At 70.0% G+C, this 113020-nt stretch carries 96 protein-coding genes, 1 tRNA gene and 1 pseudogene (1 of these 98 cut by a window edge); 44 read left to right on the plus strand and 54 right to left on the minus strand.

Annotated elements, in window-relative coordinates; all coding sequences use genetic code 11:
• Positions 1 to 78 precede the first annotated feature (78 nt).
• Entirely contained in the window at positions 79 to 1368 is a 1290-nt protein-coding gene (locus SM757_RS07060) for an HD-GYP domain-containing protein (RefSeq protein WP_066330520.1), read from the minus strand.
• Between the two features lie 159 nt (positions 1369 to 1527).
• Positions 1528 to 1962, minus strand: coding sequence for an Lrp/AsnC family transcriptional regulator (locus SM757_RS07065; protein WP_066330523.1), 435 nt, complete (start codon positions 1960 to 1962; stop codon positions 1528 to 1530).
• Between the two features lie 121 nt (positions 1963 to 2083).
• On the opposite strand from SM757_RS07065, the gene SM757_RS07070 reads away from it, so the two are divergent.
• The 4 genes from SM757_RS07070 to SM757_RS07085 all read left to right on the plus strand — a co-directional run bounded on the left by SM757_RS07070 (position 2084) and on the right by SM757_RS07085 (position 6047).
• Positions 2084 to 3220 (plus strand): saccharopine dehydrogenase family protein, encoded by a 1137-nt coding sequence (locus SM757_RS07070; protein WP_322464926.1) that lies wholly within the window; start codon positions 2084 to 2086, stop codon positions 3218 to 3220.
• 358 nt (positions 3221 to 3578) lie between these two features.
• Positions 3579 to 4373, plus strand: a complete 795-nt coding sequence (locus SM757_RS07075) for an IclR family transcriptional regulator domain-containing protein (protein WP_322464996.1) — start codon at positions 3579 to 3581, stop codon at positions 4371 to 4373.
• Between the two features lie 58 nt (positions 4374 to 4431).
• Positions 4432 to 5628 carry a 4-hydroxybenzoate 3-monooxygenase gene (gene pobA / locus SM757_RS07080; RefSeq protein ID WP_322464927.1) on the plus strand — a complete coding sequence of 399 codons (1197 nt, stop codon included), beginning with the start codon at positions 4432 to 4434 and terminating at the stop codon, positions 5626 to 5628.
• Positions 5629 to 5741: 113 nt separating this feature from the next.
• Positions 5742 to 6047: an antibiotic biosynthesis monooxygenase family protein gene (locus SM757_RS07085; protein ID WP_066330527.1), complete on the plus strand. Its 306-nt coding sequence runs from the start codon at positions 5742 to 5744 to the stop codon at positions 6045 to 6047.
• 54 nt (positions 6048 to 6101) lie between these two features.
• Here the strand turns inward: SM757_RS07085 and SM757_RS07090 are convergent, their stop codons facing one another.
• The 6 genes from SM757_RS07090 to rsmB all read right to left on the minus strand — a co-directional run bounded on the left by SM757_RS07090 (position 6102) and on the right by rsmB (position 12487).
• Complete coding sequence (locus SM757_RS07090; RefSeq protein ID WP_322464928.1) at positions 6102 to 7013, minus strand: AEC family transporter; 912 nt, start codon at positions 7011 to 7013, stop codon at positions 6102 to 6104.
• Positions 7014 to 7276: 263 nt separating this feature from the next.
• A tRNA-Phe gene (locus SM757_RS07095) sits at positions 7277 to 7352 on the minus strand.
• A gap of 97 nt (positions 7353 to 7449) precedes the next feature.
• The gene (locus SM757_RS07100) at positions 7450 to 8124 is read right to left on the minus strand and encodes a response regulator (protein WP_066330530.1); all 675 of its coding nucleotides are present in this window, start codon (positions 8122 to 8124) and stop codon (positions 7450 to 7452) included.
• Between the two features lie 22 nt (positions 8125 to 8146).
• Positions 8147 to 10459, minus strand: coding sequence for a sensor histidine kinase (locus tag SM757_RS07105; protein WP_322464929.1), 2313 nt, complete (start codon positions 10457 to 10459; stop codon positions 8147 to 8149).
• A 67-nt stretch (positions 10460 to 10526) separates the two neighbouring features.
• On the minus strand, positions 10527 to 11171 hold the full coding sequence (locus SM757_RS07110) for a DUF4390 domain-containing protein (protein WP_238455642.1): 645 nt from the start codon (positions 11169 to 11171) through the stop codon (positions 10527 to 10529).
• Positions 11168 to 12487 carry a 16S rRNA (cytosine(967)-C(5))-methyltransferase RsmB gene (gene rsmB / locus SM757_RS07115; protein ID WP_322464930.1) on the minus strand — a complete coding sequence of 440 codons (1320 nt, stop codon included), beginning with the start codon at positions 12485 to 12487 and terminating at the stop codon, positions 11168 to 11170. The genes SM757_RS07110 and rsmB overlap by 4 nt, the downstream gene beginning before the upstream one ends.
• A gap of 187 nt (positions 12488 to 12674) precedes the next feature.
• Here rsmB and folE point away from each other — a divergent pair, with 187 nt between their 5' ends.
• Both folE and SM757_RS07125 read left to right on the plus strand, forming a co-directional pair.
• The gene (gene folE / locus SM757_RS07120) at positions 12675 to 13391 is read left to right on the plus strand and encodes a GTP cyclohydrolase I (protein ID WP_066330535.1); all 717 of its coding nucleotides are present in this window, start codon (positions 12675 to 12677) and stop codon (positions 13389 to 13391) included.
• A 52-nt stretch (positions 13392 to 13443) separates the two neighbouring features.
• Entirely contained in the window at positions 13444 to 13869 is a 426-nt protein-coding gene (locus tag SM757_RS07125) for a BLUF domain-containing protein (protein ID WP_322464931.1), read from the plus strand.
• 75 nt (positions 13870 to 13944) lie between these two features.
• On the opposite strand, the gene SM757_RS07130 is transcribed toward SM757_RS07125, so the two are convergent.
• From SM757_RS07130 to SM757_RS07160, 7 genes are read right to left on the minus strand one after another with little or no spacing between them, the layout of a single operon-like run.
• Positions 13945 to 14340 (minus strand): hypothetical protein, encoded by a 396-nt coding sequence (locus SM757_RS07130; protein ID WP_322464932.1) that lies wholly within the window; start codon positions 14338 to 14340, stop codon positions 13945 to 13947.
• A 37-nt stretch (positions 14341 to 14377) separates the two neighbouring features.
• Positions 14378 to 15706, minus strand: a complete 1329-nt coding sequence (locus SM757_RS07135) for an NAD(P)/FAD-dependent oxidoreductase (RefSeq protein ID WP_322464933.1) — start codon at positions 15704 to 15706, stop codon at positions 14378 to 14380.
• A complete protein-coding gene (locus SM757_RS07140) occupies positions 15703 to 16068 on the minus strand; it encodes a c-type cytochrome (RefSeq protein ID WP_322464934.1) in 366 nt (121 codons plus the stop codon). Before SM757_RS07140 ends, SM757_RS07135 begins: the two co-directional genes overlap by 4 nt.
• Positions 16065 to 16637 (minus strand): LemA family protein, encoded by a 573-nt coding sequence (locus SM757_RS07145; RefSeq protein ID WP_322464935.1) that lies wholly within the window; start codon positions 16635 to 16637, stop codon positions 16065 to 16067. Before SM757_RS07145 ends, SM757_RS07140 begins: the two co-directional genes overlap by 4 nt.
• Entirely contained in the window at positions 16634 to 17356 is a 723-nt protein-coding gene (queC, locus tag SM757_RS07150) for a 7-cyano-7-deazaguanine synthase QueC (protein ID WP_322464936.1), read from the minus strand. Before queC ends, SM757_RS07145 begins: the two co-directional genes overlap by 4 nt.
• A gap of 11 nt (positions 17357 to 17367) precedes the next feature.
• Positions 17368 to 18714, minus strand: a complete 1347-nt coding sequence (locus SM757_RS07155) for a glutamate-5-semialdehyde dehydrogenase (RefSeq protein ID WP_322464997.1) — start codon at positions 18712 to 18714, stop codon at positions 17368 to 17370.
• Between the two features lie 30 nt (positions 18715 to 18744).
• Complete coding sequence (locus tag SM757_RS07160; RefSeq protein WP_322464937.1) at positions 18745 to 19770, minus strand: AEC family transporter; 1026 nt, start codon at positions 19768 to 19770, stop codon at positions 18745 to 18747.
• A 138-nt stretch (positions 19771 to 19908) separates the two neighbouring features.
• Here SM757_RS07160 and cysQ point away from each other — a divergent pair, with 138 nt between their 5' ends.
• Positions 19909 to 20700 (plus strand): 3'(2'),5'-bisphosphate nucleotidase CysQ, encoded by a 792-nt coding sequence (cysQ, locus tag SM757_RS07165; protein ID WP_066330544.1) that lies wholly within the window; start codon positions 19909 to 19911, stop codon positions 20698 to 20700.
• Between the two features lie 96 nt (positions 20701 to 20796).
• On the opposite strand, the gene SM757_RS07170 is transcribed toward cysQ, so the two are convergent.
• On the minus strand, positions 20797 to 23406 hold the full coding sequence (locus tag SM757_RS07170; protein WP_322464938.1) for a DNA topoisomerase III: 2610 nt from the start codon (positions 23404 to 23406) through the stop codon (positions 20797 to 20799).
• A gap of 111 nt (positions 23407 to 23517) precedes the next feature.
• Between SM757_RS07170 and SM757_RS07175 the strand changes: the two genes are divergently transcribed.
• Genes SM757_RS07175 through SM757_RS07185 form a run of 3 tightly spaced genes read left to right on the plus strand, consistent with a single transcriptional unit; the run spans position 23518 to position 25852 of the window.
• A complete protein-coding gene (locus SM757_RS07175) occupies positions 23518 to 24009 on the plus strand; it encodes an SET domain-containing protein (protein ID WP_066330547.1) in 492 nt (163 codons plus the stop codon).
• Positions 24010 to 24053: 44 nt separating this feature from the next.
• A complete protein-coding gene (locus SM757_RS07180) occupies positions 24054 to 24989 on the plus strand; it encodes a biotin--[acetyl-CoA-carboxylase] ligase (RefSeq protein ID WP_066330548.1) in 936 nt (311 codons plus the stop codon).
• Complete coding sequence (locus SM757_RS07185) at positions 24983 to 25852, plus strand: hypothetical protein (RefSeq protein ID WP_066330549.1); 870 nt, start codon at positions 24983 to 24985, stop codon at positions 25850 to 25852. Before SM757_RS07180 ends, SM757_RS07185 begins: the two co-directional genes overlap by 7 nt.
• A 66-nt stretch (positions 25853 to 25918) precedes the next feature.
• Here the strand turns inward: SM757_RS07185 and SM757_RS07190 are convergent, their stop codons facing one another.
• The 3 genes from SM757_RS07190 to tkt all read right to left on the minus strand — a co-directional run bounded on the left by SM757_RS07190 (position 25919) and on the right by tkt (position 31108).
• Positions 25919 to 27790, minus strand: coding sequence for a S8 family serine peptidase (locus SM757_RS07190; RefSeq protein WP_066330550.1), 1872 nt, complete (start codon positions 27788 to 27790; stop codon positions 25919 to 25921).
• Positions 27791 to 27983: 193 nt separating this feature from the next.
• A complete protein-coding gene (gap, locus tag SM757_RS07195; protein WP_322464939.1) occupies positions 27984 to 28982 on the minus strand; it encodes a type I glyceraldehyde-3-phosphate dehydrogenase in 999 nt (332 codons plus the stop codon).
• Positions 28983 to 29056: 74 nt separating this feature from the next.
• Positions 29057 to 31108, minus strand: coding sequence for a transketolase (gene tkt / locus SM757_RS07200; RefSeq protein WP_322464940.1), 2052 nt, complete (start codon positions 31106 to 31108; stop codon positions 29057 to 29059).
• Between the two features lie 213 nt (positions 31109 to 31321).
• On the opposite strand from tkt, the gene SM757_RS07205 reads away from it, so the two are divergent.
• From SM757_RS07205 to SM757_RS07215, 3 genes are all read left to right on the plus strand, one after another.
• Positions 31322 to 31900, plus strand: a complete 579-nt coding sequence (locus tag SM757_RS07205; protein WP_322464941.1) for a hemerythrin domain-containing protein — start codon at positions 31322 to 31324, stop codon at positions 31898 to 31900.
• A gap of 576 nt (positions 31901 to 32476) precedes the next feature.
• On the plus strand, positions 32477 to 33187 hold the full coding sequence (locus tag SM757_RS07210) for a nucleotidyltransferase family protein (RefSeq protein ID WP_322464942.1): 711 nt from the start codon (positions 32477 to 32479) through the stop codon (positions 33185 to 33187).
• Entirely contained in the window at positions 33184 to 34422 is a 1239-nt protein-coding gene (locus tag SM757_RS07215) for an FAD-dependent monooxygenase (protein ID WP_322464943.1), read from the plus strand. Before SM757_RS07210 ends, SM757_RS07215 begins: the two co-directional genes overlap by 4 nt.
• A gap of 76 nt (positions 34423 to 34498) precedes the next feature.
• Here SM757_RS07215 and SM757_RS07220 read toward each other — a convergent pair whose 3' ends face one another.
• From SM757_RS07220 to SM757_RS07235, 4 genes are all read right to left on the minus strand, one after another.
• Entirely contained in the window at positions 34499 to 35176 is a 678-nt protein-coding gene (locus SM757_RS07220) for a hypothetical protein (protein ID WP_322464944.1), read from the minus strand.
• A complete protein-coding gene (locus SM757_RS07225; protein ID WP_322464945.1) occupies positions 35149 to 35394 on the minus strand; it encodes a hypothetical protein in 246 nt (81 codons plus the stop codon). Before SM757_RS07225 ends, SM757_RS07220 begins: the two co-directional genes overlap by 28 nt.
• Before the next feature lie 220 nt (positions 35395 to 35614).
• The gene (locus SM757_RS07230) at positions 35615 to 36427 is read right to left on the minus strand and encodes a carbon-nitrogen hydrolase family protein (RefSeq protein ID WP_322464946.1); all 813 of its coding nucleotides are present in this window, start codon (positions 36425 to 36427) and stop codon (positions 35615 to 35617) included.
• A gap of 65 nt (positions 36428 to 36492) precedes the next feature.
• Positions 36493 to 40572, minus strand: a complete 4080-nt coding sequence (locus SM757_RS07235) for a YhdP family protein (protein WP_322464947.1) — start codon at positions 40570 to 40572, stop codon at positions 36493 to 36495.
• A gap of 132 nt (positions 40573 to 40704) precedes the next feature.
• Here SM757_RS07235 and glnE point away from each other — a divergent pair, with 132 nt between their 5' ends.
• A complete protein-coding gene (glnE, locus tag SM757_RS07240; protein ID WP_322464948.1) occupies positions 40705 to 43437 on the plus strand; it encodes a bifunctional [glutamate--ammonia ligase]-adenylyl-L-tyrosine phosphorylase/[glutamate--ammonia-ligase] adenylyltransferase in 2733 nt (910 codons plus the stop codon).
• On the plus strand, positions 43434 to 44150 hold the full coding sequence (gene rrtA / locus SM757_RS07245) for a rhombosortase (protein ID WP_322464949.1): 717 nt from the start codon (positions 43434 to 43436) through the stop codon (positions 44148 to 44150). The genes glnE and rrtA overlap by 4 nt, the downstream gene beginning before the upstream one ends.
• A 106-nt stretch (positions 44151 to 44256) precedes the next feature.
• Here the strand turns inward: rrtA and SM757_RS07250 are convergent, their stop codons facing one another.
• The 11 genes and pseudogenes from SM757_RS07250 to recA all read right to left on the minus strand — a co-directional run bounded on the left by SM757_RS07250 (position 44257) and on the right by recA (position 54662).
• Complete coding sequence (locus tag SM757_RS07250; RefSeq protein WP_066330561.1) at positions 44257 to 45123, minus strand: ferritin family protein; 867 nt, start codon at positions 45121 to 45123, stop codon at positions 44257 to 44259.
• Between the two features lie 441 nt (positions 45124 to 45564).
• On the minus strand, positions 45565 to 46551 hold the full coding sequence (gene corA / locus SM757_RS07255) for a magnesium/cobalt transporter CorA (RefSeq protein ID WP_066330562.1): 987 nt from the start codon (positions 46549 to 46551) through the stop codon (positions 45565 to 45567).
• Positions 46552 to 46747: 196 nt separating this feature from the next.
• On the minus strand, positions 46748 to 47713 hold the full coding sequence (locus tag SM757_RS07260; protein ID WP_322464950.1) for a serine/threonine-protein kinase: 966 nt from the start codon (positions 47711 to 47713) through the stop codon (positions 46748 to 46750).
• A 70-nt stretch (positions 47714 to 47783) separates the two neighbouring features.
• Complete coding sequence (locus SM757_RS07265) at positions 47784 to 48227, minus strand: hypothetical protein (RefSeq protein WP_066330564.1); 444 nt, start codon at positions 48225 to 48227, stop codon at positions 47784 to 47786.
• 25 nt (positions 48228 to 48252) lie between these two features.
• Positions 48253 to 48954, minus strand: a complete 702-nt coding sequence (locus tag SM757_RS07270) for a TerC family protein (protein ID WP_066330565.1) — start codon at positions 48952 to 48954, stop codon at positions 48253 to 48255.
• A gap of 476 nt (positions 48955 to 49430) precedes the next feature.
• Positions 49431 to 50147, minus strand: coding sequence for a TerC family protein (locus SM757_RS07275; protein ID WP_322464951.1), 717 nt, complete (start codon positions 50145 to 50147; stop codon positions 49431 to 49433).
• Between the two features lie 167 nt (positions 50148 to 50314).
• The gene (sucD, locus tag SM757_RS07280; RefSeq protein WP_066330568.1) at positions 50315 to 51208 is read right to left on the minus strand and encodes a succinate--CoA ligase subunit alpha; all 894 of its coding nucleotides are present in this window, start codon (positions 51206 to 51208) and stop codon (positions 50315 to 50317) included.
• A 38-nt stretch (positions 51209 to 51246) separates the two neighbouring features.
• A complete protein-coding gene (gene sucC / locus SM757_RS07285; RefSeq protein WP_066330569.1) occupies positions 51247 to 52407 on the minus strand; it encodes an ADP-forming succinate--CoA ligase subunit beta in 1161 nt (386 codons plus the stop codon).
• A gap of 390 nt (positions 52408 to 52797) precedes the next feature.
• Complete coding sequence (locus SM757_RS07290) at positions 52798 to 53430, minus strand: regulatory protein RecX (protein WP_322464998.1); 633 nt, start codon at positions 53428 to 53430, stop codon at positions 52798 to 52800.
• Positions 53431 to 53457: 27 nt separating this feature from the next.
• Positions 53458 to 53565 (minus strand): annotated as a pseudogene (locus tag SM757_RS07295) (recombination regulator RecX); the annotation flags it as partial.
• A gap of 29 nt (positions 53566 to 53594) precedes the next feature.
• Positions 53595 to 54662 carry a recombinase RecA gene (gene recA, locus SM757_RS07300; protein ID WP_066330571.1) on the minus strand — a complete coding sequence of 356 codons (1068 nt, stop codon included), beginning with the start codon at positions 54660 to 54662 and terminating at the stop codon, positions 53595 to 53597.
• A 174-nt stretch (positions 54663 to 54836) separates the two neighbouring features.
• On the opposite strand from recA, the gene SM757_RS07305 reads away from it, so the two are divergent.
• Both SM757_RS07305 and SM757_RS07310 read left to right on the plus strand, forming a co-directional pair.
• Entirely contained in the window at positions 54837 to 55508 is a 672-nt protein-coding gene (locus SM757_RS07305) for a response regulator (RefSeq protein ID WP_066330573.1), read from the plus strand.
• Between the two features lie 76 nt (positions 55509 to 55584).
• The gene (locus SM757_RS07310; protein WP_322464952.1) at positions 55585 to 57129 is read left to right on the plus strand and encodes a sensor histidine kinase; all 1545 of its coding nucleotides are present in this window, start codon (positions 55585 to 55587) and stop codon (positions 57127 to 57129) included.
• Between the two features lie 131 nt (positions 57130 to 57260).
• On the opposite strand, the gene rodA is transcribed toward SM757_RS07310, so the two are convergent.
• From rodA to SM757_RS07335, 5 genes are all read right to left on the minus strand, one after another.
• Complete coding sequence (gene rodA, locus SM757_RS07315; RefSeq protein ID WP_066330576.1) at positions 57261 to 58418, minus strand: rod shape-determining protein RodA; 1158 nt, start codon at positions 58416 to 58418, stop codon at positions 57261 to 57263.
• Positions 58415 to 60436 carry a penicillin-binding protein 2 gene (gene mrdA, locus SM757_RS07320; RefSeq protein WP_066330577.1) on the minus strand — a complete coding sequence of 674 codons (2022 nt, stop codon included), beginning with the start codon at positions 60434 to 60436 and terminating at the stop codon, positions 58415 to 58417. Before mrdA ends, rodA begins: the two co-directional genes overlap by 4 nt.
• Before the next feature lie 162 nt (positions 60437 to 60598).
• Positions 60599 to 61120, minus strand: coding sequence for a rod shape-determining protein MreD (mreD, locus tag SM757_RS07325; protein WP_066330579.1), 522 nt, complete (start codon positions 61118 to 61120; stop codon positions 60599 to 60601).
• Positions 61117 to 62025, minus strand: coding sequence for a rod shape-determining protein MreC (gene mreC, locus SM757_RS07330; RefSeq protein ID WP_066330581.1), 909 nt, complete (start codon positions 62023 to 62025; stop codon positions 61117 to 61119). The genes mreD and mreC overlap by 4 nt, the downstream gene beginning before the upstream one ends.
• Positions 62026 to 62082: 57 nt before the next feature.
• On the minus strand, positions 62083 to 63126 hold the full coding sequence (locus SM757_RS07335) for a rod shape-determining protein (RefSeq protein WP_066330582.1): 1044 nt from the start codon (positions 63124 to 63126) through the stop codon (positions 62083 to 62085).
• 388 nt (positions 63127 to 63514) lie between these two features.
• Here SM757_RS07335 and gatC point away from each other — a divergent pair, with 388 nt between their 5' ends.
• Genes gatC through gatB form a run of 3 tightly spaced genes read left to right on the plus strand, consistent with a single transcriptional unit; the run spans position 63515 to position 66763 of the window.
• Positions 63515 to 63814, plus strand: a complete 300-nt coding sequence (gene gatC / locus SM757_RS07340; protein WP_066330583.1) for an Asp-tRNA(Asn)/Glu-tRNA(Gln) amidotransferase subunit GatC — start codon at positions 63515 to 63517, stop codon at positions 63812 to 63814.
• The gene (gatA, locus tag SM757_RS07345) at positions 63811 to 65301 is read left to right on the plus strand and encodes an Asp-tRNA(Asn)/Glu-tRNA(Gln) amidotransferase subunit GatA (protein WP_066330584.1); all 1491 of its coding nucleotides are present in this window, start codon (positions 63811 to 63813) and stop codon (positions 65299 to 65301) included. Before gatC ends, gatA begins: the two co-directional genes overlap by 4 nt.
• A 10-nt stretch (positions 65302 to 65311) precedes the next feature.
• Positions 65312 to 66763 carry an Asp-tRNA(Asn)/Glu-tRNA(Gln) amidotransferase subunit GatB gene (gene gatB, locus SM757_RS07350; protein WP_322464953.1) on the plus strand — a complete coding sequence of 484 codons (1452 nt, stop codon included), beginning with the start codon at positions 65312 to 65314 and terminating at the stop codon, positions 66761 to 66763.
• Positions 66764 to 66871: 108 nt separating this feature from the next.
• Here gatB and pyrE read toward each other — a convergent pair whose 3' ends face one another.
• Positions 66872 to 67552, minus strand: a complete 681-nt coding sequence (pyrE, locus tag SM757_RS07355) for an orotate phosphoribosyltransferase (RefSeq protein ID WP_322464954.1) — start codon at positions 67550 to 67552, stop codon at positions 66872 to 66874.
• Between the two features lie 222 nt (positions 67553 to 67774).
• Between pyrE and SM757_RS07360 the strand changes: the two genes are divergently transcribed.
• Positions 67775 to 68839: an acyltransferase family protein gene (locus SM757_RS07360; RefSeq protein ID WP_322464955.1), complete on the plus strand. Its 1065-nt coding sequence runs from the start codon at positions 67775 to 67777 to the stop codon at positions 68837 to 68839.
• Positions 68840 to 68874: 35 nt separating this feature from the next.
• On the plus strand, positions 68875 to 69666 hold the full coding sequence (locus SM757_RS07365; protein WP_322464956.1) for an exodeoxyribonuclease III: 792 nt from the start codon (positions 68875 to 68877) through the stop codon (positions 69664 to 69666).
• 4 nt (positions 69667 to 69670) lie between these two features.
• Here the strand turns inward: SM757_RS07365 and SM757_RS07370 are convergent, their stop codons facing one another.
• Positions 69671 to 70348: an alpha/beta hydrolase gene (locus SM757_RS07370; protein ID WP_322464957.1), complete on the minus strand. Its 678-nt coding sequence runs from the start codon at positions 70346 to 70348 to the stop codon at positions 69671 to 69673.
• Positions 70349 to 70351: 3 nt separating this feature from the next.
• On the minus strand, positions 70352 to 71554 hold the full coding sequence (locus tag SM757_RS07375; RefSeq protein ID WP_322464958.1) for a DUF1615 domain-containing protein: 1203 nt from the start codon (positions 71552 to 71554) through the stop codon (positions 70352 to 70354).
• Positions 71555 to 71608: 54 nt separating this feature from the next.
• Between SM757_RS07375 and SM757_RS07380 the strand changes: the two genes are divergently transcribed.
• The gene (locus SM757_RS07380; RefSeq protein WP_066330772.1) at positions 71609 to 72256 is read left to right on the plus strand and encodes an MBL fold metallo-hydrolase; all 648 of its coding nucleotides are present in this window, start codon (positions 71609 to 71611) and stop codon (positions 72254 to 72256) included.
• 25 nt (positions 72257 to 72281) lie between these two features.
• Here the strand turns inward: SM757_RS07380 and SM757_RS07385 are convergent, their stop codons facing one another.
• From SM757_RS07385 to SM757_RS07400, 4 genes are all read right to left on the minus strand, one after another.
• Positions 72282 to 73259: a M48 family metallopeptidase gene (locus SM757_RS07385; protein WP_066330593.1), complete on the minus strand. Its 978-nt coding sequence runs from the start codon at positions 73257 to 73259 to the stop codon at positions 72282 to 72284.
• 165 nt (positions 73260 to 73424) lie between these two features.
• Positions 73425 to 75032, minus strand: coding sequence for an AmpG family muropeptide MFS transporter (locus SM757_RS07390; protein ID WP_084267081.1), 1608 nt, complete (start codon positions 75030 to 75032; stop codon positions 73425 to 73427).
• A 72-nt stretch (positions 75033 to 75104) separates the two neighbouring features.
• Positions 75105 to 75905: an anti-sigma factor family protein gene (locus SM757_RS07395; RefSeq protein WP_322464959.1), complete on the minus strand. Its 801-nt coding sequence runs from the start codon at positions 75903 to 75905 to the stop codon at positions 75105 to 75107.
• A gap of 48 nt (positions 75906 to 75953) precedes the next feature.
• Positions 75954 to 76484, minus strand: coding sequence for an RNA polymerase sigma factor (locus tag SM757_RS07400; RefSeq protein ID WP_066330597.1), 531 nt, complete (start codon positions 76482 to 76484; stop codon positions 75954 to 75956).
• Positions 76485 to 76596: 112 nt separating this feature from the next.
• Here SM757_RS07400 and trxC point away from each other — a divergent pair, with 112 nt between their 5' ends.
• Positions 76597 to 77040, plus strand: a complete 444-nt coding sequence (gene trxC, locus SM757_RS07405) for a thioredoxin TrxC (RefSeq protein ID WP_322464960.1) — start codon at positions 76597 to 76599, stop codon at positions 77038 to 77040.
• A gap of 235 nt (positions 77041 to 77275) precedes the next feature.
• Here the strand turns inward: trxC and SM757_RS07410 are convergent, their stop codons facing one another.
• Positions 77276 to 78778, minus strand: coding sequence for a PAS domain-containing sensor histidine kinase (locus tag SM757_RS07410; protein WP_322464961.1), 1503 nt, complete (start codon positions 78776 to 78778; stop codon positions 77276 to 77278).
• Between the two features lie 137 nt (positions 78779 to 78915).
• Between SM757_RS07410 and SM757_RS07415 the strand changes: the two genes are divergently transcribed.
• On the plus strand, positions 78916 to 80199 hold the full coding sequence (locus tag SM757_RS07415) for a solute carrier family 23 protein (protein ID WP_322464962.1): 1284 nt from the start codon (positions 78916 to 78918) through the stop codon (positions 80197 to 80199).
• A 30-nt stretch (positions 80200 to 80229) separates the two neighbouring features.
• Here SM757_RS07415 and SM757_RS07420 read toward each other — a convergent pair whose 3' ends face one another.
• The 3 genes from SM757_RS07420 to purB are packed head-to-tail and all read right to left on the minus strand — an operon-like array spanning position 80230 to position 84622.
• The gene (locus SM757_RS07420; protein ID WP_322464963.1) at positions 80230 to 82380 is read right to left on the minus strand and encodes a hybrid sensor histidine kinase/response regulator; all 2151 of its coding nucleotides are present in this window, start codon (positions 82378 to 82380) and stop codon (positions 80230 to 80232) included.
• 35 nt (positions 82381 to 82415) lie between these two features.
• The gene (gene pyrF / locus SM757_RS07425; RefSeq protein WP_322464964.1) at positions 82416 to 83237 is read right to left on the minus strand and encodes an orotidine-5'-phosphate decarboxylase; all 822 of its coding nucleotides are present in this window, start codon (positions 83235 to 83237) and stop codon (positions 82416 to 82418) included.
• Positions 83238 to 83251: 14 nt separating this feature from the next.
• Positions 83252 to 84622 carry an adenylosuccinate lyase gene (gene purB / locus SM757_RS07430; protein ID WP_066330606.1) on the minus strand — a complete coding sequence of 457 codons (1371 nt, stop codon included), beginning with the start codon at positions 84620 to 84622 and terminating at the stop codon, positions 83252 to 83254.
• A 262-nt stretch (positions 84623 to 84884) separates the two neighbouring features.
• On the opposite strand from purB, the gene SM757_RS07435 reads away from it, so the two are divergent.
• The 15 genes from SM757_RS07435 to SM757_RS07505 all read left to right on the plus strand — a co-directional run bounded on the left by SM757_RS07435 (position 84885) and on the right by SM757_RS07505 (position 101399).
• The gene (locus tag SM757_RS07435; protein WP_322464965.1) at positions 84885 to 85877 is read left to right on the plus strand and encodes a BMP family protein; all 993 of its coding nucleotides are present in this window, start codon (positions 84885 to 84887) and stop codon (positions 85875 to 85877) included.
• Positions 85878 to 85908: 31 nt separating this feature from the next.
• Positions 85909 to 87516 carry an ABC transporter ATP-binding protein gene (locus SM757_RS07440; protein ID WP_322464966.1) on the plus strand — a complete coding sequence of 536 codons (1608 nt, stop codon included), beginning with the start codon at positions 85909 to 85911 and terminating at the stop codon, positions 87514 to 87516.
• Positions 87506 to 88558 carry an ABC transporter permease gene (locus SM757_RS07445; RefSeq protein WP_322464967.1) on the plus strand — a complete coding sequence of 351 codons (1053 nt, stop codon included), beginning with the start codon at positions 87506 to 87508 and terminating at the stop codon, positions 88556 to 88558. Before SM757_RS07440 ends, SM757_RS07445 begins: the two co-directional genes overlap by 11 nt.
• Positions 88555 to 89481 (plus strand): ABC transporter permease, encoded by a 927-nt coding sequence (locus SM757_RS07450; RefSeq protein ID WP_322464968.1) that lies wholly within the window; start codon positions 88555 to 88557, stop codon positions 89479 to 89481. The genes SM757_RS07445 and SM757_RS07450 overlap by 4 nt, the downstream gene beginning before the upstream one ends.
• Before the next feature lie 26 nt (positions 89482 to 89507).
• A complete protein-coding gene (locus SM757_RS07455) occupies positions 89508 to 90776 on the plus strand; it encodes a GTP cyclohydrolase II (RefSeq protein ID WP_322464969.1) in 1269 nt (422 codons plus the stop codon).
• Entirely contained in the window at positions 90766 to 92067 is a 1302-nt protein-coding gene (locus SM757_RS07460) for a URC4/urg3 family protein (RefSeq protein ID WP_322464970.1), read from the plus strand. Before SM757_RS07455 ends, SM757_RS07460 begins: the two co-directional genes overlap by 11 nt.
• Before the next feature lie 52 nt (positions 92068 to 92119).
• Entirely contained in the window at positions 92120 to 92749 is a 630-nt protein-coding gene (upp, locus tag SM757_RS07465; protein WP_066330617.1) for a uracil phosphoribosyltransferase, read from the plus strand.
• A gap of 14 nt (positions 92750 to 92763) precedes the next feature.
• On the plus strand, positions 92764 to 94107 hold the full coding sequence (locus SM757_RS07470; protein WP_322464971.1) for an amidohydrolase family protein: 1344 nt from the start codon (positions 92764 to 92766) through the stop codon (positions 94105 to 94107).
• Between the two features lie 29 nt (positions 94108 to 94136).
• On the plus strand, positions 94137 to 94754 hold the full coding sequence (locus tag SM757_RS07475; protein WP_322464972.1) for a glutathione S-transferase N-terminal domain-containing protein: 618 nt from the start codon (positions 94137 to 94139) through the stop codon (positions 94752 to 94754).
• Between the two features lie 196 nt (positions 94755 to 94950).
• Positions 94951 to 96135 (plus strand): homoserine O-succinyltransferase MetX, encoded by a 1185-nt coding sequence (gene metX, locus SM757_RS07480; RefSeq protein WP_322464973.1) that lies wholly within the window; start codon positions 94951 to 94953, stop codon positions 96133 to 96135.
• Positions 96132 to 96716 (plus strand): methionine biosynthesis protein MetW, encoded by a 585-nt coding sequence (gene metW / locus SM757_RS07485; protein WP_322464974.1) that lies wholly within the window; start codon positions 96132 to 96134, stop codon positions 96714 to 96716. Before metX ends, metW begins: the two co-directional genes overlap by 4 nt.
• Positions 96717 to 96810: 94 nt before the next feature.
• Positions 96811 to 98277, plus strand: a complete 1467-nt coding sequence (locus tag SM757_RS07490; RefSeq protein WP_322464975.1) for a M20 family metallopeptidase — start codon at positions 96811 to 96813, stop codon at positions 98275 to 98277.
• A 165-nt stretch (positions 98278 to 98442) separates the two neighbouring features.
• A complete protein-coding gene (locus tag SM757_RS07495) occupies positions 98443 to 99000 on the plus strand; it encodes a TRAP transporter small permease (RefSeq protein ID WP_407655743.1) in 558 nt (185 codons plus the stop codon).
• Positions 98997 to 100295, plus strand: a complete 1299-nt coding sequence (locus SM757_RS07500; RefSeq protein WP_322464976.1) for a TRAP transporter large permease — start codon at positions 98997 to 98999, stop codon at positions 100293 to 100295. The genes SM757_RS07495 and SM757_RS07500 overlap by 4 nt, the downstream gene beginning before the upstream one ends.
• A 60-nt stretch (positions 100296 to 100355) precedes the next feature.
• Positions 100356 to 101399: a DctP family TRAP transporter solute-binding subunit gene (locus SM757_RS07505; protein ID WP_066330631.1), complete on the plus strand. Its 1044-nt coding sequence runs from the start codon at positions 100356 to 100358 to the stop codon at positions 101397 to 101399.
• A gap of 40 nt (positions 101400 to 101439) precedes the next feature.
• On the opposite strand, the gene SM757_RS07510 is transcribed toward SM757_RS07505, so the two are convergent.
• Positions 101440 to 102498, minus strand: a complete 1059-nt coding sequence (locus SM757_RS07510) for an aminoglycoside phosphotransferase family protein (RefSeq protein WP_322464977.1) — start codon at positions 102496 to 102498, stop codon at positions 101440 to 101442.
• A gap of 242 nt (positions 102499 to 102740) precedes the next feature.
• On the opposite strand from SM757_RS07510, the gene SM757_RS07515 reads away from it, so the two are divergent.
• The 3 genes from SM757_RS07515 to rsmA all read left to right on the plus strand — a co-directional run bounded on the left by SM757_RS07515 (position 102741) and on the right by rsmA (position 107373).
• Complete coding sequence (locus SM757_RS07515; RefSeq protein ID WP_322464978.1) at positions 102741 to 105149, plus strand: LPS-assembly protein LptD; 2409 nt, start codon at positions 102741 to 102743, stop codon at positions 105147 to 105149.
• Positions 105150 to 105238: 89 nt separating this feature from the next.
• A complete protein-coding gene (locus tag SM757_RS07520; protein ID WP_238455645.1) occupies positions 105239 to 106588 on the plus strand; it encodes a peptidylprolyl isomerase in 1350 nt (449 codons plus the stop codon).
• Between the two features lie 2 nt (positions 106589 to 106590).
• Entirely contained in the window at positions 106591 to 107373 is a 783-nt protein-coding gene (gene rsmA, locus SM757_RS07525) for a 16S rRNA (adenine(1518)-N(6)/adenine(1519)-N(6))-dimethyltransferase RsmA (protein ID WP_322464979.1), read from the plus strand.
• 248 nt (positions 107374 to 107621) lie between these two features.
• Here the strand turns inward: rsmA and SM757_RS07530 are convergent, their stop codons facing one another.
• The 3 genes from SM757_RS07530 to SM757_RS07540 form a co-directional block, all read right to left on the minus strand.
• The gene (locus tag SM757_RS07530) at positions 107622 to 108017 is read right to left on the minus strand and encodes a barstar family protein (RefSeq protein WP_084267083.1); all 396 of its coding nucleotides are present in this window, start codon (positions 108015 to 108017) and stop codon (positions 107622 to 107624) included.
• Between the two features lie 36 nt (positions 108018 to 108053).
• Complete coding sequence (locus SM757_RS07535; RefSeq protein ID WP_238455646.1) at positions 108054 to 108350, minus strand: ribonuclease domain-containing protein; 297 nt, start codon at positions 108348 to 108350, stop codon at positions 108054 to 108056.
• 405 nt (positions 108351 to 108755) lie between these two features.
• The gene (locus SM757_RS07540; RefSeq protein ID WP_322464980.1) at positions 108756 to 111050 is read right to left on the minus strand and encodes an NADP-dependent malic enzyme; all 2295 of its coding nucleotides are present in this window, start codon (positions 111048 to 111050) and stop codon (positions 108756 to 108758) included.
• Positions 111051 to 111160: 110 nt separating this feature from the next.
• Here SM757_RS07540 and SM757_RS07545 point away from each other — a divergent pair, with 110 nt between their 5' ends.
• Positions 111161 to 113020 carry the 5' portion of a sensor histidine kinase gene (locus tag SM757_RS07545; RefSeq protein WP_066330644.1) on the plus strand. It continues 180 nt past the right edge of the window, so 1860 of the gene's 2040 nt are visible here — the first part of the coding sequence; the start codon lies at positions 111161 to 111163; its stop codon lies off the right edge, out of view.

Below are 113020 nucleotides of genomic sequence, written 5' to 3' on the forward strand. Positions count from 1 at the left end.
CGACCACGGCGGCGGCCACGTCGTGGACGGCAAGCTCCACGCCCGGCGCGCAGTTGGGCGGCACCGGGCGCGGCGCACTCATGCGACGCGCTCCTGCACCAGGGGTGCCGGGCCGGCGTCGAAGAAATAGGCCACGCGCTGGTTGGGCGAAAGGTATTGCTGCGCCTCGCGCGGCAGTTGCGCGGGCTTGAGGCTGCGGCGTATGCCCAGCCCGGGCTCGCGCTCCAGGTCCAGCACCAGCGCCTCCTCGCGCGGCACGCGCGGGTCGTGCACCAGCACGCGCGGCTTGAGCGGGCGCCCGGCATTGACGCTGGCCACCAGCGCGTAGCGCTCGTCGGTGAGCTGCACCACCGAGCCCGGCGGGTACACGCCCATCATGCGGACGAAGGCGCCCAACAGTTTTGCGTCGAAACGGGTCTGCCCCTGGGCGAACAGCAGCGACAGCGCCTCGTGCGGCGTGAGCGCCATGGCCGCCAGCGGCGGGTTGCAAAGGTTGTCGTAGCGGTTGGCCAGGGCGACGATGCGCGCGGCCTGGCTGAGCTTGGCAAGCTCCAGCCGCTGCGGGAAGCCGCTGCCGTCGGCGAACTCGTGGTGCTGGGCAATCACCAGCAGCGCCCCCGGATCCAGCGCCATGCGGCGCCCGTGCACCACGCCCAAGCTGACGTGCTCGCGGTACAGCTTGGTCTCCGCCGCGGTGAAGTGCTCCTGCACGCAGCGCACGCGGTCGGGCAAGTCGATCTTGCCGATGTCGTGCAGCAGCGCGCCCTGGCCCAGCGAGAGCAGCGCAGCCTCATTCAGGTTGAGCAGCCGCCCAAGCAGCAGCGACAGCACGGTGACGTTGAGCGCGTGGGCCGAGGCACGGTCGCCCGCGCCCTCGGTGAGCAGCCGTATGCAGCTCTCGGGGTCGGAGAGCATCTGCCGCAGCAGCTCGCCGGTGAGGTTCTCGGTGTGGCGCCGCGCGGCGTCGGCGTCGCCGCCGCGCAGCAGCTCGCTGGCGTCGCGCCAGCCACGTATGGCTTCGGCGTAGCAGCGCTCGCACTGCAGTTGCGCCGAGCGCTGCGCGGCCACGGCCTGGCGGCGCTGGCGCCGAGCGGCCTCGGCCGGCTCTTCCGCCACCGGCGCCACGGTGGGCGCCGGCGCGGCGGCGGCCACCGGCGCGGGCGCGGAAGCGGCGGCGGGCGAAAGCTCGCTGCGGCTGGGATCCCAACGCACGCGGCGCAGGCCCAGGCCGCGGATGGTGGCGATCTGCGCCTCGCTGCTGATGACGAAGCTGCTCAGCGGGAAGGGATGGGCGATCCAGCTCAGGTCGAGCTGGACGAACATGCCCAGCCGCAGGTCGCGCACGTCAATGGTTTCGGGAAGCGACATCGGGAAAACGGACTGCCAAAAGACCGCCAAGGCCCCGTGAAAACCCACGGGACACCTGGAGCTGCATCGTTCTATGTCGGCACTACTTCAGCAGACTTGAGTCGGGTCAAGAAAAACACCGCGCGCGAACCCGGCAGACGCCGCCGCCTGAGCGCCGCGTCAGCGCTGTATGCGGGTGGACAGGACGATGGCCGAGGTGGTGCGCTCCACGCCGTCGAGCGCGCCTATGCGGTCGATGAGCGCGTCGAGCTCGCCTATGGACGCCGCCGCCAGCACGGCGATGAAGTCGAAGGGGCCGCTCACCGAATGCAGCAGCCGCACCTGCGGCACGCGGCGCAGCGCCGCCTCTATGGCGCCGCCCTGCTTGGGCGCGGCGGTGATGAACACGTGCGCGCGCACCAGGGCGCTTTCGGCCTCCTCGTCCACCACCACCGTGTAGCCGGCCACCACGCGGCGGCGCTCCAGGCGCTGCAGGCGGCTTTGCACCGTGGTGCGCGACAGGCCGAGCTTGCGTCCGAGCTCGGCGGTGCTGGCGCGGGCGTTCTCGCGCAGCAGCGCCAGCAGGGCGTGGTCCACGTCGTCGATGTCGGCCATGCGCCGATTGTGCTCGGCAAAGCGCCGAAATGGCGACGACGCTTCGTCGTGCCGGGGGCTGCGTTCTGCGGCAGGGCGCGCCACGATGGCTGCACAAATTTCCCTTCCAGGAGGACGCGCGATGAAGGACGTTCTGGTTCTGGGCGCCGGCCGCATCGGCCGGGTGATGGCGCAACTGCTGGCCGACTCCGGCGACTACGTGGTGACGCTGGCCGACCGCCACGCCGGTGCGCTGCAGGACTTCGGCCCGCCCTCGCTGCGCCGGCACACGCTGCAGCTGGACGCCGCCGACCCCGCCGCGCTGGCCGCGGCGCTGCAGGGCCGCTTCGCGGTGCTCAACGCCTTTCCCTTCGACTGCGCCGCCACCGTGGCCGATGCCGCGCGCGCCGCGGGCGTGCACTACCTGGACCTCACCGAGGACGTGGCCGCCACGCGTCGCATCAAGGCGCTGGCGCAGGACGCCGCCACCGCCTTCATTCCCCAATGCGGCCTGGCACCGGGCTTCGTTTCCATCGCCGCGGCCGACCTGGCCGGGCGCTTCGAGCAACTGCAAACCCTGAAGCTGCGCGTGGGGGCGCTCCCGCTCTACCCCAGCAACGCCCTGGACTACAACCTGACCTGGAGCACCGAGGGGCTGATCAACGAGTACATCCAGCCCTGCGAGGCCATCGTGGACGGCCGCCGCGCCGAGGTGGCGGCGCTGGAGGGGCTGGAGCAGTTCAGCCTGGAAGGCACGCGCTACGAGGCGTTCAACACCTCCGGCGGGCTGGGGACGCTGTGCGAGACCTGGGAAGGCCGCGTGCGCGAGCTCAACTACCGCAGCATCCGCTACCCCGGCCACGGCCAGCTCATGAAGGCCCTGCTCAACGACCTGCGCCTGCGCGAGCGCCCCGCCCTGCTCAAGGACATCTTCGAGCACGCCATCCCCGCCACGCAGCAGGACGTGGTCGTCATCTTCATCAGCGCCACCGGCTGGTGCGACGGGCGGCTGACGCAGCACAGCCTCTCGCGCCGCGTGCTGGGCCGTTGGGCCGGCCGCGAGCCGCGCAGCGCCATCCAGATCACCACCGCCGGCAGTGCCTGCGCCGTGCTGGACCTGCTGGCCCAGGGCCGGCTGCCGCAGCAGGGTTTCATCCGCCAGGAACAGATCGCGCTGGCCGACTTCCTGGGCAACCGCTTCGGCCTGGTTTACGCCGACCCGGCGGCCGACGGCGGCGAGGCGCCGCAGACGCCCTCGCCCCTGCCGCTGGCGGCGTGAGCCTGTGGCCGCGGCATCCACACCCCGGCCAGCCGCGGCCATCTTCAATTGGCGCTTGAAAGTGCCCAAGGTCATTGCCTTGGCATCCACAGGCCATCTCGCCCCGTTGCAGGCGCTCGCAGGCGCCCATCCCTGGCCTGCCAGTAGGCGCCATATGGGCTACGACTTGATTTAAGGCATGTGCGCATTGCGCACAAATCCGCCTGCAGCCCCGCGACAGCGCGGCGGCCACTCTCTACATTCCGGGTACTGAATTGCACATGACGGCGGGCCACGCAGCCCGCCGCAACCCCCGGAGACCCGCAGCATGGCCCAGCGCCGCTCCCTTTCAACCGCCGCCGCAGGCGCCGCCGCCGGCATGGCCGCCGCCGATGCGGACGGGGCGTCGGACGCCGCTCCCGCGCGCGACCGCGACCTGGTGGCCGCGCTGGACAAGGGTCTGCAGGTCATCGAAGCCTTCGACCAGGAACGCCCGCGGCTGACCATCAGCGAGGTGGCCGCGCGCACCGGCCTCACGCGCGCCGCGGCACGGCGCTACCTGCTCACGCTGTGCCACCTGGGCTTCGCCAGCCAGGACAGGAATCTCTTCGCCCTCACGCCCAAGGTGCTGCGCCTGTCGCAGAGCTACATGCACTCGGCGCGGCTGCCGCGCATCGTCCAGCCGGAGTTGCTGAAGCTGTCGCACGCGCTCAAGGAAGCCTCCTCGGCCGGCGTGCTCGACGGCAGCGACGTGCTGTGCGTGGCCGCCACCAGCGCCGGGCGCGTCATCTCCAGCACGCTGCAGCCCGGCACCCGCGTGCCCGCCTGGTGCACGGCCAACGGCCGCGTGCTGCTGGCGGCCTGGCCGCAAGACGCCGTGCAGGCCTGGATCGCCCAACAGGCGCTCACCGAGCGCACGCCGCACACCGTCACCGAGCCCACGCAACTGGCCGCCGAGATCGCCGCCGTGCGCGAGCGCGGCCACGCCGCGGTGGACCAGGAGTTCGAGCCCGGGCTGCGCACCGTGTCCGTGCCGCTGCTGAATTTCAAGGGCGAGACGGTCGCTGCGCTCAACGTGAGCGTGCACGCCTCGCGCATGGAGATGGACGAATTGCAGGAGGCGGCCTTGCCGCCGCTGCGCCAGGCGCAGACGCACCTGCGCCAGATCCTGTGAGCGCGCGACGCACGCGCCTTGTGAAGTTGTTGCCCCCAGACGGAAAAGGAGACAAGCCATGAACACCCCCACCCGCACCCTCCGCACCCAGGTCGCCATCGTCGGCGCCGGCCCCTCGGGGCTGCTGCTGGGGGCGCTGCTGCACAAGGCCGGCGTGGAGGCCGTCATCGTCGAGCAGCGCAGCACCGACTACGTGCTCGGCCGCATCCGCGCGGGCGTGCTGGAGCAGGTCACCGTGGACTTGCTGGACGAGGCCGGCGTGGCCGAGCGCATGCATGCCGAGGGGCTGCCGCACGACGGCTTCGAGCTGTCTTTTGGCGAGCGCACCCACCGCATCGACCTGCACGCCCTCACCGGCAAGCGCGTCATGGTCTACGGCCAGACCGAGGTCACCCGCGACCTCATGGAGGCCCGCGCCGCCGCCGGGCTGCAAACCTTTTATGAGTCCGGCCATGTCAGCGTGCACGACTTCGACACGCAGCAGCCCCGCGTGCGCTTCACCGCGCCGGACGGGCAGCCGGTGGAGGTGCAGGCCGACTTCATCGCCGGCTGCGACGGCTTCCACGGCGTGTGCCGCGCCAGCGTCCCCGAGGGCGCCATCACCAATTTCGAGAAGGTGTACCCGTTCGGCTGGCTGGGCATCCTGGCCGACGTGCCACCGGTGTCGCACGAGCTGATCTACGCCAGCGCCGACGCGGGCTTCGCCCTGTGCAGCATGCGCAGCAAGACACGCAGCCGCTACTACGTGCAGTGCTCGCTGGCCGACAAGGTCGAGGAGTGGAGCGACGCCGCCTTTTGGGCCGAGCTCAAGCGCCGGCTGCCCGCGCAGGTGGCGGCCAACGTCACCACCGGGCCCTCCATCGAGAAGAGCATCGCCCCGCTGCGCAGCTTCGTGGCCGAGCCCATGCGCTTCGGCCGCCTGTTCCTGGCCGGCGACGCGGCGCACATCGTCCCGCCCACGGGCGCCAAGGGCCTGAACCTGGCCGCCACCGACGTCGGCTACCTCGCGCGCGGCCTGGCCGAGTTCTACCGGGGCTCGGAAGCGGGCATAGACGTCTACTCCGAGCGCTGCCTGCGCCGCATCTGGAAGGCCGAGCGCTTCAGCTGGTGGTTCACCACGCTGATGCACAAGCTCCCCGACAACGGCGCGTTCGGCGCCCGCGTGCAGCAGGCCGAGCTGGACTACCTGTGTGGCTCCGAGGCCGCGCAGCGCGCGCTGGCCGAGAACTACGTGGGCCTGCCCATGGAGGCTTGAGCCGCAGGAGCGAACCCTGCCGGCTGTGCAGGCCGGCACGGCGACAATGGAGAGCGGGCGCCATTTGGGGCGCCCGTTTTTCACTCCCCTCTTGAATTACCGGAGACCCCGCCGTGATCCTTGAACTGGTCGATATCCGCATCCACCCGGGCCAGCAGGCCGCCTTCGACGAGGCGGTGCAGCGCGGGCTGTCCACCGTCATCGGCCCCTTTCCCGGCTGCCGCGGCTGGAAGGTGAACAAGGGCATCGAATCGGCCGAGCGCTACGTGGTGCAGATCTTCTGGGAGACGCTGGAGGACCACACCGTGCACTTCCGCGGCTCCGAGGCCTTCGCCGCCTGGCGCGCCATCGTCGGCCCCTTCTTCGCACAGCCGCCGCACGTGGAGCATTTCGAGTTCGTGGGCAAGAGCGCGGGCTGAAGCCGTGCTGCTGCCGCTGTGCAGCGCGCAGGGCGGCGTGAAGCCGGGCCGCCGCTAGGCCCTCACCGCCCCCGCCAGCCACAGCAACGCGGGCGACAGCAGCACCAGCGCCAGCGTGGAGACCAGCACCGCGCCCGCCGCGATGGGGCCGTGGGGCGTGAGCCGGTCGGCATAGAGGTAGCTGGCCACGGCCACGGGCATGGCCAGTTGCAGCAGCATCACGCCAGCGGCCAGCGGCGACAGGCCCATGAGCACGCCCACCAGCAGTCCCGAGGCGGTGCCCACGGCCAGCCGCGTCAGGCCCACCAGCGCGCCCTGGCGCAAGCCCGCGTGCGAGACGGTGACCAGCGCATAGCCCAGGCTCAGCAGCATGAGCGGCACCGTCATGGAGCCCACCAGGCGGGCGCTGTCCAACACCGGGGCGGGCAAGCTCCAGCCGGTCCAGCGCAGCGCCATGGCCGCACCCACCGCGAACAGGATGCCGCGCGGCATGCGCGTGCGCTGCGGCGAGGCGCGCGACAGCACCCACACCGCCACCGTGTGCTGCAGCACCGAGGTGATGGCAAAGGCCGCCACCGCGATGGCCAAGCCTTCCGCCCCGAAGGCCAGTTGCGCCATGGGCAGGCCCAGGTTGCCGGCGTTGGGCAGCACCGCCGCGGGCAGCAGCCCAAGCACCGGCAGCTTCAGCAGGCGCAGCGCCACGGCGGCCATGGCGGCCGCCAGGGCGAAGCCCAGCACCGTGGCCGCGCCGGCCTGCAGCAGTGCCTGGCCGGACAGCGGTGTGGTCAGCAGCGTGTGGAACACCAGCGCGGGCGTGGCGAAGTTGGCCGCCAGCACCGCGATGAACTCGGCCGGGAACGGCTTTTTCTTCCAGGCCCAGTACGACCCCACCGCGGCGCAGGCCACCACGGGCAGGAGCAGCGCGGCCACGCGCAGGTACAGGGTCAGGCCATCGAGCAGGGTCATGCGGGGGAACTGCGGCAGCCGGGCGGGCGCAACGTTGCCGGCGCAACGCCTGGAGGCCGCCAGAAGCGGAAATGCGGGAAGCCGATTGTTGTCCGACGACTTTCGCGGCGCGGCTGTGGTCACTGCGTAGCGGCGTGCCATGCCCACCGGCTGGCACCGGCAGTGCTTTGGGCAAGACAGCGCTTGGGCCGCAATGCGCCAGTGATGTGTCGTCGACCAAGAAAAAAGCCCCGTGCATCGCTGCGCGGGGCTTTCTCTTTGTTTGGTGGCCAAGGGCGGAATCGAACCACCGACACGCGGATTTTCAATCCGCTGCTCTACCAACTGAGCTACTTGGCCGTGAAGCTGCGCATTCTAGCAAGGCTTTTTGAAATTTCCAAGCCCTGAGTGATGAATCTGCTTAAAAAGATTGGAGGACGCCGAAAGAGGCGCCGCTTCAGGCCCCGCCGCGCTTGTTGCGCGTGAGGTCCACGCCCAACTGCTTGAGCTTGCGGTAGAGGTGCGTGCGCTCCAGGCCCGTCTTCTCGGCCACGCGGGTCATGGAGCCGTTCTCCTTGGCCAGGTGGAACTCGAAGTAGGTCTTCTCGAAGGCGTCGCGCGCCTCGCGCAGCGGGCGGTCGAGCTCGAAGCTGTGCTCGCTGTTGAGCACGCCGCTCAGGTTCAGCGGCGGCACGGCATGGCCGAAGCTGCCGTTGTCGCCCACCGCGTCCAGCGGCGCCGCCGGGTTGGCACCGCCCTGGCCCGGCGTGGGCTTGGTCAGGCCCTGCTCCACCGCGCGCAGCAGCTTTTGCAGCGTGATGGGCTTTTCCAGGAAGGCCATCGCGCCAAAGCGCGTGGCCTCCACGGCCGTGTCTATGGTGCCGTGGCCGCTCATCATGATCACGGGCATGGAGAGCTGGCCGTTGCTGCCCCATTCCTTGAGCAGCGTGATGCCGTCCACGTCCGGCATCCAGATGTCCAGCAGCACGAGGTCGGGACGCACCTGCTCGCGCAATGCGCGCGCCTGGGCGGCGTTTTCGGCCAGCTCCACGCTGTGCCCTTCGTCCGTCAGGATTTCCGACAGCAGGGCGCGTATGCCCAGTTCGTCGTCAACTACAAGGATGGTCGCCATGGATGCTCAGTGCGCTCGGCCGTCAGGTGGCCGGCGGGAGAGGGGCCGATGCGGCGGCGGCGAGCGCAGCGGACGCAGCGGCGAGATTCGAAAATGATAGCGTCACTTGCGCCCCGCCCGCCGCGGCGCCGGGCGCATCGCCGCCCGCGCGGTTGGCAATGCGCACCCGTGCGCCGTGCTCGTCGGCAATTTTCTTGACCACCGCCAGCCCAAGCCCCGTGCCCTTGGTCTTGGTCGTGACGTAGGGCTCGAAGGCGCGCTTGAGCACCTTGTCGGCAAAGCCGGGCCCGTTGTCCAGGATGCGCAGCCGCACCCCGCGCGGCTCGCCCTGCTCGCCGAGCTGCACGTCGGTGACGATCTGCACCCTGCCTTCGGCCCGCTCGGCCACGGCGTCCAAGGCGTTTTGCAGCAGGTTGTGCACCACCTGGCGCAACTGCGTGGCGTCGCCCTGAATCCAAGGCAGCCCCGGCGCGCACTGCACTACCAGCCGCCCCTGCTCCACCGCGTGGCCGTACAGGCCCAGCACCTCGGCCACCAGCGCATTGAGGTCCAGCGGCGCCAGCCGCGCCGAGGGCAGCCGCGCGTAGTCGCGGAACTCGTTGACGAGCTGCTTCATCGCCTGCACCTGCGTGACGATGGTGGCCACGGCGCGCACCAGCAGCGACTGGTCGTTGCCCTCCAGCTTGGATTCCAGCCGGTGCTGCAGCCGCTCGGCCGAGAGCTGTATGGGCGTGAGCGGGTTCTTGATCTCGTGCGCCAGGCGCCGCGCCACCTCGGCCCAAGCGGCCGAGCGCTGCGCGGAGACGACTTCGGAGATGTCGTCGAACACCACCAGCCGCGCCTCCTGCGGCAGCGTGGCGCCGCGCACCAGCAGTGTCTGGACGTCGGGCTGCTCCGGCCTGTCGGCGGCGGCGGGGTCGCGGCGCTCGAAGGCGTCCTGCCACTGGCCGCGCTCGCCGGCCTCGGGGCTTTCGGCCAGCAGCTCAAAGCGCTGCCACAGCGCCTGGCCGAACTCCTGCAGCCCCGGCACGTCCTCCAGCCGCAGGCCGCGACAGGCCTCCAGCGGGGCCTTGAGGATGCGCGTGGCGCCGGGGTTGACGGTGTCGATGCGGCGTTGCTCGTCGAACACGATCACGCCGGCGGTCATGTTGTCCAGGATGGTCTGCAGGTGCGAGCGGGCACGCTGCAGTTGCGTGACGCTGGCGTGCGCCTGGGCGCGGGCCTCGGCCAGTTGCTGCGTCATGTCGGCGAAGGAGCGCGTGAGGCCGCCCAACTCGTCGCGCGAGGCGAACACGGGCTTGGCCGTGAGGTCGCCCGCGGCCACCTGGCGCACGCCCTCGGCCAGCAGCAGCAGCGGGCGGGCGAGCTGCTGGCCCAGCGCCGCGGCCAGCAGCACGGCGCCGAACACGGCCAGGATGAGCGTGAGCGTGAGCGTGCCGATGTACATGCGCCGCAGCCCCTCGCGGGCCAGGGCGCGCTGCTGGTACTCGCGGTAGGCGGCCTGCACGGCCAGGGCTTGGGCGGTGAGGTTGGGCGGCAGCGGCCGCACGGCCAGCAGCAGCCGGTCTTCGCCGGCGAGGGTGATGTCGGTGCGCGGCACGAGCGCCAGTGCCCGCACCAGTGCCGGCGGCGCGCCGGCGACGCCTTCGTCGTCCAGGCCCTCGATCTGGCTGGCCACGCGGGCGCCGCGGGCCTGGCGCAGCAGCGTCGCGCTGGGCCGCGCCGGGACGATGGCGTTGTGGGCCTCGCCGCCCACGCTCAGCAGCACCTGGCCGGAGGGGCTCACCAGCGCCACCGTCTGCGCCGCGAGCTGTTCGCGCGCGCGCTCCAGCGACAGCGCCATGGGCACGCCCGGCGTGTCGGCCAGGTGCTCGGCGGCGAACTGCGTCTTGGCCGCCAGGTCGGCCTGCTGCGCGTCCAGCGTGAGGCGCCCAAGCGCCAGGCCGGCGTTGAGGGCGTTCTCCACGCGGGCGTCGAACCAGATTTCTATGCTGCGCGTGACGAACTGGTAGCTCACCGTGTAGACCAGCGCCCCGGGCAGCAGGCCCACCAGGGCGAAGATGCCCGCGAGTTTCAAAAGCAGCTTGCTGCCGAACTTGCCGCGGCGCACGCGCAACGCCAGGCGCACGGCGGCGACCATGATGGTGGCCGTCAGCAGCACCAGCACCGCCAGGTTGGCGCCGAAGAGCAGGACCCAGTGCCGCTCGTAGAAGCCGTCCGGGTCGCCCGGATCGGCGCCGCTGGTCAGCGTCAGGACGAAACCCGCCACCAGCGCCACGCCGATGAGGGCCACCAGCCCAACCAGCACGCTGGTGCGCCGTGCCTTGCTGCTCATGTCATGTGTCCCGTGATGCCTGTGGGCTGCCGCCGTGTTGCCGTTGCGCCGAGGTGCCGCAGCCGCCTCAGGGCTCCGGGCGCAGCAGGCGCTCGATGCTGAGCACCCAGTCGGCCTGGTTGCCTATGCCCAGCTGCATGGGCCGCGGCAGTTGCGAGGTGTCCAGCCGCCAGCGCCATTCGACGTAGTAGCGCAGCTCGTCGGTGTCGAGCTGCTGCGGCTCGGCGATGCGCCAGCGAGCGGTGCGCGTCATGGAGGCCATGGCCTCGGCCAGCGTGGGGTAGCCCTGGTGCAGCCCGCCCAGGCTGACGCGGTAGCTCTCGGTGAGCGGCTGGTAGGACAGCCGCCACAGCCGCGACTGCCGCGCCACGCGCTCGTCGCGCCAGTACCAGCGCGGCCGGTACACGGCGGCCTCGGTCTCGAAGTAGAGCGGCACGCCGCGCTGCAGCGCGTCCTCCACGGCACGCGGCAGCGACACGCGCAGCGCGTAATCCAGCACCAGCGCCCCGTCGGCGGCCCGCCGCACGGCCAGCTCCTGCAGCTCCAGCGCGCTGGCACCGGTGTTGGCCTGCAGCAGCGCGGGCGCCAGCAGCACCGGCACGGCGGCCAGCAGCGCGCGCCGGCGCAGCGAGGGCGCGCGGGCGCGGCAAAGCGACGTGGCGAGCGACGTGACGGCGGCAGCGGCGACACGGACGGCGGTCAGCGGGATCAAGACTTGTGCAGCAGCGCGTAATAGAAGCCGTCCCCGGGCGGGACTTGGGCCGGTGACTCATTGTCGGCCAGGGGCAGCACGTGGCCGGGCGAGGCCGCGTCCAGCCGGGCGCCGCTGCCGCCGTGGCGTTGCAAAAACGCATCGACCTGGCCCTGCCCCTCGGCCTTGAACAGCGAGCAGGTGGCGTAGACCAGCCGCCCGCCCGGCTTGAGCAGCGGCCACAGCGCCTCCAGCAGCTCGGCCTGCGTCTTGGCGAGCTGGGCGATGTCGGCCGGGCGGCGCAGCCAGCGCACGTCCGGGTGGCGGCGCACGATGCCGGAAGCGCTGCAGGGCGCGTCCAGCAGGATGGCGTCGAAGGGCCTGCCGTCCCACCAGTCCTGCACGCGACGGCCGTCGGCGGCCTTGAGCTCGGCTGTCGCGCCGATGCGCTGCAGGGTGTCCTGCACGCGGGGCAGGCGTTGCGGATCGGCGTCCAGGGCCAGCACGTCCAGGGCGGCCAGCTCCAGCAGGTGGGCGGTCTTGCCGCCGGGGGCAGCGCAGGCATCGAGCACGCGGGCGCCCGCGGGCAGGGGCGCGCAGCCGGGCACGCCCACGCCCAGCAGCAGCGGCGCAGCGAGCTGCGCAGATGAATCCTGCACGGAGACGTCGCCCTGCGCGAAGCCGGGCAACTGGTGCACGGCCACGGGCTGCTCCAGCAGCACGGCCTGGGGGCCGACGACGCGCGCGGGCAACCCGGCGTCCGCCAGGCGCTGCACGTAGCCGGCGGCGTCGCCGCGGCGGGCATTCACCCGCAGCGTCATGGGCGGGCGCTCGTTGGCGGCCTGCAGCAGGCGGCTCCAGTCCTGCGGCCAATCCTTCTTGACCCGGTCTATCCACCAGCCGGGATGGCTGTAGGCGGCCACGGGGTCGGACTGCAGCGCGGCGACGAGCTGGTCGCGCTCGCGCAGGAAGCGGCGCAGCACGGCGTTGACGAAGCCGGCCGAATTGGGGCTGCGCCGGCGCACGGCCTTGACGGCCTGGTCCACCAGCACGTGGGGCGCGTAGACCTCCGGCGGCCACAGCAGGGCCAGCGCGGTGATGAGCAGCGCGTCCACCTGCGGCGGCGGGGACTTGGGCGCGAGGCGCCCGCGCACGGCAGTGGCCGCGCCCAAGCGGCGCAGCGTCTCGAAGCTCAGGGCCTGGGTGCCGGCGCGGGCGTCGGACGGGACGGCGGCGAGCACGTCGGTGAGCGAGCGCCCGGCGCGCACGGCGGCCAGCGCATCGGCCGCGTGCTCCAGCAGGCGCGCCAGCGGCAGGGAAGTGGGGGAGGACGACATTGGGCGCGCAGTCTAGACCCGCCCTGCCCCGCCCTTGCCCGCGCGGGATCGCGCCGCGCGCCAGTGGCGCGGCAAAAGGCCGCTGCGCGCGGGCAAGCCCGCATCGGACAGGGAAAGGCGCGAGCGGTTACTGTTGCGCGCCGCGACAATCCCCTGATCGCGAGTCTGCTCAAAACAAACCGCTGCCATGAACACCCCGCAACCCGTCAACGACATCCTGGACGCCAGCGCCTCCGAACGCATCCGGCGCCGCCTGGAGATGGCCGGCCGACGCTTCCACGCCAACGACAACATCTCCGCCTTCATCGAAGAGGGAGAAATTGCCGAGATCAAGGCCGAGGTGGAAGGCCATTTGAAGCAGGTGCTGCGCTCGCTGGTGATCGATACCGACAACGACCACAACACCAACGACACCGCGCAGCGCGTGGCCAAGATGTTCGTGGACGAGGTTTTCCGCGGCCGTTATGTCCCGGTGCCCAAGGTCACCGAGTTTCCCAATGCCGAGCGGCTCAACGAATTGATGATCGTGGGCCCCATCAAGGTCCGCAGCGCGTGCTCGCACCATTTGTGCCCCATATTGGGCCGCGTGTGGGTGGGCATATTGCCCAACGAGCATTCGAACCTGATTGGGCTGTCCAAATATGCCCGCCTGTGCGAGTGGATCATGAGCCGCCCGCAAATCCAGGAAGAGGCCGTGACCATGCTGGCCAATGAATTGCAGGAGCGGGTGAAGCCCGACGGCTTGGCCTTGGTGATGGAAGCCGACCATTTCTGCATGCACTGGCGCGGCGTGAAGGACGACGAATCCGTCATGACCAACTCGGTGATGCGCGGCGCCTTCCTGAAAGACCCCAGCCTGCGGCGCGAGTTCTTGTCGCTGCTGAGCCGCAAGAACAATTTTTGATCGATTGACCCTTCGAGCGTTTTCAAATCATTTTCAGACCGGAGCAAGACCCATGCTGGTACGCCTGATGTACGTGAGCCGAGCCAAGGACGGGTTTGATGCGGAAACCGTGCACGCCATTGTCCGGCAATCCAAGGCGCACAACCCGGCATTGGGCGTGACCGGGGTTTTGTGCTGCACGGAAACGGGTTTGTTCGTGCAAGTGCTAGAAGGCGGGCGGGCGGCGGTAAATTGCCTTTACAACGCCATCGTCAAGGACCCCCGGCACGAGGACGTGCAATTGCTGGCCTACGAGGAGACCACCGAGCGGCGGTTCACGGGGTGGTCCATGGGGCAGGTGAATCTGGCGCGGCTGAATCCTTCGCTGCTTTTGAAGTATTCGGAGACTGCGGCGCTGGACCCCTACAACATGTCGGGGAAAGTCGTGCTGGCCTTGTTTGAGGAACTGGCTTGTACGGCGGCGGTGGTTGGGCCGTGAATATTTTCTGAAATCAGGGCGACACCGCTTTGATGCAGCGAAGTCACTTCGTCAACCGCGGGACGCAGGCAGTATCTAAAGCGAGTCGATAGTCATCAGTTTCTTCTGCTTGTCCCACTGCACCTCAAACCCCGCCCCATCGCCCTCACCCCGAATCGCATAATCCCACCACCCATTGGCCTTCAATATCTCGAACAGCAGCTCATGCAGCTTTTTGCCATTCGGCCCGGTGGACGGATCGAACGGGAACTTCACGCCAAACGTGGCGTAGTTGTCCTTGACGGTCACTGATTTCAAGACCACGCCGTATTTCTTCAGCACGTCGTGCACGGGATGGGACCACGATGAAAGCTCGGCCCCTTCTTTCATCGAGTAATTCGTGACCTTGGGCGGCGCATCAGCCGCCAACGCTGGACCGGCGAGTATCCCCAGGGCTGCAGCCAGCAATAAAGCTTCAAAGTTCTTTTTCATTGTTTTCAAGCCTGGATTTTCTGGCGGTCCAAGCATTTCAACGGCCTACGGCCTCTCCCCTCATACTTTCGATCCACCCGGCCGCATATTGGGCCTCCGCCTCGCTGGGCCCAACCGACACGCCGCTGCCGCCCGGCACCACCGTGAACGTGCGCTGCGGCGCATTCCACCCGTGCACGCTGGCGACGTGGATGGCGTGTGAGCCGTCCACCCAGGAGTAGCAGGTGTTGGTCAGCACCGGCGCGGGGTTCAGTTCCCAGCCCGCCAGCGACGCCACCACGGCCGCCGCCGCCACCTTGGCGTGCGCGTTGGCCATGTGGGCGCTCTTGGGCATGAGCGGCGCGGCCAGCAGTGCGTCGCCCAACAGGTGCACGCCGGCCGACTTGGGCAGGTCTTTCGCGCTGAAGTCCAGGAAATCGACCTCGCACCAGCGGCCGTTGGCCTTGGCCAGCCCGCTTTGCGCCGCGATGTCGCCCGCGCGCATGTCCGGCAGCACGTTGAGCACGTCGGCGCGCTCGCGCTCGCCCAACTCGAACTCCACCTCGCGGCCGTCCGCCGACACGCCCACCGCCTTGAAGTTGGGCCGGTAATCCACGATGCCGGCGTACTGGTTCGCCCACACCGCCTTGAACAGCGCCGCCTTGCTCACCGGCTCGGGATTGGCGTCGAACACCAGCACCTTGGACTTGGGTTTCATCCGCTTGAAGTAGTCCGCCACCAGGCAGGCGCGCTCGTAGGGGCCGGGCGGGCAGCGGAAGGGGGCCAGCGGCACGGTCAGCACATAGACGCCGCCGTTGGGCATGGCCTCCAGTTGTGCGCGCAGGGCGGCGGTCTCCGGGCCAGCCTTCCACGCCTGCAGCACGCGGCCGGCGGCGTGGGCTGCCTGCAAACCGTCCACGCGCTCGCGCATCAGCTCCACGCCGGGGGACAGGATCAGCTTGTCCCACCCAAGCCGCCCGCCGGAGGCCAGCCGGGCTTCGCGGCGGTCGAAGTCCAGGGCCACGACGCGGTCGCGCACGCGGCGCACGCCCAGGCGCTCCAGGGCGTCATAGCCGAACGTCAGGTCGGCGAGCGTGCGGTGGCCGGCCAGCACCAGGTTGCTTTGCGGGCAGCTCACCAGCGCGGCGTCCGGCTCCACCAGCGTCACCGGGAGCTGGCCATCGGAGAACAGGCGCAGGTAGCGCGCCGCGGTCGCCCCGCCCCAGCCGCCGCCCACCACCAGCACGCGGGCGCGCGACAGAGCGGACGCCTGGGATGAAGACGGGGCTGCGGACGGCGTGCCCGCGCAGCCGGCCAGTTGCAGCAGCCCGGCCGCACCGGCGGCCTGCAGCCAGCGGCGGCGGGACGCGTCAGCGCGCCGGCTCATGGCTGCTGCGCCGCGAAGAAGGCGGCGATCTGCGCGATCTGCGTCTCGCTGTAGCCGCGGGCGATCTGGTGCATCACGGTGGCGGGGCGCTCGCCCTTTTTGAAAGCCAGCATCTGTTCGACCAGCCAGGGCGCCGGACGCCCGGCCAGCGAGGGCATGGCCGAGCCGGCGGGAGCGCGTCCGTCCGTGCCGTGGCAGGCGGCGCAGGTCGCGGCCAGGGCATGGCGGTGCAGCGCGGCGGTGGGTGCCGTGGACGGTGCGGCGGCGTCCTGCGCCCACACGGGCCCGGCGGCAGCCGCCAGCAGCACCGCCGCGGCCAGGGCGGCGCGCCGGACAGTCGGGGAATGAAGTGGACGGCTCACAGCGTCACGGCCGTGCGCAGGCCGAACAGGGGTTTCAACAAGCGCGTCGGGTACTGCAGCAGCGCTTGGTTGTAGGCGTTCACGGCGTCGTTGAAGACGTGGCGGGCCACGTCCTTGCGCGTCTGCACGTCCTTGAGCGCCTGCATCCAGCCGGCGATGTCCTCGCGCTGGACCAACTCGGGGTGCTGTTCCAGCAGCGCCTTGAGCCGCGTCTGCGCCGAGGTCAGCCGGCTCTCGGCATGCAGCACCTCGGCCAGCGACTTGGCCGCCAGCGGCTTCAGGGCGTCCACCGCGCGCTGCAGCTGGGCCTGCGCCTCCAGCACGGCGTCCAGCGCCGGCGCCTCGGCGGCCAGCGGCTCGCGCAGGGCGTCCACCAGCGGGGGCAGCACCTCGCGGCGGCGCTTCATCTGCTCGTCCAACTGGCCCCAGGCCGCCACGATGGCGGCGCGGTGGCGCATGAGCCGGTTGTGGGCGCCCAACATCCACAGCACCGCCACGGCGGCCATCAGGCCCAGCCAGTAATGCGACAGGACCGCCGCCACGAACTCGGCGACAGTTTCCCAGCTCACAGCGGCAGCTCCGCCGCCGCCCCGCCCTGGCGCCAGGCCTCGAAGCCCTGGCGGCGCAGCGCGCAGGCCGGGCACTGGCCGCAGCCATGGCCCCAGTCGTGGCGCTCGCCGCGCTCGCCCAGGTAGCAGGTGTGGGTGTGCTCCACGATCAGCGTGTTGAGCGCGTCGCCGCCCAGGCGCTGCGTCAGCGCCCAGGTCTGCGCCTTGGTCAGGAACATCAGCGGCGTCTCCACCGTCATGGGCGCGTCCAGCCCAAGCGAGAGCGCCACCTGCAGCGCCTTGAGCGTGTTGTCGCGGCAGTCGGGGTAGCCGGAGTAGTCCGTCTCGCACATGCCGCCCACCAGCACGCTCGCGCCCCGCCGGTAGGCCAGCGCGGCGGCGAAGTTCAGGAACAGCAGGTTGCGGCCGGGCACGAAAGTGTTGGGCAGCCCGTTGGCCTGCATCTCGATCGCCCGCTCGCTGGTGAGCGCGGTGTCGGAGATCTGGCCCAGCAGCGAGAGGTCCAGCACATGGTCCTCGCCCAGGCGTGCGCCCCATTCGGGGAAGGCGGCGCGGATCTCGTCGCGCACGCGCAGCCGGCAGTCCAGCTCGATGCGGTGGCGCTGGCCGTAATCGAAACCCAGGGTCTCGACCACGCTGAAGCGGCTGAGCGCCCAAGCGAGGCAGGCGGTGGAATCCTGGCCGCCGGAGAACAGCACCAGGGCCTTGCGCGCGTCCATGGCCGCCACGCTCAGGTCCGCACCTCGCCCTGGCCCAGGACGACCCATTTCAGCGACGTCAGCCCCTCCAGCCCAACCGGCCCGCGCGCATGGAATTTATCTGTGCTGATGCCGATCTCCGCGCCCAGGCCGTACTCGAAGCCGTCGGCAAAGCGCGTGCTGGCGTTGACCATGACGCTGGCCGAATCCACCTCGCGCAGGAAGCGCATGGCGTTGGGGTGGTTCGTGGTGAGGATGGCGTCCGTGTGGTGCGAGCCGTAGCGGTTGATGTGGGCGATGGCCTCGTCCAGCGTTTGAACCACCTTCACGCTGATCACGGGCGCGAGGTACTCGGTGGACCAGTCCTCCTCGGTGGCATCGGCCAGTTGGGCGCCCGGCACGTCCGACAGGATCGCCTTGGAGGCCGGGCAGCAGCGCATCTCCACGCCCTTGCCGGCGAACACGGCGCCTATGCGGGGCAGGAAGGCCGCGGCCTGCGCCGCGTGGACCAGCAGCGACTCGGTGGCGTTGCAGGGGCTGTACTTCTGGGTCTTGGCGTTGTCGGTGACGACCAGGGCCTGCTCCAGGTCCACCTCGGCGTCCACGTAGGTGTGGCAGTTGCCGTCCAGGTGCTTGATGACGGGCACGCACGCCTCGCTGGCGATGCGCTCGATGAGGCCCTTGCCGCCGCGCGGAATGATCACGTCCACGAACTCCGGCATGGCGATGAGCTTGCCCACGGCGGCGCGGTCGGTGGTCTCGACGAGCTGCACCGCCTCGGCGGGCAGGCCGGCGTCGCTGAGGGCCTGCTGGACGAGCTTCCACAGGGCGATGTTGGAGTGGATGGCCTCGGAGCCGCCGCGCAGGATGCAGGCGTTGCCGCTCTTGATGGCCAGCGAGGCGGCCTCGATGGTCACGTTGGGCCGGCTCTCGTAAATCATCCCGAACACGCCCAGCGGCACGCGCATGCGGCCCACGCTGATGCCGGTGGGACGCCGCTTCACGTCGGTGATCTCGCCGATGGGGTCCGGCATGGCGGCGATCTGCTCGCAGCCTTCGGCCACCGTCTCCAGCACCTTCGGGGTCAGGCGCAGGCGATCGACCATGGGGGCGGACAGGCCGTTGGCCTCGGCGGCAGCGATGTCGCGGGCGTTGTCGGCCTGCAGCGCCGGGGTTTGGGCGCGCAGCAGCGCGGCCAGGTTGCGCAGGGCGCGGTCCTTGGCCGCCACCGGCGCGGCGGCCATGGCGGTGGCGGCGGCGCGCGCGGCGCGGCCCAAGCGGGTCATCAGGGCATCAAGATCGGTGGGCGCAGTCATGCGCGGGATTGTGGCGCAAGCCTTCCCCGGTTCCGCGGGATGGGGTATGGCGCCTGCCCGCATCCGCGGCGGACGCACGCGCCGCGCCTGGGCTCAGATCCGCGCCACCACCAGGGCCCACAGCGGCGCCGTGACCGCGAAGGCCAGCGTGCACAGCAGCGTGGCGGCGGCCGTTTCCGTCTCCAGCGTGCGGTAGCGCTGGGCAAAGATGAGCGCGTTACTGCCCGGCGGCAGCGCGCCGGCCATCACCACCACCGACAGCGCCAGCGGCTCCAGCCGGAACACGAAGTGGCCCGTGAGCAGCACCAGCGTGGGCAGCAGCAGCATCTTCAACAGCCCCACCGACGCCACCCCGCGCAGCGTGCCGTGCAGGCTTTGCCGCCCAAGCGACAGGCCGATGAGCAGCAAGCACAGCGGCGCCACGGCGCTGCCCAGCAGTTGCAGCCACTCGTCCAGCGCCCGCGGCAGCGGCCAGCCGACCAGGTTCCACGTGAGGCCCGCCAGCACGGGCAGCACCACGGGGTGGATCAGCGTGGCCCGCACCGTCGCGCGCACGGTGGCGCCGATGGAGCCGCCGCCGGAGGCGCGGCGCATGCGCACGCGCGCCAGCTCCATCTCGGCCAGCACGGTCAGGAGCGTGAGCAGGATGAGCGCGTGCAGGCTGACGATGGCCACGTGCATGGCCAGGCCCGCGTCGCCGTAGAGCGCGGCGATCACCGGCACCCCCACCTGCACCGAGTTGCCGAAGCCGGCCGTCACCGCCCGCGTGGCCGGCACCGCCGCCGTGCCGGTGGACACCGCCATGCCCTCACCCCGGTGCAGCCGCCAGCGCTGCACGGTATAAACGCCCAGCACCATCACCAGCAGCGGCCCGTAGAAGGCCATGAGCACCCGCCAGGGCATGTGCTCGAAATCCAGCCGCGCCATGGCGCGAAACAGCAGCGCGGGAATGAAGAGGTATTGCGCCGCGGCCGAGAGCACGCGGGCCGGGTCGGCACCGGCCGATGCGCCGGCCGCGCCGGGGCGCCCATCGGTGAGCCAGCTGAAGCGGGCCGCGGCCCAGCCCAGCAGCACGGTGGCGAACAGGGCCGGGAGCTTGTCGAGCACGGAGTCGGGCATGGGGGCGCGAGTATGCGGGCGCGGGCGGTAGCCCCGAGACGGGTGGGGAGCGCATCCCGCAGGCACCGGGCCTGAAGCCCGCAAGGTGGGACGTAGATTCGCGTTTCCCCCTAATCACGTCCGCTTGGAGCGACCTGCATGACCTCTTCCCAGCCCCTGGAACCCTTGTCCGCCGCCGGCCTGGACGCCATTGCCAAGCTCACGCGTGACGCCGGCGCGCTGATCATGGACATCTACGCCACCGACTTCGCCGTGCGCGGCAAGAACGACGCGTCCCCCGTCACCGAGGCCGACGAGAAGGCCGAGGCGCTGCTGCTCAAGGGCCTGGCCAAGCTCTTCCCCGGCATTCCCGTGGTGGCCGAAGAGGCCGTGGCCGCCGGCGGCGTGCCGGAGGCGGTGGAGGACCAGTTCTGGCTGGTCGATCCGCTGGACGGCACCAAGGAGTTCATCAGCCGCAACGGCGAGTTCACCGTCAACGTGGCGCTGGTGCGCCAGGGGCAGCCGGTGATGGGCGTGGTCTACACCCCGGCGCTGGACAAGCTCTACGCCGGCGCCCAGGGCCTGGGTGCCTACATGGAGCACGCCGGCCAGCGCCAGGCCATCCAGGTGCGCGCGGTGCCGGACGAGGGGCTGACGGTGGTGGGCAGCCGCTCGCACGGCGACGCGGACGCGATGAACGCCTTCCTCAACGGCCGCAAGGTGGCCGAGTTCCGCAGCGCGGGCTCGTCGCTGAAGCTGTGCCTGGTGGCCGCGGGCGAAGCGGACCTCTACCCGCGCTTGGGCCGCACCATGGAATGGGACATCGCCGCCGGCCACGCCGTGCTGGCCGCCGCCGGCGGCAGCGTCAGCCGCGTGGACAACGGCGCGCCGCTCACCTACGGCAAGCCGGGCTTCGACAACCCGCATTTCGTGGCGGCGGGCCAGGCCTGAGCAAGTATTGATGGGCGCCTGAGACGCGCCCATGAAAAAGCGGCCGGCGGGCTCACCACCCGCCGGCCGCTGCCGTTTTCAGCGCTGTATGCCGGCTTACTCCGCTGCCACCTTGCGCGCCGCCTTCTTGGCCGGCACCTTGGCCGCGCGGGGCTCGAACTCGAAGCCGACCTTGCCTTCCTTCTTGTCGTAGGTCAGGAAGGCCTTGAACTTGCGCCGCGTCTTGTTGGAGACGAAGCCGTCCAGCAAGTCGGTCTTGCCCGTGGCCAGCAGCTTGGCCATCTGCTCGCGCGAGACGGGCTGCTGCAGGATGACCTTGCCGGTCTTGAAGTCGCAGCTCACGTGCGCGCCCACGGCGTGCTCGCACACGTAGTTGACGCCGTGCTCGTAGATGTGGCCCTTGCACTTGGGACAGCTGCCCACGCTCTCCTGCTCGCTGAAGTCCACGTCCTCGCCGCCCTCCTCGGCCTTCTTGGCGTCCTCGCCGAAGTCGAACTCCATCTTCCAGTTGTGCAGCTCCTCGTCGCGCACGAGCCTGAGCTCGGCCGTGAACGGCCAGCCGGCCTTGGAGCGGAAGCCTTCCAGCGGGCCGATATGGTGCTCGCGCAACAAGTGCTCGACCTCGTTGAGCTCGAAGCTGCGCCCGGCCGGGATCTTGGTGATGCTGAAGCCGCAGCCCGCGCCCTCGGCCTGGCCGGCCGCGCCGCCGTTGCGGCCCACGCAGCTGAAGCGCCGGTAGTTCTCCTTGATCACGCCGCCGCAGTTGGGGCAAGGCACGGAGAGGGTGACGTAGTCGCCGGGAATGGTGTCGCGGTCGTACTCCTTGGCCTTGCGCACGATGCGCTCGGCCATGGCCGCGATGGCCGCCATGAACTCCTCGCGCTTGAGCTTGCCGTGCTCCATCTGCGAGAGCTGGTATTCCCAGTTGCCGGTGAGCTCAGGCTTGGTCAGGTCTTCCACGGCCAGGCCGCGCAGCAGCGTCATGAGCTGGAAAGCCTTGGCCGTGGCGATGAGCTCGCGCCCCTCGCGCAGCAGGTACTTCTCGGTGATGAGGCCTTCGATGATGGCCGCGCGCGTGGCTGGCGTGCCCAGGCCCTTCTCGGCCATGGCCGAGCGCAGCTCGTCGTCATCCACCAGCTTGCCCGCGCCTTCCATGGCCGACAGCAGCGTGGCTTCGGTGTAGCGCGCGGGCGGCTTGGTCTTGAGCGAGAGCACGTCCACGGCCTCGGTGCGCACCATCTCGCCCTTGTCCACGGGGACGAGCGAGGCGTCGCCCTGCTGTTCCTCGCGGCCGTAGACGGCCAGCCAGCCCGGCTTGACCAGCACCTTGCCGTTGGTCTGGAACTGGTGCTCCTTGCCCTCGGCCTTCACGGTGCTGATGCGCGTCGTGACCATGAACTCGGCCGCCGGGTAGAACACGGCGATGAAGCGCTTGACCACCAGGTCGTACAGCTTGGCCTCGATCTCGGTCAGGCTCTTGGGCGCCTGCATGGTCGGGATGATGGCGAAGTGGTCCGACACCTTGGCGTTGTCGAAGACGCGCTTGGTCGGCTTGACGTAGCCCTCGTTGAGCGCCTTGCGCGCGTGCAGGCTCAGCTCGCGCAGCGGACCGGGCAGGTCTTCGTTGGCGATCAGGTTGAAGGTGTCCAGCGCGACGTCGACGTAGTCCTCGGGCAGGAAGCGCGAGTCCGTCCGCGGGTAGGTCAGCACCTTGTGCTTTTCGTACAGCGCCTGGGCGATGGACAGCGTCGTCTTGGCCGAGAAGCCGAAGCGCGAGTTGGCCTCGCGCTGCAGCGTGGTCAGGTCGTACAGGCCCGGGCTGCTTTGCGTGCTGGGCTTGGCCTCCTCGGTGACGCTGGCGGGCTGGCCCTGCACGGCCTGGGCGATGGCGCGGGCCGTGGCCTCGTCCCACAGCCGGTCGGCGCGGGTCTCGGCGTCGTTGGGGTCCTTCTTGAACTTGGGATCGAAGTACTTGCCCTCGTACTGGCCGGCCTGGGCGTCGAAGGTGGCCTTCACTTCCCAGTACGGACGTGCCACGTGCTTGCGGATCTTCTCTTCGCGCTCGACCACGATGGACAGCGTGGGCGTCTGCACCCGGCCCACGGTGGTGAGGAAGAAGCCGCCGTCGCGCGAGTTGAAGGCCGTCATGGCGCGCGTGCCGTTGATGCCCACCAGCCAGTCGGCCTCGCTGCGGCTGCGCGCGGCATCCGACAGGCCGCGCATCTGCTCGTCGCTGCGCAGCTTGTCGAAGCCGTCGCGGATGGCCTGCGGCGTCATGCTCTGCAGCCACAGGCGGCGCACGGGCTTGTCGATCGGCTTCTTGTCGCCCGCGGCGTACTGGACGATGAGGCGGAAGATCAGCTCGCCCTCGCGCCCGGCGTCACAGGCGTTGATGAGCTCGGTGACGTCCTTGCGCTTGACGAGCTTCACCACGGCGTTGAGCCGCGACTTGGCCTTGTCTATGGGAGCCAGCTCGAAGTGCGGCGGTATGACGGGCAGATGGTTGAAGCTCCATTTGCCGCGCTTGACCTCGTAGGCCTCCGGCGCCTTGATCTCCACCAGGTGGCCCACGGCGGAGGTGACCACGTAGCGGTCATTCTCGAAGTGCTCGGCGAGCTTTTCGAACTTGCCCGCGACGGGCGTGAGCGCGCGCACGATGTCCTGCGCGACGCTGGGTTTCTCGGCAATGATCAGCGATTTGCTCATGGTGTCTTGTTCAAACGGCCGCAGGCCGACTTGGGCGGCCTGCGTGCCTACAATCCGTGTCTCTCGCGCGCACGCACGTGCATGCGTGCGCCCATGAAATCAATGTACCGAATGAAGCCCTCCGTGCAAGCCGAGCCCCAATCTGCCCGTGGCCGCCGCATCCAGGTGCGCCGCTCCGGCGTGCACGGCAAGGGCGTTTTCGCCCTGCAAGCCATTGCCGAGGGCGACACCATTCTTGAATACAAGGGCGAGGTCATCACCTGGGAAGAGGCGCTGCGCCGCCACCCGCATGACCCCAGCAACCCTGACCACACTTTCTACTTCCACGTCGATGACGAGCGCGTGATAGACGGCGGGCACGGCGGCAACGCCTCGCGCTGGATCAACCACGCCTGCGTTCCCAACTGCGAGGCCGAGGAGGACGAGGGCCGCGTCTTCATCAAGGCGCTGCGCCCGCTGCAGGCCGGCGAGGAGCTGTTCTTCGACTACGGCCTGATCATCGACGAGCGCTACACCGCCGCGCTCAAGAAGCGCTTCGCCTGCCACTGCGGCCACGACGAATGCCGCGGCACCATGCTCGCGCCCAAGAAGAAGAAACGCTGAAACGCCCGGTCCACGAAGCGGACCTGCCACCCGTTAAGCCTGTCATGAACGAATCCCGCCTGCACTGGCAAGCCGAAACCCTGTGGCGGCAGTTGCAGCCGCTGCTGCCGGGGCTTTGCGTCGAAGTCGTGGCGCATGCCGACTCCACCAACACCCGGCTGCTGGAACGCGCGCGGCTGTCCGGCGGCGGCCGCCACGAGCGTGCGCTCTACCGCTCGCCTGAAGCGCTGCCCTCGCGCGGCGAGCCGCCCACGCCGCTGGGCCGCCGCGCCGACGACACGCAACCCTGCCTGCTCGTGGCCGAGCACCAGACGCGCGGCCGCGGCCGCCTTGGGCGCAACTGGCAGTCCACGCCCGGCGCCTCGCTCACCTTCTCGCTGTCGCTGCCCTACGAGCCCGCGGACTGGTCCGGCCTGTCGCTGAGCGTGGGCGTGGCACTGGCCGACGCCCTGGACCCGCTGGCCCCCGGCCAGGCGCCGCGCATCGCGCTGAAGTGGCCCAACGACCTGTGGCTCCTGGACCCCGCCGTCGTCGGCCGCAAGCTCGGCGGTGTGCTGATCGAAACCGTGGCCGTGGGCCGCCAGCGCATGGCCGTCATCGGCGTGGGCCTGAACCTGCTCCCGCAGCCCGTGCGCGACGTGGCCAACGGCTTCGCCAGCCTGAACGAGCTGGAAGTGGACATCACCCCGCCTGACGTGCTGCACCGCGTGGCGCTGGCGCTGGTGGAAGCCCTGCGCCAGCACGAGCGCGAAGGCTTCAAGCCGTTTGCCGAGCGCTACGCGCGGCGCGACCTGCTGCTGGACCGCCCCGTGACCACCACCGCCCCCGCGCTGGAAGGCACGGCCCGCGGCGTGGCCGAGGACGGCGCGCTGCTGGTGGAAACGGCCCAAGGGCTGCAGCGTCTGTCCAGCGGCGAGGTGAGCGTGCGCCTGTCCGGCCAGGCCGATCCGGCCGCAGCCGCGGCGGACGACCAGTGCTGACGCGCCGCCTCACGGCGGCGCTGCTGCTGCTCAACCTCATTTTGCTGGCCTGGCTGCTGTTGGGCGACTTCACGGGCCAGACCGAACGCGAGCCCGCACGCCTCGAACAGCAGATCAAACCCGACAGCGTGGAAGTGCTGCCGGACGCGGCCGCCCCGGACGCGAACGAGTCCAGCCTGCCCAACGCGTCGCGCGGTACCTCGGCCGCCCCGGCCTCCGCCGTGACGGCGCAGGGCGGCAAGGCGGCGGTGTCCCAGGGCTCGTCCTCCAACGAGACGCTGACCGTCTCCACCGCGGCGGCCGCGGCCGCCGCTGTCGCCGTGGCCGCGGGCGTGGGCGCCTCCACCGCCGCCGGCGGCAAGGGTGCGGTGTCCGGCGCGGTGACGGCGCTCAACGCCGTGTGCCTGGAAGCCGGCCCCTTCGACGCCCAAACCCTGCCCGCGGCCGAAGCCGCGCTGGCCGCGCTGCCCAAGGGCACCTGGCGCCGGCAGACGCTCATGCCCGCGCCGGCCTACCTGGTCTACCTGGGCAAGATGTCGGACCAGCGCGCCGCGCAGCGCCGCCTGGACGAGCTGCGCAAGCAGGGCGTGCGCGCCGAGCTCGCGCGCGACCTGCCGGCGCTGGAGCCGGGCCTGGTGTTCAGCCGCCACGCCCAGGCCTCGCAGGCCGAAGCGGCGCTGGCGGCCCTGCAGGACGCGCGCGGCCCGCGCCAGGCGCGCGTGGTGTCCACCAGCGAAGCCGCGGCCACGCTGCTGCGCGTGGAGCGGCCGACCGACGAGGTGCGCTCCATGATCGCCGGCATGGAGCCCACGCCGGCCCTGCGCGGCGGCTTCCGCGGCTGCCGCAAGCCGGCCAAGAGCTGACCCTTGACGGGCAGGTGATGGCGCGGCGCGCGGCCCTTCCGGGCAGCGCGCCGGCTCAGGCCCGCCTTACTGCGCCGCGCGGCGTCGGCGCCTACACAGCAGCGCCCCCGAGGCCGCCAGCAGGCCCAGCAGCCAGCCCGGCTGCATGGCGCCGGCGCACACGTTGTCGCGCCCGCACGGGCCGGCCGGGGTAGTGGGCACCACGGGGTTGGCGCTGCGGTCCTGGGTATTGGCGGTGTGCGCGTTGGTCAGGTCCGTGCTGTCGATGTTGGCCGCCGCCACCGGCGAAAGCGTGGTGGAAGGCGCTGCGGCGTAGGCCAGGGCGCGGGGCACGTCCAGGATGCCCTTGCCGCAGGTGGCTTCCGTGCAGATGCAGCGCCCGGGGTTGGCGTCGGAGCACTGGGCCATCACCGTGGAAGTCACGTGCGGCCGTGCGCTGGCCTGCAGCCCGGCCACGATCTGATCCGCCGTGAGCGCCCCATTGCGCCCAAGCATCAGGCTGATGGCCGCGGACACCAGCGGCGCGGAGAAGCTGGTGCCGAACACAGAGGCGTAAGTCGCACTGCCCGCCGTCGTGCTGCCGCCGTTGCTGGTCGTCAGCAGCCCGCTGTCGCCCAAGGCACTGCCCCAGTTGCCGGAATCGGTGGGATCGCCGCCCACCGTGGAAATCACCAGCGAGGAGCCGAAATTGGAATAGGTGGCCTTGAAGCCGTCGCGGTTGAGCGCGCCCACACCGATGACGTTGCTGCAGTTGGCCGGGCGCGTGGGCGCGGTGTGCTCGTTGCCAGCGGCGGCCACCACCACGGCACCGACGGCACGCGCCGCGTCTATGGCCTGCTGGTAGAGCCGCCCCTCGTCGGTGCTGGTGCAGTCGGCGGTGCCGCCGAAGCTGATGTTGATGATGCGTGCCCGCGGCAGGCTCTGCGCCGCGAAGCCCGTGAGCTCCAAACCCGCCGACCAGCGGATGCCATCCACGATGTCGGCCACCTCCGCCCCGCACTTGCCCGCCACGCGCACGGGCAGCACCACGGCGTTCCAGTTGGCGCCGGCCACGCCGGCGTTGTTGTTGGTCAGGGCGGCGATCAGCCCGGCGATCTTGGTGCCGTGCCAACTGCTGGTGGCACCGCAATCGGAAGCGAAGAAATTGGGATTGGCGGTGCGGTCGTCGCTGCTGACGAAGTCCCCCGGGTCGGTCGGGTCCGTGTCGCGGCCACCGCCGTCACCCGCTGAGGCCACGGTGCTCACGAAGTCGTAGCCGGTGCCTATGTGGCCCGCGAGGTCGGCGTGTGGCGTGATGCCGGTGTCCAGCACGGCCACAGGCACCGCTGCCGCGGTGGAGCCGTTGAAAGTGCCCCACGCCGTCAGGAAGTCCGGCACGCCGCGGCGCCGGTCGGCCTTGGCGCTGCCGCTGGCGCCATTCACTCCAAACAGCCACCACTGGCCTTCCGTGTTGAACGAATTGGAGGCGTTGGCGAAGTAATAAGGGTCGCTGACCGAGGTGCTTTGCTGCGGGCGCTCCAGCGTGTTGGGCTCGGCCCAAAGCACGTCGCCGCGGGCGGCCAGCCGCTTGGCCAGGCGGCGGGCCTCGTCCAGGGTCATCATGCGTTCGAAGCGCAGCACCTGCGAGGCACTGCCCGTGTCCGCAATGCGCGGCGCCGAAGGCACGTCTATGGTCGCGCGGTCCAGCGACGCGGCCTGCAGCACGTGCTGCAGCCGCTCGCGGTGCGCCTGCCCTCGGGCGCTGTGGCCGTCAGCGGCCTGGGCCTGCTCACGCGCCACCTGCGCGTGCGTAGGCGCGTCACGCAATTGCACGATCAGCCCGTTGGCCAACTGCGGCCTAAACACCGGCGCAAGGGCAGCAGCCGGCAATTCCGCCCACGCCGTGCCGCCGAAGCCCAGCAACGCCAGCGCCGTCGCGGTCATCGCCGCGTTGTTCATCACTTTCCTCATGGTGGTCCTGAAGTCAGTCGCAGCGGGTCACTATAGGGCCGCCAACAACGGCTTCGCGACAGCGCGCAACAGCGCAACAGCACTGATGGCCTGACGCCTTGGGGCCGCGCCCAAAAAAGAAAAAGCCGCCCCGGGGGCGGCTTCGTCACGTCGTGAAGACGCGGGCAGCGGGTGGGCAGCCTCAGGCGGCCACGACGCGCACCATGTCCAGCACCTTGTTGGAGTAGCCCCACTCGTTGTCGTACCAGGCCACGACCTTCACGAAGGTCTTGTCCAGGGCGATGCCGGCTTCGGCGTCGAACACGGAGGTGCAGGGCTCGCCGCGGAAGTCCGTGGCCACGACCTTGTCCTCGGTGTAGCCCAGCACGCCCTTGAGCGCGCCCTGGCTCTGGGCCTTCATCTCGGCGCAGATCTCGGCGTAGGAGGCTTCGGCGTTGAGCTCCACCGTCAGGTCCACCACCGACACGTCGGAGGTGGGCACGCGGAAGGACATGCCGGTGAGCTTCTTGTTCAGCTCAGGGATGACCACGCCCACGGCCTTGGCGGCACCCGTGGAGGACGGAATGATGTTTTCCAGGATGCCGCGGCCACCGCGCCAGTCCTTGTTGGACGGGCCGTCCACGGTCTTTTGCGTGGCGGTGGCGGCGTGCACGGTGGTCATCAGGCCGCGCTTGATGCCCCACTTGTCGTTCAGGACCTTGGCCACGGGCGCCAGGCAGTTCGTGGTGCACGAGGCGTTGGAGATGATGGCCTGGCCGGCGTAGGTCTTGTCGTTGACGCCGTAGACGAACATGGGCGTGTCGTCCTTGGACGGCGCGGACATGATCACCTTCTTGGCGCCGGCCTTCAGGTGCTTCTCGGCGGTTTCCTTGGTCAGGAACAGGCCGGTGGACTCGACGACGATGTCGGCGCCGATCTCGTCCCACTTGAGCTCTTCGGGGTTCTTGACAGCGGTCAGGCGGATCGTCTTGCCGTTGACGATGAGGTTGCTGCCCTCCACCGCCACGTCGCCCTTGAAGCGGCCGTGCACGCTGTCGTACTTCAGCATGTAGGCCAGGTAGTCGGGTTCGAGCAGGTCGTTGATGCCGACCACCTCGATGTCGTTGAAGTTCTGCACCGCGGCACGGAACACCATGCGGCCGATGCGGCCGAAACCATTGATACCGATCTTGATGGTCATCTCGAAAGTCTCCTGCTGAAAAAAACCAACCGCCCGGCGCCGCCGCCCGCGGGCGGCGCAGGCCAACTAAACGATTACTTCTTGCCGAGCACGGCGCGCACGGTGGCGGCCACGTTCTCGGCGGTGAAGCCGAAGTGCTTGAACAGCACGCCCGCCGGCGCGCTCTCGCCGTAGGTGTCGATGCCCACCACGGCGGCGCAGCCGTACTTCCACCAGAAGTCGGTCACGCCCGCCTCCACGGCGATGCGCGGCAGGCCTTCGGGCAGCACGGACGTCTTGTAGGCGCGGCTCTGGCGGTCGAACGTGGTGGTGCTGGGCACCGAGACCACGCGCACGGCAATGCCGGCCACGGCGAGCTGCTGCTGCGCGTTCAGCGCCAGGGCCACTTCGCTGCCCGTGGCCACGATCACGGCCTGCGCCTTCTTCTTCAGGCCCACTTCGCTGGGCTCGGCCAGCACGTAGGCGCCCTTGGCGATCTCGTCCAGGCCGGCCTTGGGCAGGTAGGGCAGGTTCTGGCGGCTCAGCAGCAGCGCGGAGGGGCGCGTCTTGTTGAGCAGCGCGCAGCTCCAGGCCACCGCCGTCTCGGCCGTGTCGGCCGGGCGCCACACGTCCAGGTTCGGGATCAGGCGCAGCGAGGCGGCGTGCTCCACGCTCTGGTGGGTGGGGCCGTCTTCGCCCAGGCCGATGGAGTCGTGCGTGAACACGTGCACCACGCGCGTCTTCATCAGCGCGGCCATGCGGATGGCGTTGCGGCTGTAGTCGCTGAAGGTCAGGAAGGTGCCGCCGTAGGGGATGTAGCCGCCGTGCAGCGCCACGCCGTTCATGATCGCGGCCATGCCGAACTCGCGGACGCCGTAGTTGATGTGGCGGCCGCCGTTGGGTTTTCCATCCTCGTCAAAGCGCAGCGCGGGCGTGCTGCTGGTGTTGGTGAGGTTGGAGCCGGTCAGGTCCGCGGAGCCGCCCAGCAGCTCGGGCAGCGCCTTGGTGAACGCTTCCAGGGCGATCTGGCTGGCCTTGCGGGTGGCGACGGTCTCGGCCTTCTCGTGGGCGGCGATGGCGGCGTCCACGGCGGTCTGCGCGAAGTTGGCGGGCAGCTCGCCGGCCATGCGGCGCTGGAACTCGGCGGCCAGCTCGGGGAAGGCGGCGGCGTAGGCGTCGAAGCGCTGCTGCCACTCGGCTTGGACGGCGGCGCCGCGCTCCTTGGCGTCCCAGGCGGCATAGGCCTCGTCGGGGATGACGAAGGGCTCGTGGCTCCAGCCCAGCTTGGCGCGGGTGAGCGCGATCTCGTCGTGGCCCAGGGCCTCGCCGTGGGCCTTGGCGGTGCCGGCGCGGTTGGGCGAGCCGTGGCCGATGTTGGTCTTGCAGATCACCAGCGTGGGCTGGCCGGTGTGGGCCTTGGCGGCCTGCAGGGCCTCGTCCACGGCGTTGGCGTCGTGGCCGTCCACGGGGCCGATGACGTTCCAGCCGTAGGCCTCGAAGCGCTTGCGGGCATCGTCCACGTACCAGGGCGAGACCTGGCCGTCGATGCTGATGCCGTTGTCGTCGTACAGGGCGGTGAGCTTGTCGAGCTTCCAGGCGCCGGCCAGGGCGCAGGCCTCGTGGCTGATGCCCTCCATCAGGCAGCCGTCACCCAGGAAGGCGTAGGTGCGGTGGTCCACCACCGTGTGGCCTTCGCGGTTGAACTCCGCGGCCAGCAGCTTCTCGGCCAGCGCCATGCCCACCGCGTTGGTGATGCCCTGGCCCAGCGGGCCGGTGGTGGTTTCCACGCCCGGGGTGATGCCGACCTCGGGGTGGCCCGGGGTCTTGCTGTGCATCTGGCGGAAGGCGCGCAGGTCGTCCAAGGACAGCGCGTAGCCCGACAGGTGCAGCAGCGCGTAGATCAGCATGGAGCCGTGGCCGTTGGAGAGGACGAAACGGTCGCGGTCGGCCCACTGCGGGTTGGTGGGGTTGTGGCGCAGGTGGCGGCCCCAGAGTGCCACGGCGATGTCGGCCATGCCCATGGGCGCGCCGGGGTGGCCGGAATTGGCTTGCTGCACGGCATCCATGGCCAGCGCGCGGATGGCGTTGGCCATCAGGGTGCTGGGGTCCTGGGCGGTTTCACGGGGGAGATCGGCGACGAGGTCCATGCGGGTTCAGGCCTGAAAGCAGCAAAAACGCGGATTTTAAGCCGCCCCCAATGCCGCACCTGCCGCAGCCGGATCAAGCCGGTCGGCCAGCCCACGCAAGGCGGCCGACTGTCACGCGGCGGGGCGGGCTCAAGAGCCTTGATCGCCGTCAAAACGCCGCCGCGCCGCGCTGCCACGCTGGCGTGTCGCCACGCACGCCAATGGAAACCTGCCATGCGCCACGCCACGCTCACCATCATCCGCGAAGAACACCAGGCCCTGGCGGCCATGCTGCGCTCGCTGTCCATGCTGCTGACGCAGTCGCGGCGCGAGGGCACGGCGCCCAACTTCGAGCTGCTGCGCTCCATGCTCTTCTACATCGACGAGTTCCCCGAGCGGCTGCACCACACCAAGGAGACGCAACTGCTGTTTCCGCGGCTGCGCGAGCGCTGCCCGGAGCTCGTCCCCGTGCTGGACGCGCTGGACGCCGACCACGAGCAGGGCGAACGCGCCATCCGCCGCCTGGAGCACGCACTGCTGGCCTTCGAGATGATGGGCGAGTCCCGCCGCGCCGAATTCGAAGCCGCGGCCGAGCGCTACATCACGTTCTATCTCTCGCACATGGGCACGGAGGAAAACCTCATCCTGCCCGCCGCCGAAGCGCACCTGCTGCCGGAAGACTGGGCCGAGATGGACGCCGCTTTCGAAAGCAACCGCGACCCGCTCACCGGGCACGAGCCGGACGACCTGTACCGCCCCCTCTTCACCCGCATCCTGAACATGGCGCCCGCGCCGATCGGGCTGGGCGGCTGAGCACCCGCAGCCCTTCTTCTTCGCCCCTCCCCTGCACGCCGGCCCTTGCGTCGGCGTTTTCATTGGCCCTTTTCGCCCTAAAAAGACGGGGTTCGGATGCGCCTGTGCACAAGCCGCCCGCAGGCCACAACTTATCCAAGTACTTGTCCCGAAAGCGTTTTTCGCTTTCCAGCCGGTTTCTCAACCCGGCTGTGAACAAGGCTTGAGCCCCTCACAGCTTCTCCACTGCCCTATCCCCCGCGAAGCCGTTTTCCGGGCTTTTCGGCTTTTGGGATCCCTCCGCTCGTCCTGATTCGCGTGTTTTTCTTTCCCAAAGAAGTTCATTTTTAAAAGTAGTCGTCGTGGTAGGCCCCGCCCTGGCCTGTGGATAACCGGAGTTTGTTCTTTTCCCTCGCGAACTTGCGCGCGGCCGAAGGCTGGGGACCGGCCGCCTGATTGCAAAGGGGCCAACAGAGAACAAACGTCGGCGAAGGGGTGGGGGCTGTGGACAAGCCCAAGTTGTTGTTCAAGCTGATCACAGCCTTGTGCACAGGCGCGTCAAAGAGGCGTGGAAAGGCCCCACCTACACTGCCGCGCATGACCGTGACTGCCCTGATCCTGGCCGCCGGCCGCGGCGAGCGCATGCGCCCGCTGAGCGACCAGACCCCCAAACCGCTGCTGTCCGTGCAGGGACGGCGGCTCATCGAATGGCACCTGTTCAACCTGGCGCGCGCGGGCGTGCGCCGCGTGGTGGTCAACACCGCGTGGCTGGAGGAGCAGTTCGAGCCCGCGCTGGGCGACGGCGCGCGCTACGGCGTGGAGATCCTGTATTCCCACGAGGGCCACGACCACGGCGGCGCGCTGGAAACCGCGGGCGGTATGAAAAAAGCGCTGCCGTTGCTGGGCGAAATCTTCTGGGTGGTCTCCGGCGACGTGTTCACGCCGCAATTTCCCTTTGACGCCGACGCGGTACGCCGCTTCGAAGCCTGCGGTCAGCTCGGCAAGCTCTGGCTGACCGGCAATCCGCTCCACCACCCCGCGGGCGACTTCGGCATCCGCGACGGCCTGGCCGTGCGCGAGGCCGACGAGAAGTTCACCTGGACCAGCCTGGGGCTGTTCCGCCGCAGCTTCGTGGAAGAGCTGATGGCCGACCTGCCTCCCGGCGCCAAGGCGCCGCTGCGCCCCTACCTGGAAGCGGCCATGGCCCGCCGCGCGTTGGGCGCCGAGCGCTGGAGCGGCGCCTGGACCGACGTGGGCACGCCTGAACGGCTGGCCGCCCTGAACGCACAAGACGGACGACAAGCATGAGCAGCAGCACCCCTATCTCCTCCCCGCAGGCCACCTCCGCCGCCGTCGGCGCGCCGCCCCTGCGCATTGCCGTGGTGGGCGCCGGCCCGGTGGGCCTGGCGCTGGGCCTGCTGGCTGCGCGCCATCTGCCGCAGGCGCAGATCACGCTGTTCGACGCTCGCCCCGCCGACAAGGACGTGAGCGGCGACCCCCGCGTGCTGGCCCTCTCGCTGGGCAGCGTGCAGATGCTCCAGCAGTTGCGCGCCTGGGATGCCGCCAGCGCGCAGCCCATCCAGGAGGTGATGGTTTCGCAACAGCCTCCCGGTACGTTGCCCCTGGGTGGCCAGCCGCAGGTGAACATCCGCGCCCGCGATGAAGGCGTGCCCATGCTGGGCGCCGTGTTGTCCTACGGCGCGGTGGTCGCGCCGCTGCAGCGCGCCTGGTTTGAGCAGGCCCAAGGCGAGCCGCAACGCCTGTTCACCCGCTTCGGCACTCCCGTGGCCTCGTTCAAGCCCGTGCCCGGCGGCGTGGAAGTGGACGCCGGCATCGCCGAAACCTACGACCTGGCCGTGGTGGCCGAGGGCGGCGTCTTTGCCGAGCAGGCGCGCAAGACCATCGCGCGCGACTACGGCCAGACGGCCTGGATTGGCACCGTCACCCTGCAAGGCGCCCGCCCCGGTTTGGCCATAGAACGATTTACCCGCCAAGGCCCGGCTGCCTTACTCCCATTACCTATGGGCGCGGACGGCGCGCAGCGCGCCTCGCTGGTGTGGTGCGTGGACAGCAGCGACGACCCGGTGAAGGATTTGACTGACGCCCAGCGCCTGGCGGTTTTGTCCTCGATATTTCCGGCCGAAGCCGGGCGGCTGGTTTCATTGACGCCCATGAAAGCCTTTGCGCTTGGGTTGAATGCCGAGCGGACTTTGGCGCGCGAGCGCACCGTGAGAATCGGCAATGCCGCCCAAACCCTGCACCCGGTGGCGGGCCAGGGTTTGAACCTGGGTTTGCGCGACGCCTATACCCTGGTGCACGCGCTCAAGCGCGCGGATTCCATCGAATCCGCCCTGCGCCGCGTTGAGTTTCAACGCGCCCCGGACCGCTGGAGCACCATCGCCGTCACCGATTTCCTGGCGCGCACGTTTACCTGGCAAGTCCCGGGATTGCCGACGGCGCGGGCGCTGGGCCTGGCTTTATTGCAGGCGGTGCCGCCGTTGAAATCGGCGCTGGCGCGGCAGATGATGTTTGGGAGAAGGTAAAAAAAGGCGCCGACGGCGCCTTTTTTTGTTTGGGTGCTGATTTTGAAATTTAAAAATGCCGTTCTACCGAACGACATTACAACAACTGATTCACCACCGCCCTCCCCAACGCCGGTGCACACTGTTGCGCCGCCACACTGCTCCCCTTCCAATAAAACTCCAGTCCGCCGCTGGTCTGGACGAGTTTGGCAATCCCTAAACCCACCCCGTGTTGTGTCGTCCCGCGGGAATCGTCGTCATGCGCGTCCATGGTTTCATCGGCCACGACCACGAATTGGGTACTGCCGCTGCTGTCCGATGGATCCTGGCTCACCGCCACGACCAGCATCACGTGCCCGCTGTCGCTTTGGTCCTTGGTATTGGCAAATGCCAATAAATCGCCCGGCTGGATTTCGGCCAGGATCACGGGTTGAAAGCCATTGAGGCCCCGGGTGAAACAGGTGAAGTAATTCTTCGCATTGGGGCTTTGGCACAGGCCGTCGCCCGTGCCCGGCGGATCGAAACAGCCGGCTTCGGGTATGGAATTGTCCTGGCCTGCCTGCCAATCGGAAAACACAGTGGCCACGCCTTGGCTGTTCACGTAAGTGAATAAAGATGTGATGAAGCCGCTGCAGTCGGTATGGCAGTCGGCCACCGCGTTGGTATTGGCTCCTATATCGGCGATGCGGGCTTCCTGCACCGTGCCGCTCCAGTATTGCGGCGACGTGCCCGGCACGCTGCGCCAGATCACCGCTGGCCATTCACTGCCGGCCACAGCACGCGGGTATCCTCTTTCGCGTGTATCCAGTAATCCGTGTTCGGGTTGGCGGGCAAGGTGTAGGAGCCGGGCAAATAATCCGGGCTGCCGGCGGTGTAGCCGTAAATGCCCTGCAGCAAACTCTTGGCCGCCTTCAGCAATTGGGCATTGGCTGGCGAAGTGCCCGGGGCGGGAATCGAGGTCCAGGTATAGGTGCTGTAGATGCTGGTGTCCATGGCAGGCGTTTCTTGAAAAATATCGGATAGGAAATATTGCGGCGCGGAATCAATATCCCGTGCCGACGAGTGTAACTTCACATTTTTGAAAATAAAAGCCAGTTGCCGGCGTCGCCGTGCCCGCTCGGTAAATGATGGCGGCGTTTCTGACCTGATTGGAATGAAAAATTATTTTTGCCAGCCGCCAAATTATTTGGAAGCGGCTGGCCAAAGGCGCTTTTTAAATCCGCCTGTGCCCCAGTGCCGGCAATTGCACCCGCACTTCGCCCATGCGCTCGGGGCTGAATTCCGCAATGGCGATGCCCTCGCCCTCTTCAACCACCGCCAAAACCTCGCCCCACGGGTCGATCACCATGCTGTGCCCCCAGGTGCGGCGGCCGTTTTCGTGCTTGCCGCCTTGCGCCGCGGCCACCACGTAGCACTGGTTTTCCACGGCGCGGGTGCGCAGCAGCAATTCCCAATGGGCTTTTCCCGTTGTGTAGGTGAACGCGGCCGGGACGCTGATCACGTCGCACGGCTTCTGTCCGGATTCGAAACTCATGGCCCGATACAGCTCGGGGAAACGCAGGTCATAGCAGACGGACAAACCCACGCGCAAATCGCCGGCTTGCACCGCCACCGGCGAGTCGCCGGGCTCCAGCGCCACGGCCTCGTCGTAATGTTCGCGGCCGTTGTCGAAGGCGAATAAATGCAGCTTGTCGTAGCGCGCGGCGCGTTCGCCATTGGGGCCGTAGACGCAGCAGGCGTTGCGCACGCGCGCGCCGTCCAGCGCGCGAATGGGCAGCGTGCCGCCAATCAGCCACAGGCCGCGGCTTTTGGCCTGGCTGGAAAGGAACTCCTGGATGGGGCCGCTGCCGTCGTTTTCCGCGATGCGCAGCTTGTCGCGGTCGTTTTCGCCCATCAGGCAAAAGTATTCCGGCAGCGAGGCCAGCGTGGCACCTTGGGCGGCAGCGTCGGCAATCAGCCGGTCGGCGGCTTTCAGATTGCGGTCCACGTCCGGCGTGGAGACCATTTGCAGCGCGGCGAGTTTCATCTGGCGGTTCTCCCAATCAATCGTCGATAGGCCCGCCAAGGTTCAAACCCAAACTTGGCGGGAAATCAGTTTTGCGAGCTGCGCGGGCTGGACGCCGCGGCGGCCGCACCCGGGGGCGGCGACGGGTCCAGGTTGGGCAGCGGCTTGTCGGCCGCGCGCTCCAGGCGCGCCACCTGCGGGTCGCTCCACGAGCCGGTGATCTGGAATTCGCGCGTGCCGACCTGCATGAGCGGCTTGCGCAGGAAAAGCTGGGCCAGGAAGGTGCCTAAACCCACCGCCGGGTTGATGGCCGCATAGGCCAGCGACGCCGTGCCGGCGTTGATCTCGGGCACCACCACCACGTGCAAGTCCTGCGTCTCGCGGGCGAGGTCGGCCTTGCCTTCCATCAGCACCGCCGCCTGCAGGCCGCGCATGAGCAGGTTGTTGGTGTCGGCCACGCCGTCGTCGATGTGCACGTCGCCGGTGATGTTGTCGAAGGCAAAGCCCTGCAGGAACACGTCGCGGAAATCCAGCGTCAGCCGCCGCGGTATGGATTGCAGGCTCAGCACCGACAGCAGCCGCCCCGCGCCGGCGCCAGCCTTCAGGAAACGGCCCTGCTGCAGGTCCAGACGCAACTGGCCGTCCATGCGCGCGGGGTCCGGCGCCAGCGGCGAGCCGGGCCACGACACCTCGCCTTGCAGCCGGCCCTTGCCGCCCTGCAGCACGCCGCCAAAGCCCAGCCGCTCCAGCAGCGCGCCGCCGTCAGCCAGGTCCATGCGGAAGTCCATCACCATGCGGCGCTGCCCGCCCGGCGCCGGCACCCAGCGGCCCAGCGCCTTGAGCTCGGCCTCGGCCGTGGTGAGCGAGAGGCGGTCCAGCTGCCATTCGGCCTGCCGGCCCACGGTGCGGCGGTTGACGGCCTGGATCTCGGCGCGGCCCAGGTCGCGGCCGCCGAGCTCGAAATCTTCCACCACGATGTCCAGCGCCGGCACCGTGGACGGCGCCTGCGCCAGCATGTTTTCCACCTGCTGCGCCTCGCTGGGCGGCAGCGCCAGCCGCGCCAGGCGGGCACGCACCTGGCCGGCCTGCGTGCCGGCGCCGGGACGGTATTCGACGTGGCCGTCGAGCTGCTGCGCGTGCAGGTTGGCGCGCCAGGTCGGGTCGCCGCCCGCGCGCGAGATGCCGGCCACCACCTGGTCCAGCCGCCGGCCGTGCACCAGCATCTGGCCGACCTGCAGCGAGGCGCTCAGGGGCAGCGAGGCGTCCAGCGCCGGGGCGCCGCCGTTGGCTGCCGTGCCCGTGGCCCCTGCCGCGCCGTTGCTGGCCGGCAGTGGCTGCGACAGCCGCTCCAACGCCTGTTCCCACGCGTCCACGTCCAGCGCGGGCAGCGCCAGGGCCAAGCCGAAGCCTTGGGCCGGCTGGGGCACGGGGGTGAGGACGCCCAAGCCGCCGCGCAGCAGCAGCGGGCTGCCGTCGGCGTCCTTGCGTTGCAGGTCGCGCACGGCCTGGGCCTGGAACAGGCCAGCGGCGTCCACGTGCCAGTGCTCCAGTTGCGGCGTGGCACCTTCGGACACCACGCGGGAGCTCACCTGCAACGGCAGCGCCGCCTCGGCGGCCTTGTGCAGCGGCGCGGGCAAGTCGGACGCCATGCCCACCAGGTTGCTGGTCACCTGTATTTCCGGATGCCCCTGCCGCACCGCCACCACCAGCCGGTAGGGCGACTGGCCGCTGAAGGCGCCGGCCAGCCGCGCCACCAGGCCCAGCTCCGTCGCACGGCGCAGCCCCTCGGCGCTGGCCACGCCGTTGCCGGTGAAGCGCAGCGTGCCGTCGCCCTGCGTGCCGCCCTCGAACACCGCGTCGCCGCCCAACACGCGCGCCCCGCCGGTGAGCGTGATGCGCTGGCGGTTGAAATCCACGCGCGCACGGGCGGCCGCCATCAGCGGCGCGTCGGGGACGATGCGCACGTCGTTGCCCGCCAGCAGCACGCTGCCCTGCACGGCGGTCTGGTCCAGGTCGGACAGCGGCATCTGCAGCGCCAGCCGCAGCTCGGCGTTGCCGGTGGCGGTGGCGCCGGAAAGGGCCTTGTCCATCCAGCCGCCCACGGGCGACGTGTCCACGAAGCGCAGCATGTCCGCCGCCACGCCGCGGCCCACGCCCTCGATGCGCAGCGTGGCCTGCGCCATGTCGGCCATGCCGCCGTTGACGCCGGTGAGCTCCAGCGCATGGTTGGCCACGCGGGCGTGCACGTTGCGCAACTGCATGGACATGCGCTCGAAGACCAGCTCGCCCGCGGCCTGGGTGAAGACGGGCCAGGTGGCGTCGTCGGGGACGTAGGCCAGGGTCACGTCCTCCACCTGGCCGGCGATGCGGAACTCGCCGCTGGCGGCGCGGCGGAAGGGGAAATCGTCCAGGTTGCCGCGCACCTTGAACGTGGCCTGCGGGATGCGCCCGCCGCGCACGGCCTGCTCCACCCAGTGCCGGGTGTCGGCCGGCAGCGTCAGCGGTAGGTAGCGCGCCACGGCTTGGGCGCGGCCGCGCTGGAGCTTGCCCTCCAGCTCCAGCGTGCCGGGCAGGCGGCCTTGGGCGTCGGTGCGCCAGGTGGCGTTGAACTCGGCCTGCGCGTCGGCATTGAGCAGCTTGACGTCACGCAGCAGCACTTCGTACTTGGGGGCGCTGGGGGCGGCGGCCGTCTGCAGCCGCCAGGCCAGCACGGCCGTGAAACGCTCCACCGGCAGCGTGGGCTGCTCGAAGAGGCCGGGGAATTCCAGTGCGCCCTGTGCCACGGCCAGGCGCGCGCTGCCGCCGGCCTCGGTGGCTTCGAAGTCGGCATCCAGCCCCTGCAGGCCCGGGCGGCCGATGTCGCCGCTTTTCCCCGCCGCCGCGCCGGACAGCGACAGGCCCTGCACGCGGCCCTTGGCGCGGTAGTGCGCCGGCTGCTCGGCAGGGCCGTCCCAGCGCAGTTGCAGCCCGCTGACCACGCCGGCGGGCTGCAGCGTGGCCAGTTGCGCCTCCACGGGCTTGGGCAGCGGCACACGGCTCATCAGCCGCGCCAGCAGCGCCAGGTCCAGCCGGTCGGCCTGCAGCTCGCCGCCCTGGCCGTCGTGGCGCCACTGCAGCCGCGCGTTGCCGGCGGGCCATTGCAACCGGTCGTCGGTGGTGAAGCCCAGGCCTTGGGCGGTGAAGGTGTAGCGCTCCTCGCCACGCTGCGCGGTGAGCCGGCCCTGCACTTGCGCCAGCGCCAGGGGCTCGTGGTCCGGCAGGCGCAGGTCCACGGCGCGCAGGGCCAGGTCCAGCGTGGCCTCGCGCGCCTGGCCGCGCTCCAGCTCCAGCCAGGCGCGCACGGCGCCCTGGCCGCCGTGCACCGCCGCGGGCAGATCCACGTATTGCTGCAGCGGGACGAAGTCCACGGCCGGCAGGTCGGCGTGCAGCGTGCCGCGCCAGCGCTTGAAGTCGGCCGCGCGCGCCAGCAGCGGCTGGGTGAATCGGCCCTGCAGCGTCCAGGCCTGGCCCCAGGCGGACGGCGGCGTGGCGTCCAGCCGCAGCTCGTGGCGGCGTAGCCCGTTGCGCAGCAGCAGTTGCACCTGCGTGAGCGCCAGCGGGGCGGCGCCGCGCTGCTCGTCCGTCCAGCGCACTTGCGCGTTGCGCACCAGGAATTCGGGTTGGGCGAAGAACCAGTCGGCCAGCGACGTGTCGTCGCTCTTGCCGTCGTCGGGGCCTTGCGAGATCGGCAGACCGGCCACGAAGAGGCGGCCCTGGGCGTCGCGGCGCAGGTCCAGTTGCGCGCCGTCGATGACGAGCTGCTCCATGCGCAGCCGCAGCGTCAGCAGGGACCGCACCGACACCGCCGCCGACACGCGCGGCAGCCGCAGCGCCTCGCGCTGGTGGACGTCCAGCAGCACCACGTCGCGCAGCTCCAGCGCCGGCACCCAGCCGCCGCCGCGGAGCTCCAGGTCGCCCACGCGCACGGGTACACCGAGCGAGCGGCTCGCATGCGATTCGAAGTAAGGCAGCCACTCGCGGGCGTGGGGCAATATGACCCAGTGCAGCACGGCCAGGCCCACCAGCAGTAGGCTCCACGCCGCGATCAACAGCCCGGCCGCCAGCCGCAGGCCCAAGGGCCAGCGCGACACGCGGCGGGCTGTGGGATCGGGGGGGATTGGAGGCATGTCGGAACGCCCGCCGGTCGTGCGGCGCGACAGGTACAACAGGTGATCGGGGAACCGGACGCGAGCGCGGTCGAGTTTCCGATGCCGCTCCATGACCCGGTCGAATCTAGCACACGGGGTTTTGCCGGCACGATGGCTTCCGCTTCACCAATCTCGACCGATGTTCCGCCGCCCGCACTGGCGGAGCACAGCCGTTTCGTGCAGCGCGTGCGCCGCCGTCATGCCGATCTTCTCCCCCTCCTGGCAGAGGGCGTGCCTGACGGCACGACGATCCAGGCCCTCATCGACACTCTCACCGCCGCCGGGCGCCCGCTGGCCTCGGCGCTGCGCATCGCTCGGCAGCTCGTCCTGGAGCGGCTGGCGGTGCTGGACGTGGAGCAGCGCGCCAGCTTGGAGGACGTCACCTCCGCCATGACGGCGCTGGCCGAGACCACGCTGGAAGCGGCGCTGGCCCAGGCGCGCGCCGAGGAGTCCGAGCGCCACGGCGAGCCCCGCAACGCCGAAGGGCAGCCCATAGAGCTGTGGATCGTCGGCATGGGCAAGCTGGGCGCGCGCGAGCTCAACGTCTCCTCGGACATCGACCTCATCTACGTCTATGAGGAAGAGGGCGAGACCGACGGCGCCGTGCCCATCACCGCGCACGAGTACTTCTCCAAGGTCGTCAAGCGGCTGTACGCGCTCATAGGCGACACCACGGACGACGGCTTCGTCTTCCGCGTGGACCTGGCGCTGCGGCCCAACGGCAACTCCGGCCCGCCGGTGGTGAGCCTGGCCATGCTAGAGACCTACTTCTTCGCACAGGGCCGCGAGTGGGAGCGCTTTGCCTGGCTCAAGAGCCGCGTGGTGGCGCCGCGTGCGGCCGTCACCAGCGGGCGCGCGCTGCAGTTGCGCAACCTGGTGACGCCTTTCGTCTACCGCCGCTACCTGGACTACGGCGTGTTCGAGGGCTTGCGCCAGCTGCACCTGCGCATACGCGAAGAAGCCCAGCGCCGCGCCGCCGGAAGGCCCGAGCGGGCCAACGATGTAAAACTCTCGCGCGGCGGGATCCGGGAGATCGAGTTCATCGTGCAACTGCTGCAGGTGGTGCGCGGCGGGCAGTTCCCCGAGATCCGCACCCGCTCCACGCTGCGCGCGCTGCAAAAGCTCACCGCGCACGGGATGATGCCGCCGGCCACCGCCGAGCGGCTGGCCAGCGCCTACAGCTTTCTGCGCCGCATCGAGCACCGCATCCAATACCTGGACGACCAGCAGACGCACCTGCTGCCCACGGTGGACGGCGACCTCAACTGGATCGCCCGCAGCCTGGAGCTGACCTGCAGCGCCGACGCTTGCGAGCTGCTGGACCGCTTGGGCGAGACGCGCGAGTTCGTCGCGCTCGAATTCGACGCCCTGCTGCACGACGGCCGCAGCCCGCCCGCGCGCTCCAACGGCTGCCGCCACTGTGGCGGCACGCCGCTGCCGGTGGACGACGAGGCTTTTCTGCAAAAGCTGCCGGCCGAGCTGGGCCAGCGCGTGCGCCAGTGGGTGAGCCAGCCCAAGCTGCAGGCCCTGCGCGACGACAGCAAGCTGCGCCTGGCGCGGCTGGTGCAGCGCGCGGCCGACGCGGTGGAGCGCCAGAACTGCACGGCCAACGCGGCGCTGCGCTTCATCGACTGGCTGGAGCCGCTGATGCGGCGCGAGAGCTACTTCGCGCTGTTGGTGGAGCGCCCCGAGGTGCAGGCGCGGCTGCTGCGGCTGCTGGGCCTGGCGCGCTGGCCCATGCGCTACCTGATGCGCCACCCGGGCGTGATCGACGAGCTGGCCGACCGCCGCATCATCGACCAGCGCTTCGACCGCGAAGCCTTCGCCCGCGAGCTCGACGAGCGCCACGCCGCCTGGGAGCGCTCCGGCGAGGCTTCGGAAGAGGCGCTGCTCGACACCCTGCGCCGCGCCCACCACGCCGAGGTGTTCCGCACCCTGGTGCGCGACGTGGAAGGCCACATCACCGTGGAGCAGGTCGCCGACGACCTCTCCGCCCTGGCCGACGTGGTGCTGGAGCGCACGCTGCACTGGGGCTGGCTGCACCTGCGCAACCGGCACCGCGAGGCGCCGCGATTCGCTGTCATCGCCTACGGCAAGCTCGGCGGCAAGGAACTGGGCTACGGCAGCGACCTGGACGTGGTCTTCCTCTTCGACGACGAGGACGACCGCGCCCCCGAGGTCTACGCCGCGTTCGTCCGCAAGCTCATCACGTGGCTGACGCTGCGCACCTCGGCCGGCGAGCTGTTCGAGATCGACACCGCGCTGCGGCCCAACGGCAATTCCGGGCTGCTGGTGACGTCGCTGCAGGCCTTCGAGCGCTACCAGCTCGGCCGCGGCAGCAACACGGCCTGGACCTGGGAACACCAGGCGCTCACGCGGGCCCGCTTCTCGGCGGGCGACGCCGACATCGGCGCGCGCTTCGAGCAGATACGCCGCTCGGTGCTCAGCGCCCAGCGCGACGCGCTGGCGCTGCGCCAGGAGGTGCAGGCCATGCGCGACAAGATGCGCACCGCGCGCCCGGTGAAGGACGGCCTCTTCGACGTCAAGCACAGCCCCGGCGGCATGGTGGACGCCGAGTTCGCCGTGCAGTTCCTGGTGCTGGCGCATGGGCAGCGCCACGCGCAGTTGCTGGACAACGTGGGCAACATCGCGCTGATGCAGCGCGCCGAGGAGGCCGCGCTGCTGCCCGCGGGCGTGGGCCAGGCGGCAGCGGCGGCCTACCGCGAGCTGCGCCGCGCCCAACACCGCGCGCGGCTGGACGAGCAGCCCACGCAGTTCCCGCAGGAGCAGCTTGCGGCGCAGCGCGAGGCCGTCCTCGCGCTGTGGCACGCGGTGTTTGATTGAGCCGCCGCGACGGCGCGGCCGGCACTTCCGCTCCCAAGCCGCCGGGCGGGCCGGCCCGTGCGCCGGCCCAGGTGTCCGCCCCCGCGCCGGCCGCCCACTGCACCCCTTCCGCCGTGTTCGCGGGCTGCCGCGCCTGGCTTGGGCTGGCCGCGCTGCTGGGCGTGGGTGCGGTGCTCGCTTTCGCGCTGCCCTCTTCCCTCAATGACCTGCTCGACGGCCAGCCCGACCGCTGGCTGGCGCAGCCCTGGCGGCTGTGGACAGCCGCCTGGGTGCACTGGACGCCGATGCACCTGGCCGCCAACGCGGCCGGGCTGCTGGTGCTGGCGCTCTACGGCTGCGCGGCCGAGGTGAGGCCGCGCGAGGCGCTGGCTTGGGCGCTGGCGTGGCCGCTCACGCACCTGGCGCTGGCGTTGTGGACGGCGCCGCCGCTGCCGCATTACGGCGGCCTCTCCGGCGTGCTGCACGCGGGCGTGGCGGTGGCCAGCACGGCGCTGCTGGCGCGCCGCGGACGCTGGCGCGCCGTGGGCGCGGCGGTGTGGCTGGGTCTGCTGGCGAAGCTGTGGGCCGAGTCGCCGTGGTGGCCCTGGAGCGCCGGAGCAGGCGGCATCGCCTGGGACGTCGCCATCGCGCCGCAGGCCCACGCGGCGGGCGTGGCGGCCGGTCTGTTGGGCGCGCTGGCCGTGAGCCTGGCCTCCAGGCAGGCGCCGCGCTGAGCTGCGTTGAAAAGCGAAAAGGCTTCCCGAGGGAAGCCTTTTCATTTGCGCCGTGCCGCCGGCCGCAGGGGCGGCGCCAGGGCACGGGAGAAGTTGCTTTGGGAACTCAGGCCGCGTCGGACGTGGCGTCGGCCTGTTGGGCGGCCAGTTTCACGGAGAGCTCCTTGCGGAAGCGGTTGAGCGCCTGCACGGAGGTGAAGTCCTGGCCCATGAGCAGGCTCAGGTTGTGCAGCAGGCGTTCGACGACCTTGGTTTCCCAGCTCGCGTCGAACTGGATCTGCTTGTCCAGCCACTGCTCCAGCCAATCGGGGTCGGGCAGGCGGCTTTGCACCGTGTCGCGCGGGAAGAGCTTCTCGTTGACGTGCAGGTTCGTCGGGTGCAGCGGCTGCGAGGTACGGCGGGCGCTGGCCATGAGCACGCCGACCTTGGCGAAGGCCAGGCGGGCCTCGTCGCCGTGCTGCACCAGGGCACGCTTCATGTAGCGCAGGTAGGCGCCGCCGTGGCGGGCCTCGTCGCGGGCCAGGGTTTCGTAGATGGCCTTGATCACCGGCTCGGTGTGCCACTCGGCGGCGCGGCGGTACCAGTGGTTCAGGCGCACTTCGCCGCAGAAGTGCAGCATCAGCGTCTCCAGCGGCGGGGCCGGGTCGAACTCGAAGCGCACCTCGTGCAGCTCGGCCTCGGTTGGCAGCAGGTCGGGACGGAAGCGCCGCAGGTACTCCATCATCACCAGCGAGTGCTTCTGCTCCTCGAAGAACCACACGCTCATGAAGCCGCAGAAGTCGCTGTCGCCACGGTTGTCGCGCAGGAACATCTCGGTGGCCGGCAGCGCCGCCCACTCGGTGATGGCGTTCATCTTGATGGTGCGCGCCTGCTCGTCGCTGAGCTGCGAGGCGTCGAAGCGGTCCCATGGAATATCGGTGTCCATGTTCCAGCGGACGGCTTCGAGTTGCTTGAAGAGCTCGGGATAAAGCATGACAGGCGGCCTTTTTCTGCAGCGGGCTTGACTTGAGACAGAACCGCGCATTCTAGGTGCCCGTAGTGATTTCCCTATGGAAATCCTGGAACTGCGCTCCGGATGCAAACCTCTCCCAAGGGAACAAGCAGATTCGCGTTGCAGACTTAATGCAAACGTAACTGCGAATCACAGTGGTGGAACCGGACGGGCGGTGTGTTGTCTCATCTGTCCTGCCGGTGTCATCCAGGCCGGCAATTTGGTTTTCTGCTGTGCTGCCCGCCAGCGCCGCTGGCTGCAATCCCGCAAGCGCTTCTCCTCCTCCCTCCCTCCCTCGTTCGCTTCGGGGCGCGGCACGGCAGTCTTTATGAGACGCGGGGCACCGTCATGACGGTGCCCCGTTTTTTTCGTGCGCGCGCAAGGCGGCTTGAAGATGCGCTCAGGCGGCGAGGCGTCGCCGCCTCAGAGCCAGCCTTTGCGCTTGAAGTACCAGAAGGGCGTGATGACGCTGAAGAACATGAGCGCCAGCGCGAAGGGGTAGCCCATTTCCCATTCCAGCTCCGGCATGAACTTGAAGTTCATGCCGTAGAGGCTGGCGATGAGCGTGGGCGGCAGCAGCGCCACGGAGGCCACCGAGAAGATCTTGATGATCTTGTTCTGGTTGATGTTGATGAAGCCGACGGTGGCGTCCATCAGGAAGTTGATCTTGTCGAACAGGAAGGCCGTGTGGCTGTCCAGCGAGTCGATGTCGCGCAGGATCTGGCGCGCCTCCTCGAACTGCTCGGCATTGAGCATGCGGCTGCGCATGAGAAAGCTCAGCGCGCGGCGCGTGTCCATGACGTTGCGGCGGATGCGGCCGTTCAGGTCTTCCTCGCGCGCGATGGCGGTGAGCGCCTCGCCGGCCACCACATCGTTGACTTCTTCCTTGAGCACGCGCTGGCTGACCTGCTCCAGGCTGTCGTAGATGCTCTCCAGCGCGTCGGCGCTGTACTCGGCGTCGGCGTCGTAGAGCTTGAGCAGTACGTCCTTGGCGTCCTCGATCAGCGCCGGGATGCGCCGCGCACGCAGCCGCAGCAGCCGGAACACCGGCAAGTCCTCGGCATGCACGGAGAACAGCACGTTGTCGCGCAGGATGAAGGCCACGCGCACGCTGCGCGAGCCCTGCTCGTCGTGGCTCTTGTCGGCGTCGATGAGGAAGTCCGAGCGCATGTGCAGCTCGCCGTTGTCCTCTTCGTAAAAGCGCGCCGATTCCTCCAGGTCCTCGTCCACGATGTCGGCCGGCAGCTCCAGTCCGAAGCGGGCGTGCACCCAGGCCTTTTCCTCTTCCGTGGGCGCTTCGAGATCAACCCACACCGGCTTGAGCGCGTTCAGCGCGGCGGTATCGCGAAAGTCGTCCTGCAGCAGCCGGCCCTTGAGCTTGCCGGCTTCCAACGTGAACACATTGAGCATCTGCCCATCTCCAACGACGCGTGTGTGTGTGCGGGGCGCAGCGCGCAGGCTTGAGGTGCCATGCCGGGCCCGCTGGTGGTGTCGTGAACCGCCTCACCCCCCGTGGGTCCGCCAGGCGGTCACGCGTCGGAGTGGACGGTCACCGAGGGTGACTCTGGTCCAATGCAGTCTCCGTAAATGGAACGCCGCGATTATCTCATCGGCTTCGGCGGCCTCCCGGCCAAGAAGCGTCGGCAATCGCCCGCAATTGCTCGGCCAGCACCAGCCCGTCGGCCTCGCGCTGCGCGGGTGCGCGCGAGAGGGCGCGTGCCATCAGCGCCGACAGCAGCGGAGGCAGGTCCGGGCGCAGCGCGTGCAGCGGCTTGGGCTCGTCGCGGGCGATGGACTGCAGCAGGTGGCCCATGGAATCGCCCTCGTGCGGCAGCCGCCCCGTGAGCAGTTGGAACAGCATGGCCGCCAGGGCGTAGAGGTCGCTGCGCGCGTCGGCGCTGGTGCCGGCCAGCAGCTCCGGCGCCATGAAGGCCGGCGTGCCCAGCAGCAGCCCGCTGCGGGTGCGCGTGGCGTCGTGCACCCTCGCCAGGCCGAAGTCCATGAGTTTCAAGTGGCCCGTGGGCAGGTGAAGCATGACGTTGGCGGGCTTGACGTCGCGGTGCAGCACGCCCTGCCGGTGTGCGTAGGCCAGCGCCAGCGCCAGCCGCGCGCCGATTTCCAGCACCAGCGGTTCCGGCAGCAGCCGCGCGGGGTGCGTGTAGCGGGCCAGGTCGCAGCCGGGCACGAGCTCCATCACGAGGTAGCCCAGGCCTTGCGCTTGGCCGGCGTCCAGCACCTGGACGATGTCGGGGTGGCGCAGCCGCCGCGCGGCCTCGGCTTCCATGTTGAAGGCTTGGCGCAGCGCCTGCTGGGAAGCATCGCCGCCGCCGCCGCCGCCGCCGCTGCCCAGCGGCAGCGTCTTGAGCGCTAGCGCCGTGCCGGTGGCGGGATCGCGCGCCAGGTACACCGCACCCAGCGCGCCGCGGCCTATGAGCCGCTCCACGCGCAGCCCCGCGAACAGCAGGCCCGCGGGCAGGCCTTCTCCGGCGGCATCGGCATCCGTCTCCAGGGTGGAGTCGGACGGCGGCGGCTCGCGCCGCCGTCGCCACCATGCCACCAGACTTTTTGCCATGCGCCGCCGCCCCGTGCCGTATCCCGGTGCGGGGACCTTAGCACGGGGCCCCGGCGCAGCCGCTGCGCCTTCAGTCGCTGAGCGTGAGCACCAGCGTGAGGCCGGAGGTGACGGCAATGGGCACCGTCCAGCGGTCCTGCATGGGCGGCGCTTCCACCAGGCCCGTGGGCAGCGCCTCGTGCGGCTGGCCCATGCGCGGGCGGCGCGCGTCTATGAGGCGCAGGCCCCGCCCGTGGCGCAGTTGCAGCTGCTGCGCCACCTCGGCCAGCGGGCGGCGCGCCACCAGCGTTTCCACGCGCGCACCGGCCAGTTGCGGGCGCAACTCGCTGAAGAGCTGTGACGCCCAGCGCGCGCGCCACTGCTCGCGGTTGCTGTGCGACACCCACTTGCTCACGCGATGCGTGAGCTTGGGCGCGCAGCCCACCAGCAGCCAGTGCGTGTTGGGCCCGGCCAGGGGCTGGAGCACGCGCAGCGCCTGAGCGGCATCGTCAACGAACGCAGCGATCATTTCCATGGGATGCCTCCAGGGATGACGGTTCTCAGGCCGCCGGGGATTGCGATTGCATGGCGCCCGTTGCGCGACGCGCCGTCAGCCAGCCCGCGCCCAGCACGCCGACCACCAGTAGCACGTACAGCGCCAGGCGCGCGGCCAGGTGCGGGTCGAACACGGCGTCCAGCAGCGGCTCGCCCACGATCATCTTGGCCGCCGTGAAGGCCAGCACGCCCGCGCCGATGTAGGTGATGGCGGGGAAGCGCTCGACCAGCTTGAGCACTATGGAGCTGCCCCACACCACGATGGGCACGCTGATGAGCAGGCCGATGACCACCAGGTCGAAGGCGCCGTGCGCCGCGCCGGCCACGCCCAGCACGTTGTCCACGCCCATGAGTGCGTCGGCAATGACGATGGTGCGCATCGCGCCCCAGAAGGTGTTGGTGACGGGGCCGCCGTGCGCGCCCTCTTCCGCTTGCGGTGCCAGCAGCTTGTAGGCGATCCACACCAGGCCCAGGCCGCCCACGAGCATCAGCCCCGGGACCTTGAGCAGCCACACCACGCCCAGCGTCATGAGCGAGCGCATGGCGATGGCGCCGACGGTGCCCCACAGGATGGCCTTGCGCTGCAGGTGCTGCGGCAGGCTGCGCGCGGCCAGCGCGATCACGATGGCGTTGTCGCCGGCCAGCACGAGGTCGATCAGGACGATGGCGGCCAGGGCCGAAAACCAGGCGGGGGAAAAAAACTCCATGGGTTCTCCGAAAGGGACGGTTGCAAAGGAAGGACCTAATGCACACCGCCTCCGGCGATAGAACGCGCGCCGACGCCCATGGGGTCGCCTTCGAGCATCCCGCCCGGGGCGGTCTGCGTCGAAGGTCTTGCTCGGCTGGAGTTTTGGTTATGGCCCGGCAGGCCGGAAGCCGATGGCTTCGTATTGACGACCTGCCGATCCGGCGCGCCGCGGCCGTAGTGGCCCGTGGTGCGCTGGAGAGCTACTCCCCTTCGGGAAACTGGATTTCACCAGAGGCCCGCCCCCGCGGCAAGCTTTAGTTGCTGCAGCCTCGGCCGTTGCGGGCCCATTGCATGGGAAACCCTGTCCAAAATGCGCGATCTGGACTCCAAAAGCGCGACGCCCGCGGAGCTTGCGCTTTGCGGGCGTCGTGAGGGCGGCCGTGAGCCGGGCCGGCAGCTTCAGTGCGGAGCGCCGCTGCGGGCGCCTTGTGAAGCTCAGGCTCGTTGAGCGGAGGCTTGCTCGCGTTCCTTGGCCGCGCGCGAGCGGCGCTGCAGCGCCAGGCCGATGCCCACCACCGCGAGCGCGCCGACGGCGCCGGCGACGTTGACCGTGCTGTGCGGCAGCTCCGAGCCGTACCAGGCGGTGACGGCCGGGTCGGTGAGCAGCATCTCGCCGGCCAGGAAGCCCAGCAGCGCCGCGCCCAGCGTGATGATGATGGGGAAGCGCTCCATCACCTTGAGCAGCATGGTGCTGCCGAAGATGATCAGCGGGATGCTCACGCCCAGGCCCACGACCAGCAGCACCGTGTCGCCCTTGGCCGCGGCGGCCACGGCCAGCACGTTGTCCAGGCTCATCACCAGGTCGGCCACGAGGATGGTGCGGATGGCGGCCATCATGCCGGTGCTGGCGTGCTTGCCGTCGTCCTCCTCGTCGTCCTCCTCCAGCAGCAGCGTCACGCCGATGTAGACCAGCAGCAGCCCGCCCACGATCTTGAGGTAGGGCAGCGAGAGCATCTTGACCGCGATGAGCGTGAGCACGATTCGCATCACGATGGCGGCGGCGCTGCCCCAGAAGATGGCCTTCTTTTGCTGGTGCGGCGGCAGGGAACGCGCGGCCAGTGCGATCACGACGGCGTTGTCGCCCGACAGCAGGATGTTGGCGACGATGATCGAACCGAGGGCCGCCCAAAAGGCAGCGGACATGATTTCCATGGGACGACAGCGGAAATGGAGGGGGGAAAAGGAAAGAGGGCCGAAGCCCCCTCGAGCGCCGCCGGAGTTTAGGCAGCGAATCCGCCGTCAGCGTTCGTAGTACTACGAACGCCGCGCCGCGCGGCCGGGAATTGTTCCCAACCGCGGCGGCGCGTTGCAGGCCTTGCTTAGAGCATGGCCTTGAGCAGCTTGCCCATCTCGGACGGGTTGCGCGTCACCTTGAAGCCGCACTCTTCCATGATGGCGAGCTTGGCGTCAGCGGTGTCGGCGCCGCCGGAGATCAGCGCGCCGGCGTGGCCCATGCGCTTGCCGGCCGGGGCGGTGACGCCGGCGATGAAGCCGACGATGGGCTTCTTCATGTTGGCCTTGCACCATTGGGCGGCTTCGGCTTCGTCGGGGCCGCCGATCTCGCCGATCATGATCACGGCGTCCGTGTCCGGATCGTCGTTGAACATGCGCATCACGTCGATGTGCTTGAGGCCATTGATCGGGTCGCCGCCGATGCCCACGGCCGAGCTCTGGCCCAGGCCGATTTCGGTGAGCTGCGCCACGGCTTCATAGGTCAGCGTGCCGGAGCGCGAGACCACGCCGATGCGGCCCTTGCGGTGGATGTGGCCGGGCATGATGCCGATCTTGATCTCGTCGGGCGTGATCAGGCCGGGGCAGTTGGGGCCCAGCAGCAGCGTTTCCTTGCCGCCGGCGGCGATCTTGGCCTTCATCTTGTTGCGCACTTCCAGCATGTCCCGTACGGGGATGCCTTCGGTGATGCAGATGGCCAGGTCCAGGTCGGCTTCCACGGCTTCCCAGATGGCGGCAGCGGCGCCCGCGGGCGGCACGTAGATCACCGACACGGTGGCGCCGGTTTCGCCCTTGGCTTCCTTGACGCTGGCGTAGATGGGAATGTCGGCAAACTTCTCGCCGGCCTTCTTGGGGTTCACGCCGGCGACGAAGCAGTTCTTGCCGTTGGCGTAGGCCTGGCAGCCCAGGGTGTGGAACTGGCCGGTCTTACCCGTGATGCCCTGGGTGATGACGCGGGTGTCCTTGTTGATGAGGATGCTCATGGGGTGTTCTTCCGAGATTCAGTGCAGGACAGCGCGGATCACTTCACCGCGGCCACGATCTTGGTGGCGGCCTCGGCCATCGTGTCGGCCGAGATGATGGGCAGGCCGGAGTCGGCCAGCATCTTCTTGCCCAGGTCCTCGTTGGTGCCCTTCATGCGCACGACCAGCGGCACGGACAGGTTCACCGCCTTGCAAGCGGCGATCACGCCTTCGGCGATGGTGTCGCAGCGCATGATGCCGCCGAAGATGTTGACCAGGATGCCTTTGACTTCCGGGTTCTTCAGCATGATCTTGAAGGCCTCGGTGACCTTCTCGGCCGTGGCGCCGCCGCCGACGTCCAGGAAGTTCGCCGGCTCGCCGCCGAAGAGCTTGATGGTGTCCATGGTGGCCATGGCCAGGCCGGCGCCGTTGACCAGGCAACCGATGTTGCCGTCCAGGCTGATGTAGGCCAGGTCGAACTTGGAGGCCTCGACTTCAGCCGGATCCTCTTCGTCGAGGTCGCGGTAGGCGACGATCTCGGGGTGGCGGAACAGGGCGTTGGCGTCGAAGTTGAACTTCGCGTCCAGGGCCTTGATGTTGCCGTTGCCTTCCAGGATCAGCGGGTTGATCTCGGCCAGCGAGGCGTCGGTTTCCATGTAGCAGCGGTACAGGCCCTTGAGCACTTCCACCGCTTGCGCCTGGCTGGCTTCGGGAACGCCGATGCCTTGGGCCAGGAACAGGGCCTGCTCGTCGGTCAGGCCGGCGGCGGGCTCCACGAACACCTTGAGGATCTTCTCGGGGGTGGCGTGGGCCACTTCCTCAATGTCCATGCCGCCTTCGGAGCTGGCCATCATCGCGACCTTCTGCGTTGCGCGGTCGGTCAGCGCGGCGACGTAGTATTCCTTCTTGATGTCGGCGCCTTCCTCGATCAGCAGGCGGCGGACCTTCTGGCCTTCGGGGCCGGTCTGGTGCGTCTTGAGCTGCATGCCCAGGATTTCGCCGGCCAGCGCCTTGACGTCGTCAATGGAGCGGCCGAGCTTGACGCCGCCGCCCTTGCCGCGACCACCGGCGTGGATCTGCGCCTTCACCACCCAGACGTTGCCGCCGAGCTTCTGAGCGGCTTCCACCGCCTCCTGGACGGTGAAGGCCGGGTAGCCGCGCGGCACCGGCACGCCGAACTGGCGCAGCAATTCCTTGCCTTGGTATTCGTGGATCTTCATGGGGCTGTGACTCTGGGGGTGGATTGGGTCGGCGCGGGCCTTGTCAGCCGGCCGGCCGGGATTTTGGGCGCCTCTGATGGGCCGATCCCGCGTGGAGAACACGTAGTGAACGCCTGCCGCGCAAGGCTGCAGCGCCGTGGCCGCCACCGATGCCATCGCCACGCAATGCGCCCGCCACGCCGCGCTTTGGGCGGATGGCAGTCGCGTTTCGCAGAAGGACAGCTGGCATAGAGGCCATGGAACTGCGGCAATGGATCCCACAACTACGGGATTCCTGGGCCTTTGGGCGTGGCAAACGGCGCGCAATGTAGCACGCGCTTCCTGCGCAAAAACTTACGCGGGCTTGACCGCCAGCTTGTGCCGGATCAAGCCTTGGCGGCCGTGCCGGCCTCAGTCGTCCCTGGCCTGCAGCACGCGGCGAATGACGTCGGCGCTGAAGCCGCGCGCGGCCAGGAAGCGCATCTGCCGCGCGCGCGCCGCGGCGTCGGCCGGCGGCTCGCCGCCGAACTTGCGCGCCCACACGTCGCGGCAGCGTTCCAGCTCGGTATCGCGCAACTGCTGCGCCGCCTCCTCGCCCAAGGCCACGCCGTGCTGCGCCAGCTCCTGGCGTATGCGCAGGTTGCCGAAGCGCCCGGCGCGCGCATGCACGCGCGACTCCACGAAGCGCTCCTCCGACAAATAGCGGTGGGCCTGCAGCCAGTCCAGCAGCACGTCGAGGTCGCTGTCGGCCTCGGCCCAAGCGGCGGCGGTGTCCACGGCAGGCTGGGCGGGCGGCGGCGCGGGCACGTCGAAGTCGTCGGCCCGGTCCGGGGCGCGGCCGGCGGCCCAGGCGCTGTCCGCCTCATCCGACCCGTCCGCCACACCGCCGCCCTGCCCCGCGCGAGCGCCGCGCGAGCCCCAGCCGCCGCGGCGCGGGCCGGCTTTCGGCGGGGCCCCGGCAGCGTTCCTGGACGAAAAAATGCCCGGCCGGGCAGGCGCCGGGCCGGGCAAGCGGTGCAAATCGTCAGGGTTGCGGGGCGTCACGGCCGCCCCGGCGGCTTTTTCCAGCGCCGCGGCGCGGGCATGGGGCAGCAGCTTGCGGCGCAGCTCGCTGCGGCTGTGCTCGCGCCGCGCCAGCATGGCCAGCGCGCGGGCCTTGAGCGACAGCGACTGCTTCATGCCGCCACCCGCGGCCCGGCTGTGGGCATTTACTCGGCAGCGGCGGCCTTGGCGCCGTCAGCACCGGCGGCAGGCACCGGCAGTAGCGGGATGCCCATGGCTTCGCGCACCTTGTTCTCGATTTCCAGCGCCACGTCGGTGTTCTCGCGCAGGAATTCGCGGGCGTTGTCCTTGCCCTGGCCGATCTTCTCGCCCTGGTAGGCGTACCAGGCGCCGGACTTGTCCACGATCTTGGCGGCCACGCCCATGTCGATGATCTCGCCCTCGCGGCTGATGCCCTCGCCGTAGAGGATGTCGAACTCGGCCGTCTTGAACGGCGGGCTGACCTTGTTCTTCACCACCTTGACCTTGGTCTCGTTGCCGATGACCTCCTCGCCCTTCTTGATGCTGCCGATGCGGCGGATGTCCAGGCGCACCGAGGCGTAGAACTTGAGCGCATTGCCGCCGGTGGTGGTTTCGGGGTTGCCGAACATCACGCCGATCTTCATGCGGATCTGGTTGATGAAGATGACCATGCAGTTGGTCTTCTTGATCGTGGCGGTGAGCTTGCGCAGCGCCTGGCTCATCAGGCGGGCCTGCAGGCCGGGCAGGGAGTCGCCCATCTCGCCTTCGATTTCAGCCTTGGGCGTGAGCGCGGCTACCGAGTCGATGACGATGAGGTCCACCGAACCCGACCGCACCAGCGCGTCGGTGATTTCCAGCGCCTGCTCGCCGGTATCGGGCTGGCTGATGAGCAGCTCGTGCGGATTCACGCCCAGCTTCTGCGCGTACTGCACGTCCAGCGCATGCTCGGCGTCGATGAAGGCGCACACGCCGTTTTGCTTCTGCATCTCGGCGATGACCTGCAGCGTCAGCGTCGTCTTGCCCGACGATTCCGGGCCGTAGATCTCAATCACGCGGCCACGCGGCAGACCGCCCACCCCCAGCGCGATGTCCAGGCCCAGCGAGCCGGTGGAGACGACCTGGATGTCCTCGATCGCCTCGCCCTCGCCCAACCGCATGATCGAGCCCTTGCCGAACTGCTTTTCGATCTGGGCCAGCGCCGCCTGCAGGGCCTTGGCTTTTTCGGTGTTGAGTGCCTTCACAGGTGCGTCCATTGCTTTCTCCGATTTCGTGGCCATGATTTTATCTCAGAACTGTATGTCTATACAGTGATGAAGGGGCATTGCGTTGTGGGGACGGACGGCGCCGACTCCCTAAAATGGAGCTTGCGCCGTCCGATGCAAGGGCGGTAGTGCTTCTCGCGCCATGAATATCAAGGAGACCCGGCGATGCGCATCCTGATTGCCGAAGACGACCAGGTGCTGGCTGACGGCCTGCTGCGCTCGCTGCGCAACAGCGGCTACGCGGTGGACCAAGTCAGCAGCGGGACCGAGGCCGACGCCGCGCTGTCCTCCCACGAGTTCGACCTGCTCATCCTGGACCTGGGCCTGCCCAAGCTCCACGGCTTCGAGGTGCTGCGCAAGCTGCGTGCGCGCGGCTCCGCGGTACCGGTGCTCATTCTGACGGCTGCCGACGGCATTGAGCAGCGCGTCAAGGGGCTGGATCTGGGCGCGGACGACTACATGGCCAAGCCCTTCGCGCTGGCCGAGCTGGAGGCGCGCGTGCGCGCCCTCACGCGCCGCGGCCTGGGCACGGCCTCCAACGTCATCAAGCACGGGCCGCTGTCCTTCGACGCCACGGGCCGCGTGGCCTACATCAACGACCAGATGATCGATCTCTCCGCCCGCGAGCTCTCGCTGCTGGAGGTGCTGCTGCAGCGCGCCGGGCGCCTGGTGAGCAAGGACCAGCTCGTCGAGCGCCTGTGCGAATGGGGCGAAGAGGTGAGCAACAACGCCATCGAGGTCTACATCCACCGCCTGCGCAAGAAGATCGAGCAGGGCCCCATCCGCATCGCCACCGTGCGCGGCCTGGGCTACTGCCTGGAGAAGATCTCCGGCTGATCCCCGGCCCACCACCGGCTTCCCGCGCCGCCGCGCAGCCGTCGCGGCGCCCAACCTGACTGCGGCGCCCGCGACGATGTTTTCCTCCTCCCGCGAACAACGCTCCCTCTTCGGCGAGATCCTGGACTGGATGCTCGCGCCGCTGCTGCTGCTGTGGCCCATGAGCGTGAGCATCACCTACCTGGTGGCGCAGGGCATCGCCCACCGCCCCTACGACCGCGACCTGGGCGAGATGGCCCGCACCCTGGCGCGGCGCGTGGTGGTGGAAAGCGAGGCCGGGCGCGCGGTGCTGGCGCCCGAGCGCATCGTGGAGACGCTGGGCGACACGCTGCGCGCCGACGACACGGGCCAGTTCTACTTCCAGGTGCTGGGCACGCACGGCGAGCTGGTGGCCGGCGACCGCGAGCTGCCCCCGCCCACCGGCGACCCGGCGCCCGCGGGCGAGCTGCGTTTCCGCGACGACCAGATGCAGGACGAGCCCGTGCGCGTGGCCTCCGTACGCCTGGCCATGCCGCTGGCCCTGGACGAGGAGCCACCCCTGGTGCAGGTGGCCGAGACGCTGGACCGCCGCTCCCGCCTGGCCACCGAGATCATCAAGGGCGTGATCCTGCCGCAGTTCGTGATCCTGCCCGTGGCGGTGCTGCTGGTGTGGCTGGCCCTGGCGCGCGGCCTGGCGCCCCTGAACGACCTGCAGCGCCGCATCCGCCAGCGCGAGAGCCAGGACTTGAGCCCCATCGACGAGCGCGACGCCCCCGAGGAGGTCACGCCGCTGGTGCGCGCCATCAACGACCTGCTGCAGCGGCTGGACACGTCCATGAAGTCGCAAAAGCACTTCCTGGCCGACGCCGCGCACCAGCTCAAGACGCCGCTGGCCGGGCTGCGCATGCAGGCCGAGCTGGCCCAGCGCGAAATCGACGCCGGCAGCGAGCCGCAGGCCGTGAAGCGCTCGCTGCAGCAGATCGCCCTGTCCAGCCAGCGCGCGGCGCACATGGTCAACCAGTTGCTGTCCATGGCCCGCGCCGAGGACGACGAGCAGTCGCGCCGCGTGCAGTCCTTCGACCTGGCGCGGCTGGCCACCGAGGCCGTGCACGACCTCGTGCCCAAGGCCATGGACAAGCGCATAGACCTGGGCTACGAGGGCCCGGACGAGGGCGAGTCGCTGCCGCCGCTCGCCGGCCAGCCCGTGCTGGTGGGCGAGCTGGTGCGCAACCTGGTGGACAACGCGCTGCAGTACACGCCCGCGGACGGCACGGTGACGGTGCGCGTGTGCCTGGACCCGGCCTCCGGCCCCGAGCAGCCCGTGCTGCTGCTGCAGGTGGAGGACTCCGGCCCCGGCATCGCCCCGGCGGAGCGCGAGCTGGTGTTCCAGCCCTTCTACCGCGCGCTGGGCACCAACGTGGACGGCAGCGGCCTGGGCCTGGCCATCGTTCGCGAGATCGCGCAGCGCCACAACGCCGAGATCACCCTGGACGACACCTACGACCGTGCCACCCACGCCATGCCCGGCACGCGCGTGAGCGTGCGTTTCAAATTGCCGCCGCAGGAGGCAACACCGGATGACGCCCTGCCCGCCCTGCCCGCGCCCGGCGAGCCGCGGCCGGATGCGGGGGCGGCGGGATGAGGTGAGGCGCAGGCTGCGGCGCGCCCCACGGCCTCGTCGTTCAGAAATCTGAACGATGAGGCCCATTCAATGGGGGCCTCAAGTACAAAAAACTGAACGATCGCGAGCCGGCGCACCGGCCCGCCCGCTGCTCAAGACTGCATCAGCCGCCGGCTGCGCGCGATCGACATCAGCATCCCCAGGCTCAGCCCAAGCGTGACCATGGCCGTGCCGCCGTAGCTGATGAAGGGCAGCGGCACGCCCACCACGGGCAGGATGCCGCTGACCATGCCCATGTTCACGAAGGCGTAGGTGAAGAAGCTCATGGAGATGGCGCCGGCCAGGAAGCGCGCGAACGTTGTCGGCGCCTCCGCCGCGATCAGCAGGCCGCGCACGATCAGGAAGGTGAAGCCCAGCAGCAGGCTCAGCGTGCCGGCCAGGCCGAACTCCTCGGAGAAGGCGGCGAAGACGAAGTCCGTGGTGCGCTCGGGAATGAACTCCAGGTGCGTCTGCGTGCCCTTCATGAAGCCCTTGCCGCTCATGCCGCCGGAGCCGATGGCGATCATGCCCTGGATGGTGTGGAAACCCTTGCCCAGCGGATCCTTGCTCGGGTCCAGCAGCGTGCAGATGCGGTGCTGCTGGTAGTCGTGCAGCAGCGGCCAGTCCACGCCGGGCTGGCAGATCTGGTCCTCGCTGGCGATGAGCGCCCCAATGCCTATGGCGCCGGCGATGAACACCGGCAGGATCAGCCGCCAGGGCAGCCCGGCGAAGAAGATCACGTACAGGCCGGACGAGAAGATCAGCAGCGCCGTGCCCAGGTCCGGCTGCTTGGCCACCAGCGCGAAGGGCAGCAGCACCAGGCCGAAGGCGATGAAGAAGTCGCTGCGCCGCGCCTGCCCCTCGCGGCGGTGGAACCACCACGCCACCATCAGCGGCGTGGCGATCTTCAGGATCTCGCTGGGCTGGATCACCACGCCCACGTTGAGCCAGCGCGTGGCGCCCTTCTTGGTGATGCCGAACAGCAGCGTGGCCACCAGCAGCGCCACGCCCAGGCCGTACAGCGGCACGGCCAACTGCATCAGCCGCTGCGGCGGCACCTGCGCCACCAGGAACAGGATGGCCACGCCCAACAGCATGTTGCGGCCATGGTCCACGAAGCGCGTGCCGTGGTCGTAGCCGGCGGAGTACATGGTCACCAGGCCGCCCGCGGCCAGCGCCAGCACGCCCAACATGAGCAGCAGGTCGAACCCCGAGAGCACCGGCCGCAGCCGCTGCCACAGGGTGGGTTTCTCCAGAATTGCAGCGCTCATCGCTTCACCTCCGCCGCCGCGCCCTGTGCCACGCTTTGCGGCACGGAGAAGCCGGCGGCCAAGTCGGCGGTGCCGGGCAGGGGCACGTCCTCCACGCGGCGCGGTGTGCCTATGGGGGCCACGCTCTCGCCGCGGCGCGTGGCGGCCACGTCGGCCTCGCTGGGGTAGTTGCCCAGCAGCCAGTAGTCGAAGACGCGCCGCGCGATGGGCGCGGCCGCCGCGGCGCCGAAGCCCGCGTTCTCTACGATCACCGCCAGCGCGATGGTGGGCGCCTCCAGCGGCGCGAAGGCCAGGTACAGCGAGTGGTCGCGCTGGTGCTCGGCCAGCCGCCCGGCGTTGTACCGCTCGTTCTGGCGGATGGTCACGGCCTGCGCCGTGCCGGTCTTGCCGCCGCTCTTGTACGGGGCGCCGGCGAAGACCTTGGTGGAGGTGCCTTCCTGCGTCACGCCGTACATGGCGCGCTTGATGATTTCCACGTGCTCCGGCTTCAGGCCCAGCGGCGGCAGCGGCTCGGGGTGCACCTCGCGCTTGGCGTGGGTCACCACGTCCTGCACCTCGTGCACCAGGTGCGGCTTGTTGCGCTCGCCGCCGGACAGCAGCGTGGACATGGCCGTGGCGATCTGCAGCATGGTGAAGTTGTTGTAGCCCTGGCCAATGCCCAGCGAGATGGTTTCGCCGGCGAACCACTTCTGCTGCTCCGGCCGTTTGTACGCACGGCGCTTCCACTCGGTGCTGGGCAGCAGGCCGGTGGATTCGCCCTGGATGTCTATGCCCGTGCGCCGGCCGAAGCCGAAGGGCTCCAGCTGGTCGTGCATCAGGTCCACCCCCATCTCGTTGGCCAGCGAGTAGTAGTAGACGTTACTGGACATGACGATGGAGCGGTGCATGTCCACCGGGCCCAGTCCGTGGTCGCCGTGGCTGCGGAAGGTGTGGTTGCCGAACTGGAAGCTGCCGTTGTCGTAAATGATCTGGCCGGCGTTGCGCTTGCCCGTGGTCAGCGCCGCGATGGCCATGAAGGGCTTGAAGGTGGAGCCCGGCGGGTAGGTGCCGCGCAGCGCGCGGTTGAGCAGCGGCTTGTCGATGGACTCGTTGAGCTCGCGCCAGTTCTCCACGTCGATGCCGTCCACGAACAGGTTGGGGTCGAAGGTGGGCTTGCTGACGAAGGCCAGCACCTCGCCCGTGCGCGGGTCCATGGCCACCAGCGCGCCGCGGCGGTCGCCGAAGAGCTCCTCCACCATGGCCTGCAGCTTGATGTCCACCGACAGCACCACCGTGTTGCCCGGCGTGGGCGGGTGGGTGCGCAGCCGGCGCACGGCGCGGCCGCCGGCGCTGGTCTCCACCTCCTCGAAGCCCGTGGTGCCGTGGAGCATGGTCTCGTAGCTCTGCTCCACGCCCAGCTTGCCGATGTAGTCGGTGCCGCGGTAGTTGGCCTGCAGGTCCTCGTCCCAATCCTCCATGGCCTTCTTCTCGGCCTGGTTGATGCGGCCCATGTAGCCGATGAGGTGGCTGCCGGTCTCGCCCAGCGGGTACTGGCGGAAGAGGCGCGCCTTCACCTCCACGCCGGGGAAGCGGAAGCGCTGCGCCGTGAAGCGCGCCACCTCGGCGTCCGTGAGCCGGTTGCGTATGGGCAGCGAGTCGAAGTTCTTGCTTTCTTCCTGCAGCCGCTTGAAGCGGCGGCGGTCGCGCGGGGTGACTTCCACCAGCTCGCCGAGCTGTTCGATGACGCGCTCCAGCGGCTGCTCGACCTTGGAGGGCGTGATCTCCAGCGTGTAGGCCGAGTAGTTGGTGGCCAGGATCACACCGTTGCGGTCCACGATCAGGCCGCGGTTGGGCACGGAGGGCAGCACGGCGATGCGATTGGCCTCGGCGCGCGCGGACAGCGCGTCGTGCTGCAGCACCTGCAGGTAGAAGAGCCGGGCGCCCACCAGGCCGAAGCCCAGCAGGACGAAGGCCGCCGCCGCCAGTACACGGCTGCGGAAGCGGTGCAGTTCGCGCTCGACGTTGCGAAGTTCAGTCACGCTGGCAAGGGGCAGTGGCGCTGCCGGGGTGGGAGGGCGCGCACTTTGCGCGAGTCGCCGCCGCCGTGCAGGCGCGGGGATTTTGGCGTGGCGGGCGGTGCTGCATGGCGGGCGGCCGGGCGCGCGGCGTGAATCCTTGGTGGACTGGAGGGCCGGCGCGGCTTACAGCGGCCGGTTCTCGTCCGGGTCGGGCGCGCGGCGCTGCGGCGCCAGCAGCAGCCAGGCGGCCAGCGGCCACAGCAGCGTCTCGAAGAGAGGCGCCAGCAGCAGGCTCCAGCCCGGGAACATGTCGCCGGCGATCATGCGTATGACCAGCGACACCAGGTGCGCGCCCAGGAACAGCGGTGCGATCTGCAGCGCCTGCTCCAGCACGCTGAACCAGCGCAGCCGCCGGTGCACGGTGATGGCGAAGTAGGACAGCAGCGAATACGCCAGCGCGTGCTGGCCCAGCAGCGCGCCGTGGTGCACGTCCATCACCAGCCCGCCCATGAAGGCCACGCCCACGCCGATGCGCCGGGGCTGGTGCACGTTCCAGAACACCAGCACCAGCGCCAGCAGGTCCGGCATGGCGGGCTGGCGGCCCAGCGGCAGCAGGTTGATGGCCAGCGCCGCCAGCAGCGCGAACCAGATGAAGATGGGGTTGGCCGGCAGCAGGAGCTGGTCCGAGCCGCGGGGCATGATCATCGCGGCCCCCCGCTGGCGGCCAGTGCGTCCTGCTTGGGGTCGGGCCGCGGGGGCAACTGGCGGCTGATGGGCTCCAGCACCAGCAGGTGGTGCACGTCGTCCATCTTGGCCGCGGTCTTGAGGCTCACGCGGGCGAAGCCGCCCTCGGCCTGGCGGTCGATGCGCTCCACCGTGGCCACGGCCAGGCCCGGCGGGTACACGCCGTCCAGCCCGGAGGTGAGGATGGGGTCGCCCGGCTGCACGTCGGCGTTGGCGGCCATGAAGCGCAGCTCCAGCGCGTTGTTGACGCCGCCGAAGGCCGCGCCGCGCTGCTGCGTGCGGCCGTTGAGCACGGGAATGGCGGCGTCCTTGTCCGACAGCAGCGTGACTTCGGCCGACAGCGGGTACAGCCGCGTCACTTGGCCCAGCACGCCGTGCTCGTCCACCACCGGCGCGCCCAGCGCGACGCCCTGCTTGGCGCCGCGGTCGATGATGACCTTGCGCGTGTAGGGATCGCTTGCCTCCCACAGCACCTCGGCGGCCTGCGAGCGTGCCGTGATGGACGGGCGCAGCTCCAGCAGCGCGCGCAGCTTGGCGTTTTCGGACTCCAGCTGCTGCACGCGCGCGGCCTGCAGCGACTGCGTGGCCAGGCGCTTGAGCGCGGCCTCCTCGGCGGCGCGCGCCACCTTGAGCCCCTGCACGTAGACGTAGCCCTCCTCCACCAGCCCCACCGGCACGGCCAGCGTGCGCTCCACGGGCAGCAGCAGCGTGGCCAGCACGGCGCGGGCCTGCTGCACCAGCGCGAAGCGGGCGTCGGCAACCATCAGGAACAGCGCCAGTGCCGCAAAAAGCAGCAGCTTGGTCAGCGCCGACGGACCTTGCCTGAAGAAGGGCGGCGGGGTCCGGTCCAGGGTGCCCAGGGCCATGGCGCGTGCGGCGGAAGTCGGGGCTGCTCTCAGGCGCGGTGCGCGGCGCGCGTCGCCTTATTCGGACGTGAAGATGCTGCCCAGGCGCTCCATGCGCTCCAGCGCCATGCCGCAGCCGCGGACGACGCAGGTCAGCGGGTCTTCGGCGACCAGCACGGGCAGGCCGGTTTCCTCGGCCAGCAGCCGGTCCAGGTCGCGCAGCAGCGCGCCGCCGCCGGTGAGCATCATGCCGCGCTCGGCGATGTCGGCGCCCAGCTCCGGTGGGGTCTGCTCCAGCGCGTTCTTGACGCTGGAGACGATGTTGTTGAGCGGGTCGGTGAGCGCTTCCAGGATCTCGTTGGAGCTGATGGTGAAGCTGCGCGGCACGCCTTCGCTCAGGTTGCGGCCCTTGACCTCGATCTCCTTGACCTCGGAGCCGGGGAAGGCCGAGCCGATGTTCTTCTTGATGGACTCGGCCGTGGGCTCGCCGATCAACATGCCGTAGTTGCGGCGGATGTAGTTGATGATGGCTTCGTCGAACTTGTCGCCGCCCACGCGCACGCTGCCCTTGTAGACCATGCCGCCCAGGGAGATGACGCCGACCTCGGTCGTGCCGCCGCCGATGTCCACCACCATGGAGCCGGAAGCCTCGGACACCGGCAGCCCGGCGCCGATGGCGGCAGCCATGGGTTCCTCGATCAGGTAGACCTCGGACGCGCCCGCGCCCAGCGCGGACTCGCGGATGGCGCGGCGCTCGACCTGGGTGGAGCCGCAGGGCACGCAGATGATGATGCGCGGGCTGGGCTTGAGCACCGAGCGCGGATGCACCATCTTGATGAACTGCTTGAGCATCTGCTCGGTGACGGTGAAGTCGGCGATCACGCCGTCCTTCATGGGCCGTATGGCGTCGATGTTGCCGGGCACCTTGCCCAGCATGGCCTTGGCCTCGGCGCCCACGGCCTGGATGGTCTTCTTGCCGTTGGGCCCGCCCTCGTGGCGGATGGCGACCACGGAGGGCTCGTCGAGCACGATGCCCTTGTCGCGGACGTAGATCAGGGTGTTGGCGGTCCCGAGGTCGATGGCCAGGTCGGTCGAGAAGTAGCGCCGGAAGGTTTCAAACATGGTGGGGGATCAGCGTCAGCGGGGTTCGATCGCGCGCGGAGGGCGCATGCGCCTCAGGCTGGGAAAGCGCCAAGCCGCGGCGGGGGTCGAACGCCGGAATTCGTCATCGAAGCTGCGGGGTTGAGTGCGGCTCGTAGCCGCGACGCAGGGGGCTGATAAGAGCCGCCTTGCCTGCGCCAGCTGAAAAAGGTTCCTGCACAAAAAACCCGCCGGCGCGGCTCGCGTTTGTGAAGGCTCTCGGGGGCGTTTCAACTGCTTCGCGCGCCCCGGAAAACGCCTGCACGCGCTCCGCCCCGGTGGGTTCTGGGTAACGGGCGATAATACCCGATCCCCCTGGATCGCCGCCTTTCGGCGACCCTGCAATCGCCTGAACCCGAGCACTATTGCCATGGCCCTCAGCCCCTCGGACGTGAGCCGCATCGCCCACCTCGCCCGCCTCGAACTGCAGGCCGACGAACAGGCCGCGATGCTCCAGCAGCTCAACGGTTTCTTCACCATCGTCGAGCAGATGCGCGCGGTGGACACCAGCGGCGTGGAGCCGCTGTACACGCCCTTGTCGGCGCTGGCGGAAGTGCAGTTGCGCCTGCGCGAGGACCGCGTGAGCGAAACCGACCAGCGCGAGCTCAACCAGCGCAGCGCCCCGGCCGTCGAGGACGGCCTCTTCCTCGTGCCCCAGGTGATCGAATGAAGCAGCAACCGCACGCGCTGGGCGTGGCCGAATTGTCGCGCGCCTTGTCCGCCAAGGACATTTCCAGCACCGAGCTCACGCAACACCTGCTTGCACGGGTTGCGGACCACCAACAGCTCGGCGCTTTCGTCCACGTGGACGCCGAAGGCGCCCTGGCCGCCGCGCAGGCCGCCGACGCGCGCCGCGCCGCCGGCAACGCCTCGGCGCTCACCGGCGTGCCCATCGCGCACAAGGACATCTTCGTGACCGCCGCGGCGCCGACCACCGCGGGCTCCAAGATGCTCAAGGGCTACCAGAGCCCCTTCGACGCGACCGTGGTGGCCAAGCTGTCGGCCGCGGGCATGGTGAGCCTTGGAAAACTCAACTGCGACGAGTTCGCCATGGGCTCGGCCAACGAGAACTCGGCCTGGGGCGCGGTGCTCAACCCCTGGGACCGCTCGCGCGTGCCCGGCGGCAGCTCCGGCGGCTCGGCGGCGGCGGTGGCGGCGCGGCTGCTGCCCGCGGCCACCGGCACCGACACCGGCGGCTCCATCCGCCAGCCCGCGAGCTTCAGCGGCATCACCGGCATCAAGCCCACCTATGGCCGCTGCTCGCGCTACGGGATGATCGCCTTCGCCTCCAGCCTGGACCAGGCCGGCCCCATGGCCCGCTCCGCCGAGGACTGCGCCCTGCTGCTGTCGGCCATGACCGGCTTCGACGAGCGCGACGCTACCAGCGCCGACCGCCCCGCCGAGGACTACCACGCGCAGATGTTGGCCGCCCGCGAAGGCGCCACGCCGGGTAAACCGCTGCAAGGCCTGCGCGTGGGCCTGCCCAAAGAATTCTTCCCCGCGGCGCTGGCGGCCGACGTCAACGGCGCCGTGCGCGGCGCCCTGGCCGAGCTGGAGAAGCTGGGCGCGACGCTGGTGGAGGTGAGCTTGCCGCGCACGGAGCTCTCCATCCCCGTCTACTACATCATTGCCCCGGCCGAGGCCAGCTCCAACCTGCAGCGCTACGACGGCGTGCGCTACGGCCAGCGCGCCCAGAGCTACGGCGACCTGGTGGACATGTACAAGAAGACGCGCGCCCAGGGCTTCGGCGCCGAGGTCAAGCGCCGCATCATGATCGGCACCTACGTGCTCTCGCACGGCTACTACGACGCCTACTACCTGCAGGCGCAGAAGCTGCGCCGCATGATCGCCGACGACTTCCAGCAGTGTTTCAACGACTGCGACGTCATCGCCGGGCCGGTGGCTCCCAGCGTCGCATGGCGCTTGGGTGACAAGGGCGACGATCCCGTGGCGGCCTACCTCGCCGACATCTTCACCCTGCCCGCCAGCCTCGCGGGCCTGCCCGGCATGAGCGTGCCGGCCGGCTTTGGCGAGGGCGGCATGCCCGTGGGCCTGCAGCTCATCGGCAACTACTTCGCCGAAGGCCAACTGCTGCACACGGCCCACGCCTTCCAGCAGGCCACCGACCACCACCTGCGCGCGCCCGCCGGCTTCTGATCCCCGCACCATGACCACGCCCAAACTCATACGCGGCTACGAGGTCGTCATCGGCCTGGAGACGCACGCCCAGCTCTCCACCGCGAGCAAGATCTTCAGCGGCGCCTCCACCGCCTTCGGCGCCGCGCCCAACACCCAGGCCAGCCCCGTGGATCTGGCGCTGCCCGGCACGCTGCCCGTGCCCAACCGCGGCGCCGTGGAGCGGGCCATCCGCTTCGGCCTGGCCGTGGGCGCCAAGGTGGCGCGCCAGTCGATCTTTGCGCGCAAGAACTACTTCTATCCGGACCTGCCCAAGGGCTACCAGATCAGCCAGTACGAGATTCCCGTCGTCCAGGGCGGCGTGATCGAGTTCCTGGCCGGCGAGGAGAAGAAGCGCATCAATCTCACCCGCGCCCACCTGGAAGAGGACGCGGGCAAGAGCCTGCACGAGGACTACCACGGCCTCACCGGCATCGACCTCAACCGCGCGGGCACGCCGCTGCTGGAGATCGTTTCCGAGCCGGAAATGCGCTCCAGCCTGGAAGCCGTGGGCTACGCCCGCGCGCTGCACGCGCTGGTGGTGTGGCTCGGCATCTGCGACGGCAACATGCAGGAAGGCTCCTTCCGCTGCGACGCCAACGTCTCGGTGCGCCGCCCCGGCGAGCCCTTCGGCACGCGGCGCGAGATCAAGAACCTCAACTCCTTCCGCTTCCTGCAGCAAGCCATCGACTACGAGGTGCAGTGGCAGATCGACCAGATCGAGGACGGCTTGTCCATCGAGCAGGCCACCGTGCTGTTCGACCCGGACAGCGGCGAGACCCGCGCCATGCGCAGCAAGGAAGACGCGCACGACTACCGCTACTTCCCCGACCCCGACCTGCCGCCGCTGGTGATCGCGCCGGACTGGGTGGAGCGCGTGAAGGCCGACATGCCCGAGCTGCCCCAGGCCATGGCCGGCCGCTTCCAGCAGCAGGACGGGCTGCCGGCCTATGACGCCGGCATGGTCACGCAAAGCCTGGCCTTCGCCCGCTACTACGAGGCCGCGCGCGACGCCTGCAAGCAACCCAAGCTGGTGGCCAACTGGCTGATGGGCGAGATCAGCAAGCGGCTCAACGCCGACGGCTCGTCCATCGAGGCGGTGCCCGTGGCGCCCGCGACGCTGGGTGCGCTGATCGGTCGCATCGCCGACGGCACCATCTCCAACAACGGCGGCCGCCAGGTGTTCGACGCCCTGTGGGCCGGCGAAGGCGGCGACGTGGACGCGCTCATCGAGGCCAAGGGCCTCAAGCAGATGAGCGACACCGGCGCGCTGGAAGCCATCGTCGAGCAGGTGCTGGCGGCCAACGAGAAGTCCGTGGCCGAGTTCCGCGCCGGCAAGGACAAGGCGTTCAACGCCCTGGTCGGCCAGGTGATGAAGGCCAGCAAGGGCAAGGCCAATCCGGGCCTGGCGGGCGAGCTGCTGAAGAAGAAGCTGCAGGGCTGATTCACGGTCCTGCTCCACCGGCAGGCTCGCCACTCATCATCTCGTCATGCCCGCTTTCGCGGGCATGACGACTTAATGTCTTGCGGCCGGTGTTTCAGCCGGCGCTGATCAAACGCCGTAGCGCTCGCGGTAGGCCGCCACCGGCGCCTTGAACTGCGCCAGGGCCGGGTCCTCGCTGCGGTCCAGGAAGCTCATGAGGTCGGACAGCGCGGCGATGTTCACCACCGCCAGGCCCAGCTTGTCGCGCACGTACTGCACGGCGGACCAGGGCACGTCGGCGCCGTTCTCGGTGGCCTTTTCCTGGCGGTCCAGGGCGATGGTCACGCCGCAGGGCTGGGCGCCGGCGGCGCGGATCATGGCGATGGACTCGCGCACCGAGGTGCCGGCGGAGATCACGTCGTCGATGATCAGCACCCGCCCGCGCACCGGTGCGCCCACCAGCGTGCCGCCCTCGCCGTGATCCTTGGCTTCCTTGCGGTTGTAGGCGTAGGGCTTGTTGTGGCCCAGGCGCGCCAGCTCCACCGACACGACCGCGGCCAGCGCGATGCCCTTGTAGGCGGGGCCGAAGAGCATGTCGAACTCCAGGCCGGAGGCGACCAGGCGCTGTGCGTAGAACTGCGCCAGGCGGCCGAGCTTGGCGCCGTCGTCGAACAGCCCGGCGTTGAAGAAGTAGGGCGACAGCCGCCCGGCCTTGGTCTTGAACTCCCCGAAGCGCAGCACGCCCACGTCCACTGCGAACTTCACGAAGTCTTGGGCCAGCGAGTCATTGGTAATCGGGTGCTTGTCCATGGTGGGCGTGCTTTGGTGAGGTGAAAACGAGGGCGCGGCATTGTAGGGGGGCGCCCGCGCGCGCCCGGCACGCCGCCCGCCATCACTAATTCACGCCGGGGCCGCTGGACCGCCTCCGTGCCCGCGGGGTGGCTCCTTATGATCCGCCGACGCTTTTTCCGTGCCCTCCCGTCCATGACCGTTTCCTCCCAAATTCCGCCTGCGCCACGCGCACCGTCCCGGATGGATGCCATAGAAGGCGCCCGCGCCCTGGCCGCCCTCATCGTGGTGCTGCTGCATGCCGGTAATGTCATGCGCGTGGATCATCTCTCCGGCCATATTGGCCTGGGCAATATCTTTGGCTTCGGCTACGTGGGCGTGGATTTCTTTTTCGTGCTCAGCGGCTTCATCATCACCTACGTGCATTTCAAGGAGCTGGGCCGGCCGGAGAGTATTCCACGCTATTTGTGGCGCCGGTTCTCGCGGATATTTCCGATTTACTGGGCCGTGCTGGCGTTGACCATTGTCGTTGCCACCGCAGGCCATCTTGCCGCCGGCAAGGGCCTGCAAATAAGCATGGGCTGGAACGACATTCCCGACACGATTTTCCTGCTCATGGGCCAGGGCGAGCCGAAATACGTGGGGGTGGCCTGGTCGCTGCAGTATGAGCTGCTTTTCTATGTGCTGTTCTGCCTGCTGCTGCTGAATGTCAGGCTGGGTGCTATCGCATTTTCCATTTGGGCGCTCGTGATTCTGGCGCGGATTTTTGGGCTGGTGCAGGTGGAATTGCCTTTCAATATGGCCAATGCACATTGCCTGCAGTTCCTGTTCGGCGTGGTGGTGGGCGTGTGGACGCGCCGCTACCCGCTGCGCCTGCCGCGGGTGGCGCTGCCGGCGGCGGTGGGGTTGTTCATTGGGGCGGTGGTGCTGGAGGTGCGCGGCCCCTGGCCGCTGCATTCCGACATGGGCGCGCTGGCCCTGGGCCTGGCCTCGGCCGCCGTGCTGATGGCGCTGGTGAGCCTGGAGCAGCAGCAGGCGCTGCGCACGCCGGCCTGGCTGGCACGCATGGGCTCGGTGTCCTACTCCATCTACCTGGGCCACATCCTGCTGATCAACGTGAGCTACTGGGTGATGCTCAAGCTGGGCCTGTACCACGCGCTGCCCGAGGTGCTGGTGTATGCCCTGGCCGTCGCCATCGGCCTGGCCGGCACCATGCTGCTGGGCCGCTGTGTGGAGTTGCCGCTGGTGAGCCTGCTCAAGGACCGCATGGGCGCCCGGCCCCGCCACCCGCGCGCAGTGGTGGTGTGACAATCCGGCCCGCTGCAAACCAATGAATCGCGCCCGTGAAAATCATTACCGCCAATTTGAACGGCTGCCGTTCCGCCGCCTCCAAGGGTTTCATGGAGTGGATGGCCGAACAGGATGCCGACCTGATTTGTGTCCAGGAACTGAAGGCCCACGCCTGCGACCTGCCGGTTGAAGTCGCTTCCCCCAAGGGTTTTCATTGCCATTTTCACCATGCGCAGAAAAAAGGATATTCAGGCGTAGGCATTTACACGCGCCGCGAGCCCAGCCATTTTGTTTCGGGCTTTGGCTGCGAGGAGTTCGACGCCGAGGGCCGGTATGTGGAGGCGCGCTTCGATACCAGCGTGCGCAAGTTGAGCGTCATCAGCGCCTATTTTCCCAGCGGCTCCAGCGGCGAGGAGCGCCAGGCCGCGAAATTCCGCTTCCTGGCGGTGTTCTTCGAGCATTTGAAGGAGCTGCGCGCCCAGGGCCGTGAATTCGTGATGGTGGGCGACTTGAATATCGCCCATCAAGCCATTGACCTGAAAAACTGGCGCGGCAACCAGAAGAACAGCGGCTTCCTGCCGGAAGAGCGCGAATGGTTCTCGCGCATGGTGAAGGATTTGGAATTGGTGGACGTCTACCGCCACCTGCACCCCGACACCACCGACGAGTGCTACACGTGGTGGAGCAACCGCGGCCAGGCCTGGGCCAAGAATGTCGGGTGGCGGCTGGACTATCAAATCGCCACGCCGGAAATCGCCAAGGCGGCGCGCGGCGCGGCGATCCACAAGGCGACGCGGTTTTCGGACCATGCGCCGCTGACGATCGAGTACGACTTGGCACTGTGAATTTTCAGGCCGCCGCCGTCTTCAATATCCACGTCCGCAGCGCTTCCAGCTCTTCCACGCTGACCGTGTGCCCAATCGGGTACTCGTGCCACTCCACCTCGTGGCCGAGCTGCCGCAGCAGCTCGCGCGTGCCGCTGCCCGCGGCCATGGGCACGACGGGGTCCATGGAGCCGTGGGCCAGGAACACCGGCAGATCGGCATTGGCGCCGTGGCGCTCGGCGGCCGTGAGACTGGCCAGCGGCAGGTAGCCAGAGAGGCCCGCCACGCCCGCCAGGCGCTCCTCGCAGCGCAGGGCCGCCAGCAGCGCCATAGCGCAGCCTTGCGAAAAGCCCGCCAGCAGGATGCGCCGTGCCGCCACGCCGCGCTCGCGCTCGCGCGCCACCAGGGCCAGCACTTCCTGGAGCGAGGCGCGCAGGCCCGGCTCGTCTTCGCGGCGCTGCAGCTCGCTGCCCAGCAGGTCGTACCAGGCGCGCATGCGGTAGCCGCCGTTGATGGTCACCGGCCGCACCGGCGCGTGCGGAAAGATCCAGCGCACGGGGCCCAGGGCCGATAAATCCATCTGCTGGGCCAGGGGCTCGAAGTCGTGGCCGTCGGCGCCCAGGCCGTGCAGCACGATCAGGCTGGCCGTTGGGCGGTCGCCGGTTTCCACTTCCAGGGTTTCGACGGTCGGTGCGTTGGACATGGCTCAGGGCTCCACGGGCGATGAAACAGCCGCCTGCGAACCCGCCGGCGCGCGCGCCATGCAGCGCTGCCAGCGCTGCTGCACGCGGTCGGCAAACCAGCGGGTGCTCAGAGGGCGGGTGATCTTTGGGCTGGACAGTGCGATGTCCGGCACCGCCGCGCGCGGCAGAGGTTTGCCCTCGTTGCGCTCGGCGGCCTCGAACACGCGGCGATAGAAGCCGTTCTTCTCCAGGCCCGGCTGGTCGCCCAGCTCCAGGGCGCTGCGCGCTTCCGATTCGGACGCGCCCAGCCGCGGCGCCAGCGACAGCGCCGCGGCTTGCGTCGCGCCGCGCTGGCCGTCGCCGCGCAACAAATCGCCGTCCGGCGTGAGCGGGATGCCGCTGGCGGCGCTGATGGCCCGCTGGAACGCCGCGTTGCGGCTGGCCCAGCGCCCGGCGTTGAAGTCGGCGAAGCGGTAGAGCGGCCGGTCGTAGGGCGCGGCGTAGTCCAGCAGGTGGGCGATGCCGAAGAACATCCCGCCCCGGCGGCTGAACACCGCTGCGCGCACGCCACCGTCCAGCGGGTACGGATAACGCTCGGCGTGCGCTTCCGCCCACGCCACGCTCACCTGCATGGGCCCGCCGGTGCGCACCGGATTGAGCTTGCCGAACAGGCGCTGGCCCAGGGGCACGCGGTTGATGAGGTCCTCGAAGGCGTCGCTCAACTGCCGCTCGGTGCGGGCGGATTCGATGCGCTCGGCATAGCTGCGCCCGTCCGACGAGGGCAGTTGCAGCGCGGCCGACACCAGCAGCGAGGGCACGCCGACGCGGCCGGCGCGCTCGTCGATCTCCTTGCGCGCGATGGCCCCCAGGTTGGGCACTGACGGATCGGCCTGGAAGCTCGATTCCTGCTCCGCCACCGACAGCGCCGCGCAGAAGTTGGCGGCCGTGGGCGGGATCTGCAGCGCCGAGAAGGCGGCGTAGGTGTCCGTGGCCCAGCCGGCGCGGTCCGGCAGTTGGGCGGGCAGCAGGCTCAAGAGCAGCGCGCGGCTGTCCTGCGGACGCGGCCAGGCGGTGGACTGGGATTCGTTGTTGGCACAGCCCGCCAGCAGCAGCGCGGCCATGGCGGTGGCCAGGCCGGCGGCCGCGTGCGGCAGGCGGCTGCGGGCCGTGCGCGTTGCCGGCGCTTCGCTGGGGTCGTGGGGGCTTGGTGCCCGGGCGTGATCCATCGCTGCTCCTGCGGCAGGCGCAATGCCCGCCCCGTGCCGGCCACAATGGCGGCCATGCTTCGTTACGAAACCCTCCCCGTCACCCCGTTCCAGCAGAACTGTTCGCTGCTGTGGTGCGACCAGACCCAGGAAGCCGTGCTGATCGACGTCGGCGGCGAGCTGGAGATGCTGCGCGCCGCCGTGAAGCAGCGCGGCCTCAAGCTGGTGGCGCTTTGGCTCACCCATGCGCACATCGACCATGCCGGCGGCACCGGCCAGCTCGCGCGCGAAGAGGGGCTTCCCATCATCGGCCCGCACCGCGGCGACCAGTTCTGGATAGACGGCCTGCCCCAGCAGAGCGTGATGTTCGGCTTCCCGCCGGCCGAGCACTTCACGCCCACGCGCTGGCTGGAAGACGGCGACAAGCTGCAGCTGGGCAAAAGCGAGGTCAGCGTGCGCCACTGCCCCGGCCACACGCCGGGCCACGTGGTGTTCCACGCCGCGGAGATCGAGCGCTGCTTCGTGGGCGACGTGCTGTTCGCCGGGTCGATCGGCCGCACCGACTTCCCGCAAGGCGACCACGACCAGCTCATCAGCAGCATCCGCGAGCGGCTGTGGCCCATGGGCAACGACACGGTGTTCATCCCCGGCCACGGGCCGGAGAGCAGCTTTGGGCGCGAGCGGCGGACCAATCCCTACGTGAGGGACTTGCGGGGGGCGTGAGCCCACGCGCGGCCGGCGCGGGTGATCAGCGGTTGCCCGTCTTGGCCGGCGGCCCAAAGCGCTGCGGCGGCTTCGCGGCCTGCGCGTACAGCGGCTGTACGCGCGGCAGCCGCGCCTGGATGTCGCGGATGCGCGTCTCGCTGTTGGGGTGGGTGGACATGAAGGCCAGCGGCTCGCCCTGGCTCACGGCCATCATCTTCTGCCACAGGCTCACGCCGGCGGCCGGGTCGTAGCCGGCGCGCGCCGCCAGCTCCATGCCCACGATGTCCGCCTCGGACTCGTCCTCGCGGCTGAATTTCAGCGTCAGCAACTGGCTGCCCATGCCCAGCACCTGGTTGCCCAGGTTGCCCAGGCCCAGCAGCGCCGAGAGGGCGCCGGCGCCCAACTGCGTCGCGGCCGACTTGCCCATGCGCTCGCGCGCGTGCTCGCGCAGCGCGTGCGCCACCTCGTGGCCCATGATGGTCGCCACCTCGTCGTCGCTGAGCTGCAGCTGCTGCAGGATCCCGTAGAAGAAGGCGATCTTCCCGCCCGGCATGCAGAAGGCGTTGAGCTCCTTGCTGCCGATCAGGTTCACCTCCCACTTCCACTGCCGCGCACGCGGGTTCCAGGTGTCGGTGAAGGGAATGATGCGCTGCGCGATGTAGCGCAGCCGCTGCACCTGCGGGTGCTCGGCCGGCGCCAGGGCGCGCTTGGAGGCGGCTTCCGACAGGAGCTGCTTGTACTGCTGCGTGGCGGCGGCCTCGACCTCCTCGGCCGGCACCAAGCGCGAGAAGGCGGATTCGGACCCCACCTCCTCCCGCACGCCCTGCGCCACCGCGGGCAGCAGCGCGCCGCCCAGCAGCGCGCCGGTGAATAGGCGCCGCGAGACGCCGCCGCCCGCGTTGCCCCCCTCGCCGCCCAGGCGCGCGGCGCCGCGCCCGCACAGCGCGCAGGCGCAGCCCGCGTGCGCCAGCAGCGGCTCGGTGGAGATGTCGGCATCGGTGCGGAAGGCGTCGGTGCTCATGGCGTGAGGTGAGGCCGCTCCAGGCGGCGTTGAATCGTTGGAATGCGCTCAACGGGCACGGTGCGTGCCCGGCTGACGCGATGTGAAAGCCGGTAACGCCAATTTCAAGAACGTCGCAGCCGGCAATGAGTTTGCCGCCCGCGGCTTGCAGGCGGCTTGACGGCTTCAGTCGTCGGCCGCGGCGGGGGCGTCCGGGTCCACTTCCAGGGCACGGACGCTCTCGCGCAGCCGCCACAGCATGGCCAGCGCCGGCACGGCGGCCAGGGTGGAGACGATGAAGAAGTCGGCCCAACCGATGGACTCTGCCAGCACCCCGGCCAGCGGGCCGACCCACACGCGCCCAACCGCCGCGAAGGCGCTCAGCAGCGCGTACTGCGTGGCCGTGAAGCGCTGGTTGCACAGGCTCATCAGGAAGGCCACGAAGGCGGCCGTGCCCATGCCGCCGGAGAGGTTCTCCAGCGCCACCACCAGCAGCAGCCCGCCGTCCACCGCCGTGGGCTGCGCCAGGTGCATGAAGCCCAGGTCGAAGGCCGGGATGGTGATGCCGGGAATGACGCCCTTGCCCGCCACCGCCAGCCACCAGAAGCCCAGGTTGCTGGCCATCTGCAGCAGGCCGAACAGCAGCAGCGAGCGCCACAGGCCCAGCTTCAACATGAGCGCCCCGCCCACCAGCGCGCCCAGGATGGTCAGCCACAGGCCGATGAGCTTGTTGACCACGCCCACCTCCGCCGGGCTGAAGGCCATGGCTTTCAGCAGGAACGGCGTCAGCAGCGAGCCCGCGAAGGCGTCTCCCAGCTTGTAGAGGACGATGAAGGCCAGGAAAGCGCCCGCCCCCGGCTGCTCGAAGTAGCTGCGCAGCCCCTGCAGCAGCGTTTCGAACCGCGCCTTGCGCGCGGCCCAGGCGGCAAGCGGCAAGGTGAAGGCGATGCCCAGCATCAGCGCGAGCAATTCGGTCCATTTGGCCTGCAGCGCGGGCGCCAGGGCGCTGCCGCTCCAGAAAGGGCTGAGCAGCCATTGCGCGAAAGCCAGGGCAAAGCGGTCGCTGAGCAGGTAGCCCACGGCCACGGCGGCCATGACGGCCAGGAAGCCGATGACGTCGTGCCGCGCCACGGTGCGCGGGGCGGTGGTGCGCGGCAGGCGCGGCAGCAGCACGGCCGAGACGACGGCCGCGCCCACCATCAGCATGGCCATGAGCCGGTAGACGGCCGGCCAGGTGAAGCCGCCGCCCTGGGCCGGGTCGGTCCAGATGAGGGCCACGCCGCCGGAGAGGATCATGGCCAGGCGGTAGCCCATGACGTTGAGCGAGGAGCCCAGGCCGCGCTCGCGCGCGGGCAGCAGGTCGGTGCGGTAGGCGTCGATCACCACGTCCTGCGACGCGGAGAGGAAGGCCACGGCCACGGCCAGCAGCGCGAAGGCGCGCGTGGCGCCCGCGGGCGGCGTGGACGCCATGAGCAGCAGCGCGCCGGCCAGCAGCAGTTGCGTGACGACCAGCCAGCCCCGGCGCCGGCCCAGGCCCGGGGGCTCGAAGCGGTCCATGAGCGGGGCCCACAGGAACTTGAAGGTGTAGGGCAGGCCCACGAGGCTGAGGAAGCCGATGGTGGCCACGTCCAGCCCCTCGGCCGACAGCCAGGCCTGCATGGCCTGGCCCGTGAGCGCCAGCGGCAGCCCCGAGGCGAAGCCCAGCAGCGTGACGGCGAGAAAGCGGTGGATGGCGGCGGCGCGCTGGGCCGGGGTGCGCGCCGCGTCCGCGGCGGCGGCGGGGGAAGGAGGCATCGCGGGATTTTAGGGAGCGCGCTCCGGCGCCCCGCCGACGCCGCGCCGGCCCGCCCTGCCCCGCCCCGTTTCTCAACCCGGCGTCGCCTGCGCCGTCTGCTGCCTGTGGATCTCCATCGCCAGCGCCAGCAGCCGCTCGCGCGGCAGCGTGCCCACCAGCGCGTAGCCGCAGCCGCTTTCCACCCAGTAGAAGAGGTTCAAGTCGCCCTGCCGCTCGAAGCGGAACGCGGCCGGCGTGCCGGCTTCCGGCTTGCGCAGGTAGACGGTGACGCGGTGCTTTTCGCCGTCCTCGTACATGAGCTGCGCGCTGGGCCCCGCGGCGTCGGGCAACAGCCTTCCTCCCACGAGGCTGAAGCCCTGGGGCTGCAGATCGAAGAGTTTCACCGGCAGCGCGGTGCGCTTGGTCAGCCAGCGCGCCAGGTGTTCTTCGTTGGCGCGCACTTCCACCGGGTGGCGCTGCTCAGGCGCATAGACGGCATGCGCCACGGCGGCGCGCTGCACCCAGGGCTGCGCGCCGCCATGGGCGGCGAGCTGCGGCGGCAGCGCGTCCTGCCAGCGCCACATGGCGCCGGCCCCGGCCAGCGCGCCGCCCGTCACCAGCAGCAGCGCCGCGGCGGCGCGGCCCCAGGTGCGGTCCAGCCACGCCTGGCGCGGACGCAGCAGCCGCTGCATGCCCGCGGGCACGGGCTCGTCCAGCACGGTGTCGAAGCGCGCGCGCAGCGCGTCGCGGTCCGCCGCCCACTGGCGCACGCGGGCGGCATCGGCCGGGTGTTCGCGCAGCCACTGCTCGGCGTGGTCGCGTTGTTCGGGGCTCAGCTCGTCGTCCAGCCAGGCGCTCAGCCGCTCGTCGTCCATGCGTTGATCGGTGTCCATGCTCTCCCGCGGTCTTGTCGTGAGTCCTGTGCCCGGTGGCCGCGCGCTTCAGATCACCCGGCGCAGGTGCGGCACGCGCGTGGGTGGCTTGCCGTCGCCGAGCAGCCGGCGCAGCAGTTGCCGCGCGCGGCTGATGCGTGACATCACCGTGCCCGGCGGTATCTGCAGCACCTGCGCCGTTTCGGCGTAGCTCAACTGCTCCACCACCACCAGCAGCAGCGGCGCGCGCAGCTCCGGCGTGAGCGTGCGCAGCGCGGCCAGCAGGTCCAGCCGCAAGCCGATGTCCGGCTCCAGGGCGGATTGCCGGTCCAGCTCCTGCTCCACGCGCACGGGCTCCAGCACCGACAGCCGCGCGTCGCGCCGCAGCCCGTCCTGGTGCGCGTTGTGCGCGATGGACAGCAGCCACACCAGCAGCTCGCGCCGCTCGTCGAACTGCTGCCAGCGCGCCAGCGCGCGCTCCAGCGTGCTTTGCACCAGGTCGTCGGCCCGCTCGGCGTCGAAGACCAGCGAGCGCGCATAGCGGCGCAGCCGCGGGATGGCGGCCAGCAGTTGTTGCCTGAAGGAGTCGGGAGCGTTCACTTCAGCGGTGTACGAACGAGGTCAAGCCATTATTCCCGGGCACCGCCCTGCCGGAACGAATCGACACGCCAGGCGCCCTTGCGAGGCGGCCGGCCGCCTCCACCATCGGGTCATGGACGCCTCAACCTCCCCCGCCTCGACCCACGTGGCCTGCCCGCACTGTGCGGCGCTCAACCGCATTCCCAGCGCGCGGCTGGGCCAGGACCCGAGCTGCGGCCGCTGTGGCCAGCCGCTGCTGGACGGCCACCCCGTGTCGCTGACCGACGCCAACTTCGAGCAGGTCGTCTCCCGCACCGAGCTGCCCGTGGTGGTGGACCTGTGGGCCCCCTGGTGCGGCCCCTGCCGCAGCATGGCCCCGGCCTACGAGCAGGCTGCCCAGCAGCTCAAGGGCCGCGCCCTGCTGGTCAAGGTGGACACCGACGCCAACCCCCGCACCGCCGCGCGCTTCGCCGTGCGCAGCATCCCCACGCTGCTCAAGCTGCAGCAGGGGCGCGAAGTGGCGCGCGTGAGCGGCGCCATGCCGGCGGGCGAGATCGTGCGGTGGGCGGGCGTGTAGGGCGCGCGGCGCCCGCAAGGAACGGCGCCTCCCGCAAGCCAAGGCGCTGCGCCTCCCGCTCCGTCATGCCCGCGAAAGCGGGCATCCACGAGCGCTGAGGTGTCTCCTTCCAACCGCATCGCCCAGGGCTGGCGTCGGCGCGCCAGCAGCCCGGCAGGTGTGGATGCCCGCTTTCGCGGGCATGACGAGGTAGAGGAGGGAGCGCCGCCGCTCACGGGCCGGCAGCGGTCCAGTCTCAACTCGTCGCCGCCAGCGGCGAGCTGAAGCACAAGGTAAAGCAGCTGCCCTCGCCCACGCGGCTTTGCACTTCGATGTTCGCGCCCAGCAGCTCGGCCAGGCGGGCGCTCAGGTGCAGGCCCATGCCCGTGCCCTCGGGGCGGCGGCGCGGGTCGCCCACCTGCGTGAAGGCGCCGAAGAGCTTTTGCTGGTCCGCCTCGCTGATGCCCACGCCCGTGTCGCACACCTGGATGCGCGTGCGCCCCTGAGCCTGGCTCAGCGCCAGCCCAACCGAGCCCTGCTCGGTGAACTTGATGGCGTTGTTGCACAGGTTGATGAGGATCTGCCGCAGCGCGCGGCGGTCCACCTGCAGCACGGGCGAGTCCGCCGGCGCCGCGATGTCGAAGGCCAGCGCCTTGGCCTGCGCCAGCGGCATGAGGCTGGCGTGCACCTCGCGCAGCAGCGCGCCCACGTCCACCGGCTCGGGGTTGAGCTGCACCATGCCGGCCTGGATGCGGGCCACGTCCAGCAGGTCGTTGATCAGCGACAGCAGGTGCTCGGCGCTGCTCTTGACGATGCCCAACTGCCGCTCCTGCTCGGCCGTGAGGTCGCCCCCCAGCCGCATGAGCAGGATGCCGGTGAAGCCGATGATGGCGTTGAGCGGCGTGCGCAGCTCGTGGCTCATGGTGGCCAGGAAGCGGTCCTTGGCCTGGTTGGCCACCTGCAGCGCGGCGTTCTTCTCCTGCAGCTCACGCTCGAAGCGCTTGCGCTCGGTGGTGTCGCGGATGGCGCTCATCACGAAGAGGCCCTCCTCCGTCTCCAGCGGGCTCAGGCTGATCTCCACCGGGAACTCCACGCCCGCGTCCCCGTCGCCGCGCAGGCCGAACAGCTCCAGCCCCGCGCCCATGTTGCGCAGCGTCGGCGCGCCGTGGTAGCGGCTGCGGTGGCCGATGTGCGCCTGCCGGTAGCGCGCGGGCAGCAGCGTCTCTATGGAAGCGCCCACCACCTGCTCGCGGCGGCGGCCGAACAACTTCTCCGCCTGGCTGTTGAACAGGACGATGCGCCCGCTGTCGTTGACGATGACGATGGCGTCCGGCACCGACTCCAGCAGGTTGCGGTAGCGCTGGCCTATCCACTGCGCGTCGCGCGCCACCTTTTGCGCCGTCACGTCGCGGTAGCTGCTGATGAAGCAGCGCACCCCGCCCGCGTCCCCGTCATCGCGCACCACGCGCTTGAACAGGTCCACGTACAGCAGCCGCCCGTCTTGGTGGCGGCGCATGGCCGCGCGGGCCTGGGCCTCGCCTTCGTCCAGCGCGCGCTGCTGCAGCGCCTCGTGCTCCGCGACATGGTCCGGGGGCACCAGCAGCTCCACCAGCGGGCGGCCCAGCGCCTCGTCGGCGCTGTAGCCGAAGGTCTGCTGCGCCTGGCGGTTCCACAGCCAGACCTCGCCCTCCGGCGAGGTCACGACCAGGGCCTGGGGCGATTCGTCTATCAGTAACTGTTCCAGGCTCCGGCGGGGCATTGGATGGTCCACGGGGCTCCTTGATGAGGGTCAGGGGTGCAATCTAGCGCAGGCCACAAGTGCCCACCATGCGAATGCGGGGTGCTCCTACACTGCCGCGCCGATTTTTTGATTTGCCTCGCAGGCAGGAGCAGTTGATGAGCTTTTTCCCCCATTGGCGCCACGTGGAGGCCCCCGCGGGCGCCGTGGTTGCGCCCGATGAACGTTTGTCCTGGGCGCAGACCGCCGCCTTGGGCGTGCAGCACGTGGTGGCCATGTTCGGCGCCACCGTGCTGGCGCCGCTGCTCATGGGCTTCGACCCCAACGTGGCCATCCTCATGAGCGGCGTGGGCACGCTGGTCTTCTTCGTCCTGACCGGCGGGCGTGTGCCCAGCTACCTGGGATCGAGCTTCGCCTTCATCGGCGTGGTCATCGCCGCCACCGGCTACGCGGCGCCGGGCGCCAATGCCAACCTGGGCGTGGCGCTGGGCGGCATCGTGGCCTGCGGCGCGGCCTACGTGCTGCTGGGCCTGCTGGTGCAGGCCGCGGGCACGCGCTGGATCGAATCGCTCATGCCCCCGGTGGTCACGGGCGCGGTGGTGGCCGTCATCGGCCTGAACCTGGCCTCCGTGCCGGTGAAGAACATGGCGCCCACGGGCTTCGATGCCTGGATGCAGGCCGTCACGTTCACCTGCGTCGCGCTGGTGGCGGTGTTCAGCCGCGGGCTGGCGCAGCGGCTGCTCATCCTGGTCGGCCTCATCCTCGCTTCGCTGCTGTACGCGCTGCTGACCAACGGGCTCGGACTGGGCAAGCCCATCGACCTCTCCGCCGTGGCCGCCGCGCCCTGGTTCGGCCTGCCGCGCTTCGCGGCGCCCGTGTTCGACGGCCACGCCATGTTGCTGATCGCCCCCGTGGCCGTGATCCTGGTGGCAGAGAACCTGGGCCACCTGAAGGCCGTGGCCGCCATGACCGGGCGCGACATGAACCCCTACATGGGCCGCGCCTTCGTCGGCGACGGCCTGGCCACCATGGCCAGCGGCCTGGTGGGCGGCACGGGCGTGACGACCTACGCCGAGAACATCGGCGTGATGGCCGCCACGCGCATCTACTCCACGGCCATGTTCGTGATGGCGGCGCTGGTGGCGCTGGTGCTGGGCTTCAGCCCCAAGTTCGGCGCGCTGATACAGGCCATCCCGCTGGCGGTGATGGGCGGTGTGTCCATCGTGGTGTTCGGCCTGATCGCCGTCTCCGGCGCGCGCATCTGGGTGGGCAACCGCGTGGACTTCTCCGACAACGCCAACCTCATGGTCGCTGCCGTCACGCTGGTGCTGGGCACGGGGGATTTCACGCTGCGCTTCGGCGACTTCGCGCTGGGCGGCATAGGCACCGCCACCTTCGGCGCCATTGCGCTGCACGCGCTGCTCAAGCGCGGCACGCGGTGAACAACGCCTACAGGCCGCGTACCAGCGGGCTCAGACGCGCAGCACCCGCTGCAGCGTGGCCAGCAGCTTGGCCGCGTCGATCGGCTTGGTGAGGAAGTCGTTCATGCCGGCGGCCAGGGCCTCGTCGCGCTCGGCGGGCAGCGCCGCGGCGGTGAGGGCCACGATGGGCAGCGTCTGCGCGTCGAAGCGCCGGCGCAGCTCGCGCGTGGCCTCGCGCCCGCCCATGCGCGGCATCTGCATGTCCATCAGCACGGCCTGGAAGGGGCGGTTCTCGCGCTGCGCGCGCTCCACCGCCTCCAGCGCCTGCAGCCCGTCGCCCACGCCGGTCACGTGCGCGCCCCACTGCTGCAGCATGGCCGTGGAGATGGTCATGTTGATGAAGTTGTCCTCCACCATCAGCACGCGCACGCCGGCCAGGGCCTGCGCGGACGGCGCGGGCGCGGGCGCGGGCGGCGCCAGCGGCGCGGCCGCCGCGGGCAGCGGCACTTCGCACCAGAAGCGGCTGCCGCGCCCCGGCGCGCTGGTCACGCCCACCTCCCCGCCCATGAGCTGCGCCAGCTCGCGGCAGATGGACAAGCCCAGACCCGTGCCGCCGTGGCGCCGCGTGGTGGAGTCGTCGGCCTGTATGAAGGGTTGAAAGAGCCGCGCCTGCGTGGCCTCGTCCAGGCCCGCGCCGCTGTCCTCCACCTCGAAGCGCACGCGGTCCGCGCCGGCGCGGCGGGCGCTCAGCCGCACCGTGCCCTGCTCGGTGAACTTCAGCGCGTTGCTCAGGTAGTTGCCCAGCACCTGGCGCAGCCGCACGGGGTCGCCATGGGCGCCGGTGGGCAGCGCGGGGTCCACGTCCAGCGTGAGCGTCAGGCCGTGGGTGCGGGCGATGGCGGCGTAGCCGCGCTGCAGCCGCTGCAGCAGGGCGTGCAGGTCGAAATCCTGCGGATGGATGTCGAGCTTGCCGGCCTCGATCTTGGAGAGGTCCAGGATGTCGGAGATCACGGCCATGAGCGTGTCGGCGCTGTCGAGCATCTGCGCCAGGTACTGCTGGCGCTTGTCCTCGCCCACGCCGGGCACGCGCGCGAGCTGGGCCAGGCCCACCAGGGCGTTGAGCGGCGTGCGCAGCTCGTGGCTGGTGTTGGCCAGGAAGGCGCTCTTGGCGCGGCTGGCGGCCTCGGCCTGGTCCAGCGCCTGGCGCAACTCGCGCTGCGAGCGCTCGCGCGCGGCCTCGGCCACGGCCGCGGTGCGCCGCGCCACCGTCACGTCACGCCCAACGCCCCAGTAGCCCAGGAAGCGCCCGCGCGCGTCGCGCCGCGGCTGCCCGCTCACGCGCAGCCGCCGCAGCGCGCGCGGCCCGGCCTGCCAGGCGATCTCGACCTCGCGCAGCGGCCGCTGCGCCAGCAGCTCGGCCTGCAGCGCCTGCGTGGCCGCGCGGCCCAGGCGCAGCGACGGCTGCTCCCACACCGGCTGGCCCAGCCGCACGGGCTGCACGGTGAAGCGCCCGCCCCGGCCGCGGCGCAGCACCTGGGTGAGCCGCCAGTGCGCGTCGGTTTCCCAGTAGATGTCGGCCGCCACGGACAGCAGCGCGGAAAAGCGCTGGCCGCGGTCCTTGCCCGCGTCCTCGTACAGGCCCAGCACGCCGTGCAGCACCCGCCCGCCCGCGGCGGCGGTGGCCAGCACCAGCGCCTGCCAACCCACTTGCAGCACCAGCGGCTGCCCCGGGTGCGCGGGCAAGGCGCCGCGCCACTGGCCCCAGGCCAGCGCGCCCAACTGCACGGCGGCCATGGCATTGACCAGCAGCGCCGTGCGCCGCGACGCGATGGCGCCGCACATGCACACCAGCACTGCCAGCAGCCCGCCGCCCGCACCCTGCAGCCCGCGGTCCACCAGCCAGGCGATGAGGCCTATGGGCAGCAGCGCCGCCAGGCAGACGCGGCACACCGCCGCGTCCAGCGCCCCCGAGCGCGAGCGCAGCGCGTGCAGGCTCACGGCGCACAGCAGCAGCTCGGCCAGCAGCAGCGCCGGCCGCTCGACGCCGGGCAACTCCACCCCGGGCAGCGCCAGCAGCGCCGCGCTGCCCGTGGCCGCGGCGGCCGCGGCGGCAAAGAAGAAGCGCGCCACGCGCGGGCGCACGTCGTTCTGCAGCTCGCGCAGCAGCTTCGAGTCGGGTTGGGAAACCAGCGGTCCGAGCATCGCCGCCACCTCGACGAGTGAAGGGCCGGCGGGAATCAGCCCCCGCGGGCGGCGTTGAGCAGGTCGCGCGTGCGCTGCGCCTCGGCGCGGGCGGCGGCGGCGAAGTCCGCGCCCGCACTGGCGTAGAGCACGGCGCGCGAGGAGTTCACCATCACGGTGCCGCCGGCCGCGAGGCCGGCGCGGATGGTGGAGGCGGCGTCGCCGCCCTGCGCGCCCACGCCGGGGATGAGCAGCGGCAGCGTCGGCGCGAGCTCGCGCACGCGCGCGATCTCGGCCGGGAAGGTGGCGCCCACCACCAGGCCCAACTGCCCGCTGCGGTTCCACGAGCCCTGCGCCAGCCGCGCCACGCGCTCATAGAGCAGCTCGCCGCTGTCCAGGCGCTGGGCTTGTAGATCGCTGCCGCCGGGGTTGGAGGTGCGGCACAGCAGGATCAGGCCTTTCTCCGGATATGCCTCCATGTAGGGCTCTATCGAGTCCAGCCCCATGAAGGGCGACAGCGTGAGCGCGTCGGCCTGGTAGCGCTCGAAGGCTTCCTTGGCGTACTGCTGCGCCGTGGAGCCGATGTCGCCGCGCTTGGCGTCCAGGATCACCGGCACGCCGGGGGCGACCCGGCGGATGTGGGCGATGAGCCGCTCCAGCTGCTCCTCGGCGCGGTGCGCCGCGAAGTAGGCGATCTGCGGCTTGAAGCAGCTCACCAGGTCGTGCGTGGCGTCCACGATGGCGGCGCAGAAGTCGTGGATGCGCGAGGCATCGCCCTTCCACTCGCCCGGAAAGCGCGAGGGCTCCGGGTCCAGGCCCACGCACAGCAGCGAGGCGTTGCGCGCCTCGGCCGCCTGCAGCATGTCGGTGAATTTCATGGCGGCGCTGCCTCTCAGATGCGCTTGGCCAGGGCCTCGGCGCAGCCGGTGTAGCTGCCGGGGCTCATTTCCTTCAGGCGCGCGCGCTCGCTGTCGGGCAGCTCCACCAGCGTGTCGATGAAGCCGGCGATGGCCTCGCGCGTGATGGCCTTGCCGCGGGTCAGTTCCTTGAGACGCTCATACGGGTTGGGCAGGCCGTAGCGGCGCATCACGGTCTGGATGGGCTCGGCCAGCACTTCCCACGACGTGTCCAGGTCCGCGGCCAGCGCGTCGCGGTTGAGCTCCAATTTATCGAGGCCGCGCGAGAGCGATTCCAGGCCGAGAACTGCATAACCCAAGGCCACGCCCATGTTGCGCAGCACGGTGGAGTCGGTCAGGTCGCGCTGCCAGCGGCTGATCGGGAGCTTCTGCGCCAGGTGCGTGAGCACCGCGCTGGCCAGGCCGAAATTGCCCTCGGCGTTCTCGAAATCGATGGGGTTGACCTTGTGCGGCATGGTGCTGGAGCCGATCTCGCCCGCCTTGGTCTTTTGCTTGAAGTAGCCCAGGCTGATGTAGCCCCAGACGTCGCGCGACCAGTCCACCAGGATGGTGTTGGCGCGGGTGGCGGCGTCGAACAGCTCGGCCATGTAGTCGTGCGGCTCGATCTGGATGGTGTAGGGGTTGAAGGTCAGGCCCAGCGAGCCCTCCACCACCTGGCGGCTGAAGGCTTCCCAGTTCACGGCCGGGTAGGCCGAGAGGTGGGCGTTGTAGTTGCCCACGGCGCCGTTCATCTTGGCCAGCAGCTTGACTTCGGCGATGCGCGAGCGGGCGTGGCGCAGGCGGGCCACGACGTTGGCGATCTCCTTGCCCACCGTCGTCGGACTGGCGGTCTGGCCGTGGGTGCGGCTGAGCATGGGTTCACTGGCGAACTGGTGCGCCATGCCGGTGAGGCGCTCGATGACGCGGTCCAGCGCGGGCAGCAGCACCTGCTCGCGCGCGGCCTTGAGCATGAGGGCGTGGCTGGTGTTGTTGATGTCCTCGCTGGTGCAGGCGAAGTGCACGAACTCGCCGGCGGCCTGCAGCTCAGGCGACGCCTCGAAGCGCGACTTGATCCAGTACTCCACGGCCTTGACGTCGTGGTTGGTGGTCTTCTCGATGTCCTTGATGGCCTGCGCGTCGGCTTCCGAGAAGTTCTCGACCAGGCCGCGCAGCAGCGCGCGGGCTTCCTGCGACAGCGGCAGGAACTCGGCGAAGCCGGCGTCGGACAGGGCGATGAACCACTCGACCTCGACCTGCACGCGCCGGTGCATCAGGCCGAACTCGGACAGCAGGGGGCGCAGCGCCGCGACCTTGGAGGCGTAGCGGCCGTCCAGCGGCGACAGGGCGGTGAGGGCGGAGAGGTTCATGGCAGGAGACTGATTTGTCCACGCGGCGTCGGACCGGCCCGCGGCGGCGGGCGGTTTCAAGCGGCGCGTGAGGGTGGGAAATCGGGGCCGACATTGTAGGAGGCGGGCCACAACGGGCTCCCGGCGCGCCGGTCGGTCTTTCCCTGGGTGACCCTTGCGGGCATGCTTGAGGCGTCCACGGCGGCGGGCCGCGCCGGCAGTGGAACAGGTCTTGCGTCAGAGCGCCTACAAGCCACGAACAAACCCCAGGAGGCTTCCCGCCATGCGATCCATGTCCCGCCGCCCCGCTCTCGGCCTGCTGGCCGCCACCGCCCTGCTCGCCGGCGCGGGCCCCGCCCTGGCGCAGTCCAAGCTCAAGGTGGCCGCCATCTACACCGTGCCGGTGGAGCAGCAGTGGGTGAGCCGCATCGACAAGGCGCTCAAGGCGGCCGCGGCGCGCGGCGAGGTGGAGTACGTGTTCAGCGAGAACGTGGCCAACGCCGACTACGAGCGCGTGATGCGCCAGTACGCCGAAGGGGGGCACGCGCTCATCGTGGGCGAGTCCTTCGCGGTGGAGGCCGCGGCGCGCAAGGTGGCCAAGGACTACCCCAAGGTCGCCTTCCTCATGGGCAGCTCCGGCAAGCCCCAGGCGCCCAACTTCTCGGTGTTCGACAACTACATCCAGGAGCCGGCCTACCTCAGCGGCATGATCGCCGCGGGCATGAGCAAGAGCGGCAAGATCGGCATGGTGGGCGGCTACCCCATCCCCGAGGTCAACCGGCTGATGAACGCCTTCATCGCCGGGGCGCGCGAGATCAACCCCAAGACGGAATTCAGCATCAGCTTCATCAACAGCTGGTTCGATCCGCCCAAGGCCAAGGAAGCGGCCTTCGCCATGATCGACAAGGGCGCCGACGTGATGTACGCCGAGCGCTTCGGCGTGTCGGACGCGGCCAAGGAGCGCAAGGTGCTGGCCGTGGGCAACGTGATCAACACGCAGTCCAGCTACCCCGACACCGTGGTCGCCTCGGCGCTGTGGAACATGGAGCCCACCATCGAGGCCGCGCTGAAAAAAGTGAAGGCCGGCCAGTTCGCGGCCGAGGACTACGGCCTGTACTCGACCATGAAGCACAAGGGCGCGGAGCTGGCCCCGCTGGGCACGTTCGAGGCCAAGGTGCCCGCCGACCTCAAGGCCAAGGTGAAGGCCAGGGAAAAGGCCATCCTGGACGGCAGCTTCGCCGTCAAGGTGGACGACGGCGCGCCCAAGGCCAGGTAAAGGCGCTCCAGCCGCAGTACCGGGCCGGCGCATGACCTCCACCACCGCAGTTCCCGAGCCGCCGCTGCTGCGGCTCTCCCACATCTCCAAACGCTTTGGCGCGCTGGTGGCCAACGACGACATCTCGCTGGAACTGCACCGCGGCGAGGTGCTGGCCCTGTTGGGCGAGAACGGCGCGGGCAAGAGCACGCTCATGGCCATCCTGTTCGGCCATTACGTGGCCGACGCGGGGTGCGTGGAGGTCGAAGGCCGCGCCCTGCCCGCGGGCGACACGGGCGCGGCGCTCAACGCCGGCATAGGCATGGTCCACCAGCACTTCACGCTGGCCGACAACCTCACGGTGCTGGACAACGTGATGCTGGGCACCGAGCCGCTGTGGCGGCCCTTCTCGCGCCGGGGCGCGGCGCGGGCCAAGCTGCTGGCAACGGCCGGGCGCTTCGGCTTGCAGGTGGCCCCGGATGCACGCATCGCCGAGCTGTCCATGGGCGAGCGGCAGCAGGTGGAAATCCTCAAGGCGCTGGTGCGCGGGGCGCGGGTGCTGATCCTGGACGAGCCCACGGCCGTGCTCACGCCGCAGCAAAGCGAGGCGCTGTTCGCCACGCTGCGCGATCTGGTGCGCGAGGGCCTGTCCATCCTGTTCATCAGCCACAAGCTCGACGAGGTGCGGCGCGTGTCCGACCGCGTGGCCGTGCTGCGCTCCGGGCGCCTGGTGGCGCAGTTCGACACGCTGGACGGCGTGGACAAGGCGGCCCTGGCCGAAGCCATGGTGGGCCACGCCGTCGCACCGCTTGGGCGCGGCGTGCGCCAGCGCGGTGCGCTGGTGGCGCGGCTGCGGGAGGTGACGGTGGCGGGCAAGCCGCGCCCGCGCCTGAACCGCGTGACGCTGGAGCTGCATGCCCACGAGGTGCTGGGCATCGCCGGCATTTCCGGCAACGGCCAGCAGGCGCTGGCCGACCTGCTGTGCGGCGTGCTGGCCCCCGACAGCGGCACCCTGGTGCTGGAAGGCCAGCGCCTGCCCGCGAAACCCCGTGCATGGCTGCGCGCGGGCGTGGCGCGCATTCCCGAGGACCGCCATGCCGTCGGCGCCGTAGGCGACTTGGCGCTGTGGGAGAACGCGGTGCTGGAGCGCTACGCCAGCCCCAGCTTTTCCGTGCTGGGCTGGCTCAAGCGCCGCCGCGCGCTGGACCATGCGCAGGCGCTGGTGCAGCGCTTCGACGTGCGCGGCACGGAGGCCGGCGGCTTGTTCACGCCGGCGCGGCGGCTGTCCGGCGGCAACCTGCAAAAGCTCATCCTGGGCCGCGCGCTGGCGGGCGACCCGGCCGCGCCGGCGCCCAAACTGATCGTCGCCAACCAGCCGACCTGGGGCCTGGACGTGGGCGCGGTGGCCTACGTGCACGGCCAGTTGCAGTCGGCTTGCGCGGCCGGGGCGGCGCTGCTGCTCATTTCCGACGACCTGGACGAGCTGTTCGCGTTGTCCGACCGCATCGCCGTGATGCACGGCGGCCGCTTGGGCGTGGCGCGGCCCGTGGCCGAGTGGACGCGCGCCGACATCGGCCTGGCCATGGCGGGCGCGGTGGTGGCGGGCCACGCCGGCTCCTTCTTTTCCACGGCGGCCGACGGGGTGGTGCATGCGGCTTGAGCGGCGCGCCTTTCCCTCCCGCGCCATGGCGCTGGCCGCGCCGCTGCTGGCCGTGGCGGTGACGCTGGCCCTGAGCGCGGCGCTGGTGGCCTGGGCCGGCGCGCCGGTGGGCCGCGCCTACTGGCTGCTGCTCGAAGGCGGCTTCGGGTCGCGCCTGGCGCTGACGGAAACGCTCACCCGCGCCACGCCGCTCATCCTTACCGGGCTGGCCGCGGCGGTCGCCTTCCGCGCACGGCTGTGGAACATAGGCGCTGAGGGGCAGCTCTACGCGGGCGCGCTGGCCGCCGTGGCCGTGGCCGGCGCGGGCGGCTCCTTCGCCGTCATGGTCATCGCGGCCATGGCCGCCGGGGCGCTGCTGCTGCTTGGGCCGGCGCTGCTCAAGCGCTTGGGCGTGGACGAGGTCGTCACCACGCTGCTGCTGAACTTCATCGTCCTGCTCTTCGTCTCGGCCATGCTGGACGGGCCGATGAAGGACCCGATGGCCATGGGCTGGCCGCAGAGCATCGCGCTGCCGGACGAGCTGCAGATCGCCAACCTCGTGACGCGCAGCCGGCTGCACCGCGGGCTGCTGGCCGCGCTGGGGGTGGCCATCGCCCTGGCGGTGCTGTTGCGGCACACCACGCTGGGGCTGGAGATACGCGCCGTGGGCGCGAATGCGCGCGCCGCGGCCTTCGCGGGCATGCCGGTGCAGCGGGTGACGCTGCTGGTGGCGCTGATGTCCGGCGCGCTGGCCGGGCTGGCCGGCGTGGTGGAGGTGGCGGGCCGCGCCGGCTACCTGACGCTGGACATGTCGCCGGGCTACGGCTACAGCGGCATCGTGGTGGCGATGCTGGCCGGGCTGAGCCCGTTGGGCGTGGTCGCGGCGGCGACGTTCGTGGCCGGCATCCTGGTCGGCGCCGACGGCATGAGCCGCCAGGTGGGCGTGCCCACCTACATCGCCGACGTCATCGTGGCCCTGGCGCTGCTCGCCATGCTGGTGGCCACGCTGCTGGTGCACTACCGCGTGGTCTGGCGCCGGCCGGCGGCGGGGAGCGCGGCATGAGCGACCTCCTCGACCTGCTCGCCGCCGCCCCCTTCTGGGTCGCCGTGCTGCGCATCGCCACGCCGCTGCTGCTGGGCACCCTGGGCGTGCTGCTGTGCGAGCGCGCGGGCGTGCTCAACCTGGGCGTGGAAGGCATCATGGTGGCCGGCGCCTTCGCCGGCTGGTTAACCGTGTACGCCGGCATGGGCCTGTGGACGGGCGTGCTGGTGGCAGCTGGCGTGGGCGCGATGCTGGGCCTGCTGCACGCCTTCCTGACCGTCACGCTGGCGCTGAGCCAGCACGTGGCCGGACTGGGCCTGACGCTGCTGGCGACCAGCCTGGCCAGCTACGCCTACCGCGTGAGCTTTCCCAAGGTGGAGCGCCCGCCCACCATCACGCCCTTCGAGCCCATGGGGGAGTTGCCTATTCCCGTGCTGGCCGAGCAGACGCCGCTGACGCTGCTGGCCCTGCTGCTGGTGCCGCTGCTGGCCTACGGGCTGCAGCGCACGCCGCTGGGCCTGGCGCTGCGCATGGTGGGCGAGAACCCGGCGGCGGCGGAGGGGCAAGGCTTGTCGGTGGCGCGGCTGCGCACGGGCGCGGTGGTGGCGGGCTCGGCGCTCATGGGCGTGGCGGGGGCCTTCCTGACGCTGTCGGCCTTCAACGCCTTCTACTTCAACATGGTCAACGGCCGCGGCTGGGTGTGCGTGGCGCTGGTCGTATTCGCCTCGTGGCGGCCGGGCAAGGCGCTGCTCGGCGCGCTGCTGTTCGCCTTCTTCGACGCGCTGCAGTTGCGGCTGCAACAGGCCGGCGGCGAGGCCGCCATTCCCTACCAGTTCTACCTCATGCTGCCCTATGCCATGGCCATCGTCGCGCTCGTCGTGATGGCACGGCGGGCGGCTTATCCTCAAGCCTTGATGAAGCCCTACCGCAAGGGCGAGCGCTAGCGACCAGCAGCAGGAAGGAGACCGTGATGTCCACCGAATCGGCCAGCTCCACACGCAGCAGCCACATCCGACTGACTTCCCATCCCGGACAGGGCGCCGGCGGCGCCCCGGCCATCCACTGGGGGGCGGCCGATCCGAAGGAGCGAGGGCCCGTCATAGGCACCACGACCAACCGCAGCCAGCGCAACGTCATAGGCACGCACAGCGGCAGCTACGGCGTCTACCGCGCCCTGGCGGTCGCCGCGGGCAACCTCACCAAGGGCCACCGCGCCGACCTCACCAACACCTCGCCCACCGACCGCATCGGCCCCTACCCGCAGTGGGCCGACGCGGAAAAGATCGTCTCCATCGACCCGTTGGGTGCCTCCGTCGCCGAGGTGTTCTCCGATCTGCTGGCCGCGGGCGCCGACATTCGGCCCACCATCGCCGTGACCCAGGCGCACATCCACCTGCCGGAAATCCGCCAGGCGCTGGCCTTCCAGCGGCTGCAGGTGGACGGGAAGATCCTGCTGGAGGATTCATCGGCCACCGTCACCAAGATCGCCGTCGAGCCCGTGTGGTGGCTGCCGGGCGTGGCCAAGCGCTTCGGCGTGAGCGAGGCCGTGCTGCGCAAGACGCTGTTCGAGGAAACGGGCGGCATGTACCCGGAACTCGTCACGCGCGGCGACCTGGAGGTGTTCCTGCCGCCCATTGGCGGGCAGACGCTCTACGTCTTCGGCAACGTGCAGGACCTGGCCAACCCGGAGGTCACGCTCACCGCCCGCGTGCACGACGAGTGCAACGGCTCCGACGTGTTCGGCTCCGACATCTGCACCTGCCGGCCCTACCTCACGCATGCCATCGAGGAGTGCATTCGCGGCGCGCAGGCCGGCGGCGTGGGCCTCATTGCCTACAGCCGCAAGGAAGGGCGCGCGCTGGGCGAGGTGACGAAATTCCTGGTCTACAACGCCCGCAAGCGCCAGGTGGGTGGCGACAGCGCGGACAAGTACTTCCTGCGCACGGAGTGCGTGGCCGGCGTGCAGGACATGCGCTTCCAGGAGCTGATGCCCGACGTGCTGCACTGGCTGGGGGTGAAGAAGATCCACCGGCTGGTGAGCATGAGCAACGACAAGTACGACGCCATCACCGGCAGCGGCATCGAGGTCGGCGAGCGCATCAAGATCCCCGACGAGCTCGTCCCCGCGGACGCGCGCGTGGAGATCGAGGCCAAGATCGCCGCGGGCTACTTCACCGACGGCAGCATCCCCGATGCCGCCCAACTCGCAGCCACCAAGGGGCGCGACCTTGTCGAATGACCTCACCCCCACGCTGATGCCCGGCGACGTCTCCGAGGGCGTGCGGCGGCTGCGCCAGGCCGCCACGGTGCGCCAACGCTGCGCCCACATCACCCAGGGCGTGCGGGAGGGCCGCTCCGAGCACTTCCGGCTGGACGAAGGGCGGCTGGACGCGGTGGCGCAACGCATCGCGGCGCTCACGCAATCGCGCTTCCCCGACGGGCGCATTCCGCTGCACAGCCGCTGGCGCCACTTCGAGGCCGGCGGCGTGGACCGGCTGGCCGAGGTCAATGCCCGCCTGGCCGGCCACAGCCACGTGGCGCGGGCGCGCGCGCACATCGAGTTGGTCATGATCAGCGTGCTGCTGGACGCCGGCGCGGGCGCGCAGTGGCAGTACGTCGAGACCGAGAGCGGGCAAACCTTCTCGCGTTCGGAAGGTTTGGCCGTGGCCAGCCTGCGCGCCTTCCTGGCCGGCGCCTTCTCCAGCGACCCGGGCGACCCCTGCCGCGTGGACGCCAAGGCGCTCTCGCGCATGGACGTGCCCACGCTGGCCGCCCTCTTCCAGGTGCGCGACATCAACCCGCTGCTCGGCCTGGAGGGCCGCGTCAACCTGCTGCGCCGCCTGGCGCAGGCGCTGCGCGCGCAGCCGGACACCTTCACGGCCGACGGCCGGCCCGGCCACCTCTTCGACGCGCTCACCCACCACCACCATGCGCCGCGGCTGCACCACCACCACGTGGTGCCGGGCAGCACGCAGCACCAGCACCACGTGGCCGCGCCGCGGCTGCTGCAGGCGCTGCTGGACGGCTTCAGCGCCATCTGGCCCAGCGGCCAGCAGTTTTTGGGCGTGCCGGTGGGCGACGCCTGGGCGCATCCGCTGGCGGGCGGCGAAGGCCCAAGCGCCGGCTGGGTGCCCTTCCACAAGCTCAGCCAGTGGCTGACGTGGTCGCTGGTGGAACCCTTCGAGGCGGCGGGCGTGCACATCACGGAGTTGGAGGCGCTGACCGGCCTGCCCGAGTACCGCAACGGCGGGCTGCTGCTGGACGCGGGCGTGATCGTCCCGCTGGATGCCGAGTTCGGCACCCGGCTGCGCGTGCCGGGCGAGGCCTGGGTGATCGAGTGGCGCTCGCTCACCGTCTCGCTGCTGGACGCCCTGCTGCCGCGCGTGCGCGCGCTGCTCGCCAACGAGCACCTGCCGCTGGGCTGCCTGCTGGAGGGCGGCAGTTGGGCGGCGGGGCGGCAGATCGCCGCCGAGCGGCGCCCCGGCGGCGCGCCGCCGGTGGCCATCGACAGCGACGGCACCGTGTTCTGACGAGCCGGCACCTTCAACGAGCACACAGATTCATCCACGAGGGAGAGCGTCCATGCCTGTTGTCCACGTTCTGGATCACCCGCTGGTGCAACACAAGCTCACGCTGCTGCGCGAAAAGGAGCGCAGCACCAACAGCTTCCGGCGGCTGATGCACGAGATCAGCATGCTCATGGCCTACGAGGTCACGCGCGACATGCCCACGCAGCTCATAGACATCGAAACGCCCATGGAGCCCATGCGCTCGCCGGTGATCGATGGCAAGAAGATCGTCTTCGTCTCCGTCATGCGCGCCGGCGGCGGCTTCCTGGACGGGATGCTGGAGATCATCCCCGGCGCCCGCGTGGGCCACGTGGGCCTGTACCGCGACCCGCGCACGCTGGTGGCCGTGGAGTACTACTTCAAGATGCCGGACCACATGGAGGAGCGCGACGCCATCGTGCTCGACCCCATGCTGGCCACCGGCAACTCCGCCGCCGCCGCCGTGGAGCGGCTCAAGGAGGTGAAGCCGCGCTCCATACGCTTCGTGAGCCTGCTGGCCGCGCCGGAGGGGCTGCAGAACTTCCACGCCCAGCACCCGGACGTGCCCGTCTACACCGCCGCCATCGACCGCCAGCTCAACGAGCACGGCTACATCCTGCCGGGCCTGGGCGACGCGGGCGACCGGCTGTTCGGCACCAAGTGATGGCGGCACAGGCGATGACGGGAGGCTCCGATCTGCTGCTGCGCGACGTGCGCCTGCCTGACGCTCGCGCGGGCGTGGACGTGCTGGTGCGCGAAGGGCGCATCGCCGCCGTGGGCCCCGCCCTGCCGGCGCCGCAAGGCACGCCGGTGCTGGACGGCGGCGGCTGGCTGCTGAGCCCGCCCTTCGTGGACGCGCACTTCCACATGGACTCCACGCTCAGCCACGGCCAGCCGCGGGTGAACGTCAGCGGCACGCTGCTGGAAGGCATCTCGCTCTGGGGCGAATTGAAACCGCTGCTGACGCAGGAGGCCCTCGTCGAGCGCGCCCTGCGCTACTGCGATTGGGCCGTGGCGCGCGGGCTGCTCGCGATCCGCTCGCACGTGGACGTGAGCGACCCGCGGCTGCTCACCGTGGAGGCGCTGCTGCACGTGAAAAAGCAGGTGGCGCCCTACCTGGAGCTGCAGCTCGTGGCCTTCCCACAGGACGGCGTGCTGCGCAGCCCGGGAGCTTTCGAAAACCTCAAGCGCGCGCTGGACCTGGGCGTGGAGGTGGTGGGCGGCATTCCGCACTTCGAGCGCACAACAGCCGACGGCGCCGAGAGCGTGCGGCTGCTGTGCGAGCTGGCGGCCGAGCGCGGCCTGCGCGTGGACATGCACTGCGACGAGAGCGACGATCCGCTCTCGCGCCACGTGGAGGCGCTGGCCTTCCACACCCACCGCCTGGGGCTGCACGGGCGCGTGACGGGCTCGCACCTCACGTCCATGCACTCCATGGACAACTACTACGTCTCCAAGCTGCTGCCGCTCATGGCCGAGGCGCAGCTCAATGCCGTGGCCAACCCGCTGATCAACATCATGTTGCAGGGCCGCCACGACACCTACCCCAAGCGCCGCGGCATGACGCGCGTGCCGGAGCTCATGGCCGCGGGCGTGAACGTGGGCTTTGGGCACGACTGCGTGATGGACCCGTGGTATCCGCTGGGCTCGGCCGACATGCTGGAGGTGGCGGCCATGGGGCTGCACGTGGCGCAGATGGGCTCGGTGGCGGGGCAGCGCGCCTGCTTCGACGCCGTGACGGTGAACAATGCGCGCATCCTGGGCCTGGAGGGCTACGGGCTTCAGCCCGGCTGCCGCGGCGACTTCGTGCTGCTGCAGTCACGCTCCACGGAAGAGGCGGTGCGGCTGCGCGCGCCGCGGCTGCTGGTGGTGCGCGGCGGCCGGGTGCTGGCGCGCGCGCCGCGCCAGGCGGTGGAGCTGGACCTGCCGGGCCGGCCGCGCGAGGTGGATTTCACGCTGGAGGCGGGCGACCGAAGTAGGACGGTCCCCCCACCGTCTGGGTTGGACCCCGGCATTACTTAAAATCGGCGCGTTAGGGAATTCTTTCAGGCATGAAGCTCATCGGATCGCTCACCAGCCCCTACGTGCGCAAGGTGCGCATCGTGATGGCGGAAAAAAAGCTGGACTATCAATTCGTCCAGGAAGACGTCTGGGGGAGCGACGCGATCCTGGCCTCCAACCCGTTGGGCAAGGTGCCTTGCCTGATCACGGAGGCGGGCGAGTCGGTGTTCGACTCGCGCGTGATCGTCGAGTACGTGGACACGCTCTCGCCCGTGGGCCGGCTCATTCCCGCCAGCGGTCGCGAACGCGCCGAGGTGCGCACGCTGGAGGCGATGGCCGACGGCGTGCTGGACGCCGCCGTCCTGGCCCGCCTGGAGCTGACCTGGGCCGGCCGCAGCGACGCGCAACGCAGCCCCGCCTGGGTGGACCGGCAGATGCTGCGCGTGCAGACCGCGCTCAAGGCCATGTCGCAGGCGCTGGGCGACGGCGCCTGGTGCGTCAACAACCACTTCTCGCTGGCCGACATCGCCGTGGGCTGCGCGGTGGGCTATTTGTCCTTCCGCTTCCCGCACATCGACTGGCGCGGCGACCATCCCAACCTGGCCCGCCTGTCGGACAAGCTGGAGGCGCGCGCGAGCTTCATCGCCACCGCGGTGCCCAAGACCTGATCGGTTGATTTGTCGCAGCGCCGGGCCAGGCGCCGCGGCCCGGGCGGGCTTTGCGGCTCGCCTATACTTATTCCTTCAGCGCCGATTTGTTCCGGATTGCGGGCGCTCAACAAATACAGCTAAAGAGGGACGCCCACACCCGGTGTCCGCTTGAGCGGCGCCGGGTTTTTTGCTTCTGGAGGGACGGGTTTCATCCATGGGTTCTATCGGGCATGTCACACCGCAGCGCATGCACTTCGCGTTGCCGCTGCCGCTCAAGAGCGGCGCGCAGCTCACTGACTACACGCTGGCCTACGAGACCTACGGCACGCTCAACGCCGAGCGCAGCAATGCCGTGCTGGTGTGCCACGCGCTCAACGCCAGCCACCACGTCGCGGGCACCTACGCCGGCAAGGAAAAGAGCGAGGGCTGGTGGGACAACCTGGTCGGCCCCGGCAAGCCGCTGGACACGGACCGCTTCTTCGTCATAGGCGTCAACAACCCCGGCTCCTGCTTCGGCTCCACGGGCCCCAAGGACGTCAACGCCGCCACCGGCCAGCCCTGGGGCGCGGATTTCCCGGTGGTGACGGTGGAGGACTGGGTCAACGCCCAGGCCCGGCTGCTGGACGCGCTGGGCATAGAGCAGCTCGCGGCCGTCATCGGCGGCAGCTTGGGCGGCATGCAGGCCCTGTCCTGGACCATCCAGCACCCGCAGCGCCTGCGCCATGCGCTGGTGATCGCCAGTGCCCCCAACCTGTCGGCGCAGAACATCGCCTTCAACGAGGTGGCGCGCCGCGCCATCTGCACCGACCCCGAGTTCCACGGCGGCCACTTCTACGCCCACGGCGTGGTGCCGCAGCGCGGCCTGCGGGTGGCGCGGATGATCGGCCACATCACCTACTTGTCCGACGACTCCATGGAGGCCAAGTTCGGCCGCGCCCTGCGCGCCGCGGAGCTGGCCTACAGCACGCAGCAGATCGAGTTCCAGATCGAGAGCTACCTGCGCTACCAGGGCGACAAGTTCAGCGAGTACTTCGACGCGAACACCTACCTGCTGATCACCCGCGCGCTGGACTACTTCGACCCCGCGCGCGAGCACGGCGGCGACTTGTCGGCGGCACTGGCCAAGGCGACCGCGAAATTCCTGGTGGTGAGCTTCACCACCGACTGGCGCTTCTCGCCGCAGCGCTCGCGCGAGATCGTGCAAGCGCTGCTGGACAACGGCCACGACGTGGCCTACGCCGAGATCGACGCCCCGCACGGCCACGACGCCTTCCTGCTGGAGGACCCGCGCTACCACGGCGTGGTACGCGCCTATTTCGAGCGCGTGGCGGAGGAAGTGCAGAGCCTGGGCGGCGCGGCCGCCGTGCCGGCCGTGGCGACGCAACGGGAGGGCGCATGAGCGACCGCCAGGCCATGAGCCTCATCGCCCAAATGGTGCCTAAGGGCAGCCGCGTGCTGGACCTGGGCTGCGGCAACGGCGCGCTGCTGGAGCTGCTGCGCAAGGAGCGCGGCTGCACGGGCTACGGCGTGGAGATCGACGACGCCAAGGTGCTGGAATGCGTCAAGCGCGGCGTGAACGTCATCCAGCGCAACCTGGACGAGGGCTTGGGACTCTTCAAGGACGGCAGCTTCGACGTGGTGCTGCAGCTCGACACCCTGCAGCACCTGCGCAACACGGCGGAGCTGCTGCGCGAGACGGCGCGCGTGGGCCGAAGCGCCATCGTGAGCTTCCCGAACTTCGCGCACTGGCCCAACCGTTTCTCCGTGCTGCGCGGGCGCATGCCCGTGACCAAGACACTGCCCTACCAGTGGTACGACACGCCCAACATCCGCGTGGGCACCTTCGCCGACTTCGAAGTGCTGGCCGGCCAGTGCGGGCTGCGTGTGCTGCAGTCGTTTGGGCTGCACAACGGCCGCAAGGTGGATGCGTGGCCGAATCTCATGGCGAGCACGGCGGTGTTCAGGCTGGAGCGGGGCTGACGACGGGCTGAACCGTTGGGCGGGTCCATCCCGCCTTTGCCAGGAGTGAAAAAGGCGGCTCCTAGAATCGATCGATTCCTTGCCGGAGCCCGCCATGAACGCCCCCGAACGTTTTCACCCCGACCCCCAAGCCCTGCGCGCCTTCGCCGACGAGGCCTGGAAGCAGCGCATCGAGCCCGCCCTGGTGGACTACATCCGGGTGCCGGCCAAGAGCCCCATGTTCGACAAGGACTGGGCCGCCCACGGCTACATCGACCGCGTGCTGGAAGACGCCGCGCGCTGGGTCGAGTCCCGCCGCGTGCCGGGGCTCAAGCTCGAAGTCATCCGCCTGCCGGACCGCACCCCGGTCATCTTCTTCGAGGTGGAGGCGACCACTTCCGGCGGCTCCGGCCAGACCGTCCTCTTCTACGGCCACCTCGACAAGCAGCCCGAATTCACCGGCTGGCGCCCGGACCTCGGCCCCTGGACGCCCAAGGTGGAAAACGGCCTGCTCTACGGCCGCGGCGGCGCCGACGACGGCTACGCCATCTACGCCGCCGTGTCGGCCATCGAAGCCTTGAAGGCCCAGGGCACGCCGCACCCGCGCTGCGTGGGCCTGATCGAGACCTGCGAGGAAAGCGGCTCCTTCGACCTGCCCGCCTACGTCTCGGCCCTCGGCGCTCGCCTGGGCGACGTTGGGCTGGTCGTCTGCCTGGATTCCGGCGCGGGCAACTACGACCAGCTCTGGCTCACCACGTCGCTGCGCGGCATGGTCAGCGGCGTGCTGAAAGTGCAGATCCTCACCGAGGGCGTGCACTCGGGCGACGCCAGCGGGCTGGTGCCGTCGAGCTTCCGCATCCTGCGCCAGGTGCTGGACCGCCTGGAAGACGCCCGCACCGGCGCCCTGCTGCCGCCGGATTTCCACGTCGAGATTCCGCAGGAGCGCATCGCCCAGGCCCAGGCCACGGCCGCCGCGCTGGGCGACGAGGTCTGGAAGCGCTACCCCTGGGCCTGCGGCAACGACGGCGCGCCCGCGCTGCCCGTCACTACCGACCCGGTCGAGGCCCTGCTCAACCGCACCTGGCGGCCCACGCTCTCCGTCACGGGCGTGGACGGCTTCCCGGAGCTGTCGCAAGCGGGCAACGTGCTGCGCCCCTACACGGCCTTCAAGCTCTCGCTGCGCCTGCCGCCCACGCTGGACGGCAACAGCGCCGCGCTGAAGCTGCAGCAACTGCTGGAGGACAACGCGCCCTACAACGCCAAGGTCACCTTCCATGCCGACGGCCGCGCCGGCGCGCTGGGCGCCAACGGCTGGAACGCGCCCTCGCTGCAGCCCTGGCTGGCCACGGCGCTGGATGCCGCCTCCACCGCCCACTACGGCGAGCCTTGCGGCTACATCGGCCAGGGCGGAACGATCCCCTTCATGGGCATGCTGCAAGAGGGCTTCCCCAAGGCGCAGATGATGGTCTGCGGCGTGCTCGGCCCCAAGAGCAACGCGCACGGGCCCAACGAGTTCCTGCACTTGGACTACGCACGCCGGCTGACGGCGGCGGTGGCACAGGTGGTGGCGGCGATGCCGTGAACGCCCTTGGGCGGCCTGCGCCTGAAGCAGGCCGCCTGGAATGAGCACTGCGGGCGGTCCATAGCGCCCTAAGCAAGGCCCGCAACCGTCACGCCCAGGCAAGCGGTAACAATCGCCGTCTTTGCCTGAACCCGCCCGGCCGCCACCGCCGGGCCTGCCGTGACCATGAAGCCCGCCGATTCCGCAGCGCCGCCGCACGAGCCGCCGCTGCCTGCCGCCACGCTCATAGACCAGGAACCCGAGATGGCGCCCGTCAAGGTGCCGCTCGCGCTGGAGGACTGGCTGGCCGTGCTCTCCATGGGCGCGCTGTGCCTGATCACCTTCGCCAACGTCGTGGTGCGCTACCTCACCGACCAGTCGCTGGCGTGGACCGAGGAGATCTCCGTCTTCCTGCTCATCGTCACCACGCTGGCCGGCGGCTGCGCCGCCATGGCGCGCGACCGGCACATCAAGATCGAGTACTTCAGCGAAAGCGGCAGCCCCGAGCGCCGCCGCCGCATGGCGCGCTTCGGCGCGCTGTGCTCCGCCGCCTTCTTCCTGGTGCTGGCGGGCCTGAGCATCCGCCTGGTGTGGGACGAGTACCGCTTCGAGGAAACGACGCCCGGCATCGGCCTGCCCAAGTGGTGGTACTCCATCTGGCTGCCGGTGCTGTCCTTCGCCATCGCGGCGCGGGCCTTCGGCCTGTTCCTGCGCAACGCCCGCAAGAAGGGCGGTGCCCAATGATCGCCGCGCTGCTGTTTGCCGTTTTCATCGTCCTCATGCTGCTGGGCGTGCCCATCGGCGTGGCGCTGTCCATCGGGGGCGGGCTGGCCATCGCGCTGGCCAACACCACCACGCAGCTCTTCGGACTGCTGGCCGTCCCGCAGAACTTCTACGCCGGCCTGGCCAAGTACCCGCTGCTGGCCATTCCGATGTTTGTCCTGGTCGGCTCCATCTTCGACCGCTCCGGCGTCGCGCAGCGGCTGGTGAACTTCGCCATCGCCATCGTGGGCCGCGGCCCCGGCATGCTGCCGCTGGTGGCCATCGTGGTGGCCATGTTCCTGGGCGGCATCTCCGGCTCAGGCCCCGCCAACGCCGCGGCCGTGGGCAGCGTGATGATCGCGGCCATGAGCCGCGCCGGCTACCCGCCGGCCTACTCGGCCAGCGTGGTGGGCGCGGCGGCGGCCACCGACATCCTCATCCCGCCCTCGGTGGCCTTCATCGTCTACTCGGTGATGGTGCCCGGTGCCTCGGTGCCGGCCCTCTTCGCCGCCGGCATGGTGCCGGGCGTGCTGGCGGGCATCGCGCTGATCGTGCCGGCCGTGTGGCTGGCGCGGCGCCACGGCATGGGCGCGGCGGAAGCCAGGCTGCCGCGGCCGGCGTTCTGGCCGGCGCTGAAAGAGGCGTCCTGGGGGCTGGCGGCGCCCTTCGTCATCCTGGGCGGCATGCGCGCGGGCTGGTTCACGCCGACTGAAGCCGCGGTGGTGGCCGTGTTCTACGGCCTGTTCGTGGGCATGGCGGTGCACAAGACCATCACCGTGCGCGACCTGTTCCCCATCCTGCGCGAGGGCGCCGAGATCTCGGCGGTGATCATGATGGTGGTGGCCCTGGCCGGCGTGTTCGCCTACGCCCTGTCCACCCTCTCCATCATCGATCCGGTCACGCAGGCCATCGTGCACTCCGGCCTGGGCGAGTACGGCGTGCTGGCCCTGCTCATCCTGGCCATGATCATCGCGGGCATGTTCCTGGACGGGATTTCCATCTTCCTGATCTTCGTCCCGCTGCTGCTGCCCATCGCCCAGACCTACCACTGGGACCTGGTGTGGTTCGGCGTGATCCTCACGCTCAAGGTCGCGCTGGGCCAGTTCACGCCGCCCATGGCCGTGAACCTCATGGTGTCCTGCCGCATCGCGGGCGTGCGCATGGAGTCCACGATTCCCTGGGTCCTCTGGCTGCTGCTGGCCATGGGCCTGGCCATGCTGCTGGTCATCGTGTTCCCGCCCCTGGCGCTGTGGCTGCCGCAGCGGCTGGGCTACTGAGCAAGTCCGCTCATCCTTCCCGTTCCCTCCTTCCCCCAAGTCCATTCCTGGAGACAAAAGATGAAACGCCGCAACCTGTTCGCCGCTGCCGCCACGGCGCTGGCCGCCGCCCTGTCGCTGGGCACCGCCGCGCAGGCCCAAGTGCCTGCCAACTACAAGCCTGAATACAAGATGTCGCTGGTGCTGGGCCCGGCCTTCCCGTGGGGCAAGGGCGGCGAGATCTGGGCCGACCTGGTCAAGCAGCGCACCAGCGGGCGCATCAACATCAAGCTCTACCCCGGCGTGTCGCTGGTGCAGGGCGACCAGACGCGCGAGCTCACCGCCATCCGCCAGGGCGTGATCGACATGGCCATAGGCTCCACCATCAACTGGTCGCCGCAGGTCAAGGAGCTCAACCTCTTCTCGCTGCCCTTCCTGATGCCGGACTACGCCGCCATCGACGCCATCACCCAGGGCGAGCCGGGCAAGGACATCTTCAAGGCGCTGGAAAAGGGCGGCGTCGTACCGCTGGCCTGGGGCGAGAACGGCTTCCGCGAGCTGAGCAACTCCAAGCGCGACATCCGCAAGCCCGAAGACCTCAAGGGCCTGAAGCTGCGCGTGGTGGGCTCGCCGCTGTTCATCGACACCTTCACCGCGCTGGGCGCCAACCCGACGCAGATGAGCTGGTCCGACGCGCAGCCGGCGCTGGCCAGCGGCGCGGTGGACGGGCAGGAGAACCCGCTGTCCATCTTCAGCGCCGCCAAGCTGCACACCGTGGCGCAGAAGCACCTGACGCTGTGGGGCTACGTGGCCGATCCGCTGATCTTCGTGGTCAACCGCGACGTGTGGGAGAGCTGGACGCCGGCCGACCGCGACATCGTCCGCCAGGCCGCCGTGGACGCCGGCAAGCAGCAGATCGACGTCGCCCGCAAGGGCCTGGCCGAGGCCGATCCCGCCGTGCTCAAGGACATCGCCGCCAACGGCGTGAGCGTGGTGAAGCTCTCGGCGGCCGAGCGCGAAGCCTTCGTCAAGGCCACGCACCCGGTCTACGAGAAGTGGAAGAAGACGGTCGGCGAAGCCCTGGTGGCCAAGGCCGAGGCGGCCGTGGCGGCGCGCAGGAAGTAAGCGCCACCCCGAGGCGCCGCCTGCAATGGGCGGCGCCGCTTCAGAACGTGTAGCCCTGCTCCACGAAGGTGCCCGACAGCGGCTCCAGCAGCGGCAGCAGCGGCTGGAGCTGGCGGTAGCGCATGGCCACCTTGGTGGCGTAGGTGAAGAAGCGCGGCAGGTCGGCGGCGTAGCCGGGCTTGCCGTCGCGGTGCTTCAGGCGGCAGAAGATGCCCAGCACTTTCAAATGGCGCTGCAGGCCCATGTATTCCATGGCGCGCCAGAACTCGCCGAAGTCGTCCTGCAGGCCACCGTCCAGCGGCACGCCGGCTTCGCGGGCGGCCTGCCAGTAGCGCACGGCCCAATCGATCTCGCGCTCCTCGTCCCAGGAGACGAAGGCGTCGCGCAGCAGCGAGGCGATGTCGTAGCTCACCGGGCCGCGCACGGCGTCCTGGAAGTCCAGGATGCGCGGGCCGCCCTCGCCCACCATGAGGTTGCGCGGCATCCAGTCGCGGTGCACGGCCACGCGCGGCTGCGCCAGGGCGCTGGCCGTCAGCAGCGCGGCCACGCGCGCCCACTGCTCCTGCTGCGTGTCGGTCCAGGTGATGCCGAACTCGCGCTGCACGCACCACTCGGGGAACAGCGCCAGCTCGCGCTGCAGCATCGCGCCGTCGTACAGGGGCAGCGTGGAGGCGTCCACCCGCGCCTGCCACTGCACCAGCGCGGCGATGGCCTGGCGCATGAGCACGTCGGCCTGCGCCGCGTCGGCCTGGCGCAGCGCGTCCAGGTAGAGCTGCTGGCCCAGGTCGGACAGCAGCAGGAAGCCGTGGGCCTCGTCCACGGCCAGCAGCTCGGGGCCGTGCAGGCCGGCCGCGGCGATGAGGCCGGCGACGTGGACGAAGGGGCGCACGTCCTCCTGCGGCGGGGGCGCGTCCATGACGATGCGCGAGGCGCCGCCGGCGTCCTGGGCGTCTATGCGGAAGTAGCGGCGAAAGCTCGCGTCGGCCGAGGCCGGGCGCAGCGACTCCAGGCGCAGGCCGTGTCGTGCCGCCAGCGGCGCGAGCCAGGCGTTGAAGGCCTGCTCGCGGGCAGGGTCGGTCCAGGTGGTGGTGGTGCTCATGGGCGCAGGGCGTTGGGCGGGATGGCGGTCAAGGTCAGGGCCGGGGGCGACACGCCCCGGGCTTGGGCGCGGCGGCGCGCGCGGGGGTGGGCTGACCCTCATGGATAATCGGCGCGATTTTACGAACCGCTCCCGGCGCCCAACTTCGCGCGCGCCGGCCCGGCCGCCGCCCCGGCCTGCAACCGCCCGTCGCCGCCTTGCGCCTGCCCACCCACGTCCGTCCTGTCGCCTTGCCCCCGCGGTTGCCGCGTCCGCGTGCCGAGCGGCTGCTGGCCCTGGCCCTGGCGGCCGGCCTGCCGCTGGGCGCCGCGGCCCAGGTCGGGGCCATGGACGACTTCACCCCGCCGCCCGCCCTGCCCGCCGCGCCGGCGGTGCCGGTCCCGGCGCCCGCTTCCGCGCCCGCGCGCCAGCAGGCCGGTGCCGATGCCAACTTGCCCGTGGACGTGCAGGCCGACCGCATAGGCGGGCGTCCGGATGTGGACGTGGAGGCCGAGGGCGAGGTGGACGTGCGCCGCGGCGACGTGCGCGTGCAGGCCGACCGCGTCCGCTTTCGCCAGGACACGCAGGTGCTCAAGGCCGAGGGCAACGTGCGCATGTCGCAGCAGGGCAACCGCGCCAAGGGCACCGAGCTGGAATACAAGCTCGACACCAGCCAGGGCTACGTGCTGGAGCCCGAATACTTCATCGCCGTGACCAAGGGCGGCGGCACGGCCGAGCGGGTGGATTTCCTGGGTCCCAACCGCGCCCGCATCATCGAGGGCAACTACACGAGCTGCGGCCTCGACGGCGAAGGCGCGCCGGCCTGGCTGCTGACGGCCGAGCGGGTGGACCTGGACATGGACGCCAACGAAGGCATCGCCCGCGGCGGCGTGCTGCGCTTCATGGGCGTGCCCATCCTGGCCGCGCCGCGGCTGAGCTTTCCGCTGTCGGACGAGCGCAAGTCCGGCTGGCTGCCGCCCTTCATCAACATCGACAACCGCAACGGCCTGGACGTGGCCGTGCCCTACTACTGGAACATCGCGCCCAACCGCGACGCCACGCTCACGCCCACGCTGTCCGCGCGCCGCGGCCCCGGCCTCAACAGCGAGTACCGCTACCTGGAGCCCACCTACCAGGGCCGGCTCAACCTGAACCTGCTGCCCAACGACCGTGTGGCCGGCGAGACGCGCTACGCCTTCGGCTTCGAGCACAGCGGCACGGCCTACGACATGGGCTACCGCACCGCGGGCGTGCGCGTGTCGGACGACAACTACTGGAAAGACTTCACCCGCGGCACCAGCGCGCTGATGAACGCGCGCACCAACCCCTACCTCACGCCGCGGCTGCTGGGGGCGGAGGCGCAGGTGGACCGCGGCCTGGGCGACCTGGGCCTGGCCGGCGGCCAGTGGCGCAGCTACGCCCGCGTGCTGAGCTGGCAGGTGCTGCAGGACACCGATCCGGCTGCGCGCATCACGCCGCCCTACGAGCGGCTGCCGCAGATCGGCCTGCAGGGCGGCGCGCCCCTGGGCGGTGGTCTGCGCATGGAGCTTCAGACCGAGATCAACCGCTTCAGCCGCGCGCCTTCCGCCGATCCGACCACCATAGAGGCGACGCGCGTGCACGCGCTGGGCTCGCTGAGCCGGCCCTGGACCACGAGCTGGGGCTGGCTCACGCCCAAGGCGTCGTTCAACGCCGCGAGCTACAGCTTCGACCAGGCGCTCAGCGACGGGCGTACCAGCACCTCGCGCCTGATCCCGACCCTCAGCGTGGACACGGGCCTGGTGTTCGAGCGCCCCTTCAGCCTGTTCGGCTCCAATCTGCGCCAGACGCTGGAGCCGCGGCTGCTGTACGTGCGCACGCCCTACCACGCGCAGAGCACGCCGCTGTTCGACAGCTCGGTCAAGGACTTCAACATCACCTCGCTGTACGCCGAGAACACGTTCACGGGCGTGGACCGGGTCTCGGACGCCAACCAGATCACCGCTGGCGTGACCTCGCGCTTTTTGGATGCGGCCGGCGGCAACGAGGTTGGCCGCTTCAGCGTTGCGCAGCGGGTGCTGCTGAGCGACCAGCGCATCACGGCCGACGGCGTGCCCATCACGCAGCGGCTGTCGGACCTGCTGCTGCAGGGTGCGTCGACGATCACGCAGCACTGGAACGCCGACGGCACGCTGCAATACAAGCATCAGACGGGGCAGGTGTCGAGCTGGACGGCCGGCGCCCGCTACTCGCCCGGCCCCTACCGCACGCTGGCCCTGCGCTACCGCTACACGCGCGACTCTAGCGATCAGATCGAGGTGGGCTGGCAGTGGCCGGTGTACGGCACCGTGCCCGGCTCGCTCATCAAGCGCGACAGCAGCGGCGGCTGCGGCGGCGGCGGCACGCTCTATGCCGTGGGCCGCACGCTCTACAGCAAGAAGGAAAGCCGCCTGGTGGACGGCATCGGCGGCTTCGAATACGACGCGGGCTGCTGGATTTTCCGCGCCATAGGCGAGCGCATTTCCACCGGCACGGCCCAAGCCACCACGCGGCTGATGCTGCAACTGGAGCTGGTGGGCCTGTCGCGGCTGGGCACCAACCCGCTGCAATTGCTCAGGACCACCGTGCCGGGCTACCTGATGCTGCGAGACGACCCCTCCGGCGCGACGCCGCCGCCCGCCTCCTATGAGTGAATCGCCGTGCCGCGGCCCGCTGCCGCATCTTCCTCCCCAGGGTCCGGCGCCGCTGTTGCCAGCCCCTCAAGCCATCCGTGAGTGATCCCGTGTCTTTCAAGCCCAAGACCCTCGTGCTCGGCTGTGTGTTGGCGGCGTGTGCGCTGCAGGCGCCGGCCCAATCAGCCAACGCCCCGGCCGCCAAGGCGCAGCAAAGCGCTGCCAACGTGCCGCGCACCGCGGACTTCATCGTCGCCGTCGTCAACCAGGAGCTGGTGACGGCGGTGGAGCTGGAGCAGCGCGTGGCGCGCGTGCGCGCCGACGCCGCGCGCGCCGGCCAGAGCCTGCCGCCCGAGAACCAGTTGCGCCAGCAGGTGCTGGATGCGCTCATCGACGAGCGCGTGATCCTGAGTTATGCCCGCGACACCGGCGCGCGCGTGGACGAGGCCGAAATCGACCGTGCCGTGAACAGCGTGGCCGCGCAGAACCAGCTCACGCCGGCGCAGTTGCGCGAGCGGCTGCGCCAGGACGGCGTGGACATGCAGCGCTTCCGGGCCAACATGCGCGACCAGATCATGATCGAGCGGGTGCGCGAGCGCGAGCTGCAGCAGCGCATCAAGATCAGCGACGCCGACATCGAAGCCTTCCTGGAGCGCCAGCGCCAGGAGTCCGGCGGCCAGGCCGAATACAACGTGGCGCAAATCCTGGTACCCGTGCCGGACGGCGCGCCGGCGGCCGAGGTGGAGCGGCTGCGCGCGGTGGCCGAGAAGGCGCTGCAGCGCGTGCGCGGCGGCGAGGACTTCGCCGCCGTGGCGCGCGAGGTGTCGCAGGACGCCAACCGCGAGCGCGGTGGCGAGATCGGCCTGCGCCCCGCGGCGCGGCTGCCCGACGTGTTCGTGGACCAGGTGGGCAAGCTCAAGCCCGGGCAGGTGGCGCCCACCGTGCTGCGCAGCGGCGCGGGCTTCCACGTGCTCAAGCTGGTGGACAAGCGCGAGGACGCCGGCATGCGCGTGACGCAGACGCATGCCCGCCACATCCTGCTGCGCCCCTCGCCGCAGTTGTCGCTGGAGACGGCCAAGAAACGGCTGGAGGACTACAAGCGCCAGATCGAAAGCGGCAAGGCGCGCTTCGAGGACGTGGCGCGCGCCCAATCGCAGGACGGCAGCGCCGCGCAGGGCGGCGACCTGGGCTGGACCTCGCCGGGCGCCTTCGTCCCCGAGTTCGAGCAGGCCATGAACGGGCTGCAGCCCATGGGCGCGCTGTCCGAGCCCGTGGTCTCGCGCTTTGGCGTGCACCTCATCCAGGTCATGCAGCGCCGCGAGGTGGCGCTGGAGCCCAAGCAACTGCGCGAGCTCGCCCGCGACTCGCTGCGCGAGCAGCGCTTCGAGCAGGCCTACGTGGACTGGGTGCGCGAGCTGCGCTCGCGCGCCTACGTCGAGATGCGTGAAGGGCCGCGCTGAGCATGGGACAGCACATCGCGCGCAAGCGCTTCGGCCAGCATTTCCTCTCGGACATGGGCGTCATCGACGCCATCGTCCGCGCCATAGACCCGCGCCCGGGCGAGCCGCTGGTGGAAATCGGCCCGGGCCTGGGCGCCATGACGGACCCGCTGGTGGCGCGCGCGGGTGCGCTCACCGTGGTGGAGCTGGACCGCGACTTGGCCGCGCGGCTGCGCAAGCGCGCGGAGCTGACGGTGGTGGAGTCCGACGTGCTGCGCGTGGACTTCCGCGCCTTGGCCGCCGAGCGCGCCGCGCAGGGGCCGCTGCGCGTGGTGGGCAACCTGCCCTACAACATCTCCAGCCCCATCCTGTTTCACCTGCTGCCCGTGGCCGACGTGGTGCGCGACCAGCACTTCATGCTGCAGAAGGAAGTGGTGGACCGCATGGCCGCCGCGCCGGGCAGCAAGGACTACGGGCGGCTGTCGGTGATGCTGCAGTGGCGCTACCAGGTGGAGTCGCTGTTCGACGTGCCGCCGGAGGCGTTCGACCCGCCGCCGCGGGTGGACTCCTCCATCGTGCGCATGCTGCCCTGGCCCACACCGGTGGCGCTGGACGTGAAGCTGCTGGAGGAGCTCGTGGCCGTGGCCTTCTCGCAGCGGCGCAAGCTGCTGCGCCACACGCTGGGCCGCTGGCTGGAGCAAAAGGGCTTCGGCGGCGACTTCGACGTGCAGCGCCGTGCCGAGGAAGTGCCGGTGGACGAGTTCGTGGCGCTGGCGGCCAAGGTGTCGGCGACCGCAGCGGGCTGAGGCCCGGTTTCGCGCGGCCATGAAAAAAGGCGACCCGAGGGTCGCCTTTCGTTTGCGTTGGTGACTGTCGTCTGAGCGTTGCAGGCTTCAGGCGGCGCTTCGCCACATGGCGGTGTCGAATGCGCTGCACATGAGCGGCATGTTGGTGCCGAAATTCGCCTGTTGCTGGGCCTTCGTCAGTGCCTTCGGCTTTTCCGCCGGGGCCACTTCCGTCGCCCGCTCCCATGACCCGTTTTCCTGGGAGCGGGCTACTGAAAAGAATAGAAGCACCTGAAGGGCACTTTGCGCTCGGCCCAGAAGTCGGCCGCGTCGCGGAAGACGTCGAGCAGTTGCTCGCGCGCCTCGCGGTCAAAGCGCGGGTTGTCCGGCAGCTGTTCCAGCACCACCACGAAGCCCGGCTGCACGCCGGACTTGTGGACCAGGTCGGTCATGCAGTCGTACAGCGCATCCAGGTTCTTGCCGAAATGCGCTGGGAACAGGAAGGACTGGGCGATGCTTTCCAGCACCTCCTGCTTGGACTGGGCATTGCTGAGGTTGGCGTGGAGGAAATGCTGGCCGGCGCCCTGGGCGGCATGCATCAGATCCTCGACGCGGTACGCACGTATCGACTGAACGATGTTTGATCGGACGGTCTGCAACAACATGGTCGCGTTACCTCCTGGAGTCACACAAAGCGGTGGTCATCGGTCGAACACGATGCGGCTGAAGCTCGCGTAGTGGTCGGCCGTGTAGTAACAGGCATCAGGTTGCGTGGGCGGCTGGCCGCCGCAGACGATGCGGCGCGCGCCGCGATCGCGGCTGCCGGGCGTGGGGACGGTGTACTCCCGATAGTGGCCGCGCTCGCGCGCGGGCAGCAGCCGTTCGCGGTTGCGAAACACGCTGCCATCCTTCTCGTAGGGAAATGGACCGCCGGCACGAATGAGCCGCTCGGTGGCGCGTGCCTGCGCCGGCAAAGCCGACATGGGCACTTCCTGCAAAGCGGCTTCCGCACCGTTGAAGTTCCGGCTCCACGCCGGCCCCCATGCCAGGCCGCTTGAAAACGTGGCACCAACGGCAACAGCGAGTCCCCACTTACGCAAAGACGGCCACAACCGCGGCAGACCACTCCTCAACACGGGATAACCCTGAATTCTGCGAAAGCGCGGATGGTAACCAAAGCCCCCCGGCAACTCAAGTTTTTGCCTCAAATTGCGGCAAGGACCCAAGGCCATAGCTGGGGCTTGCGTGAAGAAGTCGCACCAGCGCAGTGCAAAAACCCCGTGCGGCTTGCCGTCACGGGGTTTTTTGGTGCAGCGGGGTCCAAGGCCGCCGCCAAGGCGCCAATGGCGGGCACCCGGGATAATCCCGGATGGGTCTCGACGGGCCGGGCGGCGCCTGCCGGATCAGCGCGGGGCGTTGGCGTCGGCGACGGTCAGCGCCGTCATGTTGACGATGCGGCGCACCGTGGCCGAGGGCGTGAGGATGTGCACCGGCTTGGAGGCGCCCAACAGGATGGGGCCGATGGCGATGCCGCCGCCCGCGGCCGTCTTGAGCAGGTTGTAGGCGATGTTGGCCGCGTCGATGTTGGGCAGCACCAGCAGGTTGGCCTCGCCGCTGAGGCTGGAGCGCGGCATCTGCTCGGCGCGCAGCGCGGCGTCCAGCGCGGTGTCGCCGTGCATCTCGCCGTCGATTTCCAGCCAGGGGGCCTGCTCGCGCACCAGGGCCAGGGCGTCGCGCATCTTCACGGCCGAGGGCTGGTTGCTGGAGCCGAAGTTGGAGTGCGACAGCAGCGCGGCCTTGGGCTCGATGCCGAAGCGGCGCAGCTCCTCGGCGGCCAGGATGGTGATCTCGGCGAGCTGCTCGGCGGTGGGGTCGTAGTTGACGTGCGTGTCCACCAGGAACACCTGCTTGCCCGGCAGGATGAGCGCGTTCATGCAGGCGTAGTTGCCCACGCCCTCGCGGCGGCCGATGAGCGCGTCGATGTGCGTGAGGTGCAGCGCCGTGGTGCCCCAGGTGCCGCAGATCAGCCCGTCCACGTAGCCCTTGTGCAGCAGCATGGAGCCGATGAGCGTGAGGCGGCGGCGCATCTCGATCTTGGCGAACTGCTGCGTGACGCCGCGGCGCTCCATGAGCTGGTGGTAGGTCTGCCAGAAGTCCTTGTAGCGCTCGTCGTGCTCGATATTGACCACGTCGTAGTCGCGGCCCTCCTGCAGGCGCAGGCCGAACTTCTCCACGCGCTGGGCGATGACGGTGGGGCGGCCGATGAGCGTGGGCCGCGCCAGGTTCTCGTCCACCACGATCTGCACGGCGCGCAGCACGCGTTCTTCCTCGCCCTCGGCGTAGGCCACGCGGCGGTGCTCGGCGGACTTGGCCACGGCGAAGATGGGCTTCATCGTCGTCCCGGAGGCGTAGACGAAGTGCTGCAGCCTCTCGCGGTAGGCGTCCATGTCCTGGATGGGACGCGAGGCCACGCCGGAGTCGGCCGCCGCCTGGGCCACGGCCGGGGCGATCTTGATCATCAGCCGCGGGTCAAACGGCTTGGGGATGAGGTACTCGGGGCCGAAGCTCAGCGTGGCGCCGGCGTAGGCGGCGGCCACCACCTCGCTTTGCTCGGCCTGGGCCAGCTCGGCGATGGCGTGCACCGCGGCGATCTCCATCTCCACCGTGATCGTCGTGGCGCCGGAGTCCAGCGCGCCGCGGAAGATGTAGGGGAAGCACAGGACGTTGTTGACCTGGTTCGGGTAGTCGGTGCGGCCCGTGGCCATTACGGCGTCGTCGCGCACCTTCTTGACGTCCTCGGGCGCGATCTCCGGCGTGGGGTTGGCCAGCGCGAAGATCAGCGGTTTCGTCGCCATGCGGCGCACCATGTCAGACTTGAGCACGCCGCCGGCCGACAGGCCCAGGAACACGTCGGCGCCCTCGATCACTTCGGAGAGCGTGCGTGCGGTGGTTTCCTGCGCGAACTCGGCCTTGTCCGGGTCCATCAGCTCGGTGCGGCCCTGGTAGACGACGCCGGCCAGGTCCGTGACCCAGATGTTCTCGCGCGGCATGCCCAGCTTGAGCAGCAGGTTCAGGCAGGCCAGCGAGGCGGCGCCGGCGCCCGAGGCCACGAGCTTGACCTGGGTGATGTCCTTGCCCACGACCTTCAGGCCGTTGAGCAGCGCCGCGCCCACGACGATGGCGGTGCCATGCTGGTCGTCGTGGAACACGGGGATGTTCATGCGCTCGCGCAGCTTGCGCTCGATGTAGAAGCAGTCCGGCGCCTTGATGTCTTCGAGGTTCACGCCGCCGAAGGTGGGCTCCAGCGCGGCGATGATGTCGACGAGCTTGTCGACGTTCTTCTCGTTGAGCTCCAGGTCGAAGACGTCGATGCCGGCGAACTTCTTGAACAGCACGCCCTTGCCTTCCATGACCGGCTTGGACGCCAGCGGGCCGATGTCGCCCAGGCCCAGCACGGCGGTGCCGTTGGTCACCACGGCCACCAGGTTGCCGCGCGAGGTGTAGCGGAAGGCGTTGGCCGGGTCGGCCACGATTTCCTCGCACGCGGCGGCCACGCCCGGCGAATACGCCAGCGCCAGGTCGCGCTGGTTGACCATGGACTTGGTGGCCGCGATGGACACCTTGCCCGGGACCGGGAACTCGTGATATTCGAGGGCGGCGCGACGCAGCTCGGCGCTCTTGTCTTCAGCAGTGGACATGGAGGTGGACGTTCTTTGCTGTGCGGGGGGCAGTGATTGTAGGAGCCTCGTCAAAGCGTTCCCCCGCGCCTTGGTGTAGAGGCCTTGCACTGGCCGATACTCGCGCCCCGATGAACGTCTTGTTGTTGCTTCGCGATGCCCTCTCCGGCCGGGTGCGGCGCGCGCTGTTGTGGGGGGCGCTGGTGGCGCTGCTGCTGGTGGCGCAGACGCTGCTGGTGTTGCTGACGGTGCGCCACGAGGCCACGCGGCAGCAGGAGGCGGTGGACCGCGTGGCCGAGGAGGTGTCGGCCGAGCTGCGCCGCACGGTGCTGCGCAGCGTGCAGGCGCTGCAGGCGCTGCTGTGGAGCGCGGGCGCGCCGGCGCAGTGGCAGTCCGGCGCCACGCAGTTGCTGCGCACGCAGCACGAGGTGCTGCGCGTGGAGCGCCGCGGCGAGGACATGGCGCTGCTCGGAAGCCTGGCCTCCCCCTTCAGCGCGCCGCTGTTCACGCAGTTGGGCCGCCAGGAGATGAGCGCCGAGCTGGAGCCCGCCTGCGGCGCCGCGCGCCGGGCTAGCGCGCCGGCCTTTTCGCGCAGCTACTTCGTCCCGCAGCCCGGCGGCTTGGGCGTGGAGGTGGTGGATGCCTGCATCCCCGTGCAGCGCGAGGGTGTGGCCGACGGCTTCGTGGTCGTGAGCTTCGGCCTGGGCGCGCTGCTGGAGGCGGCGGCGGGCGAGGAGCGGTTGCGCCGGCACGAGTTCTCCATCGTGGAGGTGGACGGCACGCGGCTGGCGCGCGCGGGCATGGCGCGGGGGGCGGGCGTCTACAACGCGCGCCACCTGCTGGAGCTGCCGGGCAGCGCGCTGCAGTTGCGCGTGGACAGCGCCGAGGGCAGCCCGCGGCTCATACCGAATCTCGCCACGGCGCTGGTGCTGGGCCTGTCGGTGGCGCTGTTTGCGCTGCTGCTGCTGCTGGCGCGCGACGTGCGGCGCCGCGCGCACGCCGAGCACGCGCTGGCCGAGGCGCTGGCCTTCCGCAAGGCGATGGAGGATTCGCTGAGCACCGGCTTGCGCGCGCGCACGCTGGACGGGCGCATCTCCTACGTCAACGCCGCCTTCTGCTCCATGGTGGGCTTCAGCGCCGAGGAGCTGCTGCAGACCGCGCCGCCGCCGTACTGGCCGCCCGAATTCGTTGAGGAGTACACCGAGCGCCAGGCCGTGCGCATGCGCGCCGAGCCCGTGGCCAACCCGCACCAGGAAGGGTTCGAGACGGTGTTCATGCGCCGCGACGGCGAGCGCTTCCCGGTGATGATTTACGAGACGCCGCTGGTGGACGGCGCGGGCCGGCACACGGGCTGGATGAGCGCGGTGCTGGACATGAGCGCGCAGCGCCGGGTGGAGGAGCTTTCGCGCCAGCAGCAGGAGCGGCTGCAGGCCTCGGCACGGCTGGCCACCGTGGGCGAGATGGCCTCGCTGCTCAGCCACGAGCTCAACCAGCCGCTGGCGGCCATCGCCAGCTACGCCACCGGCTCGCTCAACCTGCTGCAGCAGCCCGACGACCAGACCTACGACATGCTGCGCCATGCGGTGACGCGCATCGCGGAGCAGGCCGAGCGGGCCGGGCGCGTGATCAAGAGCGTCCACGACTTCGTGCGCCGGCGCGAGCAGGCGCGCGAGAGCATCCGCGCCGACCAGCTCATGGACGCCGTGCTGCCCCTGGTGCGGCTGCAGGCGCGCAAGAGCGGCACGCGCATCGAGATGGAGTACCCGGACCCGATTCCGCGCGTGCTGTGCGACCGGACCATGCTGGAGCAGGTGCTGCTCAACCTCACGCGCAACGGCATACAGGCCATGGAAACGGCCACGCCGCTGGCGCAGCGCGTGCTGCGGCTGCGCGTGCACCCGTCGGCCGAGGGGCGCGTGGCGTTCTCGGTGATGGACGCCGGCCCCGGCATCCCGGCCGAGGTGGCGCAGCGCCTGTTCACGCCCTTCTTC

It is taken from the genome of Azohydromonas lata (genome assembly GCF_034427735.1).
Classification (GTDB): Bacteria; Pseudomonadota; Gammaproteobacteria; order Burkholderiales; family Burkholderiaceae_C; genus Azohydromonas; species Azohydromonas lata.

Excerpts from the sequence above, each read along its gene's own strand:
- glnE (WP_322464948.1), top strand. The coding sequence starts at position 40,705 with ATGGCTTCCGCTTCACCAATCTCGACCGATGTTCCGCCGCCCGCACTG.
- SM757_RS07215 (WP_322464943.1), top strand. The coding sequence starts at position 33,184 with ATGAGCAGCAGCACCCCTATCTCCTCCCCGCAGGCCACCTCCGCCGCC.
- trxC (WP_322464960.1), top strand. The coding sequence starts at position 76,597 with ATGGACGCCTCAACCTCCCCCGCCTCGACCCACGTGGCCTGCCCGCAC.
- SM757_RS07275 (WP_322464951.1), bottom strand. The coding sequence starts at position 50,147 with ATGGAAATCATGTCCGCTGCCTTTTGGGCGGCCCTCGGTTCGATCATC.
- SM757_RS07090 (WP_322464928.1), bottom strand. The coding sequence starts at position 7,013 with ATGACCCTGCTCGATGGCCTGACCCTGTACCTGCGCGTGGCCGCGCTG.
- SM757_RS07445 (WP_322464967.1), top strand. The coding sequence starts at position 87,506 with ATGCGGCTTGAGCGGCGCGCCTTTCCCTCCCGCGCCATGGCGCTGGCC.
- folE (WP_066330535.1), top strand. The coding sequence starts at position 12,675 with ATGAACACCCCGCAACCCGTCAACGACATCCTGGACGCCAGCGCCTCC.
- SM757_RS07190 (WP_066330550.1), bottom strand. The coding sequence starts at position 27,790 with ATGAACAACGCGGCGATGACCGCGACGGCGCTGGCGTTGCTGGGCTTC.
- tkt (WP_322464940.1), bottom strand. The coding sequence starts at position 31,108 with ATGGACCTCGTCGCCGATCTCCCCCGTGAAACCGCCCAGGACCCCAGC.
- SM757_RS07075 (WP_322464996.1), top strand. The coding sequence starts at position 3,579 with ATGGCCGCCGCCGATGCGGACGGGGCGTCGGACGCCGCTCCCGCGCGC.
- SM757_RS07270 (WP_066330565.1), bottom strand. The coding sequence starts at position 48,954 with ATGGAGTTTTTTTCCCCCGCCTGGTTTTCGGCCCTGGCCGCCATCGTC.
- SM757_RS07130 (WP_322464932.1), bottom strand. The coding sequence starts at position 14,340 with ATGAAAAAGAACTTTGAAGCTTTATTGCTGGCTGCAGCCCTGGGGATA.
- gatB (WP_322464953.1), top strand. The coding sequence starts at position 65,312 with ATGACCACGCCCAAACTCATACGCGGCTACGAGGTCGTCATCGGCCTG.
- purB (WP_066330606.1), bottom strand. The coding sequence starts at position 84,622 with ATGAACCTCTCCGCCCTCACCGCCCTGTCGCCGCTGGACGGCCGCTAC.
- SM757_RS07475 (WP_322464972.1), top strand. The coding sequence starts at position 94,137 with ATGAAGCTCATCGGATCGCTCACCAGCCCCTACGTGCGCAAGGTGCGC.
- sucC (WP_066330569.1), bottom strand. The coding sequence starts at position 52,407 with ATGAAGATCCACGAATACCAAGGCAAGGAATTGCTGCGCCAGTTCGGC.
- metX (WP_322464973.1), top strand. The coding sequence starts at position 94,951 with ATGGGTTCTATCGGGCATGTCACACCGCAGCGCATGCACTTCGCGTTG.
- SM757_RS07490 (WP_322464975.1), top strand. The coding sequence starts at position 96,811 with ATGAACGCCCCCGAACGTTTTCACCCCGACCCCCAAGCCCTGCGCGCC.
- SM757_RS07470 (WP_322464971.1), top strand. The coding sequence starts at position 92,764 with ATGACGGGAGGCTCCGATCTGCTGCTGCGCGACGTGCGCCTGCCTGAC.
- SM757_RS07225 (WP_322464945.1), bottom strand. The coding sequence starts at position 35,394 with ATGGACACCAGCATCTACAGCACCTATACCTGGACCTCGATTCCCGCC.
- gatC (WP_066330583.1), top strand. The coding sequence starts at position 63,515 with ATGGCCCTCAGCCCCTCGGACGTGAGCCGCATCGCCCACCTCGCCCGC.
- SM757_RS07235 (WP_322464947.1), bottom strand. The coding sequence starts at position 40,572 with ATGCCTCCAATCCCCCCCGATCCCACAGCCCGCCGCGTGTCGCGCTGG.
- SM757_RS07420 (WP_322464963.1), bottom strand. The coding sequence starts at position 82,380 with ATGCTCGGACCGCTGGTTTCCCAACCCGACTCGAAGCTGCTGCGCGAG.
- gap (WP_322464939.1), bottom strand. The coding sequence starts at position 28,982 with ATGACCATCAAGATCGGTATCAATGGTTTCGGCCGCATCGGCCGCATG.
- SM757_RS07505 (WP_066330631.1), top strand. The coding sequence starts at position 100,356 with ATGAAACGCCGCAACCTGTTCGCCGCTGCCGCCACGGCGCTGGCCGCC.
- SM757_RS07455 (WP_322464969.1), top strand. The coding sequence starts at position 89,508 with ATGTCCACCGAATCGGCCAGCTCCACACGCAGCAGCCACATCCGACTG.
- SM757_RS07170 (WP_322464938.1), bottom strand. The coding sequence starts at position 23,406 with ATGAGCAAATCGCTGATCATTGCCGAGAAACCCAGCGTCGCGCAGGAC.
- queC (WP_322464936.1), bottom strand. The coding sequence starts at position 17,356 with ATGGACGCGCGCAAGGCCCTGGTGCTGTTCTCCGGCGGCCAGGATTCC.
- SM757_RS07335 (WP_066330582.1), bottom strand. The coding sequence starts at position 63,126 with ATGTTTGAAACCTTCCGGCGCTACTTCTCGACCGACCTGGCCATCGAC.
- SM757_RS07060 (WP_066330520.1), bottom strand. The coding sequence starts at position 1,368 with ATGTCGCTTCCCGAAACCATTGACGTGCGCGACCTGCGGCTGGGCATG.
- SM757_RS07395 (WP_322464959.1), bottom strand. The coding sequence starts at position 75,905 with ATGGACACCGATCAACGCATGGACGACGAGCGGCTGAGCGCCTGGCTG.
- SM757_RS07390 (WP_084267081.1), bottom strand. The coding sequence starts at position 75,032 with ATGCCTCCTTCCCCCGCCGCCGCCGCGGACGCGGCGCGCACCCCGGCC.
- SM757_RS07260 (WP_322464950.1), bottom strand. The coding sequence starts at position 47,713 with ATGGCAAAAAGTCTGGTGGCATGGTGGCGACGGCGGCGCGAGCCGCCG.
- SM757_RS07125 (WP_322464931.1), top strand. The coding sequence starts at position 13,444 with ATGCTGGTACGCCTGATGTACGTGAGCCGAGCCAAGGACGGGTTTGAT.
- SM757_RS07530 (WP_084267083.1), bottom strand. The coding sequence starts at position 108,017 with ATGTTGTTGCAGACCGTCCGATCAAACATCGTTCAGTCGATACGTGCG.
- SM757_RS07105 (WP_322464929.1), bottom strand. The coding sequence starts at position 10,459 with ATGAGCAGCAAGGCACGGCGCACCAGCGTGCTGGTTGGGCTGGTGGCC.
- SM757_RS07435 (WP_322464965.1), top strand. The coding sequence starts at position 84,885 with ATGCGATCCATGTCCCGCCGCCCCGCTCTCGGCCTGCTGGCCGCCACC.
- SM757_RS07155 (WP_322464997.1), bottom strand. The coding sequence starts at position 18,714 with ATGCGGGCAGGCGCCATACCCCATCCCGCGGAACCGGGGAAGGCTTGC.
- pobA (WP_322464927.1), top strand. The coding sequence starts at position 4,432 with ATGAACACCCCCACCCGCACCCTCCGCACCCAGGTCGCCATCGTCGGC.
- SM757_RS07310 (WP_322464952.1), top strand. The coding sequence starts at position 55,585 with ATGTTTTCCTCCTCCCGCGAACAACGCTCCCTCTTCGGCGAGATCCTG.
- SM757_RS07210 (WP_322464942.1), top strand. The coding sequence starts at position 32,477 with ATGACCGTGACTGCCCTGATCCTGGCCGCCGGCCGCGGCGAGCGCATG.
- SM757_RS07450 (WP_322464968.1), top strand. The coding sequence starts at position 88,555 with ATGAGCGACCTCCTCGACCTGCTCGCCGCCGCCCCCTTCTGGGTCGCC.
- SM757_RS07100 (WP_066330530.1), bottom strand. The coding sequence starts at position 8,124 with ATGGCGACCATCCTTGTAGTTGACGACGAACTGGGCATACGCGCCCTG.
- mreC (WP_066330581.1), bottom strand. The coding sequence starts at position 62,025 with ATGGCCCTGGGCACCCTGGACCGGACCCCGCCGCCCTTCTTCAGGCAA.
- SM757_RS07065 (WP_066330523.1), bottom strand. The coding sequence starts at position 1,962 with ATGGCCGACATCGACGACGTGGACCACGCCCTGCTGGCGCTGCTGCGC.
- SM757_RS07440 (WP_322464966.1), top strand. The coding sequence starts at position 85,909 with ATGACCTCCACCACCGCAGTTCCCGAGCCGCCGCTGCTGCGGCTCTCC.
- SM757_RS07380 (WP_066330772.1), top strand. The coding sequence starts at position 71,609 with ATGCTTCGTTACGAAACCCTCCCCGTCACCCCGTTCCAGCAGAACTGT.
- metW (WP_322464974.1), top strand. The coding sequence starts at position 96,132 with ATGAGCGACCGCCAGGCCATGAGCCTCATCGCCCAAATGGTGCCTAAG.
- SM757_RS07495 (WP_407655743.1), top strand. The coding sequence starts at position 98,443 with ATGAAGCCCGCCGATTCCGCAGCGCCGCCGCACGAGCCGCCGCTGCCT.
- SM757_RS07360 (WP_322464955.1), top strand. The coding sequence starts at position 67,775 with ATGGATGCCATAGAAGGCGCCCGCGCCCTGGCCGCCCTCATCGTGGTG.
- SM757_RS07370 (WP_322464957.1), bottom strand. The coding sequence starts at position 70,348 with ATGTCCAACGCACCGACCGTCGAAACCCTGGAAGTGGAAACCGGCGAC.
- SM757_RS07375 (WP_322464958.1), bottom strand. The coding sequence starts at position 71,554 with ATGGATCACGCCCGGGCACCAAGCCCCCACGACCCCAGCGAAGCGCCG.
- rodA (WP_066330576.1), bottom strand. The coding sequence starts at position 58,418 with ATGAGCGCTGCAATTCTGGAGAAACCCACCCTGTGGCAGCGGCTGCGG.
- SM757_RS07415 (WP_322464962.1), top strand. The coding sequence starts at position 78,916 with ATGAGCTTTTTCCCCCATTGGCGCCACGTGGAGGCCCCCGCGGGCGCC.
- SM757_RS07265 (WP_066330564.1), bottom strand. The coding sequence starts at position 48,227 with ATGGAAATGATCGCTGCGTTCGTTGACGATGCCGCTCAGGCGCTGCGC.
- SM757_RS07410 (WP_322464961.1), bottom strand. The coding sequence starts at position 78,778 with ATGCCCCGCCGGAGCCTGGAACAGTTACTGATAGACGAATCGCCCCAG.
- SM757_RS07510 (WP_322464977.1), bottom strand. The coding sequence starts at position 102,498 with ATGAGCACCACCACCACCTGGACCGACCCTGCCCGCGAGCAGGCCTTC.
- SM757_RS07175 (WP_066330547.1), top strand. The coding sequence starts at position 23,518 with ATGAAGCCCTCCGTGCAAGCCGAGCCCCAATCTGCCCGTGGCCGCCGC.
- pyrF (WP_322464964.1), bottom strand. The coding sequence starts at position 83,237 with ATGAAATTCACCGACATGCTGCAGGCGGCCGAGGCGCGCAACGCCTCG.
- SM757_RS07230 (WP_322464946.1), bottom strand. The coding sequence starts at position 36,427 with ATGAAACTCGCCGCGCTGCAAATGGTCTCCACGCCGGACGTGGACCGC.
- SM757_RS07205 (WP_322464941.1), top strand. The coding sequence starts at position 31,322 with ATGCGCCACGCCACGCTCACCATCATCCGCGAAGAACACCAGGCCCTG.
- mreD (WP_066330579.1), bottom strand. The coding sequence starts at position 61,120 with ATGATCATGCCCCGCGGCTCGGACCAGCTCCTGCTGCCGGCCAACCCC.
- recA (WP_066330571.1), bottom strand. The coding sequence starts at position 54,662 with ATGGACGCACCTGTGAAGGCACTCAACACCGAAAAAGCCAAGGCCCTG.
- gatA (WP_066330584.1), top strand. The coding sequence starts at position 63,811 with ATGAAGCAGCAACCGCACGCGCTGGGCGTGGCCGAATTGTCGCGCGCC.
- SM757_RS07180 (WP_066330548.1), top strand. The coding sequence starts at position 24,054 with ATGAACGAATCCCGCCTGCACTGGCAAGCCGAAACCCTGTGGCGGCAG.
- upp (WP_066330617.1), top strand. The coding sequence starts at position 92,120 with ATGCCTGTTGTCCACGTTCTGGATCACCCGCTGGTGCAACACAAGCTC.
- rsmA (WP_322464979.1), top strand. The coding sequence starts at position 106,591 with ATGGGACAGCACATCGCGCGCAAGCGCTTCGGCCAGCATTTCCTCTCG.
- SM757_RS07160 (WP_322464937.1), bottom strand. The coding sequence starts at position 19,770 with ATGCCCGACTCCGTGCTCGACAAGCTCCCGGCCCTGTTCGCCACCGTG.
- pyrE (WP_322464954.1), bottom strand. The coding sequence starts at position 67,552 with ATGGACAAGCACCCGATTACCAATGACTCGCTGGCCCAAGACTTCGTG.
- SM757_RS07540 (WP_322464980.1), bottom strand. The coding sequence starts at position 111,050 with ATGTCCACTGCTGAAGACAAGAGCGCCGAGCTGCGTCGCGCCGCCCTC.
- SM757_RS07305 (WP_066330573.1), top strand. The coding sequence starts at position 54,837 with ATGCGCATCCTGATTGCCGAAGACGACCAGGTGCTGGCTGACGGCCTG.
- rsmB (WP_322464930.1), bottom strand. The coding sequence starts at position 12,487 with ATGTCGTCCTCCCCCACTTCCCTGCCGCTGGCGCGCCTGCTGGAGCAC.
- cysQ (WP_066330544.1), top strand. The coding sequence starts at position 19,909 with ATGACCTCTTCCCAGCCCCTGGAACCCTTGTCCGCCGCCGGCCTGGAC.
- SM757_RS07250 (WP_066330561.1), bottom strand. The coding sequence starts at position 45,123 with ATGCTTTATCCCGAGCTCTTCAAGCAACTCGAAGCCGTCCGCTGGAAC.
- SM757_RS07070 (WP_322464926.1), top strand. The coding sequence starts at position 2,084 with ATGAAGGACGTTCTGGTTCTGGGCGCCGGCCGCATCGGCCGGGTGATG.
- sucD (WP_066330568.1), bottom strand. The coding sequence starts at position 51,208 with ATGAGCATCCTCATCAACAAGGACACCCGCGTCATCACCCAGGGCATC.
- corA (WP_066330562.1), bottom strand. The coding sequence starts at position 46,551 with ATGCTCAATGTGTTCACGTTGGAAGCCGGCAAGCTCAAGGGCCGGCTG.
- SM757_RS07135 (WP_322464933.1), bottom strand. The coding sequence starts at position 15,706 with ATGAGCCGGCGCGCTGACGCGTCCCGCCGCCGCTGGCTGCAGGCCGCC.
- SM757_RS07385 (WP_066330593.1), bottom strand. The coding sequence starts at position 73,259 with ATGAGCACCGACGCCTTCCGCACCGATGCCGACATCTCCACCGAGCCG.
- SM757_RS07500 (WP_322464976.1), top strand. The coding sequence starts at position 98,997 with ATGATCGCCGCGCTGCTGTTTGCCGTTTTCATCGTCCTCATGCTGCTG.